General features: G+C 46.3%; 91 protein-coding genes and 3 pseudogenes. 27 read left to right on the top strand and 67 right to left on the bottom strand.

What is annotated here, in order from left to right; translation table 11 throughout:
- Both L5M28_RS05265 and L5M28_RS05260 read left to right on the top strand, forming a co-directional pair.
- Positions 1-237, top strand: a pseudogene (locus L5M28_RS05265) (IS4 family transposase); the annotation flags it as partial.
- Between the two features lie 219 nt (positions 238-456).
- Positions 457-1524, top strand: a complete 1068-nt coding sequence (locus L5M28_RS05260; protein WP_263198530.1) for a porin — start codon at positions 457-459, stop codon at positions 1522-1524.
- A gap of 176 nt (positions 1525-1700) precedes the next feature.
- Here L5M28_RS05260 and ssb read toward each other — a convergent pair whose 3' ends face one another.
- Both ssb and L5M28_RS05250 read right to left on the bottom strand, forming a co-directional pair.
- Entirely contained in the window at positions 1701-2411 is a 711-nt protein-coding gene (gene ssb / locus L5M28_RS05255; protein ID WP_011790777.1) for a single-stranded DNA-binding protein, read from the bottom strand.
- Positions 2412-2520: 109 nt separating this feature from the next.
- Positions 2521-3888: an MFS transporter gene (locus L5M28_RS05250; protein WP_105251336.1), complete on the bottom strand. Its 1368-nt coding sequence runs from the start codon at positions 3886-3888 to the stop codon at positions 2521-2523.
- A gap of 403 nt (positions 3889-4291) precedes the next feature.
- Here L5M28_RS05250 and uvrA point away from each other — a divergent pair, with 403 nt between their 5' ends.
- The 6 genes from uvrA to L5M28_RS05220 all read left to right on the top strand — a co-directional run bounded on the left by uvrA (position 4292) and on the right by L5M28_RS05220 (position 12012).
- Positions 4292-7174, top strand: coding sequence for an excinuclease ABC subunit UvrA (uvrA, locus tag L5M28_RS05245; RefSeq protein WP_263198531.1), 2883 nt, complete (start codon positions 4292-4294; stop codon positions 7172-7174).
- A gap of 188 nt (positions 7175-7362) precedes the next feature.
- Complete coding sequence (locus L5M28_RS05240) at positions 7363-8517, top strand: M28 family peptidase (protein ID WP_263198532.1); 1155 nt, start codon at positions 7363-7365, stop codon at positions 8515-8517.
- A 194-nt stretch (positions 8518-8711) separates the two neighbouring features.
- A complete protein-coding gene (locus tag L5M28_RS05235) occupies positions 8712-10634 on the top strand; it encodes a DEAD/DEAH box helicase (RefSeq protein WP_263198534.1) in 1923 nt (640 codons plus the stop codon).
- A gap of 141 nt (positions 10635-10775) precedes the next feature.
- Complete coding sequence (locus tag L5M28_RS05230; protein ID WP_219234525.1) at positions 10776-10931, top strand: hypothetical protein; 156 nt, start codon at positions 10776-10778, stop codon at positions 10929-10931.
- Between the two features lie 67 nt (positions 10932-10998).
- On the top strand, positions 10999-11346 hold the full coding sequence (locus L5M28_RS05225; protein WP_263198536.1) for a hypothetical protein: 348 nt from the start codon (positions 10999-11001) through the stop codon (positions 11344-11346).
- A gap of 153 nt (positions 11347-11499) precedes the next feature.
- Positions 11500-12012 carry a hypothetical protein gene (locus L5M28_RS05220; protein WP_263198538.1) on the top strand — a complete coding sequence of 171 codons (513 nt, stop codon included), beginning with the start codon at positions 11500-11502 and terminating at the stop codon, positions 12010-12012.
- Between the two features lie 56 nt (positions 12013-12068).
- Here L5M28_RS05220 and L5M28_RS05215 read toward each other — a convergent pair whose 3' ends face one another.
- Together L5M28_RS05215 and L5M28_RS05210 are read right to left on the bottom strand one after the other, a co-directional pair.
- Positions 12069-12677 carry an HAD family hydrolase gene (locus L5M28_RS05215; RefSeq protein WP_263198540.1) on the bottom strand — a complete coding sequence of 203 codons (609 nt, stop codon included), beginning with the start codon at positions 12675-12677 and terminating at the stop codon, positions 12069-12071.
- A 29-nt stretch (positions 12678-12706) separates the two neighbouring features.
- Positions 12707-13681 carry a DMT family transporter gene (locus tag L5M28_RS05210; RefSeq protein ID WP_113940039.1) on the bottom strand — a complete coding sequence of 325 codons (975 nt, stop codon included), beginning with the start codon at positions 13679-13681 and terminating at the stop codon, positions 12707-12709.
- Positions 13682-13999: 318 nt separating this feature from the next.
- Between L5M28_RS05210 and L5M28_RS05205 the strand changes: the two genes are divergently transcribed.
- A complete protein-coding gene (locus L5M28_RS05205) occupies positions 14000-14821 on the top strand; it encodes a hydratase (RefSeq protein WP_263202681.1) in 822 nt (273 codons plus the stop codon).
- A gap of 196 nt (positions 14822-15017) precedes the next feature.
- Positions 15018-16130: an energy transducer TonB gene (locus L5M28_RS05200; RefSeq protein ID WP_263198543.1), complete on the top strand. Its 1113-nt coding sequence runs from the start codon at positions 15018-15020 to the stop codon at positions 16128-16130.
- Between the two features lie 4 nt (positions 16131-16134).
- Here L5M28_RS05200 and L5M28_RS05195 read toward each other — a convergent pair whose 3' ends face one another.
- The 7 genes from L5M28_RS05195 to slyA all read right to left on the bottom strand — a co-directional run bounded on the left by L5M28_RS05195 (position 16135) and on the right by slyA (position 23180).
- Complete coding sequence (locus tag L5M28_RS05195; protein WP_263198544.1) at positions 16135-16464, bottom strand: cysteine-rich CWC family protein; 330 nt, start codon at positions 16462-16464, stop codon at positions 16135-16137.
- A 521-nt stretch (positions 16465-16985) separates the two neighbouring features.
- Positions 16986-17639, bottom strand: a complete 654-nt coding sequence (locus L5M28_RS05190; RefSeq protein ID WP_263198321.1) for a hypothetical protein — start codon at positions 17637-17639, stop codon at positions 16986-16988.
- Between the two features lie 843 nt (positions 17640-18482).
- Complete coding sequence (locus L5M28_RS05185; protein ID WP_263142115.1) at positions 18483-19550, bottom strand: c-type cytochrome; 1068 nt, start codon at positions 19548-19550, stop codon at positions 18483-18485.
- A 10-nt stretch (positions 19551-19560) separates the two neighbouring features.
- Complete coding sequence (locus L5M28_RS05180; RefSeq protein ID WP_113940045.1) at positions 19561-20184, bottom strand: c-type cytochrome; 624 nt, start codon at positions 20182-20184, stop codon at positions 19561-19563.
- A gap of 225 nt (positions 20185-20409) precedes the next feature.
- Complete coding sequence (locus tag L5M28_RS05175; RefSeq protein WP_263202680.1) at positions 20410-21438, bottom strand: DUF2955 domain-containing protein; 1029 nt, start codon at positions 21436-21438, stop codon at positions 20410-20412.
- Positions 21439-21639: 201 nt separating this feature from the next.
- Complete coding sequence (locus L5M28_RS05170; protein ID WP_263202678.1) at positions 21640-22698, bottom strand: HlyD family secretion protein; 1059 nt, start codon at positions 22696-22698, stop codon at positions 21640-21642.
- 8 nt (positions 22699-22706) lie between these two features.
- On the bottom strand, positions 22707-23180 hold the full coding sequence (gene slyA / locus L5M28_RS05165) for a transcriptional regulator SlyA (RefSeq protein WP_220776938.1): 474 nt from the start codon (positions 23178-23180) through the stop codon (positions 22707-22709).
- 223 nt (positions 23181-23403) lie between these two features.
- Between slyA and L5M28_RS05160 the strand changes: the two genes are divergently transcribed.
- A complete protein-coding gene (locus L5M28_RS05160; protein ID WP_263202685.1) occupies positions 23404-25305 on the top strand; it encodes a methyl-accepting chemotaxis protein in 1902 nt (633 codons plus the stop codon).
- Positions 25306-25366: 61 nt separating this feature from the next.
- Here the strand turns inward: L5M28_RS05160 and metF are convergent, their stop codons facing one another.
- The 3 genes from metF to metB all read right to left on the bottom strand — a co-directional run bounded on the left by metF (position 25367) and on the right by metB (position 30040).
- Positions 25367-26254: a methylenetetrahydrofolate reductase gene (gene metF, locus L5M28_RS05155; protein WP_012088154.1), complete on the bottom strand. Its 888-nt coding sequence runs from the start codon at positions 26252-26254 to the stop codon at positions 25367-25369.
- 217 nt (positions 26255-26471) lie between these two features.
- The gene (locus L5M28_RS05150; protein WP_263202676.1) at positions 26472-28865 is read right to left on the bottom strand and encodes a bifunctional aspartate kinase/homoserine dehydrogenase II; all 2394 of its coding nucleotides are present in this window, start codon (positions 28863-28865) and stop codon (positions 26472-26474) included.
- Positions 28866-28876: 11 nt separating this feature from the next.
- Positions 28877-30040 (bottom strand): cystathionine gamma-synthase, encoded by a 1164-nt coding sequence (metB, locus tag L5M28_RS05145; RefSeq protein WP_198573399.1) that lies wholly within the window; start codon positions 30038-30040, stop codon positions 28877-28879.
- Between the two features lie 211 nt (positions 30041-30251).
- Between metB and metJ the strand changes: the two genes are divergently transcribed.
- Both metJ and L5M28_RS05135 read left to right on the top strand, forming a co-directional pair.
- Positions 30252-30566 carry a met regulon transcriptional regulator MetJ gene (metJ, locus tag L5M28_RS05140; RefSeq protein ID WP_105251319.1) on the top strand — a complete coding sequence of 105 codons (315 nt, stop codon included), beginning with the start codon at positions 30252-30254 and terminating at the stop codon, positions 30564-30566.
- Between the two features lie 134 nt (positions 30567-30700).
- Entirely contained in the window at positions 30701-31444 is a 744-nt protein-coding gene (locus L5M28_RS05135) for a sulfite exporter TauE/SafE family protein (RefSeq protein WP_263167722.1), read from the top strand.
- 105 nt (positions 31445-31549) lie between these two features.
- Here the strand turns inward: L5M28_RS05135 and nrfD are convergent, their stop codons facing one another.
- From nrfD to L5M28_RS05110, 5 genes are all read right to left on the bottom strand, one after another.
- Complete coding sequence (nrfD, locus tag L5M28_RS05130; protein WP_263202674.1) at positions 31550-32497, bottom strand: NrfD/PsrC family molybdoenzyme membrane anchor subunit; 948 nt, start codon at positions 32495-32497, stop codon at positions 31550-31552.
- A 2-nt stretch (positions 32498-32499) separates the two neighbouring features.
- Positions 32500-33066, bottom strand: coding sequence for a 4Fe-4S dicluster domain-containing protein (locus L5M28_RS05125; protein ID WP_006083218.1), 567 nt, complete (start codon positions 33064-33066; stop codon positions 32500-32502).
- 12 nt (positions 33067-33078) lie between these two features.
- Positions 33079-35361 (bottom strand): thiosulfate reductase PhsA, encoded by a 2283-nt coding sequence (gene phsA / locus L5M28_RS05120; RefSeq protein WP_263202672.1) that lies wholly within the window; start codon positions 35359-35361, stop codon positions 33079-33081.
- 442 nt (positions 35362-35803) lie between these two features.
- Positions 35804-36466 (bottom strand): pentapeptide repeat-containing protein, encoded by a 663-nt coding sequence (locus L5M28_RS05115; RefSeq protein ID WP_107402699.1) that lies wholly within the window; start codon positions 36464-36466, stop codon positions 35804-35806.
- A 104-nt stretch (positions 36467-36570) separates the two neighbouring features.
- On the bottom strand, positions 36571-37053 hold the full coding sequence (locus tag L5M28_RS05110; RefSeq protein WP_131524358.1) for an SRPBCC family protein: 483 nt from the start codon (positions 37051-37053) through the stop codon (positions 36571-36573).
- 247 nt (positions 37054-37300) lie between these two features.
- Here L5M28_RS05110 and L5M28_RS05105 point away from each other — a divergent pair, with 247 nt between their 5' ends.
- Positions 37301-37729: a hypothetical protein gene (locus L5M28_RS05105; RefSeq protein WP_317629999.1), complete on the top strand. Its 429-nt coding sequence runs from the start codon at positions 37301-37303 to the stop codon at positions 37727-37729.
- A complete protein-coding gene (locus L5M28_RS05100; protein ID WP_263202670.1) occupies positions 37716-38819 on the top strand; it encodes a phosphoribosylaminoimidazolesuccinocarboxamide synthase in 1104 nt (367 codons plus the stop codon). The genes L5M28_RS05105 and L5M28_RS05100 overlap by 14 nt, the downstream gene beginning before the upstream one ends.
- Positions 38820-39257: 438 nt before the next feature.
- On the opposite strand, the gene L5M28_RS05095 is transcribed toward L5M28_RS05100, so the two are convergent.
- On the bottom strand, positions 39258-39764 hold the full coding sequence (locus L5M28_RS05095) for an Imm26 family immunity protein (protein ID WP_263198344.1): 507 nt from the start codon (positions 39762-39764) through the stop codon (positions 39258-39260).
- A gap of 401 nt (positions 39765-40165) precedes the next feature.
- On the opposite strand from L5M28_RS05095, the pseudogene L5M28_RS05090 reads away from it, so the two are divergent.
- Positions 40166-41134 (top strand): annotated as a pseudogene (locus L5M28_RS05090) (transposase).
- Between the two features lie 328 nt (positions 41135-41462).
- Here L5M28_RS05090 and L5M28_RS05085 read toward each other — a convergent pair.
- Positions 41463-42338 (bottom strand): toxin-antitoxin system YwqK family antitoxin, encoded by an 876-nt coding sequence (locus tag L5M28_RS05085; RefSeq protein ID WP_263202669.1) that lies wholly within the window; start codon positions 42336-42338, stop codon positions 41463-41465.
- Positions 42339-42515: 177 nt separating this feature from the next.
- Between L5M28_RS05085 and L5M28_RS24190 the strand changes: the two are divergent.
- A pseudogene (locus tag L5M28_RS24190) lies at positions 42516-42626 on the top strand (IS30 family transposase); the annotation flags it as partial.
- A gap of 295 nt (positions 42627-42921) precedes the next feature.
- Here the strand turns inward: L5M28_RS24190 and L5M28_RS05080 are convergent.
- The 4 genes from L5M28_RS05080 to L5M28_RS05065 form a co-directional block, all read right to left on the bottom strand.
- Entirely contained in the window at positions 42922-43500 is a 579-nt protein-coding gene (locus tag L5M28_RS05080) for a porin family protein (RefSeq protein WP_263197867.1), read from the bottom strand.
- Positions 43501-44115: 615 nt separating this feature from the next.
- A complete protein-coding gene (locus tag L5M28_RS05075) occupies positions 44116-44967 on the bottom strand; it encodes a class I SAM-dependent DNA methyltransferase (protein ID WP_105251307.1) in 852 nt (283 codons plus the stop codon).
- A gap of 140 nt (positions 44968-45107) precedes the next feature.
- The gene (locus L5M28_RS05070) at positions 45108-45884 is read right to left on the bottom strand and encodes an EAL domain-containing protein (protein WP_113940061.1); all 777 of its coding nucleotides are present in this window, start codon (positions 45882-45884) and stop codon (positions 45108-45110) included.
- A gap of 204 nt (positions 45885-46088) precedes the next feature.
- A complete protein-coding gene (locus tag L5M28_RS05065; RefSeq protein ID WP_113940062.1) occupies positions 46089-46802 on the bottom strand; it encodes an oxidative stress defense protein in 714 nt (237 codons plus the stop codon).
- A gap of 417 nt (positions 46803-47219) precedes the next feature.
- On the opposite strand from L5M28_RS05065, the gene rimO reads away from it, so the two are divergent.
- The gene (gene rimO / locus L5M28_RS05060; RefSeq protein ID WP_198573078.1) at positions 47220-48638 is read left to right on the top strand and encodes a 30S ribosomal protein S12 methylthiotransferase RimO; all 1419 of its coding nucleotides are present in this window, start codon (positions 47220-47222) and stop codon (positions 48636-48638) included.
- 237 nt (positions 48639-48875) lie between these two features.
- Here the strand turns inward: rimO and fumC are convergent, their stop codons facing one another.
- Together fumC and L5M28_RS05050 are read right to left on the bottom strand one after the other, a co-directional pair.
- On the bottom strand, positions 48876-50279 hold the full coding sequence (fumC, locus tag L5M28_RS05055; RefSeq protein ID WP_263202668.1) for a class II fumarate hydratase: 1404 nt from the start codon (positions 50277-50279) through the stop codon (positions 48876-48878).
- A 209-nt stretch (positions 50280-50488) separates the two neighbouring features.
- Positions 50489-50713 (bottom strand): ribosome alternative rescue factor ArfA, encoded by a 225-nt coding sequence (locus L5M28_RS05050; RefSeq protein WP_131523432.1) that lies wholly within the window; start codon positions 50711-50713, stop codon positions 50489-50491.
- Positions 50714-50979: 266 nt separating this feature from the next.
- On the opposite strand from L5M28_RS05050, the gene L5M28_RS05045 reads away from it, so the two are divergent.
- Together L5M28_RS05045 and L5M28_RS05040 are read left to right on the top strand one after the other, a co-directional pair.
- A complete protein-coding gene (locus L5M28_RS05045; RefSeq protein WP_263202667.1) occupies positions 50980-51828 on the top strand; it encodes a substrate-binding periplasmic protein in 849 nt (282 codons plus the stop codon).
- A gap of 283 nt (positions 51829-52111) precedes the next feature.
- Positions 52112-54238: a TonB-dependent receptor gene (locus tag L5M28_RS05040; protein WP_263202666.1), complete on the top strand. Its 2127-nt coding sequence runs from the start codon at positions 52112-52114 to the stop codon at positions 54236-54238.
- A gap of 252 nt (positions 54239-54490) precedes the next feature.
- On the opposite strand, the gene pmbA is transcribed toward L5M28_RS05040, so the two are convergent.
- Positions 54491-55834, bottom strand: coding sequence for a metalloprotease PmbA (gene pmbA / locus L5M28_RS05035; protein WP_105251299.1), 1344 nt, complete (start codon positions 55832-55834; stop codon positions 54491-54493).
- A gap of 437 nt (positions 55835-56271) precedes the next feature.
- On the opposite strand from pmbA, the gene yjgA reads away from it, so the two are divergent.
- Complete coding sequence (yjgA, locus tag L5M28_RS05030) at positions 56272-56808, top strand: ribosome biogenesis factor YjgA (protein ID WP_198573074.1); 537 nt, start codon at positions 56272-56274, stop codon at positions 56806-56808.
- Positions 56809-56837: 29 nt separating this feature from the next.
- Positions 56838-59351, top strand: coding sequence for an Ig-like domain-containing protein (locus tag L5M28_RS05025; RefSeq protein ID WP_263202664.1), 2514 nt, complete (start codon positions 56838-56840; stop codon positions 59349-59351).
- A gap of 146 nt (positions 59352-59497) precedes the next feature.
- On the opposite strand, the gene L5M28_RS05020 is transcribed toward L5M28_RS05025, so the two are convergent.
- From L5M28_RS05020 to L5M28_RS04850, 35 genes are all read right to left on the bottom strand, one after another.
- Positions 59498-60823 carry an APC family permease gene (locus L5M28_RS05020; protein WP_263148069.1) on the bottom strand — a complete coding sequence of 442 codons (1326 nt, stop codon included), beginning with the start codon at positions 60821-60823 and terminating at the stop codon, positions 59498-59500.
- Positions 60824-61247: 424 nt separating this feature from the next.
- The gene (locus L5M28_RS05015) at positions 61248-62135 is read right to left on the bottom strand and encodes an ion transporter (RefSeq protein WP_263202662.1); all 888 of its coding nucleotides are present in this window, start codon (positions 62133-62135) and stop codon (positions 61248-61250) included.
- A gap of 222 nt (positions 62136-62357) precedes the next feature.
- Positions 62358-63548, bottom strand: coding sequence for an ABC transporter permease (locus tag L5M28_RS05010; protein WP_263202661.1), 1191 nt, complete (start codon positions 63546-63548; stop codon positions 62358-62360).
- Position 63549: 1 nt separating this feature from the next.
- The gene (locus L5M28_RS05005; RefSeq protein WP_263173030.1) at positions 63550-64767 is read right to left on the bottom strand and encodes an ABC transporter permease; all 1218 of its coding nucleotides are present in this window, start codon (positions 64765-64767) and stop codon (positions 63550-63552) included.
- Between the two features lie 80 nt (positions 64768-64847).
- Positions 64848-65822 (bottom strand): HlyD family secretion protein, encoded by a 975-nt coding sequence (locus tag L5M28_RS05000; RefSeq protein ID WP_168825663.1) that lies wholly within the window; start codon positions 65820-65822, stop codon positions 64848-64850.
- Positions 65812-67194 (bottom strand): TolC family protein, encoded by a 1383-nt coding sequence (locus L5M28_RS04995; protein WP_263172904.1) that lies wholly within the window; start codon positions 67192-67194, stop codon positions 65812-65814. The genes L5M28_RS05000 and L5M28_RS04995 overlap by 11 nt, the downstream gene beginning before the upstream one ends.
- Before the next feature lie 94 nt (positions 67195-67288).
- Positions 67289-68737, bottom strand: coding sequence for a metalloprotease TldD (gene tldD / locus L5M28_RS04990; RefSeq protein WP_263202659.1), 1449 nt, complete (start codon positions 68735-68737; stop codon positions 67289-67291).
- Positions 68738-68870: 133 nt separating this feature from the next.
- On the bottom strand, positions 68871-69701 hold the full coding sequence (locus L5M28_RS04985) for a carbon-nitrogen hydrolase family protein (protein WP_263202657.1): 831 nt from the start codon (positions 69699-69701) through the stop codon (positions 68871-68873).
- Positions 69625-73971 (bottom strand): YhdP family protein, encoded by a 4347-nt coding sequence (locus tag L5M28_RS04980; protein WP_263202656.1) that lies wholly within the window; start codon positions 73969-73971, stop codon positions 69625-69627. Before L5M28_RS04980 ends, L5M28_RS04985 begins: the two co-directional genes overlap by 77 nt.
- Positions 73971-75437 carry a ribonuclease G gene (gene rng / locus L5M28_RS04975; RefSeq protein ID WP_168825804.1) on the bottom strand — a complete coding sequence of 489 codons (1467 nt, stop codon included), beginning with the start codon at positions 75435-75437 and terminating at the stop codon, positions 73971-73973. The genes L5M28_RS04980 and rng overlap by 1 nt, the downstream gene beginning before the upstream one ends.
- A 218-nt stretch (positions 75438-75655) precedes the next feature.
- Positions 75656-76261 (bottom strand): Maf family protein, encoded by a 606-nt coding sequence (locus L5M28_RS04970; RefSeq protein ID WP_263202655.1) that lies wholly within the window; start codon positions 76259-76261, stop codon positions 75656-75658.
- A 2-nt stretch (positions 76262-76263) separates the two neighbouring features.
- Positions 76264-76752, bottom strand: a complete 489-nt coding sequence (gene mreD / locus L5M28_RS04965; RefSeq protein WP_105251286.1) for a rod shape-determining protein MreD — start codon at positions 76750-76752, stop codon at positions 76264-76266.
- Positions 76752-77756, bottom strand: coding sequence for a rod shape-determining protein MreC (mreC, locus tag L5M28_RS04960; RefSeq protein WP_263202654.1), 1005 nt, complete (start codon positions 77754-77756; stop codon positions 76752-76754). Before mreC ends, mreD begins: the two co-directional genes overlap by 1 nt.
- A 44-nt stretch (positions 77757-77800) precedes the next feature.
- Positions 77801-78850: a rod shape-determining protein gene (locus tag L5M28_RS04955; protein ID WP_105251284.1), complete on the bottom strand. Its 1050-nt coding sequence runs from the start codon at positions 78848-78850 to the stop codon at positions 77801-77803.
- A 340-nt stretch (positions 78851-79190) separates the two neighbouring features.
- Entirely contained in the window at positions 79191-82925 is a 3735-nt protein-coding gene (locus L5M28_RS04950; RefSeq protein WP_263148056.1) for a DUF6701 domain-containing protein, read from the bottom strand.
- Positions 82915-83394: an MSHA biogenesis protein MshP gene (locus L5M28_RS04945; RefSeq protein WP_263148054.1), complete on the bottom strand. Its 480-nt coding sequence runs from the start codon at positions 83392-83394 to the stop codon at positions 82915-82917. Before L5M28_RS04945 ends, L5M28_RS04950 begins: the two co-directional genes overlap by 11 nt.
- On the bottom strand, positions 83384-84235 hold the full coding sequence (locus tag L5M28_RS04940) for a PilW family protein (protein WP_263148052.1): 852 nt from the start codon (positions 84233-84235) through the stop codon (positions 83384-83386). Before L5M28_RS04940 ends, L5M28_RS04945 begins: the two co-directional genes overlap by 11 nt.
- On the bottom strand, positions 84235-84765 hold the full coding sequence (locus tag L5M28_RS04935) for a type II secretion system protein (protein WP_263148050.1): 531 nt from the start codon (positions 84763-84765) through the stop codon (positions 84235-84237). Before L5M28_RS04935 ends, L5M28_RS04940 begins: the two co-directional genes overlap by 1 nt.
- On the bottom strand, positions 84755-85243 hold the full coding sequence (locus L5M28_RS04930) for a type II secretion system protein (protein WP_263148081.1): 489 nt from the start codon (positions 85241-85243) through the stop codon (positions 84755-84757). Before L5M28_RS04930 ends, L5M28_RS04935 begins: the two co-directional genes overlap by 11 nt.
- Positions 85244-85414: 171 nt before the next feature.
- Complete coding sequence (locus tag L5M28_RS04925) at positions 85415-85933, bottom strand: type II secretion system protein (protein WP_263148049.1); 519 nt, start codon at positions 85931-85933, stop codon at positions 85415-85417.
- 127 nt (positions 85934-86060) lie between these two features.
- Entirely contained in the window at positions 86061-86678 is a 618-nt protein-coding gene (locus L5M28_RS04920) for a prepilin-type N-terminal cleavage/methylation domain-containing protein (RefSeq protein ID WP_105251278.1), read from the bottom strand.
- A gap of 76 nt (positions 86679-86754) precedes the next feature.
- Entirely contained in the window at positions 86755-87249 is a 495-nt protein-coding gene (locus tag L5M28_RS04915) for an MSHA biogenesis protein MshF (protein ID WP_263148047.1), read from the bottom strand.
- Positions 87250-87299: 50 nt separating this feature from the next.
- Positions 87300-88520: a type II secretion system F family protein gene (locus tag L5M28_RS04910; RefSeq protein ID WP_011847942.1), complete on the bottom strand. Its 1221-nt coding sequence runs from the start codon at positions 88518-88520 to the stop codon at positions 87300-87302.
- A gap of 2 nt (positions 88521-88522) precedes the next feature.
- A complete protein-coding gene (locus L5M28_RS04905; RefSeq protein WP_263148044.1) occupies positions 88523-90283 on the bottom strand; it encodes a GspE/PulE family protein in 1761 nt (586 codons plus the stop codon).
- A complete protein-coding gene (locus L5M28_RS04900) occupies positions 90280-91632 on the bottom strand; it encodes a tetratricopeptide repeat protein (RefSeq protein ID WP_263148042.1) in 1353 nt (450 codons plus the stop codon). The genes L5M28_RS04905 and L5M28_RS04900 overlap by 4 nt, the downstream gene beginning before the upstream one ends.
- Positions 91629-92537 carry an ExeA family protein gene (locus tag L5M28_RS04895; protein WP_263148039.1) on the bottom strand — a complete coding sequence of 303 codons (909 nt, stop codon included), beginning with the start codon at positions 92535-92537 and terminating at the stop codon, positions 91629-91631. Before L5M28_RS04895 ends, L5M28_RS04900 begins: the two co-directional genes overlap by 4 nt.
- Before the next feature lie 6 nt (positions 92538-92543).
- Complete coding sequence (gene mshL, locus L5M28_RS04890; protein WP_198573054.1) at positions 92544-94226, bottom strand: pilus (MSHA type) biogenesis protein MshL; 1683 nt, start codon at positions 94224-94226, stop codon at positions 92544-92546.
- Between the two features lie 14 nt (positions 94227-94240).
- The gene (locus tag L5M28_RS04885; protein WP_263196574.1) at positions 94241-94561 is read right to left on the bottom strand and encodes an MSHA biogenesis protein MshK; all 321 of its coding nucleotides are present in this window, start codon (positions 94559-94561) and stop codon (positions 94241-94243) included.
- Positions 94548-95198 carry an MSHA biogenesis protein MshJ gene (locus L5M28_RS04880; protein WP_131523452.1) on the bottom strand — a complete coding sequence of 217 codons (651 nt, stop codon included), beginning with the start codon at positions 95196-95198 and terminating at the stop codon, positions 94548-94550. Before L5M28_RS04880 ends, L5M28_RS04885 begins: the two co-directional genes overlap by 14 nt.
- Positions 95195-95797, bottom strand: a complete 603-nt coding sequence (locus tag L5M28_RS04875) for a fimbrial assembly protein (RefSeq protein WP_263148034.1) — start codon at positions 95795-95797, stop codon at positions 95195-95197. Before L5M28_RS04875 ends, L5M28_RS04880 begins: the two co-directional genes overlap by 4 nt.
- The gene (locus L5M28_RS04870) at positions 95794-96672 is read right to left on the bottom strand and encodes an MSHA biogenesis protein MshI (RefSeq protein ID WP_105251268.1); all 879 of its coding nucleotides are present in this window, start codon (positions 96670-96672) and stop codon (positions 95794-95796) included. Before L5M28_RS04870 ends, L5M28_RS04875 begins: the two co-directional genes overlap by 4 nt.
- Before the next feature lie 245 nt (positions 96673-96917).
- Entirely contained in the window at positions 96918-98861 is a 1944-nt protein-coding gene (gene csrD, locus L5M28_RS04865) for an RNase E specificity factor CsrD (protein ID WP_263148030.1), read from the bottom strand.
- 186 nt (positions 98862-99047) lie between these two features.
- Positions 99048-100292, bottom strand: a complete 1245-nt coding sequence (locus L5M28_RS04860; protein ID WP_105251266.1) for a malic enzyme-like NAD(P)-binding protein — start codon at positions 100290-100292, stop codon at positions 99048-99050.
- Between the two features lie 522 nt (positions 100293-100814).
- On the bottom strand, positions 100815-101027 hold the full coding sequence (rpmE, locus tag L5M28_RS04855; protein WP_063883331.1) for a 50S ribosomal protein L31: 213 nt from the start codon (positions 101025-101027) through the stop codon (positions 100815-100817).
- A gap of 181 nt (positions 101028-101208) precedes the next feature.
- Positions 101209-102222 carry a FimV/HubP family polar landmark protein gene (locus L5M28_RS04850; protein WP_263148027.1) on the bottom strand — a complete coding sequence of 338 codons (1014 nt, stop codon included), beginning with the start codon at positions 102220-102222 and terminating at the stop codon, positions 101209-101211.
- A 102-nt stretch (positions 102223-102324) separates the two neighbouring features.
- Between L5M28_RS04850 and priA the strand changes: the two genes are divergently transcribed.
- The 4 genes from priA (at position 102325) to L5M28_RS04830 (ending at position 107649) form a co-directional block, all read left to right on the top strand.
- Entirely contained in the window at positions 102325-104520 is a 2196-nt protein-coding gene (priA, locus tag L5M28_RS04845) for a primosomal protein N' (protein ID WP_263148024.1), read from the top strand.
- Between the two features lie 123 nt (positions 104521-104643).
- On the top strand, positions 104644-106389 hold the full coding sequence (argS, locus tag L5M28_RS04840) for an arginine--tRNA ligase (protein ID WP_105251263.1): 1746 nt from the start codon (positions 104644-104646) through the stop codon (positions 106387-106389).
- 3 nt (positions 106390-106392) lie between these two features.
- The gene (locus tag L5M28_RS04835) at positions 106393-107109 is read left to right on the top strand and encodes an SPOR domain-containing protein (RefSeq protein WP_168825699.1); all 717 of its coding nucleotides are present in this window, start codon (positions 106393-106395) and stop codon (positions 107107-107109) included.
- 315 nt (positions 107110-107424) lie between these two features.
- Positions 107425-107649, top strand: coding sequence for a hypothetical protein (locus tag L5M28_RS04830; RefSeq protein WP_263202653.1), 225 nt, complete (start codon positions 107425-107427; stop codon positions 107647-107649).
- Between the two features lie 191 nt (positions 107650-107840).
- Here the strand turns inward: L5M28_RS04830 and L5M28_RS04825 are convergent, their stop codons facing one another.
- Genes L5M28_RS04825 through L5M28_RS04815 form a run of 3 tightly spaced genes read right to left on the bottom strand, consistent with a single transcriptional unit; the run spans position 107841 to position 110197 of the window.
- Positions 107841-108779: an SPFH domain-containing protein gene (locus L5M28_RS04825; RefSeq protein ID WP_181800857.1), complete on the bottom strand. Its 939-nt coding sequence runs from the start codon at positions 108777-108779 to the stop codon at positions 107841-107843.
- On the bottom strand, positions 108779-109714 hold the full coding sequence (locus L5M28_RS04820; protein ID WP_105251260.1) for an SPFH domain-containing protein: 936 nt from the start codon (positions 109712-109714) through the stop codon (positions 108779-108781). Before L5M28_RS04820 ends, L5M28_RS04825 begins: the two co-directional genes overlap by 1 nt.
- 12 nt (positions 109715-109726) lie before the next feature.
- On the bottom strand, positions 109727-110197 hold the full coding sequence (locus L5M28_RS04815) for an NfeD family protein (RefSeq protein ID WP_263202651.1): 471 nt from the start codon (positions 110195-110197) through the stop codon (positions 109727-109729).
- 476 nt (positions 110198-110673) lie between these two features.
- Between L5M28_RS04815 and L5M28_RS04810 the strand changes: the two genes are divergently transcribed.
- Positions 110674-111426, top strand: coding sequence for an outer membrane protein OmpK (locus tag L5M28_RS04810; protein ID WP_263148021.1), 753 nt, complete (start codon positions 110674-110676; stop codon positions 111424-111426).
- Positions 111427-111528: 102 nt separating this feature from the next.
- On the opposite strand, the gene udp is transcribed toward L5M28_RS04810, so the two are convergent.
- The gene (udp, locus tag L5M28_RS04805; protein WP_317629892.1) at positions 111529-112287 is read right to left on the bottom strand and encodes a uridine phosphorylase; all 759 of its coding nucleotides are present in this window, start codon (positions 112285-112287) and stop codon (positions 111529-111531) included.
- Positions 112288-112597 lie beyond the last annotated feature (310 nt).

The raw sequence follows: 112597 nt of genomic DNA, 5'->3' as shown, positions 1-112597 counted from the left end.
AGCCTGTTAAGCCCATTGGCCTGGAAGTTGTTATGGCTAAAGACGGAAAAAAGCCAACCGCCCGAACAAGTCCCCAGTGTGCATTGGGCTTATCTAAGATTAGGAAAACTCGCGGGCTGGAATGACAGCAAACGAAGCGGAATTGTGGGCTGGGAAAGGTTATGGCAAGGATGGTTTAAACTGCAAACCATCCTTGAAGGTTACCAGCTAGCCTTGTCTCTTGAGCAAAAGATGTGATCAAGAGACAGCTGCATTAGCGGGGTTTTAGGGCAACACCTTTCCCAAACCAGCGGGCAAATCATATCTGCCCGCTGCAGATATGCGACGCCTTGCCTCTGAGCTAGGCGCCCCCTTGAGCACTATCACAAGTGCAGATCCTTACTACTAGCAGTACTGTTCCATCGGCAACAAAATCCATTAACGGCACGCTAGTAGTTGTTATGTAAGGAAACATAAATGAAACCGTCTAAACTCACATCAGCCATACTTGTGCTGAGCTTTGCCACACCTATCTTTGCTGTTCAAGCCAATGATACCGCTGCAACCAATGACGAGTTACGCACTGAGTTACAACAAATTCAGCAAAGACTCGCCATGCTCGAAGCCCAAGAAAAAGAGGCATCGGTTTTATCGGATACTCAGTTTAATTTTTATGGTTCTTTACGCCCGACTTTCGGCCTGACCCACACTAACTCGGACGATGTGTGGGATGTGGGCGATGCGAACTCGCGAATTGGCTTTGCCGCAGAACACCAACTTGGCAATGGCTTAGTCGGGTTTGCGAAAGGGGAATTTAAGGTCGATATCAAAGATGACGGCGACTTTGGCGATGCACGCAAAGCCTATGTCGGATTAAAGGGATTTTTTGGTAGCGTAGCCATAGGTAAACAAGCCGTCACCCAGGAAATCATTTCCGATCCCGTCGACATCTTTAATCGCTCAGGAACCCCACTCGCCTATGACAGTGCGAGCCCCTTCAGACTCAATAACCTAGTGACCTATCGTAAAGAATTTGGCGACCTGTTATTTTCGGCCGATGCGCAATTCGACGGCAATAAAGGCAGTGGCGGCAGCGACTTCGTTAACGCGGGTATCCGTTATAAAACCGACTTCATCTACATTGCCGCGGCTTTTTATAATAAAGAGTTAGAAGACAACAAGGATGAAAATACATTCGGTGTAACCCTAGCGAAAAATTTCAATTCTCTGTTCCTCGCCGCAGCCTACCAAAACATTGAAAAAGACAGCGTCGATGGCACAACATTGGATGGTTCAACACTGGATGTGGTTGCAAGTTATCCCATCACTGACAGCTATAAAATCAAGCTAGGCGTGTCCAGATATGACGATGGCGACAATGACATCACCTCCGCGAAATACAATGCCTATAACACTACGCTGGAATGGCATAAAACACCGAAATTCAGCACCTTCATCGAATATCAAAAAACAGATTTTGAATACCGCGAAACCAATGACCAGATCATGCTAGGCATGCGTTATAACTTCGATTATACGTTCTAAGTTTCTATCTCAAACGTATCGTTATGTGAGCAAGCGAGGTGAAAGATTTAGCAACCTCGCCCACGGGCTCACAGCACTAAACTTAAAAGCATAAAAACAAGAAACAACAAAGCCACGACTCGCGTGGCTTTGCTTATTTAAGACGATACCGTCTTTATGCTTCGATACGTTCCAAATTAAAACGGAATATCGTCATCCCAGCCATCATCCAAATCTGGAGTGAAGTTTTGCTGTGGTTGTGGCGCAGGACGCTGTGCCGGTGCTGCAGGCGCTTGATAAGCTGGTGCTGGAGCGGCTTGTGGCTTAGGCGCATAACCACCTTGTTGTGGTTGTTGAGCCTGTGGCTGACCATAACCTTGCTGCTGGGCAGGTGCTGGCGGAGCATATTGTTGCTGAGCTGGCGCTTGGTAAGCAGGTGCTGCTTGAGGCGCTGGCGCATATTGATTTTGCGCAGGCGCGGCTTGTTGTGGTGCAGATTGATAACCTGCGTTTTGTGGCATGCCGCCGCCCATTGGCGCGCCTTGTGCTTGTCCACCTTGACCACGGCTACCTAGCATTTGCATGCTACCGCTTTGGTCGATAACCACTTCAGTGCTGTAACGGTCTTGACCACTTTGGTCTTTCCACTTACGAGTTTGCAGCTTACCTTCAAGGTAAACCTGTGAACCTTTACGCAGGTATTCACCTGTAATTTCAGCTAATTTGCCGAACAGAACCACACGGTGCCATTCAGTACGCTCTTGCTGTTGACCCTGTTGGTCTTTCCACGATTCGCTAGTCGCTACTGTGATATTTGCGACTGCATTACCGTTTGGCATATAACGCACTTCTGGATCTTGTCCCAAATTGCCAACCAAAATTACCTTGTTAACACCACGACTGGCCATTGAAATCTCCTGCGATTCTTTAAATAATCTATTAATTCAGTATGTTGTTTATCTGTGTCGCCATAGAGGAAAATCAGCTTCCCCAAATACCACACGGCAGACCCAGATATTATTGAGCAGAGCCTAACACAGCTCGTGCTTCTCTTAAATCGAAATGCTCATCAACCTTTAAGTAGGCCACTTTCTCGTCCAGCACGACGATCGCTTCGACGACGCCCATTAATTGGGATAACTGAGTCGCCATATCCCGCGCTTGTGCCTTGTCTTTGACTTCGGCTTCTAAGGTGTAACTCTTTAACAACACAGGGTTTTGCATGCCTAATGTCAGGAATAACCAAATAGACATTAAGATCACGGCAACAATAAATACCCCGACTGCGCCCACGAGCTGGAAAGCACCACCACCGAGCATACCACCACAAAAAGCCCCTAAAAATTGGCTAGTAGAATACACGCCCATGGCCGAACCTTTCTCGCCGACGGGGCAAAATTTGGCAATCAAACTTGGCAGTGAAGCTTCTAAATAGTTAAACCCAGTAAAGAAGAGCACCACGGCAAAACTCAATACCCAAAGATTGCTCGCAAATGCGGCCATCGCCAGCAATGCCACTATCATTATCACGAGGGCAATTTGGAACATCGCCTTAGTATTTTTGCGCTTAACCCCTATGATGATTAACGGCACCATCAAAATAAATGCGCCCACAAAAGCGGGGAAATACAGCATCCAATGTTTTTCTTTCACTAGACCCGCATCCACCAGATCCAGCGGCAGTGCCACAAATACTGCGGTGAGCACTAAATGCAGGATAAAAATCCCAGCGTTAAGCCTAAATAATTGCGGCTCGAGGAACATACGTTTGAGCTTAGCGGGCGTAGCTAGAGTGTCTCCCTTCGGCGCCTGAGTGATGGGATTAGGCACTAAAAACTGGATCAACAGCATACCGACAATAGCCAATACCGCCGTTAACCAAAACAATCCAGTCAACCCAAGATGTTGCGCGACGATAGGTCCCATTAGCAAAGACAGGGCAAAAGATAACCCGATACACATGCCAATAATCGCCATCACCTTAGTGCGCTGCTCGTCGCGGGTTAAATCTGCGGCAAGCGCCAGCACGGCAGCGGCAATCGCGCCCATACCCTGTACAGCTCGACCAAAGACAACGCCATAAATCGTATCTGCATTAGCAGCGATAACACTGCCAATAGCAAACAACACTAAGCCACCAAGAATAATCGGCTTGCGACCATATTTGTCAGATAAAATCCCCATAGGGATTTGCAGCACGGCTTGAGTCAGGCCATAGGCGCCGATAGCAATACCCACCCACAGAGGCGAAAAGCCTTCAAGATGCTGACCATAAAGTGCAAAGACGGGCATGATCATAAACAAGCCCATCATGCGCAAACCAAATACACTGGCTAAAGAAAACGCGACTTTTTTCTCAGTACCCGAAAGTCCGTTGTTACCCATGATTTTGCCCTGGATTGAAGTCTTTTAAGGGGCGCATGTTACCACACCCAAAAGGATTTGCTCAAAAGGAAATAGTGGCCTAAACCACTGACTATACACTTAGCTTTTATCCCGTTTATCACGGACCTATATTGACTGTGTCTGAGTTAACATCTTTATTTTTAACGCTCAGACACAGGGGAATGAGTCTAACATAGTGTTCACAATTGTCCTGTGAGTCAGTGCGCAACAACAGTATTAATCTTAGTTAATCCATTCCATCCACAACATCCCGCAAAGCAGGCCGACTTAAAGCCAGTGCCAGCCCTAGGATTGGTGCAGATCACAGAATCAACTAAACTCAGCGGCGGAACTGTGCGATACTTGTGCTCATTTTTTTAAGCATATGGCATTAGAGCGATAGATGGATAAGATTGAAATACGCGGCGCACGCACCCACAATCTCAAGAATATCAACCTGACTATCCCAAGGGATAAACTGATTGTCATCACGGGCTTATCGGGATCTGGCAAATCCTCCCTCGCTTTCGATACTTTATATGCCGAGGGCCAGCGACGTTATGTCGAGTCCCTATCTGCCTATGCTCGCCAATTTTTGAGTTTAATGGAAAAGCCCGATGTGGACCATATCGAAGGCTTAAGCCCGGCGATATCCATAGAGCAAAAATCCACCTCCCATAACCCACGTTCAACCGTGGGCACGATTACCGAAATTTATGATTACCTGCGCTTGATGTTTGCCCGTGTGGGTGAGCCGCGTTGTCCGACACACAATCAACCCTTGGCGGCACAAACCGTCAGCCAGATGGTGGATAAAGTGTTGGAAATGCCCCAAGACAGCCGCTTAATGCTGCTCGCACCTGTGGTCAACGCTCGTAAGGGTGAACACGTTAAATTGCTCGAAGGTCTATCGGCACAGGGTTATATCCGTGCACGTATCGACGGTGAAGTGTGTGACTTAACCGATCCGCCAACCTTAGACTTACACGTTAAACACACGATTGAAGTGGTTGTCGACCGTTTTAAAGTGCGTGACGATATCAAGCAACGCTTAGCGGAATCCTTCGAAACTGCGCTAGAACTCTCCGGCGGCATAGCGACCGTTGCCAGCATGGAAGACGACACGGGTACTGGTAAATCCAAAGGCGAAGAACTGATCTTCTCGGCCAACTTTGCCTGCCCGCACTGCGGTTATTCGATGGCGGAATTAGAGCCAAGGATCTTCTCCTTTAACAATCCAGCCGGCGCGTGCCAAACCTGTGATGGTTTAGGGGTACAACAATTTTTCGATCCTGAGCGCGTGATCACCAATACCGAGCTTTCACTGGCGGGCGGTGCGATTCGCGGCTGGGATAGACGCAACTTCTACTATTTCCAAATGCTTAGCTCACTCGCCGAACACTATAAGTTCGATGTCGAAGTGCCCTACGAGCAGCTTAGCGAAAAAGTCCGTAAAATCGTACTTTACGGCTCAGGTAAAGAAAGTATTGCCTTTAAATACATTAATGACCGCGGTGATGTGGTGGTGCGTAATCACCCCTTCGAAGGCATTCTAAACAACATGGACAGGCGCTATCGCGAAACCGAAAGCAACTCGGTACGTGACGAATTAGCCAAGTTTATCAATACCCAAGCTTGTCAAAGCTGTGGTGGCTCGCGCTTACGCGAAGAAGCCCGTAACGTGTTTTTAGGTGATATCAACCTGCCACAACTCACCACTTGGTCGATTGGCGAAGCCTTGGACTACTTCGAGAAAGTCGAATTTAGTGGCCAAAAGGCGCAGATCGCCGAGAAGATTTTAAAAGAAATCCGCGATCGCTTAGGCTTCCTCGTGAACGTGGGCCTCAATTATTTGAGCCTATCACGCTCGGCGGAAACCCTCTCGGGCGGTGAAGCCCAACGGATTCGACTCGCCAGCCAAATTGGCGCCGGACTCGTCGGCGTAATGTATGTGCTCGACGAACCCTCAATTGGTCTGCATCAAAGGGATAACGAACGTCTGCTGCAGACGCTTATCCACCTGCGGGATTTGGGCAACACTGTGATTGTGGTTGAGCATGACGAAGATGCGATCCGTATGGCGGATCACGTGATCGATATCGGCCCTGGCGCAGGTGTACACGGCGGCGAAGTGATTTGTGACGGTCCAATTGAGAAGATCATCGCCTGTGAAGAATCGGTCACCGGCCAATATATTTCCGGTAAGCGCAGCATTCATATCGATACGCCGCGCATTCCATTCGACAAAACTCAAGTGATTGAGTTGTTTGGCGCGCGCGGCAACAACCTGCGCAATGTGGATTTAACCATTCCTATTGGCCTATTCACTTGTGTTACGGGCGTATCGGGTTCGGGTAAATCGACCTTAATCAACGATACCTTCTTCAAGATCGCCCATAGAATGCTCAACGGAGCGACTGTGGATGAGCCATCACCCTATGACCGTATCGAAGGGATGGAACTGTGCGACAAAGTGGTCGATATCGACCAAAGCCCGATTGGCCGCACACCGCGCTCAAATCCGGCCACTTATACAGGCATCTTCACCCCAATTCGCGAGATTTTTGCCGGAACCCAAGAGTCGAGGACTCGCGGTTACCAGGTCGGCCGTTTCTCCTTTAACGTAAAAGGTGGACGCTGTGAGGCTTGCCAAGGCGATGGCTTGATCAAGGTCGAAATGCACTTCCTACCCGATGTGTATGTACCCTGCGATTCCTGTAAAGGTAAGCGCTATAACCGCGAAACCTTAGAAGTACGCTATAAAGGCAAGAATATTCACGAAGTACTGCAGATGACAGTGGAAGATGCGCGTCAGTTCTTCGATGCCGTACCTGCCATTGCCCGTAAGCTACAAACCTTGATGGATGTGGGTTTGTCCTATGTGCGTCTCGGCCAAAGTGCGACAACACTTTCGGGTGGCGAAGCCCAAAGGGTGAAACTTGCCAAAGAGTTGTCTAAGCGTGACACGGGCCAAACCTTGTATATCTTGGATGAACCGACCACGGGCTTACATTTTGCCGATATTCAATTGCTGCTCGACGTGTTGCATCGTCTCAAATCCCACGGCAACACGATTGTGGTGATTGAGCATAATCTGGATGTGATCAAAACCGCAGACTGGATTATCGACTTAGGCCCAGAAGGTGGCGGTGGTGGCGGTATGATTTTAGCCACAGGCACGCCGGAAGAAGTCGCCGAGCATCCAACCTCCCACACGGCACGCTTCTTAAAGCCACTGCTAAAACGGGATATCGAGCTGGCAAAGGCCAATAAAGCTAGGGCTTAACATTCGGCTCATGCCGCAGTTGGTCTGAATAATAAAAGCGCAGTCGCCCTAAGCACTGCGCTTTTTTTCGCTCAGCAATCCAATATGCTTAAGCTATCGCATACATATAGATCTCATTGAATTAGAATCGGATTTAGGCAAAGATGATATTCATCTTCTGGCGAAGGCTTCAGCGATAAGGAATGTCCATGCGTGATAGCACTCAGTCCCCAGTGACTCACCTTATATTACCGAGGCAGTATCAATCACTTTTAAGTAAAAATCTAAGCGACATAAACCTAAGCGCATTGACTCTATTCAACCACAGTCGTATCGGTCAGCTGCTCGCCAAGTTCAAGATCATGCACCTTATAAGACATCAATCCCAAAGACTTGGCTTATTTGCACTGGCCTGCTTTGTTGTAGCCACCCTCACTGGTTGCGCTAACTCAGCCGAAACCTGTGCACGCACAGAGCTAAAACTCACTTGGGCCGAGCCCACAGAGTTACAAGCGACAGTCACAGTATTAAGCTCGGATGAATTTGAAGGCCGCAAAACCCAAACTCAAGGTGCGGCAAAAAGTCGTGACTATATAAAGCAGCAATTTCAGGGGCTAGGTTTACAGCCTTGGGGAGCGGACTTTATCGTGCCCTTTGAATATAAAACCTTCTTCACCCAAGAAAACGGCGCCAACGTGGTCGCCACCGCGATGGCGGCAGAACCGACGAATCGATGGCGCATTATCGTCGCCCACTATGATCACTTAGGCATGAGCGGCAGCAAGATTTACCACGGCGCCGATGATAATGCCTCCGGCGTCGCTGCTATGCTCGCTATTGCCAAACATTGGCAACAGCAATTTGCCCTACAACCCAATACCTTGCCTAAGGTAAACCTGATGTTTGTAGCAACCGATGCCGAAGAACCTGGGCTCTATGGCAGTATCGCCTTGGTAGAGCAACTCAAAACCCGCCTGCCAGAAGCGACTTTTGAGCTGATGTTGAATTTAGATATGGTGAGTCACCCCGGCAGGCCCTATGCGATTTACCTAGAGGGAAGTCGAAACTTCACTCAGTTCAATCAATTTAAACCCCTACTGAATCAGCAGAACCGACTTTGCATTAAACTCACGCACCCTAAACCCGTTGGTCGAAGCATACAAAGTACCGATTGGCTGCGGGCGTCGGATCATTACCCCTTCCACAAAGCGAATATCCCTTGGCTGTATTTTGGTGTGCCGACCCATCCCCAATATCACACACCAGAGGATACCGTCGCGACAATCGACATCACTTTTCTTGCGGCAGTGACAGAGTCAGCATTCGAGTTACTTCAATTAAATGTTGAATATTTAAAGAATTAATGGGAAGTGGCGCGTTTCTTGCTCAGTTTTAGCGAAAAAAATGCAGAAAACAGGTTAAATAGCGTGACTCTGATTGGTAAAGTGGCCGCCATGCTGCTATAATCCGTCGTTCGCGGGAAATCGACACGGGGTTGATTTTCTGTCTGTGAAACTTTAGCGCCATTTCGCGCGCGCATCCACAAGGCTACAACCCAATGTCATCCGATGAAAGAACTTTCCGTGAACTCGGCCTATCCGAGAATTTGTTGCGTGCTCTTGACGAGCTAGGTTATGAAAAACCAACGCCAATCCAATCAGCCAGTATCGATCCACTTATGGCTGGCAAAGATATTTTAGGTCAAGCGCAAACAGGTACAGGTAAAACTGGCGCCTTCGCGTTACCACTATTAAACAAAGTTACCAGCCAAACTACACCGCAAATTTTAGTATTAGCACCAACACGTGAATTAGCCGTGCAGGTTGCTGAAGCGTTCAGTAGCTATGCCAAATTTATGAAGAATTTCCACGTTCTTCCTATTTATGGCGGCCAAAGCATGCAACAACAGTTGAATGCCCTGAAACGTGGCCCACAAGTTATCGTTGGTACGCCTGGTCGTGTTATGGACCATATGCGTCGCGGCACCTTGAAACTCGATTCATTACAAGCCTTAGTGCTCGATGAAGCCGATGAAATGTTAAAAATGGGCTTCATCGATGATATCGAATGGATCCTTGAGCACACGCCAAGCGAGCGCCAACTGGCGTTATTCTCTGCCACTATGCCAGAGCAAATTAAGCGTGTAGCTAACCAGCACTTACGTAATCCTGTACATGTTCGTATCGAATCAAGCCAAACTACGGTTGAGTCAATCGAACAGCGTTTCGTACAAGTATCACAACACAACAAACTTGAAGCTTTAGTACGTGTATTAGAAGTTGAAAACACTGAAGGTGTGATCATATTCGTCCGTACTCGTAACTCATGTGTTGAGTTAGCTGAAAAGTTAGAAGCCCGCGGTTATGCTTCATCACCACTACACGGTGACATGAACCAGCAAGCCCGTGAGCGTGCAGTTGATCAACTGAAACGTGGCAAGTTAGACATTCTGATCGCGACTGACGTTGCGGCCCGTGGTCTTGACGTTGAGCGTATAGGTCACGTTGTGAACTACGATATTCCGTATGATGCCGAAGCTTATGTACACCGTATTGGCCGTACAGGCCGTGCTGGCCGTACTGGTATGGCGATCCTGTTTGTAACGAGCCGTGAAATGCGCATGCTGCGCACTATCGAACGTTCAACTAACAGCCGCATTTCACCAATGAAAATCCCAAGCCCAGAGACAGTTGCAGAACGTCGTCTGTCTCGCTTAGGTGAGCAATTGGCTGAAACAATCAACGGCGATTTAGATTTCATGAAAGAAGCTGTTGCTCAATTATGCCAACAGTTAGAAGTCGATACCGATCTGCTAGCCGCAGCTTTGTTACAGCAAGTTCAACAAGAACGTCCTTTGCAATTGCCAGCAATTCAAGAACGTGTTCGTGATGAACGCAGTGAGCGCACTGAACGTAGCGACCGCGGAAGTGATCGTAATGACCGTGGTGGTGAGCGTGGTGAACGCAGAAGTCGCGAACCGCGTCCAATGCCAGCAAGCTTAGGCTCAGCTGAAGCGTTGAAAGACAACCCAGATTTGAAAATGTGCCGTTACGTGATCGACGTAGGTCGTGAGAATGGTGTAGGTGTGGGTAACATCGTTGGCGCTATCGCGAACGAAGCTAACATCGACAGCCGTTACATTGGCGCAATCCAACTTTACGATGCAGTGACCACTGTTGACCTGCCAGACGGCATGCCAAAAGACGTGTTACAGCACCTACGTAAAGTACGTGTTTGTGGCAAGCCATTGAACATCCGCGAAGCTGGCGATCAAGTATTTGTTGATTCAGGCCGCAGTGCTCGTTCAGAGCGTCCTGCTGGTGACCGTAAACCACGTGGCGATCGTCCAACAGGTGACCGCCCAGCGGGTGATCGTAAGCCTCGCGCTGCGTCTACTGGTGATAAGCCATTTGCTGACCGAAAACCTCGTGCAGACAAACCTGCCGGTGAGCGTAAGCCACGTAAACCACGTGAAGACTAATCTAGCTTAAGCTAGAGACTAAAAAAGGAGCCTAGGCTCCTTTTTTGTTGTCTTAACATCGCACTAGCTCAAAGCACACTGGCCAGTTGATATTTCAAGCTGATATAGTCAGTGCAAGAATGCCTAGTTTAAGGATATAAAATGGATTTTTTAGCACTGATCACTTCCCCATTTACCTCGGCACTGCCCGAACTCGCTAAGTCATGCCACAAAGATAAAACTTTATTAATCATGGTACTTGTCGGTTGCACTCTGTTTGCGGGCTTTATTGGAATGTTAGTCACAATGGCAAATTAACTTGCAGTTAAGCCAACATGTCTATTAGTGTCGACTTAGTCTTTAGCAACGCATCTAGTGTATTTCGATGAAAAAAGCCTTTAACGCCGGCCTGTTATCCGCCTTTGTCGCCCCCGGCAGCGGCCATTTTTACCTAAAACATAAACGCTCGGCACTGGTATTTTTTAGCTTAGCGGTCGTGAGTCTTGTGCTGTTGCTCATGCAAATCTATCAAGTGGCACAAGTGATCGCCTTAGATATTCAAAACGGCACCTTACCGCTTGATATTGGCGTGATTTCTGCCGAAATCACGCAACAAACCCAGACCACAATTGCCAATGCCAATGAGCTGCTCTATGGCTTTTTACTCTGCTGGTTAGTGGCATTAGTCGACAGTATTCGGCTTGGGCTTAAGCAAGATAAGCTGGATACATAAAGTAACCGCTAAATATCTTCTGACTCTTAGCGAGGCCGTAGCGATAAAAGCGACGTTGATATTGACCGAACATTTTTAATCAATTGAAATATTGGATATTAGCTTTTAACGGCTGCGGTAATAACACCATAAACAGTCAAGATGGATGACGATATGTTAGACAATGAAGAACGTGAATTTATTCTAAACAAAGTATCACAACCCGTGATTACCATTGCACGCGAGGTTAATTTTGCCGATCGCTATGCCTCCATGTTAGCGCGCTTTCCTAAGCTCCCTGGCGATTTTAATCCTAAGGTGCCGTCCGAGCGTCAACAAGCACTGGTTGCCCAGTTCCCATATCCGATTCGTTTTTATACAAGCGAGGGGGGATATTACAAGCTAAATGAGAAAAAGTTCGCCTACCCGCATATGACGCTTATGATGGAGATGCGGCAGTGGGTAGTTTTTAACTTTGACTTGTGGCGTGAAGATAAGCGCATCGGTGGCGGCTCCTATCAACAGATTGCCGTTGCAGAGCGGTTAGCGCGAGGTGAAGAGATTGACTGGGATAACGACTGGCGTACACAACGCCAGCCATGGTGCTATAACGAAGATCAATTACAGACGGTGCTAACGGAAAGTTTTGCACTATTTGATGACCTTTGTAAGCAATTACCTAAGTAGTCACAGGAGTTAATTGAGATATATGCGGCTAAACAGGTTAACCGCATAAGCATAAATTATTTAGGCCATGCTTTAATCAGGCTGTGGTAGCAAGAGACCAGTAAATCAGCCGCTTGGGCATAGTCGGGAATAGTTTCAGGGCAATAGAGGGCGCAGTGACTACCCGCATTGCGCGCAGTTTGTAGATCAAACAGATAATCGCCCACATACAAGATCTCTGCGGGCGCGAGTTGCCACTGCTGGCAAATAAGATGAATACCTTCGGGATGCGGCTTAGGCTGCGCATCATAGCGCGTTAATACCAGAGCGATATCTATGCCGAGTTTATCGATAGTGATTTGCGCCGCTTCTGGCATATTGCGAGTCAAAATAGCCAAGGGCAGTGACTTGGCCCGTAGGCATTCGATAAGCTCCCTCGCGCCATCAATCCAACTGGCCTTGAGTGAACTTTGTCTTTCGTACTCATGGACAATGTCTAACGCCTTAGCCCGTGCTTCATCAGTACTGAGACTCTCGACATGGGCCAAGATATCTGTACCAGAATGAATCCCCAACTCACGCCGCAGCCCAGCAAAATCGGGATTAGAATGCGCTAAGGTGCCGTCGAGATCGAAGATGACGCCACGGATATCCTGGAGTTTTAATTCGCTGAGTCTAGTGATCACTGGCCTTTCCCATAGATAAAATGTCTGCGTTAGACAGCCTGCAAACGCTTCGCCTGACGATTACGGTACATAGGCAGCAATTGCACCACCATCACAGACACAATAATCACGCCAATCCCCAGCAGAGATAAACCATCTAATTCATCAGCGCGGAATACTTCTGGCCACCAGCCAAGACTCACCACTAACGCCGTGGCACTAAAGCTAAATACTGGCGTTAGGGCCAACATGGCACTGACCTGCGCCGTCGGCCAATACTTCATCGACTGGCCAAAACAGCCATAGGCGATCAAGGTATTGGCGGCGCAAAACAGTGCTATCTGCCAATCGAAGCTGTCCATACGGACAAACTGACTAAAGTCGCTAAAGGGAGCCATTACGAAAATACCTAAGCCATAGATCACTAAGAGCACGTTCGCGGGCGACAAACGATTCAGTAAGGATTTTTGCAATAAGGCATAGCTAGTCCACGACAGTGCTGAGAACTGGATGATCATCACCCCAATCCAAACCTGATGATTATTAGCCCCAGAAAAATTTAAATTAGGATGGAAAAACATCAACATACCTAAAGCTAAGGTTGCAAAACAGCTGAGTTGCACCGCATTAAGCCGTTCCTTAAAAAACAACACACCACCAAACGCGAGGAAAAAGGGCGAAGTCTGGAAATTAAGTTGGGCGGCGCCGGGTGCGAGGTAATCGAGTGAGTAAACAAAAGACACATAATTGAGCATCAAGAAGATGCCAGCAAGCACTAACCTTAACCAAACTTTGGCATCGAGTGCTGCAAATTGCTTAAGACTACCTGCGCTCCATTGGATCACTATGCTGACTAAAAGCGCGACCAGAAAACGAAACCAAGTAAGAGTTACGGGATCAATAAAGGCCGCAGAGAGCTTTAATGCTATAGGTAACATGCCCCAAAATAAAACCGCAACTGAGATGAACAGGAGCCCGAGTTGAGCATGATTATTTGCCTGAGGGGCGTTATGGCTAAGGTTCACGGAGGAGTCCAGTAGAAACCGCAAAATGGACAGCCATTCTGGCACTGAGCCAACACAATATCTAGCGGATCAGCATGGAAACATTCGCGTTAGATTGGATACTTTAGCTGACACTTATGTGAGGCAAGTTTCAACATCTTACGATAATTGGAATATTGGCCGCACTCTTGATTCAACTGCAGCAGATTTACCCCGAAAGCCAACATTGGCATTTCCCGCGTTGCCAATAACCGAGTATATTTGGCCCATAAAAATGGCTTCTGTCACACACTCTCTAGGCCACTTCTTTTTAAGCTAACGCTTTAAATAGGAAAGTTAATGTTATCTACCGCCACGATCGAACAAGTTAAAACGCATATTAATACCGCAGCCAAAGAATTAGCCGAGCGCCGCGCAGCAGGCACGAGCGGCGATTTACTGATCCCAGAACTGAGGCCAACCAGCTTCGAACAGGCCTTCGCTATTCAACAAGCCGTAGCAGAAATATTTAAAGCAAGCGATAACAATCCTATCGCGGCGTGGAAATGCCTATTACCAACGGCGGAAAAAACCGTCGTAGCGCCTATTTATCAAGATGATGTATATCAACAATCGACCACTTGCCCACTCTATCCATCGACTAAAGGCCTGGCCCGAGTCGAACCCGAACTCGCCTTCGAGATTGCTCGCGATTTACCGCCAAGAAGCACGCCTTACACAGAGGCTGAAATCGACGAGGCCTTAGGCCACACACGCTTAGCCTTGGAATTGATCAAAAGCCGCTACCACACACCCAGTGAAGCGACGCATTTTGATGCCCTCGCCGATGGCTTAGTCAATCAAGGACTGTGGTTAGGGCCAGTGCTTAATCCGCAAGAAAGTTTAGAGACGAGCTGTTTTGAACTCAGCGTTGATATTGCCAATGGCGAGCACCAGCAAAGCGACACACTGCAAAAATCCGCCATTCATCCTAACGGTTTCCCTAAGGCGGGACTCTACTGGTTAGTTAACTTTTTATCCGCCCAAGGCATTAGCTTAACTCAAGGGCAATATGTGATCACAGGCTCTTACGCTGGCGTCCTCGATCTGCCATTGGCACAGATCTGCAAATTTGAATACGGCGCGCTTGGACAGTTCGCAGTGACTTTCACTGCTAAGTGATTGCAGCGAGTAAAACGACAAGGCACTGATAAATAAGCGAACTCAGTTTCAGCTGGGCTCGCTTATTTTCAATCTCAGCTCTCAGTTCTCAGTTATCTGAATTCCCCACAAGCATCATTAACAAAAGCCAAACTAACTTGCCTCAAAATGTACACCTATGTATCATCTAAATTCATAAATAATAAGGATATATAGAATGTCGCACGGAAAAATGCTGCCAATTGCCTGTCTTCTTGCCCTCACTTTAGGCACTTCTCTTAGCGTGCATGCCTCAGAAAATAGCTTTGCCAAAGCCTATAGTGACTATCAAGCAGCCGTAGAAAAAGGCGATGCTGCAAATATTGAAGCAAGCGCAAAAACCGCTTATCTACTCGGCGAAGCCCAATATGCCAAAGACAGTGTCGACTTAGCGAATCTCGCCATGAACTGGGCCAGCGCGATAGAAAAGCAAGTCGCCCCTTACCCATTTGCAGAAAAGAATCTGCCAAAAACGGCGAAGGCAAATGAGTTGTATCAGCTCGCTCTTGCAAACTATAAAGTTCATTATGGCAAAGAAGCGCTTGAGCTTATCGACCCCTTACTGGGGGCTGCACAAACCGCCGTTGAAGCCAAAGATGCGAAAAATGATTTGCTTACTGCTATCGCAATTGCTGAAAAATCCGATAAAAAGAAACTGCTCGCCGATGTAAAAATGGCCGCCTTCAACCGCTTATCAAATACAGAGCTATACACCAAAAGCGTAAGACGCTATGCCTTCGATGCCTATGATATTTATAAAGAGATTTTACCAGAGAACGCCATAGACAGAGTCAAGGCAACCTATGTGGTGGGTGCAGTTGAGTATGCAGAAAAGCATGATGACAAGGCGATGCCATTGCTTTTAGAAGTCGTGAAGCAGTTTGAAGCCCTTAACTTTAGCCATCCCTATGCCTTAAGTGCCCACGCTTATTTAGTCGAACTCTATGAGCGCCAAGGAAAGCGTGACGAGTCCACCGCCCACTGTATTGCTATCGGCAAAATGCGTCCTTGGGCCGACGCACAGGAACAACAACCTATTTTCCGTATCGTACCAGACTATCCAATGTCCTATGCTAAGCAACGTAAAAGTGGCTGGGTTCAGCTTAAATTTACTGTCGATGAACATGGGTTCGTGAAAAATCCTGAAATTTTAGCCTCTAAGGGTGGTGCTTTATTTGAAAAAAAGAGTATTGAAACCTTAAATAAATGGCGTTACGCACCCAAGTTTGAAAATGGTATAGCCGTTGAGGCACAAACCACTGTGCAACTGGATTACACAATCGGTCGATAACTCATTACTTCACCTCATGCCCTAACCCATCGCTTACACTCGATGGGCTTTTTTCATCCTGCTCTGCAATCTGCCCCTGACTTAACCCCTGCTTAAGTTGGATTAAACAAGCTTGGCAAATACAGGCATCGGCAGACGGTAAAATATGGTTGATGACCCCTAGCGGCGAATCTGATGCTTGCGCTTGCAAGGCGGCCAAAGGTGGAAATGTTTGCAGAGCGCACCAACAATCCTCAATACCCTTACCTAAAATCACAGCACATTGATTCGCGCCTTGGCACAGAGGGCAAATTTGCGCAGTTTCTAACTTAGGTTCTTCCAATGGCTGAGACACGGTAATCCTTATAGCAAGATAAGTTGTTATAGCCCGGAGATCATAATAGATTTTTGCAACTCAAACTTAATTGATTGGCACCAAAGTGAGACTTTAAAACTTTCCAAACTACGTTTGAATGCTTTAGTTAAAAAGTCGTGGGGCTTCACCCCTCAGGCTAATATTGGTGCTGTTTAGCACAATGCTATATTGATTGCGGCCTTACGGCCGAGATAAGTCAAAGTCGTGGGTCTTCAACCCACACCCGACCAATAGGGGATCAACAGCAATTCCCTCTTGGATCTCCCTTGCCGCCCCCTAGCGAAGTTACATGCATTAGAGACAGGCCTCGGTCTTATGGACAAATTGCTATCGCTTCCGAAGGATGCGTCCCTGCACCTGCGAAAGCTAGCCGGTCATCCATTACCGGACTCACGCAATTTATTCCAACGCCCCGCGGCAACTTCGCAGGGGAAGGTGAACTCCTATTACTACTGTGTTGGCAGTGAATCCGGAAAGAGTTATGCCTGTCCGATCTTTCTTCACTCCACTTTTTCCATTGCCTCGACAATCAATTTTGCACTTTCATAAGGTATACCTTGAGTTACCTTGTAATATGCATCTCTCATCAATTCGAAAGTAGCAAGTGCTGTATATATAGGCAGAGATCCAATACCAGCAAGCATTAACTTACAGAAGTTATTATTATCATCGTAAATTCGATAGAGATATTGTCTCTTAAACTCCTTAAGCTCTTCATCTTCTGGATTGACAATGAAGTTAACGTACGATTCCAATGCATCTCGGGTATCACGGATTTCATCGGGAGTAGGCTCTGAATACATATGCATAGCAACAGATTTATAAATTGCAGAGAAATATTTTAAATAGAATGAGTCATCATAGTATTGCTTTATAAGAAAGCAGGCTCCTACCGCGCGGAGTAAACCTTCTTCTCTAGCAAGGCGTTCGACTTGTTCGTACGTTATATTCAAGCTGTCTCGGACATCTTCGTCTGGCGCAAGATTAAAATCGTCTTCCACACTGGAAGATCGAACAATAAATTCATCTACCCATGCGGCAAGCATGGAAGGTGATTCAAAAATTTCTTTTTCAGATGGTTTTTCGATCATTTGAGAAGGCTCTGGAATTGATTGTTCTTTCCTTTTGCCAAATAGCCTGTTTAAGAACCCCATGCTTGAATTCTCCTTGATGCATAACGTGATTGCCAAGACTTCTCGTTTAAACCCTGTTTTAAAGTGTTAGCTTGATATAATAAATCAAATATTTCAGTAAATTAGCACTTATCAAGTTCGAAATACAATCTGTTTCAGCTTGGAGAAACCCAGAACTGCTATCCATGTTGTGTGCTAATCACGACCTTTTGTGGCAAGAAAAATGGAATAGGCACAACTCTTTTGGGATTAACAGCCAACACCGAGACTACAGAAGTTCATCCTCCCCTCGGAGTTGCCGCAGGGCATTTGTGTTCGTTGCGTGATCGAGGCATGGATGCCGAGATAGTGTCAGTCGAATCAGGGACGAGCGTCTGACGCGATAGCATAAGGACGCTAAATGCCCAAGGGGCTTTCAACTCCGTTAGGGGCGTCTTGGAGCATCCAAGGAGGATAGGACGAGCAGTCCTCCTTGGTCGGGTGTGGGGTGAAGCACCACGACCTTGATTCACCTCGGCCGTAAGGCCGCAATGACTAAACATATACATAATCAGGTATGGGACAAAGCTCCAAGACTTTGATTTACCTCGACCGTAAGGCCGTATTGACCTTATACAAGACGACCGCCCCATGACCGCTTTTTGGCATCCATGCCATCACAGCATTGGTGAATCCTTTCACATCAGACGGGGCGGTCGAGCATCCACGGATGGACTAGCTGCGTGTCGGTGAGAAAGTGCCATGACAAGCCTAAACTCTTGGGCTAATTAATAAAAAAGCCAGCAAGGCTATAGGCTTACTGGCTTTTCTGCTTTATTTACTCGCTTTATTTCATCAAACGAGCACTGAATAAAAGCGGCTCAACTATGACTTCTTAGGAAAAATCGGATAGGACTCAGTGCCTAAGACTTTGCCATCGACCGTGAGACCATAGTAATCACTGTCATTATGGTATTTCTCCTGCGCTTGCTTCACATCACCCTTGTTACGCGGATCCTGCGGACGCTCGTGGGAGTTGATGTAAGCGGCAACATCCCAAGCCTGTTGGTTCGTCAGCTGCATGCTCTTACCAAAGGGCATGTTTTCATAAATGAAAAATGCGGCAGTATTGACCCTGTGCATTCCCGCTCCCCAGTTATAACTTTGAGGTCCCCACAGCGGCGGCAGTGCATACACACCCGCAATGGCTTGACCTTGCCCATCAACACCATGACAAGTTTGGCAATGGGCGACATACACGGCTTTACCCCGTTCAGGTGAATAGGCTTGTTCGGGTTTTGGGATCTCAGGATAAGCTCGCCCCGGCAAGTTAGCACGTTGCTCAACTGTCATAGCCTTAGCTAATGCCTCTGGTAGTGGGAAGTCATCCCGCTTGGCACCTTTGACTAACTCAGCATCACTGATCTCAGGAACAGGGCCACTGATATTAGCCTCATCCATCAAGCCGCCCATGCCTAACCAATAAGCGTAAGCAGAAAGCGCCACTAACTCAGGGCTACCTGATGCTGGGGCTTTACCATTCATCGAATAGTTAAAACAGCCTTGGATGCGTTCTTCAAAGCTACTAACTTTATTGTCTTTTTTACGATACGCCGGATAAGCAAAATACGCGCCCCAAAGGGGTGATGCATTGGCTTTACGGCCTGCATCCATATGGCAATTGGTACAGTTAAGCTCATTACCCACATACTTATCACGCAGCTGTTGGGTATTCACAAACAGTTGATAACCTAAACGCACTTTGTCACCAAAGGCGCCTTCGGGAATCGCACTCAAAGGTCTAGGGGTAAGATAGGTTTGATCTGCGACCTTAGGGAAAGAAGGCAGCGGAGCTTGCTTATCTGGGCGTTCTTGTACTGGCTCAGTTTCAGCTTGCGCCTGAACGGTTAACGACCCCATCGCGGCCAGTAATAACATTGCGGAATATTTCATGGCCGGCTCCTTATTTTAAATTCGCAAAGTAGTTGGCTAACGCATCAATCTCAGCGACGGTGAGCTTATTCGCGACGCTCCCCATCATGCCATCGACGTCACCTTTACGTGTTCCCGACTGCCATGCCAATAATTGCGTTTTGATATAACTCGCCTGTTGACCTGCTAAGCGAGGAAATAAGCCGCCACCTAATGCAGAAGGACCATGGCAGGTCACGCAGGCTGGTAAACCACGGGACCAATCACCTTGATAGGCTAAACGGGCGGTGTCGTCATTAAAAACAACTTGTTCACCGCGGATAACAGGCTTGACGTCATTGGCAGGCTTAGCTGAAAAATAGCTCGACACTTGCTCAATACCGTCACCTTGGAGCGTCATTGCCATCGGCATCATGGTCGCGTTTTGGCGAACGCCCGCTTGGAAATGCTGCAATTGTGTCGAGATATATTCTTTAGATAATCCCGCTAATCGAGGGCCAAGTGGTTCAATACCCTCACCCGCAGCCCCATGACAAGACACACATAGCTGTGCAGCTTGTGGGATAACGTTCATCGATTGTTTGTCAGAAGGCTCGGCGGCAGCGGCATAGCCGCTACATAGCGTTAAGCCTATGACTAATGTTTTAATCTTCATGTTCTATCCTTGAAGAGAATTAAGCTCTAAAGCATAGGGGTTATTGTTATTTATGTTTGTGCTCACACACTAAACCCATTTTAAAATCAGCCGCTCATTTTTAAAACAGCCAATAAATGAGCCTTAACATTCATTAAGAGTCACTTATTGTTCAATTCAAACGGGATAAATTTACCTTACTCTGTACAAGGTTAAGCTGCAAGCCTTCAATACTTAGTGGCCTGCTCAATAACCAAATCGCGTCGATTCGAAACGATTCAATAACTTATGTATCAAATAGCATAAAAGTAACGTGCCAACGATAGCGATTAAAATACTGCTCACTCGGTATAAGGCACTGAAGATTAAGTCGTTACCTGGGGTCAAATACTGCCCAAACAAAATCCCTAACGTGGTCATAGCACCAAAACCCACGCCAGAGCCATTCGCCTCGCGCACATGGGCTTGGCTAAAAATCATCAGTCCGATCCACAACAAGGGGACAACTAACATCAATAGCCCTGACCAATCATAGAGCAGCAACTGCACGAGTATCCCAAACGACACCCCCAACAGGGTGCCTATGGCGCGCTTACGGGCATAGTCGAGTGCACCATTCCAATGCATAGGAAACAATAGCAAAAGAGTGGTCGCTTGAGCCGACATCGAATCCCGCAGATCAAATATTTGGAACACCAGAAACGATGCCGTCGCTATGGTAGCGCCGAGCAAGGCTTCGTGGCGCATTCGATGCGGCGCCTTAGGCCCAGGTTTGTAAGCCGCTCTTGGTTCAACATCGGGCCAGAGTACCGTCATAGCGTAGGCGATAACCACCGACATTGCGGTCGCCCAAAAGTTACTGAAAACTAAGTCGTTTAAGTCAACCCCTGGATAGCTAGCAAAGTGCAGCATGATACTGAGACTCAGCACACCGTTGGCACCAAAGAGAAACAAACTGCCGCGGGACATGGCCGCAAAGCGGTATAAAAATAATAGGAAAACGATGGGAGTCATCATACTGGGATGGCTGCCAAAGAAACCGCCGAGTAACCCAACCTCTAACCCAGCCATGGCAGATGAAGCTAATAATTGGCGCATAGCATGACCATTCATCACTGGCACTAATCCGAGTAGTAGCATAGGTGTCACAGTGAAGAAGACTCCATTGCTCCAACCAAAAATTTTACACAGGGTAAAACCTAAGGTCGCGCCAGTCGCAATCCGTAAACACTGGCGTAAATCGTTGGCCGTCAATGGGCTATGGCGTAGTAACATGCTCGTCGCCTTGTTCTATCGATACATTAAATGAGGATGTTTAGCTGGCTTATGCTGCGTTCACACTTATGTTGCTTTGAAGCGTTCACTCAAGCCACTCGCGGCAAATACAAACCACCGCGAGTCACTCGTGCTCGTCAACACAGATAAGTACTAATGGATATGCCGATAAATATGCTGGTAAACATTCTAGTAAATAGGCTAGTAAATATAGTGCAGCAAGCTGATTGCTTTAATCTGCACCTTAGCGAGCAAGCTAAAAAGGCTATTCTCGGGCAGCAGTTGCACAGTCGCGCGCGCACCCGCAGGTAAGCTGTTCATCGCCATCCCATCTAACTCCAAATGCAGTCTCAATCTTTGGGCATCACGTACCCAACGGTCCGATTCCTGCGGCGCGGCTAAACGGCCATTGGCATCGAATTGCCCTGCACTCACGCCCGCATCGACGCTGCTCACCGTCGCACGATATAAACGCCCAGGTTCGCCATCGAACGCAATCAAAGCGGTCGAAGAAGCATTGACGCCACGCAGGCTCTTCTCGCGAAAATCGGCAATAATATCCACTTTATCCGATACCACGGCCAACAGAGGTTGCCCCACGGTCGCAAAACTACCGACTTCTAATTGCAAGTTAGTCACTATCCCATCTTGATCGGCACGTATTTGGGTGTAAGACAGATTAAGCTCGGCTTGGGCTAAATGGTTTTGCGCCTGACGCACTTTAAGATTCTCTTCGCCATAACTGCCACGACTCACTTTGAGTTTTTCTAAACGCGCATTGGCGGCAAGCACATTAGCTTCAGCAGCTGCGGCATCGCTATCGGCTAGCTCCTTTTGCTGCTGCGATACGCCATGGGTGGCATACAGGGCATCGAGACGTTTAGCCTCACTGCGTTTTTGTTGTGAGGTAGTTTTATTGGCATTGACCTCGGCCTTAGCAGCCAGTAGCGAAGCATCTAACTCAGCATTATCTTGACGGGCTTGCTCTAAGGCCAATTTAGCTTGCGATACCGCTAACTCATAGGGTGCGGGATCGACTTGAAACAACAAATCACCCTTGGCAACCGCTTGGTTATTGGTCACGGCTATAGTCTGGATTTTACCACTGATCTGCGGTGTCACTTTAGTCACTACACGGGTCGCCATGGCTTGAGGCGTCAATGGCATCATAGTGTCGGCCAGCATGAAATAGCCAAAAACCATCACAAAGCCAAACATGGCAAATTTTACTAAACGGGCAAACTGTTGATCCGGTGTCATCTTCTTTCTCACAAAATGGTGTCTGTAACCTTGGTTAATTTGGCGCTGGCGTTGTCGCTGATCAGGCTAATAATGCGTTCAAATTCGCTCAACTCTTCGGCACTGATCCCGCCTAATAACTCACGGCGCACTTGAATAATCCGCGCTTCCATTTGCTTTAAAACATCTAATCCCGCTGGCGTCAGGCTCACAATTCTTGCTCGCTTATCTTTGTCACAACAATGACGCTCGACTAGACCTTGCTCTTCTAATTGCCCTAAGGTGCGCATTAGCGAAGCCAATTCAATTTCCAAGGCATCGGCCAATACTTTCTGGCTCACGCTGTCGCCTAAACGCAGCAGTTTCCAAAGGGCAGTCCAACGGGGATGAGTTAATCCTAAAGGTGCCAGCTCAACATCGGCCACGGTACGCCACAGTCGATGCAGACGGCCTAAATGCTCCGCCAGTGATAACTCTTTTAGTCGCTCTAATTCTTTTTGCATCTTGCTCACCCACTTAGTTAGCGTGCTAAGCATTATACTTAGTTAGCAGGCTAAGTAAATATTTAGGCCCCAAATAGATCTGTGTCCAAGGGCACGAAACGAGCGTAAGAGGGAATAAATAACTTAAAAAGGTTCGCGCCCTCTCAAATCTTATCAAGTTGTATCTCTATAATATCAAACGGATAAATTGAGTTGATTTGCACATGAATTGGAGGCTGTTTTGATAAATCTAAAAATTAGTACGAGGATCGTTATTGGGATCTGTCTATTACTGTTAACAGTAATGAGCTTTATCATGCCGCTCGTTCTCTCTGAATTCAGTCGCCAAGTTGCAGAATCCGAGCAAAGAGAACTCCATAAGATCTATGAAACCGCTGTTGCCGAGATAGCCTCATCGGGCAAGTTAGCCGAAGCAATGGCAACCATCATCTCACTCACACCAGAAGTTCAAAGCACCTTTGCAACAGGCGAGCGTGATGAACTCACCACCCGTACCTTACCTATATTCACCCAACTTAAGCGCGATTTTGCGGTTCAGCAATTCCAATTTCATAGGCCACCAGCCACTTCTTTTCTACGCTTGCATCGTCCCGAAAAATTTGGCGATGATCTCACCAGCATACGCAAGACCATAGTTGAAACAAATAGCCAAAAGCGCCCTCTTTATGGCTTGGAATATGGAGTGGAAGGATTAGGTATTCGTGGTTTAGTTCCAATGAGTTACAACGGGCAACACACAGGATCAGTTGAGTTTGGCATGTCCTTCGGTCAACCCTTTTTTGATAATTTTAAACAAGCCTATCAAGCAGAAATTGCCCTCATCTTGCCAGATGATTCTGGATATAAGTTATTTGGCGCTACATTCACGCCTGATACCCAAGCGACAGATGAACTCAATAACGTCATGCAAGGCCATGAAGTCATACGCACTATTTCCTTAAATAACAAAACCTATGCTCTGTATCGCAACGCCATAAAAGATTATTCAGGAAACGTATTTGGGGTACTCGATATTGCGATGGATAGAACCCATTCAGAACAAGCGATAGCGGATATTCGCCTTAAGTTGATCCTTATCGGTTTAGTGGCTCTGGTCATTGGAACTGCCATTGCTTGGTTTATTGCCAAAGGCATTACTCGCCCTATCGCTGAAACCACCCAAGCCATGAATGATATCGCTGAAGGTGAAGGCGATTTAACCCGCAGAATCGCGGTAAAAGGTAAGGATGAAATTGCTGAATTATCGATGGCATTCAACCGCTTTGTAGAAAAAATTCACAACACAGTTTCCCACGTCGCCGACTCAACAAGCCTGCTCGCCACCTCTGCTGAAGAAATGTCGAGCATTACGCGGGAAACCCAGAAGATGGCGAGTCGTCAGCACCTCGAAACCGAGCAAGTTGCCACCGCAATGAATGAAATGGCCGCAACGGTACAAGAAGTTGCCCATAATGCGACCGATGCGGCCGATGCCGCCAATCATGCCAATGACTCAACCGAACAAGGCAAATTGGTTGTACAAAAAGTGGTAACTACTATCGCCATATTGGCCGAGGAAATAGCCACAGCAGCGAGTGAAATCAATGAATTAGAGCGTAATACCGCTGAAATCGATTCTGTGCTTGTGGTTATCCGTAATATTGCCGACCAAACTAATTTACTCGCACTCAATGCGGCAATTGAAGCCGCAAGGGCGGGAGAACAAGGTCGAGGGTTTGCAGTCGTTGCCGATGAAGTACGCACTCTGGCGAGCCGCACTCAAGCATCTACGACGGAAATTCAGCAAATGATCGAAGCGCTTCAGCATAAAGCTAAGTCCACAGTCAATGCGATGGAAACCAGCACCCGCACCACCCAAAGCTGTGTATCCCAAGTTCACCAAGCGGGTGAAGCACTCGAAGCCATTACCCATGCGGTTTCCACCATTAGCCAGATGAATATCCAGATCGCCAGCGCTGCAAATGAGCAATGTGCGGTTTCGGCAGAAATTAATAAAAATGTTAATAACATCAATGATATTGCGACCAATGCGACAGATAGTGCGGTACAAACCGCACGCGCTGGCGATGAACTTGCCCAACTCGCAGCCCGTTTAACAACTTTATTAGCTCAATTTAGAATTTAAACAAAACAAAACAAAACGCCGCATTCTCTGCGGCGTTTTTATTAGCTTATTTTATAAGGTTTTATTTAGGACGCACGCCTAAAGTGTGGCAAATCGCGTAGGTCAATTCGGCGCGATTTAAGGTGTAGAAATGGAAATCCTTCACGCCTTCGCGGGACAGCACTTTCACCATGTCGATGGCCACGTTTGCCCCCACCAATTGGCGTGTACCCGCATCGTTTTCTAGGCCGTCGAATTGCTTATGTAACCAATTCGGTAACGACACATTGGTCATGCCAGCAAAACGTTTTAGCTGTGTAAAGTTAGTCACAGGTAAAATGCCCGGCACAATTTCAACGTCGATACCGGCGGCAACGCAGCGATCACGAAAACGCAGGTAGGATTCCACATCGAAGAAAAATTGGGTAATAGCACGGCTGGCGCCCGCATCAATCTTGCGCTTGAGGTTGATCAAATCCGCCTGTGCATTGCTCGCATCGGGATGCACTTCTGGATAGGCCGCAACTGAAATATCAAAGTCAGCCACTGAGCGCAGCAAACGCACTAAATCCACCGCAAAACGAGTGGGCTTGGGGCTGCCCGCAGGTAAATCACCCCGCAGTGCCACTATGTCACGAATGCCCGACTTCCAGTAATGTTTGGCCAGTTCTAATAACTCTTCATCGCTAGCATCCACTAAGGTTAAGTGCGGTGCGGCAACGAGATCGGTTTCCTGTTGGATACGTTCAATCACGCCATGGGTGCGGTCGCGCACACCTGAGTTAGCACCGTAAGTCACAGACACAAACTTAGGATTCAGCGGCTCTAAACGACGAATAGAGTTCCACAGGATCTGTTCCATTTCGGGGGTCGATGGCGGGAAAAACTCAAAAGAAACATTAATATCGCCATTAAGCTCAGACAAGCTCTGGTTTAGCGATTGTGAATGTTGTGCGTGATGAAAAGCCATGTGTATTTCCTCAACCGCCCTTGGCGCTACTCTTTGCTAGTATGAATTAGTTAAAATGGACGTTTGGACGTCTATATGTCCATATACTAGAGAAACTGAGATGTAAGTCAAGCCAAAAAATACCCATAAACCGCATTTAATCTCGGTTAATTCGATAGATTTATTCTAGCCAATAAAAAAGGACTCGAATGAGTCCTTTAAGAGGCTTGATATCGCGTTATTCCTGCAGCAGATCGCGACAGATCTGAGTCAGATCCGACTGCACCGCCGCCGCTGTCACTTCGCGTCCGGCGCCCGGTCCACGGATGATCAGCGGATTACCTTGGTAGAAGACACTGCGGATCACAAACACATTATCACCAGGGGTTAAGTTGGCGTAAGGGTGATGGGTATCAATCCACTGCAAACCCACCTCGGCCTTGAGCTCTGGGCCGCTGTTGTCTAAGGATGCCACATATCTGAGCACCTTATTTTGCTCCGCCGCCGCACCATACTGTTGCAACAGATCGGCATCTAACTCGGCAATACGGGTGAGAAATTGATCTAAGGGAATGTCGGCCAAATCGGCTGGCACGAGTGAGCGCAGTTCAATATCTTCGAGCTCGATTTCAAGGCCTATTTCACGGGCCAAAATAAGCAGTTTACGCTGCATATCACGACCGGAGAGATCGTCGCGGGGATCGGGTTCAGTAATGCCTAAGCCTCTGGCTTCAATCACTAATTCTGAAAATGGCTTGCTGGTATCATATTTCTCAAATAACCAACACAGGGTGCCAGAGAAAATCCCGCCTACCGCTTCAACACTATCACCGCTGTTACGCAAATCATTCAGCGCATGTTGGATGGGTAAACCTGCGCCACAGCTGGCGTTATAACGCCAAAACAAACGACGATTACCCAGTTGCTGCTTTAACTCTCGATAGAAAGGCAATGGACCCGAGCCCGCAAGTTTATTCGCGCTCACCACATGGATGCCACGCTCGAACAATTCTGGATATTGCAGCGTCAAACTGGCGCTAGCACTGATATCTAAGGCCACCAGCTCATCGCAGTTAACTTGCTCTAATTGCTCGAATAAATGTTCATACTGCCAAGGCGTTGCTTCAGTATTAAACTCTGTTTGCCACGCGGCAAGATTAATACCAGTGGATTTAATCAAGGCTTTACTCGAACTGACTAAACCGACTAACTCAACACTGGCTTCGAGTTCATGGTCCAATGATGGTGAAACCGACTTAAACAGATCGATCCAAGCCTCACCGATATTACCCACACCGAGCAGCAGGACGCCAATGCGTTTACGCGGGCCAGCGCAGCGACGATGGACTTTTTGGGTTAACAGATTCACCTGTGACTGGGGCACTAACGTCACTAAACTTAAATCGCCACTGAACAAAGGTTTAGCATCACGGCTCAGTAAGCGGGCGAAGCTGCGGCGATAATGTTCGGCGTCGGCACTTACTAATGCGACTAAACCAAAATCTGTGTTGATCTGCTGATCACTGATCCCTAATGCTTCTGCCTCGGCATCGAGTAATCTTTGAACTTGTTTTTGATTCTCAGCGGTATAGGCAAGTTCAACCCTTTGATGGGCAGAGGTCCAATGGGCCAATGGCGTTAAACCTGCGGCGATCAATAGATCTAATAAACGGGTTAACTCACCCGTGAGTTTAAAGCCGAACAGGACAACAGCATTAAGGTTCGTCACCACAGGTGCGCTCGCCGACGAACTGTGGGGCGCGATCAAGGTAAAGTCGGTGTGGGATGCATAACTTGAGCGTACCGCTAAACTCACTTCGGTATTAAACAAAGGCTGCAGAGTGCGCGAATGTAGTACTGGCGAGCCTAAACGCGCTAGGCGATCGGCTTCGGCAAGTGACATGCTTTTCAGTAACTTGGCATCGTTGATTTTATTAGGATCGGCGTTGAACACCCCTTCCACATCGGTCCAAATAGTCACGCGCTCGATATCGGCGAGACTAGCAATCAGGCTGGCACTAAAATCTGAACCATTACGACCAAGTAACAAGGTATCGCCACGCTCGTTAGCGCAGATAAATCCTGTGATCACTAAGCGTTCATTGGGATGCGCAGCTAATAGGGCTTGTACTTTAGCGCGGGATTCCTGTACCCGAATTTGCGGCACAGCGGCTTCATCGGCCACTAAAATTGAACAGGCATCCACATGGCTTGCTACCACGCCAGATTCGCGCAGCAGCGCCGCCATTAAACGTGCCGACCAACGTTCGCCAAAGCTCACCACATGGTTGATTTGGTATTCATTGCGCTCATCTAAAGACAACAAGCTGATGAGTTGCGCTTTATCAGTGGCCAAACGCTCACGCAGATCGCGGGCTTGTTCATTCGACAACAACTGCTCAATCAACCCCTGTTGGTAACTGATGAGCACTTGTAATTCTTCTTGCCATAGCTGACCCGCATCACGCAGCGCTAATAATTTATACAGGAAATTCGTGCTTTTACCCGCCGCAGAGACCACCACGAGATCATCACTATGACCGTGGGTTAACAGGATATGGGCGACTCGGCGATAACAATCGGCATCCGCTAAACTGGAGCCACCAAATTTATGTAAGTGACAACGTGCCATCTATTATTCCTCTACTGACAAGCCGCAACGGCGGCTAATCCTGCTTGAATATCTGCAACTAAATCGGCGGCATCTTCAATACCCACCGATAGACGCAATAGGGTGTCCTTAATACCAGCCTCGAAGCGCGCCTGCGGCTCCATGGCTCTGTGGGTCATAGTGGCGGGCACTGCCACTAAACTTTCGACGCCACCTAAACTTTCCGCCACGCTAAATAAGCTGAGTGCACCTAAAAAGGCCACCACTTCGGCCTCGCCGCCTTTGAGCTCAAAGCTCAGCATAGCGCCAAAGCCCTGTTGTTGCTTGGCCGCAATGGCGTGGCCTGGGTGATCCGCAAGCCCTGGGTAATAGACTTTACTCACCACAGGGCTTTGCGTTAATACCTCAATAATACGCTGGGCATTGGCTTGATGCTCGCGAATACGCACCGCTAAGGTACGCAGGCCGCGCAGGGTCAGATAACTGTCAAAGGCTGACCCCGTTAAGCCTAGAGTGTTCGACCACCAATGTAAGCTTTCGCCGATTTGCGCGTCTTTGGCGACCACTGCGCCGCCGACTACATCGCTGTGACCATTGATATATTTAGTGGTGGAGTGGATAACGATATCCGCGCCTAACAATAGGGGTTGTTGCAATATCGGCGATAAAAAGGTGTTATCGACCACCACCAGCGCGCCGACCTCATGGCTCGCCTTAGCAATGGCTTCGATATCTACCACACGCAATAACGGGTTCGATGGGGTTTCGAGCCACACCATCTTAGGATTCTGTGCAATGGCGGCGGCTAACGCTTGGCTGTCGGTTTGGTCGACCACAATGAGCTTAAACTGGCCTTTCTTCGCCAAGTTGGTAAATAAACGGTAGGAACCACCATAGCAATCATGGGGCACAACTAATAAGTCATCGGGGCCGAGCAAAGTAGTCACTAAGGTGATGGCCGCCATGCCAGTGCACGTCACTATGCCAGTGGCGCCCTTTTCTAATTGCGCTAATGCTTCGCCTAAAATGCAGCGCGTTGGGTTGCCTGAACGACTGTAATCGAATTCGCGGGGATTTTTATGACCATCGAAGGCGTAATTAGTCGACAAATAAATCGGTGGCACAACTGCGCCATATTGAGTATCGCTTTCGATACCCTGACGCACTGCCAGTGTGGCTAATTGACGCTCTGCCATGGGGGACTCCTAAATTCGGTAGACTGATAGAGATGTCTGGACGTCTAAATGTACCTAAGCCCAACGCCATCGTCAATAGGCGTGAAGACGTTTAGACGTCTGAACATAAAGAAATCTGTTTGCAATCACAAAGAAATAGTAGCAATAATTTGACTGTTCTTTGTAAGGGTTTAAAATCTGCCCCGAATTTAGCGTTATAACAGGTGAGTCAATGACTGAATGGAATGGGGAATACATCAGCCCCTATGCTGAACATGGCAAGAAGAATGAACAAGTAAAAAAAATTACTGTGTCTATTCCGCTCAAAGTGCTTAAGGTCCTCACGGACGAACGTACTCGTCGTCAGGTCAATAATTTGCGTCACGCCACCAACAGCGAGCTGTTGTGTGAGGCATTTTTGCACGCCTACACTGGCCAGCCATTGCCCAACGATGAAGATCTGTCAAAAGATAACCCAGACAGCATTCCCGCCGAAGCCAAGTTGTTGATGGATCAAATGGGAATAGAGTGGGAAGACATGGAATAGCGACTCGTCGCTTTCAAAGTCATATCACAGTGCTCATCAATAGGGATCGTTAACGATCCCTTTTTGTTTATACCCAAGCGACTTCAAACTTTAAATTTCACCATCTTGAGTTGGTTTGGGATATAGGAAATCCTATGTTTTCTATGATAGATCCACAGACACTCGCCTTAGCCTCGCTGGTCGTGTTTCTGGGCGCATTAACCCAAAGTCTTATTGGGTTTGGGCTTGCGGTTGTCGCCAGTCCTTTGCTGTATATCGTCGATCCACAACTTGTACCTGCGCCTGTTATTGCTATGGGTTTCTCCATCGCCCTGCTGACCTTAGTGCGTGAGCGCGGTCACTTAGAATTCAATGGCTTGCAATATGCGCTCATAGGTCGCGTGCCAGGCGGTTTTATCGGCGCGAGTTTATTGCTGTTTGCGCCTCAACCCATACTCGGTTTATCCATCGCCGCCATTGTGACTGTCGCAGTGATCCTTAGCCTGTATAAATTCAGCCTGCCAGTGAATAAGAAAACCCTCTTCGGTGCGGGCGTGGTTTCAGGGATCTTCGGCAATATCGCCGCGATTGGTGGCCCGCCGATGGCGATTTTGTTGGCAGGCAAAGATGCCTCGCAGTTTCGCGCTGCCCTGTCGGCCTTTTTCATTTTTAGCTCCATGATTGCACTGATCATTTTAGCGATCACTGGCTTATTAGAATTAAAACATCTGTGGCTGTCGTTGATGCTGCTCCCCTCAGTGATTTTAGGTTACTTAGTCGCAGGACGATTAGTGGGCCGTGTCGATAAAGAGAAGACAAAGATGGCGACGTTAGTCCTGTGCAGTATCAGCGCCTTAGTGCTAACGATGAAGTCGGTTATCGAGTTATTACCCCAATAAGCGTCCCGCTTGTACTGGCAAACCTTCTCAAGATTCAAGCAATAAAAAGCACTGACATTGCCAGTGCTTTTTCTTTATCTCTCAATATGTAAAGCCTATCTACACTCAGTTTAAATAGCTTTGCCCTGCGTACACAATAAAGTGTCTTAAGGCGAGTACGCCCGTTAAGCTCGCACAAGCCACCATGATCATCGCGCCCTTAGTGTGGCGAGTCGCGGCGGGTAGCAGCATAAACAGCAATGGAATACCAAAACCTATACCGACAACGCCTATCCAGAACACGCTTGCCCATAGCCCAGAAGTTAACGATGCTAAGGCCGCAGCCGCCGCGCCGCCCTTGAAGTACAAGGCGCAGAACAGCATGAACAGGAACAGGATTTCAATCGCCATCACAGGCAATTCTAAACCGTGCATCTTCACTAAGGTTTTGTCGTGGCTGTCAGTCTTAAACATCAGCAACGCCAGTACCGCATTTGCCGCAGCGCCCGCGGATAGACCTGACACTAAAAACAGCGCAGGCAGTACCGCAGTGTTGAGCATAGGATAGGCATTCATCGCCGAAATTAAGAAGCCAGTGTAAGCCCCTACGCCAATGGCGAGGACAAACAACAATACTTCAATCAGCTTTCGAAATGGCATAAGTAACTTAGCGATAGGTGTTAGGAAACCCAACCCCCATTTTGGTAAGTCATCCCGCAGCACAATAATGGCGTACGCAAAAGCTAAGGGAGAATACGCCAGCAGCGCCAGTACCCCGATTGCCATCACAGACTGGAAGTTATAGTGAATTAAGATCAACCAGAAGTGGAATGGTTTGGTTAAGTCAAACACTAAGCAAGCTAGACCTAAGCTAATTGCTACAGGCCCAATAATGGCTGCCGCCTTAAGAATGCTGCTTTCAGCTCCCGCGCTGAGTTCCTTATTCGCCCAGCGCAAACCAATGCCAATCAGTAAACTGCCCGCGGATAACCCCGCCATAAACAGGTAAACGGCGATGACCCAGTGCCAAGTGACAGGATCATATTGCGCCATGTCGCCCCAAGTATTGTTCATAATCAAATCCCCCCTCTTTTGGTAGGAACGCGATATACCCTAGGTTTAGTGCCCAAATGGGTTTTATCTTGGTAAGTGATTTTAGTGTTGAGCATGATGGCCACTTCACTGCGTGGATCATTGGCATCACCAAACACTAAGGCATCGGTTGGACACACTGTCACACACGCTGGCTCTTCGCCCCGTGCTAAACGACTGTCTTTACAGAAGTTACACTTATCCGCCGCCTTGGTTTCTGGGTTCATAAAGCGCACTTTATAAGGGCACGCTGCCACACAGTACATACAGCCGACACACTTCTCGGTATGGATAGAGATAATGCCGTCTTCACCCACATAGGCCGCACCCGTAGGGCACACCTTAACGCAGGGTGCATCTTCACATTGCTGGCAAGATACCCTGTGATATTTGAAATGCAGATTAGGCATCTCACCAAAGGGGCCTTCCACACGCACTTGCAGACGAGTTACGCCTTCGGGTACACCATTTTCACTGCGACACGCCACGTTACAAGCTTGGCAGCCGATGCACTTATTCTCGTCGTGCACCATTACATATCGTTTATTCATTTAAGCCTCCGATTAGCGCTTTGCCAGCGTGACGCCCGTGGTGTGCACTGTCATGCCACACACAGGAGCAGTCACGTGCGGCAGTAAGTTACCGCAGTGGATACCTTTGCCCGTTGCTCTGACCAACTCTTTGTTTTTAGAACCAAAGCCCATGTAAGCAAACACAGTATCTTGGCGAATACCCGGCGTGACTAAGGCATGGCCTTCTTCTGTGCCAACACTGCTGGTGAGGCGGATTGGGTCGCCATTGCTGATCCCTAATTTGCCCGCAGTGACGGGGTGAACCCACACAGCGTTATCCGACATCAGGTTAGCGAGCATAGGTACATTGTGGGTGGCGCCATTGGTGTGCACCGCCACTTTGCCTTGGATAAAGTACAGCTCATCTGCTTTTTTAAGATTCACTTCGCGGAACTTGATCACCCCACGGCCCGGTGCCATGGCTTCGACTTTCGCGGAAGTGAGTTCAATCTTGCCACTCGGGGTTTTAAAGGTCAGTGCACTGGCGTAAGTGCCGTCTTCATCGGCAGGTCGCGCATTGGGGTATGCCTTAATAAACTCGGCAACCATCTTAGGCTCGCACAACATAATTGACTTACCAAAGCTCACAAAACCTTCGTCTTTGATCCGGCGCAGCAGGTCAGTGTCGCGGTTCACCTGCAGCATTTGCAGGGTTTCCATGTTTTCCCATGGATAGAACTCGCCAAGGCCCATAGCCACACCCACATCCTTAAAGATCTGCCAAGAAGGCTTAGTATCACCTAAGGTTTCAACGACCCGTTGGCGCACATAATAGGCCGGATTTTTACCTGACTTATCAGCAATTTCTTCATCACGTTCAAGATAAGTCGACTCAGGTAAAATCACGTCCGCATAGGCGGCGGTTTCGCTGATATACACATCACACACGGCGATAAAGTCGAGTTTTTTCATCGCTTCAACAACGCGTGCTCTGTCTGTCATGGTTTGCATTGGGTTAGTGCGTGACATCACCCAACCGTGTAACTGGTAAGGCACAGCGCTTAATGTGGCATCGAGAATGGTTTGGTAAACGCCGCCCGATGTCCACATCATGGCGTACTGTTCTTCCACCTGATCGATACGTTTCGCTGCTGGTTTTGGCATGTCTTTCACGCCAGGTTTTGCCAATACGGGCGCAACCGCTTCACCGGCAAGCTTGTTGTAATCACCGGGTTTCTGGCCGATATAAATCCCGCCCTTACGCTCAATATTACCAATCAAGACGTTGGCGGCGTAAAGGGCGCGGCGCATCTCAAACTCTTCGGTGGTAAAGGTGGCTCTGTGACCAAAATCGACCACAGCATGGGGCGCTTTAGCGGCATATTCGTGGGCGATACGACGAATGTCTTTGGCAGGCACATCGGAGATGGTTTCAGCCCATTCAGGGGTATAGGCTTTCACTTCGGCGGCAAAGGCTTCGAAGCCTTCCACATAACGCGCGACAAATGCCTTGTCGTAAAGATTATCTTCAATCAATACATGGCATAACGCCAAGGCGACGGCCACGTCGGTTCCGGGGCGAATGGCATACCATTCATCGGCCTTGTCGGCCACAATGGAGAATCTTGGCTCGAACACCACCAGCTTGGCACCTTTGTCCATTTGCGCCGCCATCATGCCGCGGGTTTCGGACATATTAATGCCTTCGTACAGGTTATGGCCGAAGTTAATGATGTATTTAGAATTACTTAAATCACGTTTGACCTTAGTGCCAAAAATAGCCTTAGCGGCAATTTCATAACCACCAGGGCAAGTCGACGCGTGGGTAAAGGTATTTGGACTACCAAAGGCGGTCGCAAGGTGAAATAAATGCTTTTCTTGTGAGCCAGATTTTGACGAGAATGCCACGGCTTCTGGGCCATGTTCTTTTTTGATTTTATTGAGGTTTTCAGCGATTAATTTATAAGCCTCATCCCAACTGATCTCAGCCCATTTGCCTTCGCCGCGCTCACCGACCCGCTTTAACGGTTTAACGATACGCTGTGGATCGTACAATAAACTATGGCCTGCGCCGCCACGGGCACACACTTTACCGCCAAAGGATTTAGCGGCCTTGTTGCCACTAATGAAGACGTTTTTGCCCTCAATCACCCGCGCCGAAATCGGGCAGCGAGTCGAACACATTTCACAAATACTGGCAATGTCTTTGCCCATGCCCTTTAGCTGCTTATTCTCTAATGCCGCTAAGCTGCCCGGCAGCAGACTGGCCAACGCACACGTGGCGCTGCTCGCTCCTGCTCCCTTTAAAAAGGTTCGCCTATTAAGCTCAATCATGGTTACCTCCATCACGCTCATCCCACCCGTCAGTCGCCACATTGGGCGCCATCGAGCAGAGGTTTGCTCACTGATTTGATTACTTTTTTAGTTATAAAGCGTTAAAACAGCGTCACCATATCTTCAAAATACACGGCATACGCTGAATACACTGCTCATCCACAGAGATTGTTATCCCGAAAGAGGTAGGTGGGTATTGTGGTAAACCACATAGGGAAGCTCGGTGTGATCTACCGCAACTAAAACCTAGGACTGACCTTGAAATACGTGAATAAGATCAATAGGTCTTAAAAAACGGACAGAAAAAGCCGCCAGATGGGACAAATGGCGGCTTCAAAAACAAACAGATATTTCAGTAAATTGCGATAACACTCGTGGGATGAGCATCACTATGCTGAGTGGAAAGTTGAGTGAAAAGCTGAGTAAAAACCTACCACTATCCTTAATCCATTAATTCTATATCAAGACAGTTGAGCAGCCGAATCGCTTCGTCGCGGCTAAACTTAGCGCCTTTGATTTTATTGTTAAAAATGTCGATATCGTAATTGGATGCCTCGCTGAAATCCGCCTCCAATAATTGAGTTCGGCCAAACAGACTATGACTAAAATCCGTGTAGGTGAAATTGGCTTGATTAAAACTGCCCTCGCGAAAATCGACATCGTGGGCCTTACACTCTTCGATGATGATTTCATCGAGGGACAAACCTAAAAAGGAGCAATCATTTAAGATGGATTGCTTAAAGGAAAAGGGCGCGGCAAAGGATAAACGCGACCACGCGGCGCGGGTCCAATCGATACCAACTAACTTACATTCCTCAAACTCCACCCCGCTAAACTGACACTGGGGCACTTTCACTAAACTTAAGTTGCAACGCACAAAGCGGCAATCGATAAACTTGCACTTACGGAAAGTGCTCTCGCTAAAATGGCAGTCTTGAAAGCAGCAATCCTCGAACTCGATTCCCTGTAGATCTTGGGCTAATTCCGACAAACCATTGAACTGTTTTGATAAAAAACTATTGCCCTGCAAAGCCGCGCTTTGCGCGAGTTGCGATGGCGCAAGCACTGATTGTTTAAGTACAGGCACTTCTTTCTGTGACGACATAACACCTCTAATCCTGCCCCATCCCCAGCAATAAAATATGCAGGGCAATTGGGCTAGGTACTGCTTATTGTTTACTCTCAGATACGAGGCTTGAGACTCACCGGCTAAATGCTCGCGACGAGTTCCTCAAGCTGATCGGTCGCCTTAGACCACCCCTGATAAAACCCCATATCCTCATGATTCTGCCTATCTTCGCTATTCCAATGCAGCACCCGCGCAGTGTACTTGGTCTTACCATCTATAGGTTCAAACATGATGGTTGCCGTCATAAAGGCTTTATCGGACGGCACCCAAGCCTCAGTAAAGGCATCGGTAAATACGATGCGCTCATTCTCAACCACCTCGAGATACACGCCACGATTCGGGAAATCCTGCCCCTCAGGGCTGCGCATCACGATCACATTTGAACCACCGGCACGCACATCTAAGCTCGCGCTAGCCACAGTCCACGGCCTTGGCGTAAACCAAATTTTGAGGAGTTCTGGCTCGGTCCACGCGCGGAACAGCTTTTCTGGCGGCGCATCGATAATCCGCTCTAATACTAGCTCTCGTTGATTATCATTATGTACATGCTGACTTGTGCTCATATTCCCTCCATTGGATATTTGGCTTGATGGTCTTGTCGGCTGCAGCTACATCATAAGCTCGCATATCAGCGCGCTAAAATACAGCCCTTCAACATTAGCTCGTCCGCAGAACACCAGCCCACGATCATGCTCAGCACTGAGTGTTAGCGCGTGATTCCCTTGCAAATCCTTATGCCCGCTAGATTCAAGCCACAGAACTATGTAAAGAGCAGTATAAAGGGCTGAGTAAAGATCTGTGCAAAGAGCGATGCAAATAGCCGTGGCAAATTTTGTCAAAAAAGGTAGAATGTCGCCACTTTTTCGCGGCAGTCTAGAACAAGGTTCTCTCGGATTAATGGTTAGCATTTTCGAGCAAAATGGCACGGGCCCAGCCCGCTTTCGCAGACCACTTTCACTGTGGTGCCAACCTTGCCCTGCGTTTGTTCCCTCCCTTGCATTATCTCCTGCTGACACAATTCAAACACCGCCCGAAACTACAATTTTTGCTGTTCAAGATTTAACATCAAATCCCGCAAACTGGCTGAACGCTTTACGCCCTAAGCCAAGCGCGAATAATAAAGCGGTTGCAATGAATCTGGCTGTTGCTAACGCCATAGTCCATCTGCAAACCGACACTTATAAAAACCTTATCCCTACACTCTCTATCCTAAGGAATACTCGTCATGAGTCTTGCTGATTCCGTATTAGCCGTGAATAACGATTTGCCAATCCGCACCGACAGCCCAGTCCACAGCGGCAAGGTTCGCAGCGTTTACTGGCTAACCGATGCCGACAGCCGCCGTTTAATCAAAACCAAGGGTTATAACGTCCCCGAAGATACCCCGCTCGCCATCATGGTGATCAGCGACCGTATCTCGGCCTTCGACTGTATCTTCCACGGTGAAGGTGGCCTCAAAGGCATTCCCGGTAAAGGCGCGGCATTAAACGCGATTTCTAACCACTGGTTTAAACTGTTCGCCGAAAACGGCCTAGCCGACAGCCATATTTTGGATATCCCGCACCCGTTCGTATGGATAGTCCAAAAAGCCCGCCCCATTAAAGTCGAAGCCATTTGCCGCCAGTACATCACAGGCTCAATGTGGCGCGCTTACTCAAAAGGCGAGCGAGTATTCTGTGGCATCACACTGCCAGAAGGCTTAGAAAAAGATCAAAAGCTCCCTGATCTGTTAATCACCCCATCGACTAAGGGTATTTTAACCGGCATCCCAGGCGTGCCAGCCCAAGATGACGTGAACATCAGCCGCAGCGATATCGAAGCCAACTACCAAGCCTTTGGCTTTGAAAAGTTAGAAGATATCGACCTGTACGAGAAGCTGTTAAAAGATGGCTTTAAAGTGATATCAAAAGCACTGGCCGACATTGATCAAGTGTTTGTCGACACTAAATTTGAGTTCGGTTATGTCACCGACAAAAACGGTAATTCAAAACTGATTTACATGGATGAAGTCGGCACTCCAGATTCATCACGTATTTGGGACGGCGCCGCCTACCGCGATGGCAAGATTTTAGAAAACTCTAAAGAGGGTTTCCGCCAATTCCTGCTAAATCATTTCCCCGATCCTGATGTGCTGCTCAACAAAGACAGAATGCCAGAGCGTGAAGCCCTCGCCCGCGACAATGACCTCCCACTTGAGGCCATGATGCAAGTGTCACGCACTTACACCGGCGTTGCCGAGAAAGTTACTGGCGCGGCGATTCCGCTGCCAGCGAATCCTAAGGCAGATATTATTAAGATCCTCAAAGATGAGTATGATCTGATTGTGTAATAGAGAGTTGTAATCAAATCTGAGGTTTTGGGTGGTTTACCCATAACTGAATAGTAGAAAAGGCGCTTAGGCGCCTTTTTGTTTAAGTCATTCACAAACTTAACCAATACACCGCTGATGATTAAGCACTGTCATTCCAGTGACACGCCATGAACTCATCCATGAGGGCTCGACGACGGCATCTGATGTAAAAGGATTTACGAATGTCGCGATCACATGGATGTGAATGAGCGACCATGTCACGGACGGTCACTTACATGCCAATGCTTAATTCAACCAACTCTTCAGTAATCTGTATGCCTTTTCACAAGCATACACTTTACAAATTTAACAATGGGCGGCTCGTTAAATTGTTTCGGTGTAAGGTGATAACTAGATCTGTACAGCCAACATGTCTAACTATGTAGTATTGATACAACCTCTGCTAATAGTAAAAAATTACAGACCATTGAGAACTGGTATATAGCAATCAAGCTTTTCATCAAACCGCAGATTATCAAACTGAACACCAGAATACTTTAACCTCACGAAAGCAGAGTAATAGTCACTATGCCTCGTGATAAATCTAGGATAAATATTTATATCATTATCCGCAGCGTCAAACGTGTCGCCAGTTACATAATTTAGGCATTTGAGCCTGCTTGGCAGCCCATATATTACTATAGGGTTTACAGGGAACTTAGGGTTGTCATATATAACTTTACGTAGTAACTCCCACTTTGGGTACATTGCATTTTTTATTTTAGCGAAAACAACCACATCAATTAGCCACCCTTCAATCAAAAGTGGCCGATCAAAAGCAGAGGCAATTCCCTTACAACTTATTGATTTAAAATCAAATATATTCACAATGAGAAACCGATCATCATAAACAATGTATCCGAAACCAAACTCACCGCTTTCAAGCGGAATGTAAAAACAAGTACCTACATCAATCTTTTTCATACGCCCCCACCAAGTTAGCATTTTTTCTTCGAAGATGAATGTGTTGACATTCTATTTCTATAGTTTTCATCAAACGCTTTGGCCCTCTTATCATTAGGATCACTCAATCTGCTGGGGTCGTAAGAGCGAGCACGGTTGCCTGCTCCAGCATTAAATTTACCGTCTTCTGTGTAGACTCCACGCTGAGAAGTATCTAACGTTTTGTAATGTTCAATATCCGCTTGTTCATACCCTCTGACTTGTGCATGAGAATACTAAAGAATACTAAATGGAAATACTAAATGGACATCCAAAATACTAAATGGACATCCATCGTTAATGGCGAGGTAGTTAACCTCCGAATATGCTTTGGTTAAGCATTAAACAAGGAGGTTTGTAGGCCGCGCCCTCGCAGAACTCAGATTAGTCTTGAAGACACCCCTTTTTATCACTGTTGCAGTCGTGTCGTTCGACGTGCTTTTTTGTGTGGCGATGATCGTTACTCAGGTAAAAACCATGACCATCGCCGCGCTTGGGTAGAATCGCTATTGTTTGAACTCGAAGCCGTTTTTGCAATAGATGTGGCGGCCTTTGCGGTGATGTCCAATCATCTACATGTGGTTTTACGCATTGATGTAGAGACTGCAAACCGCAGGAGCGACAGGGAGGTGCTTGAGCAATGGCATAAGCTATTTAAAGGCGATGAATTAACGCAAAAATTCGCCAAAGGTGGGTTGGTTGAAGCGGACGAGGTCAACAGATTAAGGCATTCAATCGCCATTTATCGCACCGCTTATGTGATATCAGTTGGTTCATGCGTTGCTTAAACGAGCCGATAGCAAGACAAGCAAATCAAGAAGATAACTGTACTGGGCGTTTTTGGGAAGGTCGATTTACCTATTTCTTTTATAGAGAATCAAGCTCTACTTGATGAAGCTGCCGTTTTAGCCTGTATGACTTATGTGGATTTGAATCCCATCAGAGCCCAAATGGCCGATACACTGGAGCGATCAGCTCATGCCAGTATTCAGCTTCGAATTCAGGCGGCATTGAAAGATGAGCAGCCCAAAAATCTATTGCCTTTTATCGGCAATGAACGCGATAACCAACCCATTGGCATTACGTTTTCATTAATAGATTACCTTCAATTGGTGGATGATACCGGTCGAATTATTCGAAATGATAAACTAGGTGCAATCACTGAAAATAGCGCCAAGTTACTGACAAGATTAAATATCCACCATGACAATTGGCTTAAGCTTACCACCGAGTTTGGTAAGCTATTTCATGGCCCTGTGGGAACCTTGCAAGAACTGACTGATTACTGCGAACACTTAGAAAAGCGACGACGGCACTTTGCCAAATGCTGTCAGCACCTCAACGCTGGCTGATTTCAATCCTGCATCATTAACCATGCCTTTCACAACAGCCAACAAGAGAATGGCTTAGGTATTTTTTACTAAAAATCTAAGTTTTTCAGCAAAATAGGCTAATTGAGTTAGTCCTCATCCTCTGGAGCAATACCTCGCAAGCTTTTTAGCCGCTAAGTGACTTTTAGTCACTTGGATGCTAACTGAAAGTACATTATGTTCTTGTTTTATATTGGGTGGCCTGATTTATATCTGCCTGATTTATATCTTCGCTACAAATGGAGGACAAGATTTATTTCTTCCAACACTAATTGTCAATTGCTGCAATTTTTTTAAAGATTCCATCTAACTAATCATTATTATAAGTCGTTTCTTGAATTAAATGACTATCTTCATTATAGCTTTTCCAAATACCTTCTTTCTTACCATTTTCATAAGTTCCTTCTACTTCTATTATACCATTTTTATGATAACTCTTAAAAAGCCCCTCTCGCTCTCCATTTTTATAATATTCCTCAGCTTGCAATATTCCTTCCTCATCATAGGCTTTATAAAGACCATCTAATTGATCATTTTTATAAACGCCTTCCGCCTCTAATTTACCGTATTCATTATAATATTTAAACAGACCATTTCTAATACCATTAACATAGTTTTTTTCCACTGTTAATCTACCATTTTCATTATAACACCTCCAAACACCTTCTAATTTTCCATTTATATACAACGCTTCATTCTCTAGTTCACCATTACAATGATAAGTTCGATAAAAACCGTATTCTTTCCCATTTTTAAAAATTTGCACTGTTACTTGACCATTTTCATTATAATATTTCCAAACACCTTCTAAAGTCCCATTTTCATAAGTCAATTCCGACTCTAACTGACCGTTTCTATAATAGCTTTTACAAATACCATCTTCTTTCCCATTTACATAAAACTTTTCCTCCATTAGTTTTCCATTAGACCAATAATGCTTATAAATGCCTTCTCTATTGCCTTTTCTATAAGTTCCCTCTTTTTCTAACTGACCGTCTTTATAATAACTATTACAAATACCATCTAACACTCCATCTTTATAATTTTCTTCTTTTTCTAGCAGACCGTTTTCATAATAACTATTACGAATACCATCTAACTTTCCATCTTCATAATTTTCCTCAATCCTTAGTTGACCATTTTTATAATGACCTGTTACTTTCCCTGTAAATATTTTTTTACTCATTTTGCTATACCATAATTAAGATAACTAAAATTCAACTCCGAAGTGCGATACTCTAATCGGAGAATAGAAGCAAGATTAACGCCCAAGAGTGCAAATCTCAATCTATCAGTTCTATTTTCAACCATAGTTTACTCAAAAGCATACTTATGTTAACCATAGATATAAGAGACTATCACCATGAATTATCTGTATTTGACCATAGTAAGACGATACCAGATTTCTGCTCTTTTAGAACAAGGCTTTCGATATAAATGTACTGATTGTCATCGTCCTAATGACGATAGGCAATCCTCCCATGCCTAAAATCGGTGGGGTTTGCATGTTTAAAAACGCCTTTTTTAATGAATTAGTTTGACTTTTGTCCCATATATCGCCCCATCATTTTTAATGGTACTCGTTCAAGCAATTTTCGCCATAACAAATTGTAGGCAAAAAATGGAAAGTGAATTATATTGTTGTTTATAAATGGCTGCCAATACTTCTTATTAAATCCAATAACATCTACCATCAAGATAAAGTAAAAAAGGCGTGACACTTAAAGTATCACGCCTTAATAATTATGAATTGTTGATGAGATTACTAATTAGAAGCGATATTCAACACCAATACTGGCTTGATTAAAGTCTGTATCTGTTTTTCCGCCATTGGCGACGCTATCGACATTAATATCTGCATCATACCAAGTGTACTCAGCATTAATTAAAAATCGTTCTGTGACTTTAAATGCCACACCGGCGCCGGCGAATACACCTTCACCATCGTCATTGCCAGAAAAACCGACGACGTCATAATCTGTCGAATACCATAACTGACCACCTTTAGCATATAGCTCAACTCGGTCTGCAATGGGAAGCATGACTTTAAGGGCTGCCGTATAACCATCGGTTTCGGCATTGGCTAAACCATTACCATAATCACCAAAGTTAATGTAACTACCTTCAAGAGCAAGGTATTTATTAAACTTATAACCAACAAGGCCCTGCATTACATCACTATTATCATCAAAATCATCATCGCCATCGACTTTTAAATAACCGTAGTTAGCGCCGACATAGATTCCGTTTTCTGCGGCATCACTGTTGCTCATGTTATCTGCATGAGAATATGCACTAAAAGAGGCTAAAGAAATAATGGCAGCTAAAGTAAGAATGGGGTTTTTCATAAAGTACTCCTAGTTAATTATTTAAATACACTAAGGACATTACAAAAATAATGCCAACCTCGCAAAACCACACTCAGATCAATACACAATGAAAATAATAACCATACTTATCAACACTATAGGTTTATTTTAATATTTTAAATTCGAGTTAACTATTTTTATAAAACACATGAAACTTTTTTCATACTTACACTAAAGCCGTGCTAATTCTGTCTTAATGTATTTATTGCCTGTGAAATTGTAACTATTTCATAGGCAATAAAATAAACACACAAAATCATTACATTTAATTAACTCCATTATCATTTCTATTGTGCGACTTATTTATTAAAGCAAGTTTATTAAAGCAAGCTTTAACGGGAATACTGTGCGGCAGCGTTATAAACAAGAGTTATGGATGACGAACTGATTGTTAAACATGGACGTTATTTGGCAAGGAATATCCAAAAGGGGAACGGTACTTTCCCCTTTTGGTCGACTCTTGATGAAAAATCAGGAGTGAAGCCTACAACTTTAATTTGGCTTTAAATAAAAACAGACTGACAGAGAAGCGAGATTTAACAAGTAACAGTGGCATTATGAGCAGACCTTCTGTTACCAAACTTCAACAGAAGGTCAAATCTTCACGCAAACAAACAGCGCATTACCTGATGCTAAATCCCACGGGACAATTCTTTCATAATCGTGTTCGAAAACATGCACTTCAAAATAGGGCGCTAACAATTCCTGCAGCTCAGTGAAGCTGGTAGCGACCATAGCATGTTGATCTTGCCATTGCTCAATACTGTGGACTTCTTGTAAGCCCACTTCTTGCAAACCTGCGGCGTGTAACCCAGCTTCCAGCGAGCCTAAGCCTTTCATATCAGAGACAGGTAAAGGCGAGACCTCAGCAAACGGCTGACTGCTTTTGGCAATACTCAACTTTAATGACTGTTTTTCACCTTGCCCACTGTAATGCCAGCCGGATTCGAAGGCGAAATGACTACCATCAAACTCGGCAAAATGCTTGACCGAACTTGTGTTATCGATTCTGTGCTTATCGACAGTATTAAAACAAAACAGCCCACCGTCATTAAGTGCGCTATGCACACTGGCGATACAGCTTTTAAGGCGTTCGATGCAAGCACTGTAATGGATGGAATATAAAAAACAGGTAATCAAATCGACGCGCTCTTCTAAATAAAAAGCCGTCATATCTTGGAGGTTAAACTGAGCTTCAGGACAACGACGCATGGCCATGTCTAGCATAGGCTGATTGATATCTAGGCCACTGCACTGATAACCAAGGTCGATAAAATGCCGCACATGTGGACCAGTGCCACAGGCTAAATCAAGATGTTGCTTACCATTATTGCCGAGGAACTGATGCAGACGATGGATGCTAGCGCTCTGTTGCTGGTAGTTGATATCGGAACACATTAAATCGTAATAACCGGATAAATCGGTATAGAGCGCGTTGGAAGACATAGTAGCGAATAGGTAACAAGGGCAATTTTAGGTGGCGCATGATATATCAGTTAGCCGATATCAGAAACAAAGAATTATCCATCGAGTCTCAGCACGTGTTATCTCTCTAATCGTGCAACAATATCAATCCACCTAACCATTTACTTTGGGGCGTGAAAGCTCAGCTCTTCATAGGAACTCAAATATTCGAGTTGTGGTTTGGCAAAATAATACCCCTGAAAATACTCAATCCCTATTCCAGCGAGATAATTAAGTTCGGCTTCAGTCTCAATGCCTTCGGCCAAAACTCTTGTATTAAGCTCTAAACAAATACGCAGTATTTCATCCACAGCTAACTGCTTTTCTCTATCGAGATCGATATCACGGATCAAGGTCATATCAAGTTTTAATACTTGAGGGCGCAGGGCTTCGAGCCAGCTTAAATCAGCAAAACCACTGCCAAAATCATCGATTGCCGTGATAAAACCACGCTTAGCATAGCTCTCGAAGATACGGACTAATTTTGCCCGATCAACAATTTGCTCGCCCTCAGTCACTTCGAACATGATTTTGTGAATATCAAACCCATACATGTCAGCGGCTTCAATCGTCGCGCGGATACAGGTCTCAGGGTTATATACGGCATTAGGTAAAAAGTTGATACTGAGCATCTTATCGAGTCCCAGCTTTGAAGCGGTTTCTATCGCTTTAACACGGCAAGCCTGATCAAAATAGTATTTATTATTTTCATTAATCCGCTCAAACACCCATGCAGCCCCTTCACCATCAGGGCCTCTAACCAGAGCTTCATAACCGCTAATCTCACGACTAGGCCAATGGATAATAGGTTGAAATGCCATTCGAATTTCAAATCCTAATGACTTACCACTTAAGCAATCCATGCAAGTTTGTTGCTTTATTCGAGCGGGAAAATCCATAAACGGCCTCCTAAACATTAACCTTACTAGTGTGAGGATAAATACTTAAATTTGCCAGTTTTTACTGTTCATCATCCTAATAAAATCCATCACATATAGAGTGAAGAATGCTATTTCCAAAAATATAAAACGATTGTAAACGGCATAAAAAAATGGATGAATCCCAATAGGAGCTTCATCCATCACCATATGCCTCTGACTGATTTACTTCAGTTTATAAACCACTTCAACTCTATCTTCTATGCTCACTTGACCGTACTGATAGCTCTCGGCGGCGCCCATGGCATCGGCTTTAGCGCTCATACGCAACATGACAGGTTGCACAGGGCGTTGATCGTAATAACGGATCTGCCAAATCTTACCGAGATTTTCACCAAAGCCTTTAGCCAAAGATTCGGCTTTTTGTTTGGCATCCACAATCGCGGCTTGACGTGCTTTGGCGACGTATTCAGCTTCTTTGCTCGACTTAAGGGCGATGTTATTGACCCGATTCATGCCCTCTTCTAAGGCAGAATCTAAAATAGCATTCAAGCGGCTTAAGTCTGTTACCGACACGGTAATTTGGCGACTGGCAGTATAACCCGTCAGCTCTGGCGCTTTATCCTGCACATAGACGTATTGCGGTTGAAGATTTAAATTCGCGCTCTGGATCTGATCTTTAGTCACACCCGCTGCGGTGAGACGGGCGATAAACTTAGCCACGGCGGCATCGGAATTATCTTTGGCGGCTTTAGCGGTTTTTTCGGTCACGGCCACTTCCACATTCACATCCGCCATATCAGGCTCGACTTGGATTTGACTCACCCCCATGGTTTCAATATGCGGGAAATCGACCTCAGCGGCGAGCACTGCTGGCGCCATAAACGCGCTAGAAAAAAGACCACCCGCCACCAATACCGCTAAAAGAGAATTTTTCATAACTTACTCCAAAATAATGTGCTTATACCTAAACCACTTCAAATAGAACGCATATTCAAAACGAGACGGCTAAAACGACTGTGTCGCTTATTTAGCGCTTAGGCTATCAGTAAAAAGTGCCAATACTTGTGCCAATATGTAACAGCATCAAGAAATTGTCTCTTGTCCCTATAAACGCGGCCAATTTTAAAAAGGGTTAATTTTTCTGAAAATTTTTTAGCGCTTTTTATCCAGATAAGTTCGACCTTGGATCTTTGGCCTATCTTCCTATATCCACACCCAAAATAGGCCTTAGGGTTAACTGGCATATTCAGCGCCCCAGTTGTACACTTTTCAGCCAAAGCTACTGTACCTTTTAATCACTTCAGGTATAATCCGCCAACTTTTTTAAGGCGGCTTATACCTCAGCGAGAAACCATGACAGTTGAAACTTTTAAACCCAAGCAAACGACCACGCTTGATATCCCAGTCAAAACATTAGAAGCAGCAAGCACTAATGCTGTTACCACTGGGAATCGCATCGGTTTCGTGTCTTTGGGCTGCCCAAAAAACCTCGTGGATTCAGAGCGTATTCTGACTCAGTTACGCATCGACGGCTACGAAGTCACTAACAGCTACGACAATGCCGACTTAGTTATCGTCAATACCTGCGGCTTTATCGATGCTGCGGTGGAAGAATCTCTGGATGCTGTGCGTGAAGCCTTAGAAGAAAACGGCAAAGTGATCGTCACTGGCTGCCTTGGCGCCAAAGAAAACCAAATCCGCGAAGTGCACCCAGATGTGTTAGAAATCACTGGCCCACACAGCTACGAAGCCGTGTTAAAGCATGTTCACAAGTACGTGCCTAAGCCAGAGCACAACCCTTTCACCTCATTAATCCCACAAACTGGGGTTAAGTTAACGCCTAAGCATTACGCTTATTTAAAGATTTCAGAAGGTTGCGACAACCGTTGTACTTTCTGCATCATTCCTTCGCTACGTGGCGATCTCGACAGCCGCCCAGCGGGCAGCATCTTAGATGAAGCTAAGCGTTTAGTGGAATCAGGCGTACAAGAAATTCTAGTCGTCAGCCAAGACACCTCGGCCTACGGCAAAGACAAAGGCGGTCGTACCGATTTTTGGAACGGTATGCCAGTCAAGCAAGACATTACTAGCCTAGCGCGCCAACTGGGTAAAATGGGCGCTTGGGTGCGTCTGCATTACATCTATCCCTACCCATGGGTTGACGATTTAATCCCGCTAATGGCGGAAGGTTTGATCCTGCCGTATTTAGATATTCCAATGCAGCATGCTAGCCCGCGCATCCTCAAGATGATGAAGCGTCCAGGCCGTGTTGACCGTCAGTTAGAAGCGATTCAACGCTGGCGTGAAATTTGTCCAGATCTAGTGATCCGCTCAACCTTTATCGTCGGCTTCCCAGGTGAAACCGAAGAGGATTTCCAAATCCTGCTCGATTTCTTAAAAGAAGCTCGTCTTGATCGCGTAGGTTGCTTTAAATATTCTGAAGTCGATGGCGCTGTCGCCAACACTATCGCCGAGCTTATCAGCGAAGAAGTTAAAGAAGACAGATACCACAGATTTATGGAACTCCAAGCCGAGATCAGCGCCGAGCGTTTAGCCCGTTTCGTTGGCCGTACCTTAGACATTCTGATTGACGATGTAGACGAAGAAGGCGCCATTGGCCGCAGTTTCGCCGATGCACCTGAAATCGACGGTATGGTGTTTATCAATGGTGAAACTGAGTTGGAACCTGGCATGTTGGTTCGTGCCCGCATCACCCATTCAGATGAACACGATCTGTGGGCAGAAGTGGTAGATGCTGACACCCAAGACTAAGCCGTTCTGATACAGGACAGGCTATGACTCAAAAAGCGAACCTCTGGTTCGCTTTTTGTTTTTATCATTTCGTAAGCATTAACACTGCGAATGCTTCAGCATTCTTACTCCACTGTTTCACCTCACTATCTCATCACACTGTTTCTTTTCATTATATTGGCTCACTATCTTGATTCATTGCCAGCCTCAATTTCGCTGATTTATCAGCAGCTAGGATGAGACGTTTTGAATTAAGCATTAAGCATCGGGTCCCAACATCTTATTGGCATCGACCCACAGCTCGAACTCTTCTGCTGTCACAAACTCAAGTTCTAATGCCGCTTGGCGCAGAGTCTTATGCTCGCTATGGGCTTTTTTGGCTATCTTAGCGGCCTTTTCATAACCGATATGTTGATTTAGCGCTGTCACTAACATGAGTGAGTTCTCCACATGCAGCGCGATTTGTGGCTCGTTCGCCACTATGCCGACCACGCAATGGTCATTAAACGACTGGCAAGCATCCCCCAATAAGCGCCCAGATTGCAGCACATTGGCGATAATCATCGGCTTAAACACATTGAGCTCAAACTGACCATTGCTACCGCCAATCCCAACGGCGACATCATTACCCATGATTTGCGCGCACACCATAGTCATAGCCTCGACCTGAGTCGGGTTCACTTTTCCCGGCATGATCGACGAACCCGGTTCATTTTCTGGCAGTAATAACTCACCAATGCCACAGCGCGGGCCAGAACCTAACATCCTAATATCATTTGCGATCTTCATTAAACTGACCGCCGCCACTTTATAGGCCGCCGACAGGACGACTAATTCATCGTGGGCAGCAAGGGCAGCAAACTTATTCGGCGCCGTCACAAAGGGCAAACCCGTGAGTTTTGCGATATTGTCCGCCACCTTAACGGCGTAATCCTTGTGTGTATTCAGCCCAGTGCCCACGGCGGTCGCACCTAAAGCTAGCTCGGCCACCCGCTTGAGACTGTACTCAATGCCTTCGATGCCATGACTTAACTGCGCGGCGTAACCCGAAAACTCTTGGCCTAACGTTAACGGTGTTGCATCCATAAAATGCGTGCGACCGATTTTAACGATTTGCGCAAACTCCTCGGCCTTATAATGCAAGCTCTGCTGCAATAACCTCATGCAGGGCAAAACGAGCTCAACCGCTTGGCGATAGGCGGCAATGTGCATAGCGGTGGGAAAAGTATCGTTAGAGGATTGTGAGCGGTTAACATCATCATTGGGGTGCAAGCATTTAACCGCATCGATAAGTTGCCCACCCGAGAGCACATGGCCGCGATAGGCAATCACCTCATTGACGTTCATATTGGTTTGCGTGCCCGAGCCCGTTTGCCAAATCACTAAAGGAAATTGCGTATCGAGTTCGCCTGCTATCAGCTCATCACACACTTGGGCAATCTGTTGGGTTTTATCTTGGAGCAAGACGCCAAGTTGTTGATTGGTAATGGCTGCGGCTTTCTTTAAATAGCCAAAAGCGTGGATCACTTCGACAGGCATAGATGCCTCAGCACCAATACGAAAGTGCTGCCGCGAACGCTCGGTTTGTGCGCCCCAATAACAATCGACGGGGACTTTCACCTCACCCATAGTGTCGTGTTCAACTCGATATTGCTGTGCCATGTGCATCTCCTTCGCTAAAACGCTCTAAGCGTTCACCATACTCGCTCAGGGCGAAAGTACAATTAACCTCCAACAAGGAGTATCAATAATAAGGCTGATTTAAGCGTAAAGATTGGCGTAAAGGCAGGTGGATGAGCATGAATTGGCAGGATTAACGATGCACTAACACAGCAGACTAAAGCAGCGAACTGAAGCAGTAAAAAAGCAGATTAACAAAAGCGCAGACCTAGAAAGTCAAAAGGGGCATCGCCCTTGTGCTGATGCCCCTTTCGGTTTTGTGCTTTACGGTCATATGACCCTTTGCCCTTTTTCGCTTTCTCGGTGCGGGTCCTAAACAAGGGACTCGTCACTAACGCTTTGAGTGCGTTGTCGGTAATGGTGCCTCGACCACTTTCGTGTTCTAAGGGCATATTTTGCGGTTTTTGCTTAGTCATTTTATGCCTCACTGCTTAATGAAAGTTAAGCCCATAGCCTAACAGCGCAAACTATAACGCAATCAAATCAGATGTACAGAGTTTGTGCACTCCAACATAAAAAATGACTTTAACTAGTAGGAAAGTATGATAGATTATTCAAATAAAAATAATATATTAGCTTAATAATCAATAAGATTTTATTAATAGGTTTAGTGAGTGAATTTTGCCATAACCTTTATTGGCACTCAGGTTACACTTTGTAATCGACAGATAAGGAGATCAATTTGACATCCGCGTTAGTCGCTCAACCTTGGCTCGGCGCACTGCTCTTGCTAATAACGCTTCAAGCCCCGCTTGCCAACGCTTTTTCCAGTTCAGACTCCTGCGTGATGACCATGGGGTATCGCACCAGCGAACGCTTACCCTTTATCGGAGACGAGTCCAATAACACGGGATTTTATCACGAACTCTATCAAGCGGCGGCGGACAAGATTGGCTGCAAACTCAATGTGGTGCGCGCACCTAAATTACGTATTCTGCGGGATCTCAAACTCGGCAATATCGATTTTTATCCCGGCCTTAATTTCACCGAAGAGCGGGCTCAATACGCGCATTTTATCCCCAATGGACTTTCACAACGTGCGATTGGCATTAGCCGTGCTGGTGCCGCCGATATTCGCTCCATTGAACAGTTAGCCCATAATGAGATGACCCTCTTAATCGCTCCCGGCAGTTACGACTTTGGCGGTTTACCCGATAAAATCAAGGTACGCAAACCGCCTGAGTTAACCGTCCCTAAAGCCTTGGATTATTTGCTTTCAAACCAAGGGGACTTTTTTATTTATGATCAAACCACTTTGCATTATTACCTTAAAAATCGTGACCAAAGCCAGTTTAAACTCCACTATCACTACAGCGAATTACCGCAGGAAATGTACCTCGGTTTCTCGAAAAAAAGCCGCTACTACCGCGGTAGACACAACCCCAACTATCGCGCTGATATCCCCATCAGCCCAGATAACAGTCCCACAGTGTTAACACCAGATTCTAAAGTCTTTGAATTTGCCAAAGCACTCGCCGCTATGGATTCCCAAGGTGAAACTCAGCGCTTGTATAGTAAGTATTTTGGCTAGCTTAAATCCCAGAAATTAAAATGCCTCATTTGGGTTAGCTTAAATCACAAAAAGTACCGCTAACGCAGAGTTCTATTGGACCTCTTACCAATTGAGGAACCAATAAAGAACTAAGCGAATCATGCCTAACTGATTAAAAAGTGGAAAACTTGTCTTCTGCTCAAGCCATATTCTGATGTTTTAACTCGCTTTGTTACCCTCTGCGACAATATGCCGCACCTGCCACACTGAGATGCTCTTTATAATGCAGCGCAATTAATCCAAGTGAATGGAAGACAATAAGATGGCTGCAAATTCTGCGTATTTATCTCACCCGTTTAAAACTTCAGTAATTTCCTCATCCCTCGCAATCGCCATGGGTTTATCACTAGCGCCACAGGCCATGGCTGACGACAGCGAATTAGCCAATATTGAACGCTTAGAGGTCCATGGCCAACAGACCGAAAACCGTAATACCTTAGGCTCGGCTGAAAATCTACTGAAAGGGCAAGGAGTCGATTTCTCCGAAGCGGGCGGCGTATCGGCCCTACCTATCCTCAATGGCATGATGGGCGATCGCATCAAAGTGCTGGTTGATGGCGCCGACATTACCGCGTCCTGCGCAAACCAAATGAATCCACCGCTGTCCTATATCTCCGCCAATCAAATCACCGCAGCCGAAGTCATTGCGGGCGTATCGCCAGTCAGTGCCGGTGGAGACAATATTGCGGGCGTGATTAAGGTTAGCAGCCTTAACCCTAAATTTGGTGAAAGCGAGGCTATCAAGTGGAATAGTGGCGATATTTCAACTGGATATCGCAGTGTGAGTGACACCTTATTACTCGGCACCAACGCCACAGTCGCCAGCAAAAATGTCAGCCTTAGCTATCAAGGCGCCTATGAAGATGCCAACAGCTATAAAGATGGCAATGGCGATAAAGTCATAGATACTCTATACCGCGCACAAAACCATGCACTGACCGCCGCATGGCGCGATGAGACTCAAGAAGTTGCCATCAAATTGACCCACCAAAATATTCCATTCCAAGGTTTTGCTAACCAATACATGGATATGACGGATAACAAGAGTTACGGTGCCCTCGCCCGTTATCAACTCAAACTCGACGATGACGGTGAATTCAGTGCCCAAGTAAACTGGCACGGCGTGAAACACGAGATGGGCTTTTTCACCCCAGAAAAAACCGGCAAGATGCCAATGAACACTGAAGGTGATGACTACAGCTATCAACTGCACTGGCGCTTGCCAATGGGTGATGACAGCACCTTACTGGTCGGCCAAGAATACTATAGCTACCAGCTCGACGATGTTTGGCCTGCGGTGCCTGGCACTATGATGGCGCCCAATGACTACATCAACATCAACGATGGTGAACGCCGCCGCGCCGCCGTTTATGGCGAATGGCAGCAAGATTTAAGTCAAAGCTGGTGGTTATCGGCGGGTGTTCGCTTTGAGTATGTCACCACCAATACCGGTGAAGTCCAAGCCTATAGCAACATGCCTATGATGGGCATGCCCAATGTCGACGCAGAAGCGGCAAAAGCCTTTAATGCGATGGACAGAAAACGTGATGATAATCTGATCGATGCCACCTTGCTGGCGCGCTATCAATTATCGACTAATCAACAACTTGAGTTTGGTTTAGCCCGCAAGAATCGTGCACCGAATCTATACGAACGTTACAGCTGGGGCCGCGGCACTATGGCGACCACTATGATAGGTTGGTATGGTGATGGTAATGGTTATGTGGGTAATCCGGATCTTAAACCAGAAACCGCCCATACCCTGAGCGCAGCCTACAAATATAACGATGATAGCTGGCAAGTTTCGACCACAGCTTGGTACACAGCAGTGACTGACTATGTCGATGCAGAAGTCATTGGTAGCTTCAATCGCACTAGTTCGCCTGATGGCAAACGCAATATTCTCCAATTCACTAACTTAGATGCCAATCTCTATGGCGCACGTTTTAATGCGCTCTATCAGTTTGCCGAAACCAGCACAGGTAAATGGCAAGTGTTAGGCAAAGTGAATGTAACCCGTGGCGAGCGAGATGAAGGTGATGAACCTTTATATCAAATCAAGCCGTTGCAAACTGAGCTGGCACTGCAACATCAGTTAGGTCAGTGGGAAAACAGTCTTTCATGGCAATGGGTTGCGACCAAAGATCGCGTAGATGACCGCCGCCTTGAAAATGAAACCGACAGTTACTCCTTGCTCAATTTGAACAGCAGTATGAAATGGCAGGATCTGACTGTCACCTTCGCCGTGAATAACCTGTTCGACAGCTACTATGAGCTGCCACTGGGCGGCGTAAGTGTAGCGGAATTTAAGGCCGATAATACCAATGGCTTTAACCAAATTGCCGGTGCAGGTCGCTCGTTCGAACTCAACGCAAGCTATGCATTTTAACGACTGATTTTAAAGGCACTGTTTTTAACAACAGAGTTTTTAACCACATGGTTTTTAACGGCGCGGATTTTTAGGTCGAACAGCTCTAATCCAAACGTTAAACAAAAAGGGCAAGCAGATTAAGTGATTAATCGCTTGCCCTTTTTTATGCTCGAACCACATTCATGCCACTGACACTAAAGCACAGGCACTAAAGCACTGAGACGACTTAAGCGCACTATAGCAGCACGGCAGAACGAGTGAGACTATGGATTAGTTACCCGCAATCTTCATTTCAGATAACAAGATACCGCCGGTACGAATCGATGAGCGCAGATCAAAATCCTTACTCACGGCTTGCACGCCACGGAACATCTCTTTTAAGTTACCCGCGATAGTGATCTCTTCCACTGGATATTGGATCTCACCGTTTTCAACGTAGAAACCCGCCGCACCACGGGAATAATCGCCCGTTACCATGTTCACGCCTTGGCCCATAACTTCGGTCACAATCAAACCTGTGCCCATGTCTTTTACCAATTCGTCGAAGGTTTGGCCAGTGTGGCCGAGCGTCCAGTTATAAATACCGCCCGCATGGCCCGTGTTGGTTAAGCCTAACTTGCGCGCCGAGTAACTGGTCAGCAAATAGGTTTCTAACATGCCGCGGTCAATAATGCGTCTGTCTTGGGTCGCCACGCCTTCACTGTCGTAGTTCGCGCTTGCCAATGCGCCCAGTAAATGCGGCTGCTCTTCGATATTAAACCAATCGGGGAAGATTTGGGTGTTGATCGAATCCAATAAGAAACTGGATTTACGGTATAAACTGCCACCGCTGATCGCACCGATAAAGTGGCCGATTAACCCTGTGGCGATATCTGGCGCTAATAAAATGGGTAAACGCGTAGTAGCGATCTTGCGCGCACCGAGGCGGCTCACTGTCTTCTCGGCGGTCTTTAAACCTACCGTTTCAGGTGCAAGCATCTCGCTGAATTTACGGGCGATAGTGTAATCGTAATCCCGTTGCATATTGCCTTCGCTATCTTCACCAATCACGCTGCAACTCAAGCTATAACGCGAGCTGCAATAACCGTTTAAGAAACCGTGGCTGTTGCCATACACTTTAACCGCAGTGTGAGCATTGGCACTGGCGCCGTCGGAATTATTGATACGTGGATCGGCATCGAGCGCCGCAGTTTCGGCGCGGATCGCCAGTTGCGCTAACTCATCGGGGGAAATATCTTGTGGATAATACAGTTGAAGATCGCGGATCTGATTTGCCATCAAGGCTTTATCGGCAAGACCACTGAATGGATCCGGAGAAGTATAACGGGCGATATCGTCGGCCGCTTTCACCGCTAAGGCGATGGCCTCTGGACTTAAATCCGACGTCGATGAACTGCCCTTGCAACCATCGCGGTAAACCGTAATTCCTAAGGCACCATCTTTATTAAATTCAACGGTTTCAACTTCTTTTAAACGGGTAGAAACCGACAAACCTTGTTGTTTACTGATCGCCACTTCGGCAGCGTTCGTTCCTAATTTGTTGGCATATTCCAGCGCCACGGCCACCGCATCTTTCAGCGCGCCCAATTCACTATCGATTCTGTTCAAAGACACAAAGCTACTCTTTCGTTGTCGGCAATTGCCGTAGCATAACAAACACAAATCCCATTCACATTAATTATTCGCGGCGGACTTAGGCTTGAGAGCGTATCCTATACCCAAACAACCTGAAGATGCAGGATTCAGCGGGAGTTTAACGCACTTTAGGCAAGGCGGTTATTTGCGGACCTAGTGGACTAAGTTAAAAATAACCAACGCAGCATAAAGTGCGTTAAAACCCGCCAGGACGGAGCGCCTAGGGCACTTCACTTCCGTGTTGCATCAATTCAAAAGGTAGCCGACATTCTGTCATTGCTGCGCCTTGAATTGAAGCACCCTATGCGCTCTGAAACTCGTATCTTCAGGTAGCTTGGGTATAAACACATTCACCTAGGCGATTTTTGGCTGGAGATGTTATTATTAGCCAGTAAATTACTTGAGGTTTTATCTATATGAAGATTGTTGGTGATTCAGAACATTTTAAACAGCCCTACGACATAGATGAAGATTATGTCAGCAGCAAAACAACGGACAAGCGTGATAGCGAAGCCGTGCAAAAAGTCGGTATGGAGCTTGTTTCACTGAGCAAGACTCAGCTAGATAAAATCGAGCTGGATGAGTTTTTGTACGACGCTATCCTGCAAACACGCAAAATCAAGGTCAATACTGAGGCGTATCGTCGCCACATGCAGTATATCGGCAAATTGATGCGTAATTTTGATATTGAGCCAATCAAGGCTTCACTCGCTATCGTGTTGAATAAAAACAACAACGAGACCGCTAAGTTACAAATGTTCGAAAAAATGCGTGAACGCTTACTCACCCAAGGTGATGATGAGATTCAAACTGTCGTCGAGCATTATCCGCAATTAGACAGACAAAAACTGCGTACTTTGGTGCGTCAAGCCACCAAAGAACTGGCCAAAAGCCCAGAATCAAAATCATCTAAAGAGCTGTTTAAATATCTACGCAGCGAAATCCAAGACTAATTAACTTCAGCCCCACAAGGATGTTGCTTATGCGACTTAGCAAAACGTTATCGGTATTTTCTTGGGTATTACTGGGCGCATTAGCGCTCAGTGGTTGTAATGGCGCAGCTGATGGCACCGACACTGACGGAACAACAGACAGCTACAGCTTAACGCTGGGCTATAAAACTGTAGTTAACGGCAAGTGCGCCGATGCAACCACCAATTTAAGCTTTGCCTCCGATACGAGTTTTTGTGCCGTCGCTACCTTAAAAAAGGGTTCGAGTAAACTTAGCGGCCAACTGATTAGCTTCGCTGCGACCTTAGGTACTGTTGCGCCAGCAACAAAACTCACCAATGCAGATGGCGTTGCTGAAGTCATCATTTCTAACCCAGCATTAACAGCAGAAGCTGGTACCTTAACGGCGAGCTATACGCCATCTGATGCAGACGCATTAACTGCAAGCCGTAACTACGAGTTCGTTGGTTCAGGCAATGGCAACACCATTGAAACACCCAAACTCAGCGCCAGTATTTTAAGCAGCTCAGCCTTAGTCACTCGCTTTAAAGTCGATGAGTCGGTGCAATTACAAGCCATATTGCTCGATAGCGAAAGCAAAGGTATCGAAGGCGCTAAAGTCACCTTTACTGCTGGTTCTGCGGCGCTCAATCCAACCAGTGCGTTGACCAACAACCAAGGTATTGCGCAGGTACCCTATACGCCAAGTGCAACTGAATTAGGGGCAAATGCCTTAACGGTCACTGTGGACTATCAAGGTCAATCGCTGCAAACCAGCAGTTTGTATGAAGTGTTGAGTAAAGATGCCGTCAATCAAGAAGGCACGCTAAAACTCGGCTCATTCAATGGCGCAGTCTTTACCGAAGGTAAACTGGCGAGCACCTTAACGGCCGATGCCAATGGCAAATATAAAATCAGCGCAGGCGGTAGTTTTGGTGTAAGTGCAAGTTTAGTATTAGAGGCCAATGACGGCACGGTTACGCGAGTACAAACACCCTCTTCCATCAGCTTTAGCTCAGATTGCACCACAAACAATAGCGCCACACTCGATACCCCAGTTACAACTTTATCGGGTAATGCGAGCTCGACCTTCCAAGACACAAGTTGCAGTGGCAACAGTGAACGTAGCGACCAAATCATCGCCACAACCGTAGCTGGCAATCAGACGTTAACGGCAAATTTCCCATTTACTCTACAACGCCAAACGCTTGCCAGCTTAAGTTTTGAGTCGGCAGAGCCGGCACAAATTCGCATCAAAGGTGCGGGCGGTACGGGTTCAAGCGAATCCTCTTTAGTCAGCTTCAAAGTCACCAGCGCCAATGGCCAACCTGCAGCGCAACAGAATGTCAGCTTTACCTTAGATACGGTTGTCGGTGGTTTAAGTTTTGCCAATGGCACTGCGAATGCGCAAAGCCTGACTAACTCCCAAGGTATCGCCAGTGTGCGCGTATTATCCGGCACAGTACCCACGCCTGTGCGCGTGGTCGCCACTGCTGTTGATACTGATACTAAAGAAGTCATCACGAGCCAATCTGAACAGTTAACCGTGAATACTGGTCTACCTCAACAACTTGGATTTAGTTTAGCGACGAGTAATGCCAACCCTGAAGCGGGTAATATTGATGGTGAGAAAGTCACAGTGACAGCAAGACTGTCTGATAGTTTTGGCAACCCTGCGCCCAATGACACAACAGTCAACTTCACCAGTGAAGGCGGCCAAATAGAGCCAAGCTGCTTAACTCAAAATGGTGTCTGCAGTGTGACTTGGACATCAAGCGATCCAAGACCTCAAGACCATCGCATAACAGTATTAGCCTACGCTTTAGGTCACGAAACCTTTTTCGACACCAATGGTAACAACCAATTTGATACAGCTGATGGTAGCGCCATTGCAAAAGCTTGCTTGATAAATGGCGTTCCTGTGGCTTGCAGTGGTAACGGCTTAGATATTGAAACCTTTCATAGCTCAGGCTTTAGCGATCTGCCGACAGCCTTTCGCGATGATAACGAAAACTTCGCCTATGATGGTGGTGAACGCTATTTCGATAACCTCGCTAGCGACACCTATAAAGGTGCCGATGGCAAGTTTAACGGCCCTCAATGTCAAGGCGCACTCTGCGGGACAGGACAAGCCAATAAGACTTATGTTCGTAAAGCAGTTGTGATGATAATGTCTGGCTCAAAAGCGTATTTCTCCCTATGGCAAGATGGTGTCAAAGTATATGAAGATCGCCTAGGTCAAAATATTCTCAACAATCTAGAGTCTTTAACGGCAATTCCTGCAGGGCAAACATCCGAATTTACCGTAAAGTTCTACGACAGTGCCGATCAAATTCTGCCCTCTAGCACAACGCTTAATATCGATGCGGATAAAGGGGAATTACTGTCAACGCCTTATACTGTGCCTAAAACGAATGATGCTAATGCAAGTATGGCGGACTTTTACCTCAAGAATACTGAAACCGCTAGCAGCCAAGTGGTACTAACAGTGAATACACCAAGTGGTGTTGAAACCTTGCTTAAGTTCAATGTGTTGCTGCAATAATAACGAACTGATAGATAATAAAAAGACCCGCTAATGCGGGTCTTTTTATTGGAATATTTTGTTAGAGGATGACAACCCACAGCCCTAGATCTACTACACATCTTTAGTTATAGCTGTGCATCTATGAGCCATGACACTCACTAATTTTATAGCTCTACTGCACGGCGTAAACGGAAACTCCGTAAAGCCAAATACATCGCTCCCACTGCCGCCCAAATGAGCCCCAGCTCTAATGATTGTGGTTCTAAGTTCACCCAAAGTACACCAATAGTACCCGCGCCACACAATGGCAAGACTAAGTATTGTAAGTGGTCTCTAAAAGATTTATTACGTCGATCCCTTAGGTAAAACTGCACAATCACGGCTAAGTTTACGAAGGTAAAAGCGACTAAAGCGCCAAAATTCACTAAGGCTAGCGCCATTTCCAAATCAAATGAAACGGCAGACAGCGCAAGCGCACCCACCAACAAGACATTAAATGCAGGGGTTCGCCATCTAGGATGGATATAAGCAAACCCTTTACGTGGCAACATATTATCCCGCCCCATCACATATAAAATCCGTGCAACCCCAGCATGGGCAGCCATACCGGATGCCAATACAGCAACAGTGGTCGCGACTAATACGATGGACTGGAATAGATTACCACCCACATAGAGTGCAATTTCAGGCAATACCGCATCAAGCTGTTGAAAGCGGGAAATATCGGGGAAATAGAGCTGCAAAAAATAAGACACGCCAACAAAAATCACGCCACCGAGTAAAGCCGTCAACACAATCGCGCGAGGAATAACACGTTGAGCATCTTTAGTTTCTTCAGTCAGTGAACTTAACCCGTCAAAGCCGAGGAAGGAGAAACACAGAATCGTCGCCCCTGTGAATAATGGCGCCATCGCCATATTATCGGCATAAAATGGTCGCACACTCGCAACGACACCTTCGCCTTCACCGAGGGAAATGCTATAGGCCATTAGACCAATGAACACCACAATAATAGCGATCTGTGCAAACACTATCACCCCATTAAAGTTCGCGACGAGATCAATCCCCTTGAGATTAAGCAAGGTCATTATGGTCACAAGAGCGAAAATAAAGATCCAAGGTTCGACGCTGGGAAACATGGCAGTTAAATAGATTTTTGCGAGCAACATATTGATCATTGGCATAAACATATAGTCCAGCAGCGATGACCAACCCACCATAAAACCAACATTCGGGCTAAAGGTTTTTTGAGCATAAGTGTAGGCTGAACCCGCATAGGGATATTTACGTACCAAATGACCGTAACTAAACGCGGTAAATAAAATCCCCGCCAATGCGAATAGATAAGACGTAGCCACATGGCCAGAGGTGATCTCGGAAACAATACCAAAGGTATCAAAAACGGCCATCGGCGTGAGATAGGCAAGCCCCATCACCACCACTTGCCATAAGTTGAGGGTCTGCTTCAAACCCGGATTTTGTTGGCTCATCAGCACACCCCCATTGTACAGGGTTGAACACCTAAGCACGCATCTGCAATTAGTTTTTGCTTGCGGCTAACCGTCTGTACTCTAGGTTTAATGGCTAACGCAACAACTTGATTTACAACAACTACCGACAATCCGGTACACAACAGCCCCATTGGTCTTTCCTCAGTAAAATAGGTTCAACTGAACCTCATATCATTTCCGGATGTTTACCGGCCTCAATTGTTTTAAAACACATACGCCATAAATAAAAAATAACCGAGATACTGAGTATCTCGGTTATTTTTTCGGCGCGCATTCTCCCCCAAAACCAATAAGAAGACAACCCAATAAAAATATTAAGTGATCCGCAATCTGTGATGGCTTAGCGAAAAACGACAGAATCCAAGTACAAGACTTGATATCAGCTCACGATCCTTAATCTGCTTTAATCAGAACCAATATCTCCCTTTGTCGATACATTAGAAGAATCGCCAGCAGCACTGCGCAGCAAGGTTTGTAATTGTTGTAGCTCGAATCTGATGGCTTTCAACTCCTCGTGCATTTGTCTTTGTTCCTGCTCCAAGACTTGTTTGTCCCGCTCACGCTCTAATGCATGCTCTTCATCACTGAAGGTTTGCATGGTATTGACGATAATCGCAATAAACAAATTTAGCATAGTGAAAGTAGCCACCAGAATAAATGGCACGAAAAATACCCAAGCATAAGGGTAAACTTCCATCACTGGCCGCGAAATTCCCATAGACCAGCTTTCAAGCGTCATTATTTGAAATAGGGTATAAAACGAATCAGCAATGGTGCCAAACCATTCTGGAAACGTACCACCAAAGATTTTGGTGGCGATCACCGCAAACACATAATAAATCAACAGTAATACCGTGGCGATCGATGCCAGTCCTGGAAGTGATCCCAACAGAGCTGACACGACCCGTTTCATTGATGGCACAATTGTTAACACTCTCAGCACCCGCAACACCCGTAGCGAACGCAGTACAGCAAGAGGCCCAGATGCAGGGATCAGTGCAATCACTATCACGGTAAAATCGAACACACTCCAAGGGTCTTTAAAAAATTTCCCCCTATAGGCATAAATCCGCAGCAATAACTCCACGACAAATACACTCAGCAGCACCTTATCAAGACTCATCAACAAAGTACCGTATTGCGCCATCAGGCTGGCTGAGGTCTCCATACCTAACTGCACCGCGTTGATTAAAATCAATGTCAAAATAAAATGACCAAACCAGTTTTGCTCAACCAAGCTAATCACTCGTGCCTGCAAACCCGTTGGTGCGTTAAGTAAAGATGTACTCATGTCGACTCCGATAATCACAATTGCGGCGATTGTAGCGAGTGCGCTTTCAGATGCCCAGTTTTTACGGTGGGTTAAATAACAACAGGGTTAAATGCAGTGGATTGAGCAAGATTTGGATAATATGAACAGCAACTTTTATGAGGGGATGGGTAAAACGTCATTACGTCCTCAGTAAACGATTAACACTCGCCAATAAATATAAATCTAAGGTATCGCTAAAAACTAATGGGTACCAATCAGCAACAACTTCGTTCTTCGCTTAATCCCCAACATCGCTAGGCCGAAAAATACCGCAAATAAGCCCCAGAGTTGCAGCCATTTTGGCATCACACTCGCCCAACTTGCGCCCATTTGATTGAGTTCTAGCATGCCCATAATCGCGGGTACGGCGGGAATAAACTGTGAGCCGAGTACTAAAGGTTCTGGGATCAGTGCTATCGGCCACACAAAACCTGACACGAATAGAATAGGCATAGAGATCAGCAGTAGCACTTGGGTGGGTAAATCGCGGCGGGTGAACAAGGTGCTCATGGCAACACCTGCGGCGGCGGTAGCCAGTAAAAACGGCAATAACCACAGCGCAACTAAGCCAAGGCTCGCTTGAATACTCACGTTATACCAGTGATAACAATAGCCCACATAAAAGCTGGTAAAGAAGATATAAATCAACATGAAAGCAAGAATACGACCACAGACTAATTGCACCGGTGACACCTGCTGCCAATACCCTTTATGCCGCCATTGCCCGGCCCCTAAAATGCCAGTACCTATGAGTAAGGTTTGGTGCAAAATCAGCAAGAACAATCCAGGTACCACATAGGGCGTATAACCTAGGCTCTGGTTAAAGGCAGGCACACTGTTAAGATGAAGCGAGTTTAAACTCTCTTGGGCCTGCTTAGGATTTTGTCCTTGAGCAAGCATGCCAATCAATTGCACTTGTTTACCCGCATCCATTCCAGCGCTAACTAAGCCTTCAACAACCGCGGAATAAATCAAAAAGTAACTAGCATCACCGCCATAGCTTAGCGTCACACCTTTACCGAGCAATAAATCGCGGCGGAATCCTTCAGGGATCACAAGTAAGCCGTGGGCCTTACGCGTCTCAATAAAACGCTTCGCCTCGGTAATCGAACCAACTTGGCCTATGACTTGAATTTTGGCGCTGGCATCGGCATGACGGATCAATTGACGGCTTAGGGAAGAATGATCTAAGTCCACCACGATCAGTTGTTGCTCGGTCGGCACTTGATTCAGATAGGGCAAAGGATACAAAACCGAATAAAACAGTACACCGCCAAATAAGGTCACAGCGATCGCTTTATCGCTAATAATGGCCTTAAACTCAGTGAGGATCAGTCGCCACAGACTGAGCTGACGTGGTGTGTTTGCGTGTTCGCTATTGGATAAATTCATCCTATTGCCCCTTCGCAGATATAGCTGCGTCCGAGTCATAAACCGTCACTGCAGCATTGGTGTTAACTGTGGTAGGCAGTAATTTACGCGACAGGAAATATATCAAAGGTATCAAACAGATAAAGCCCCAATAGCTGGTGATTTGGCTCGCTACACTTGGCCAAGTGGCGCCATAACTCACGATACTAACATGGGACTCAATATAATGGCTCGATGGCATGATAAGTCGCCACCACTGGGCTAATTGCGGCATTTCGTGAGTTGGGAAAGTAATGCCCATAAAGGCAAACGCTGGCGCAAATAAAGCGGTACAAAAGCTGATGACCCGCGCACTGTCACGCATCACTACAAATATTAATAACACTAAGCTCCAGACTGCCAATAACATGACTAATTGCGCGAACAATAATAGGGCTAAACTCCCCGCCATCGGCAGAGCAAGATACAAATACAGCCAAGCTAAAATAAAGCCGCCCTGCAGCATCAATATCGGCGTAAACAGCACTATTTTCGCCCACACCTTAGGCCAAAAATGTTCAGTTAAGAGATTCGACATGCCATCGGCATGAGTGGTAGGCGCTAAATGCAGCTCTCGATTTAAACTGTTTGCCATCACTAACATAGATAACAACTGCCACAGCGCAATCAGCACTGGCGGTACTAAGAAACCTATGTAATTGTTATTTCGGTTAAACAGGGCTGTTGTTTGGCTTTTGACTGGGCTTAAATTCACTGCGACTTGGGATTTCGGTGTACCATTTGCGAGCTGCTTTAAACCCGCGACTTGCTGTAATCCGTCGCCTAAACTCAGCTGAATTTGGCTTGAGAGTAACTTACCCACCAGCAAAAATTGACTGTTGTAGCGCACATCAATTGTAGGCTTATGGCCTGTAAGTAAATCCTTTTTCATATCATAGGGAAAAACCACAATCGCGTAGACTTTCGCCTGTTGCATCGCGCTTATCGCCGAGGATAAGTCGGTAAAACTTTGTGGATCGGTAACTGGGTTTGCCTTAAGCTGACGGGTCAACATGCGGCTCAATTGACTATGATCTTGGTCAACAATCGCCACGGGCAGTTGCCTTGGCAGACCTGCACTGAACAACCACCATAAGCATAAAATCCCCAGTAGTGGAATATAACTTATCAGCGCTAACTGCCAAGGGTCATGCCATAGGGCACGCAGCTCACGACGAACTAACGCTGTGAGCAACGCCATAAAGCTTATGCTCGATGGCTGTGATTCGCCCTTAATCTTGTCCGCCACGTTGGCGTGAGGCGTACGTTCAGTCACGACTTTTACTCACTACGCAGCAGCACAGACATGCCGACACGCAGATCGGTAATCGGCTGGTTTGGACGCAATTCCACTTCAAAGGTTCGCATATCAAAATCATGGCCACTTTCGGTCGAACGCCAAGTGGCAAACTCACCCATCACACTGATATGGGACACAGTAAAATCCACATCCTGCCCGAGTGCCGGAATCGTTAATTGAATTTTTTGACCTTTTTTGAAACGTTTAAGTTGGTCTTCTCGCACTTGGAACACGGCCCAAGCATCCTGCATATCAATCAGACTGACAATCGGAAAACCACTGGGTGCCAATTCACCTGCCTGTAACAGCACGTCGCTGATCTCACCCGATTTAGGTGCGCGCATTTGGCTATCTTCCATAATGGCGCTAACTTCTTTCACTGCACCTTCAGCCTTACGGGCATTACCTGCCGCAGCCACTTTGGTTTCCGTCCGCGCGCCTTCTTCTGCCATTTGATACATGGCTAAGGCTGCTTGTTCTGTGTATTTTGCCGCTTGCCATTGGGTAAAGGCTTCATCGCGTTTTTGTCTTGCCGCCACACCTTCGTTAAATAAGTTTTCGACTCGGGTATAAGTGGTTTTAGCGAGCGTTGCCGCCGCCTGCGCCTTGAGCCATTGCTCCTTGGCTGCCATCACTTCTTGACTGCGAGCACCGTTGTTGGCTTCTAGCTGCATCGCCTTAGCGGCATCACGGCCACCTTCGGCCTGCATTAACTTTGCATCTAGCTCAGGACTGCGGATCGCGAATAATAAATCCCCTTGGGCCACACTATCACCGCGGCGCACGAGCACTTGCTCGACTCGGCCTGGCACCTTGGACGAAACATTGTACTCACGGGCTTCAATCTGGCCCTGCAACAAACTCGGCTGCGGGCTATAAGCGAGCTTAAGTCCATAGGCTAAGATAAGGCCTAATGCGACCAACGCCACAAGGGCAAGTATTCTGTTAGCGCGCATTGTTTGTCTCCTGCACTTGGGTAGGGGCTGTGGTACGACCGATAAATTCATCTAGTTGACCACTAATGGCCATTAATCTGGCATAGGCTTGCACGTAACGATAACGGGCAGCCAATTGCTGAGTTTTCACTGCGCTCAGTTTCAGCTCCGCATCGACTCTGTCGATAGAGGTTGAAAGCCCTTGATTAAAGGCGATTTCCCTAAGACGCAGGTTTTCAATAGCAAGTTCGAGCGAAGTATCGAGCGCCGTCACTTCTTCCTCGGCCTGTAATAATTGGCGATAGCTTTGATCCACCAGCAGGCTCAAGTCTTGTTTAGTTTGTGCCTTGGTATAACGAGCTTGTAAGAGTGCACTTTTCGCCGCTTCGACCTTACCGCTACGACCATCGCGGCTGATCAGTGGCACATTGACCCCAACCCCAACCATCCAGTCAGGTGTGATGCTCGTCAAGAGTGTGTCTTCTTCATACAAGGTGTAGTTACCGAAGAGGAAAACCGTTGGATGGTATTTACCTTTTTCCAACGCTATTAAACCGTTCGCTTGCGTTTCTTTCGCTTCGAGTAATTTGAGCGCCGGATGTTGGCTCAGGGTAATTTGGCTGAGTTGAGCGAATGAAGGAGCCTGTGGCAGTACAAATAAGGGAGAATTTGTGCTCACCTGACTTTGCTGTAACATACGTGCCAGCGCGATCACTGCCATTTCGTGTTGCCGACGAGCACTGCCTAAATTGACTTTAGCATTGTCTAGGGCGACCTGCGCATTGAGGCGCTCAACCTTCGCAATTTGCCCTTCGCGCTCTAGTGCTAAAGCATGATCAACATGCTTAGCTAACGAGCCAACCAGATCAGTCTGAGTATTCACCAATGCCAACGTCACATCGACAGCGTAATATCTATCCACCAGCAGGGTAAATAAATCACGAGTAGCCAATTGTAATTCTTGTTGCTTCTCGGCCACCATAGCCGCGTGTATACCTTGAGCCGCAGTGATTTGTCCGCCCGTATAAATCGGCCACATTGCCTGTAAGCTGGCGCTAAAAATATCTTGTTCACTTAAGGGCAGCGGCGGAATACCCGCAATAATGCCCCCAAGCGATGGCGGGATAGAAATCACAGAATTTAATTCTTTCAGATCAAACTCAATCGGTTTATCCAAATGAATATAGTTACCGCGAATGTCTAATGAGGGCAAATTTAAGCTCTCGCCCGCCTCTTGTTCACCCTTAGCGCGGTTAACTTCCTGCGATTGCGCTTGCAATTTGTCGCTCACCTTCAGCACTTGCTGCCAAGCATCAGTAAAGCTAATCGGCTGAGCATAGCCAGCCGAAGGCAATGATAATAGGCAAAGCCAGACTACACGTGATAGTTTCATTAACACCTCTAGAGTAGTTACTCTAATTTCCTTTGCGAATGATAACATTCATGGTGGGTAGCGACTAGAACCTATAGACGTAAGGTTCTAGGTTTTATGCTGTTCCGCCCACGGTGAGCTTATCGAGTTTTAGGGTCGGTTGACCCACACCCACAGGCACACTTTGACCGTCTTTACCACAAACGCCCACACCTTGATCTAAAGCCATATCGTTACCGACCATAGAAATCTGGCTCATAGCCTCAGGGCCATTACCGATTAAAGTAGCACCCTTAATGGCTTGAGTAACTTCACCATTTTCAATCAAATAGGCTTCGGATGCTGAGAACACAAACTTACCCGAAGTGATATCAACTTGACCACCGCCAAAGTTAGGGGCGTAAATACCCTTCTTCACTGACTTAATAATCTCACTGGGATCTGACTCACCGGCCGTCATATAAGTATTGGTCATACGTGGCATAGGCAAATGCGCGTAGGATTCGCGGCGACCGTTACCCGTTGGCGCAACACCCATTAAGCGAGCATTGAGTTTGTCTTGGATGTAACCCTTTAAAATACCGTCTTCAATCAATACGGTTCTTTGGGTTTGTACACCTTCATCGTCGATGCTGAGTGAACCACGACGATTAGGCAAGGTGCCATCGTCGACCACAGTCACTAACTTAGACGCAACTTGCTGACCAACCTTGCCGCTAAAGGCACTGCTGCCCTTACGGTTAAAGTCGCCTTCTAAACCATGTCCAACCGCTTCGTGGAGCAATACACCGGGCCAGCCATTACCTAACACCACTGGCATTTCACCCGCTGGTGCATCGATGGCGTTAAGGTTAACTTGCGCTTGACGCACGGCTTCGCGGGCAAAGGCGAAACACATAGGTAAACCTGTGTCATCGCTTGCCATTAACAAGCCGTAGTCATGACGACCACCACCACCAGCGCCACCACGTTCACGTTTACCGTTTTCTTCCAAAATCACGCTACAGTTAAAACGCACCAGAGGACGGATATCGGCCGCCAGAGTGCCATCACTCGCAGCAACGAGGATTTCTTCGTGCACACCAGCAAGGCTAACCACCACTTGAATAATCCGGCTATCTAGACTGCGAATAAAAGCATCGGCTTCTTTCAGCAGGTTGATTTTTTTGACTTCTTCCATCGCCGCAATCGGATCTAAGCTGTCGTATAACGCCAATGCTTTTTGACGTTTAAAGGCTTGTACCTGAGTCTGCTCACCCGCACTAGCAATGCCACGGGCAGCCTGTACTGCAGCGCTTAAGGCGGCAGGAGTGATATCATCTGCATAGGCAAAACCCGTTTTCTCACCGCTGATGGCCCGCACACCCACACCGCGTTCAATATGGAAACTACCGTCTTTGATGATGCCGTCTTCCAGCACCCAAGATTCGTGGCGACTACCTTGAAAATAGAGATCGGAATAATCGATTTTGTGCTGATGTATGGTGTTTAGATAGGTTTGCAGGCCATCTAACGCTAACCCATTCTTCAATAAACTTTGCTCTACTTGTGCTAAAAATGGCATCTATGCTCTCTTTGACCCCAAGGGATCTTGATATTCTGAGTGTAAATTCGGTGTACTAATTCTATGTGTTAATGCTGCGTATCGACTCAAGCGCAAATTCAGCATTTCAACTCGTCTGCTGGCTACTGGAACATTATTTCAAGCTTGGTTCAAGGAAACGATTATGCTGCATGACGGGCATTTTACTGCGAATACTGTGCAGTTCGGTTAAGTCGACCTCAGCCTGTACCCAACCTGTACCGGTTTTGAGTTCAGCCAAAATATTCCCCCAAGGACCGACTATCATGCTCTGCCCCCAGGTTTCTCGACTGCCTTCGTTATGCTGTCCCCACTGAGCTGCAGCAAGAATAACGCATTGGGTTTCAATCGCTCTGGCCTGTAGCAATACTTGCCAATGGGATTCCCCCGTCACCTTGGTGAAGGCAGAAGGGACTGCAATAATCTCGGCACCCGCAAGACGCATCGCCCTAAACAAGTCGGGAAAGCGTAAATCATAACAGATGGTTAAGCCAATTTTGCCAAAAGGTGTATCGATAACACTAATGTGATCACCGGGGCAGAAGGTTTCGCTCTCGCGATATTGTTTTGTACCATCGGCAACATCCACATCAAAAAGGTGCAGTTTATCGTAATGCCCTAAAGTATCACCTTTATCATCAAACAGATAACTGCGACTATAGACACGACCATCCTCAGCCAACGCCGGAATAGTCCCCGCGACCATAAACACCCGATACTTGGCGGCCAGTGCACTTAACGCCGATTTGAGCGGACTCTGATGAACATCGCCCGCATAGGCAAGTTGCTGACTTTCATGGCCACCAAACAGTAAACTGCATTCGGGCAACACGACTAAATGGGGCGCATCGACATCCCGTTTGAGTTCGTTAAGCTGCGATTCGATAAACTGCAGATTGGCGCTGACGTCGCGACTGCTCTGACATTGCAACAGGCTGATGTGCATTTTGCTCTCCCTGAATTTGCTTAATCGGTTCTACTGCTGGCTGATTCTCTGGTGTGGCAGGCGTGTTCGGCGCTTCAGGCGAAGGCGTCGCTTGAGGTTGCTCCCGCTTTAAATCGGGCGCTTTAATTTGATCTGTTGCTGGCATTAGCTCTTCTGACTTTGATTCTTCAGATCTGACCTCTTTAGGCTTAACGTCTTGTGACTCGATCGCTTCTGGTTGTGTTGCTTGAAGCTGTGGTTCAGATTTAGCGTTGCTTGGTTTGACTTCAGTTGACTGAGCTTCAATTAACTTAGTTTCAGTTGGCTTAGCTTCTGTTAATTGAGCCTCGGTCGATTTAGTCTCTACCGGCTGAGTGATATCGGCGTTATGACTCGCGGCTTCAGTCGGCACCGCTGGGCGCTCAACGCCAACCACAGGTAAAATAGATTCTGGAATTTCAATCTCTTTACTCTTACGCTCTAACTCTTCGACCACAGGCTCTGCCATAGTCCCAGTCACCCGAAAACGAATTTCTGAAATCACTTCAATCACAGGCTCAAGCACTTTTGTCAGGGCAAAGGCCCCCAGACCCAGTGTCCAAGCGCTGGTACTGAGCAATACGACAGTCGGCACACTTGAGGCCAATTGCGGCACAAAGCGGATATCGTAATTCAAACTTTCAGTGGTGAGATCCGTATAGCCACGCACCTTCATATTACCCGCGATGGCATCCATTTCAGTGTCTGTGGTTTTCACCACGCCATTATCAATCTGCAGATTGCCATTGAAAGAGTTGAAATACATGCCCTGACCGAAGACATCGGTGAAATCCAGCGACAGTTTACGCACCAGAGAATCTAAACTGAACAGGGAGAAAATCCGCGCGCCCTTGTCACTCACCTGAGATAAGTGACCTTTGCCTAAGTTGAATTTCACCTTGCCATTTAAGGTTTCGAGGGAGAAGGCATAGGGAGCACCTTGCCAAGATAAGTCCGCATTCACCTTCAAGGGGGCTTCATTAACGCCAGGCTCTATACCCAATTGAGCAGATAGATAACTAAACTGAGTGGCATTTAACTCAACACTGAGATCAGTTTTATTCTGTCCAGCCTGTTGCTGCCAAATGCCACTGCCCTGCAAATTGACATTGGGCGTAGTCAAAGACAATGTTTGAATCTTATATCCTGCCGCTTGTGGGCTCGCCTGCAAAACTAGCTTTCCAAAGGATTTATCGAAGAAACGAAAATCTTCCACATTCACTGCCACGGGCGGCAAGTTAGTAAGCACTTGATCACTGGCAAAATCGGCATCCGTGTTCGGCTTTACCTCAGGTGAAAAATAAAATTTATTCGCCACAACTTTGAGACCTTGAGTTTTCCAATTTGGATAGAAATCGATCCAACCGTCAAATTCGTTGGCAACGGTATTAAAACGCCATCCCGTCTCGTTAGGCTTAGCATTAAGTCTAAGCTCCGTCAGTTCTTGCCCTAAAAGATCGAGCCGACCGATATGAGAATCGATGCTCACCACCGCGGGAAATAAACTTTTATGGGGAATATCATCAACTAAAATGCCCGTTTTCGGTATTTTCTCTTGACCAACAAAGGCATTAATCACAGGTAACCATTCGGCTAATTTGGCCTTACCGAGATCGACTTGAATATGACCTTGTTCCGTATTTCTGGCTTCATCCTCACCAAACAAACGCCCCAATAACAAGTCAAAATAACTAAAATTTGCGCCTTTATCGGCATCGAAACCACCGATAAACTCGGCATGACTGGCAAGTTTGACATCGAGCGTCGCATTATCTTGATCACCAACAAACTCGGCGACTAAAGGTCGTGGTTCATTTTCGGGTTTAGCAAAGTATCCTGGAAGTAACAGTTGCGTCCCCAGCATATCCGAAGTCACTTTGGCTTGGATTTGATAACCTTGCTCAGTAAATAGCATAGTCATAGCACCGTCCCAACTGATTTTTCCCTGATAAAAATCGCTCAAGGGATTGTGTAATTCATCGGGGAGACGGCTGAGATCCCAACGACTTTTCAGCGAAAGATTAAGGCCAAAATCTTTACCTTTAGGCTGAGTGTCGAAAGTTAAACTGAGCGGTTGTTCGAACAACCGCGCTTTGATGCCTTTTCCTGTCACAACTTCATTCGCAAAGTCGACAACACCAGTCACGCCATGAAGTTGAAGCCCTGGCTGAGCAATATATACCGGTGTGTTATCAAAACGGATTTGACCTCGAATATCTTCAGCTTCACCTTCATACAGTGGAATGCTGATGTCTAAAGTGCCAGTGACAGCACCTTGCACTTGCACGACATCTAAGGTTTTGCCTACTGAGTTCGCCAAAGGTGAGGCTTGTAACACCTTAGTCGCCGCACTGCCTTGAGTAGCAAGTTCGGCTTCAATCCTTAGCAGCGTCTGTTCACCAATGGCGGGAATAAATACATGGGCCCCTGTGGCATCCACATTCATCAGCTTGCCTTGGTTTAACCAAAGATCCATGCGGGTATTTTCAAACAAAGCGTTAAGGGACAGATCTGTGACCGCTGGCCAGTCGGGTTGAAACTGAAATTTGGCATCTGTTAAGGTAAATGCTGCCTGAAACACGCCGCTATTATCGTCGAAGGGAAAACCACTTAACGGGCCACGCCAAACAACTTGCGCATCTTGGGTCTGACCCGCTTTAAGCCCAGTATCCAAATACTCGGCCAGTGATTCACCCATCGCCTTATTAGGGAAATACTTGTCGGCATTGGCCACATTGTTGATACGAACATTGGCCGCCAACGCCATGTGTGCAGCACCGCTAAAGTTCAAATTCAATGCCGCATCAACGCCGATATCTTCGTTTTCAAGCTGCAACTGAGGCACATTTAAACTCAGATGTTCAGTATCGAATTGACCATCAATGGGCGCCCCATTGAACACTAATGGCGCCGAAAATTCATCACCAAAATCAAGGGCGTACACTTGTTCAGGTAGAGAGAAATACAGCGTCTTATCTTGCCAGCGCAGGTTCACATCTACAGGATGAGTATTGGGAATACCGTCAACCTTCTGCCAATGCAACTGCTTCACTTCGGTACTGGCGAGCAAAGGCTGGTCGGCTTTTTGATACAGGCGGATTGGTCCAATACTAGCCTCGGGAGCTAACGCATGCCATTGACGTAATACGGCTCTATCGACTCCAGGAAATAGCGGCAGCAGCGGCAATAGACTCTGAGTATTAACTTGATTCACATAGGCAAATAATTCATCGTTTTGACGCTTCGCGGCCAGCGTTAATGCCGGCCAATGCTCACCATTGGTGACAAAATCCAGTCCTGAACTTTGCACTTCCCAACCTGTCGCCTTTGGCTGCCAGACAATATCGCCCGCTTGAATTTCAAATTTCTGCGGCTCTTGCTTTAATGTCCATTGCAGCCAGCTCGGCTCAAAATGAACCATAGCAGAACTGATGCTGCGGTCGGCAAACGTAAGCCAAGCCTTAAGATTGACAACCCCTTCTAAGGGTAACTTTTGAGTGGAATCATAGGGATTAGGCTGACGTGAAGCCCATTCACCTAAATCCAAAGAGTTAGCCGCCAAATAAATCTGCCCAGTCAAACTGTCGGGATTTGCACCATCGCCCTTGATATCTAACTGTAATCCGAGAGATTCATGCTCAGAGGCATGACTATCAAGATACAACTCTCCCGCACCGCGGTGACGTTCACCCTGATTGCGCCAGTTCAAATGACGGATATGGATCGGGCGAAACTCTTGGTGCATGCTCAGCAATTGCACTGTGGCATTGGTTAAGGAGAATCTATCGAGTTGTTTGAGCAACAGGGCATAGAGCCAATCGAGTTGCGGGGCTTTATTGATTGTGGCGGGATCGTTCTCGGTAAGCTTATCCATGTCTAAAGCGACATGGACACCCTCAAAAATAACATCTTCGATTCGCGGGGTGAGCGTGAGCAGCGATTGCCAAAAATCTAACTTCACTTGTACGTTCTTGATCATCAAGGTCACAGGCAGTTGTTCCTGTGGCGGGATCACTAAGTCATCGATGTTAATTGCAGGGCCAAATGCCTGCCAATGGGCGGATAACTCCCCCACTTGCACATCGACTTTATATTCGCTTTTTACGTAATTCACCAGTTGCTGGCGAACTTCATCAACCTGCGGTAATAAGCCACGGATCAAACTGACGGCAAGCGCAAACAAGACCAAAATAAGCGCCAGAAATTGCCAACAAAAACGGCTAAATTTTTTTGCAGTAAAAAGCGTAGCCACTACATCATCACCACATCATATTTGTGCTGTGAGTACATAGGCTCATTTTGCAAACGGATGCGCTTACCTATGTAAACCTCAAGTTCAGCAATAAGATGATTATCATCGGTATGCAGACTTTGATACACGGCAGGCGAACAGTACAGCAGGAACTCATCAGCATCGTAGGCACGGTTTAAACGGATTATTTCGCGAAAGACCTCATAGGAAACCGTCTCGACTGTCTTCATGCTCCCCGTGCCATGGCAGGCCGGACATTCGCCGCAGACGACATGCTCTAAACTTTCGCGGGTACGCTTACGGGTCATTTCGACTAGACCTAACCCCGAAAAACCACTCACATTGGTTTTCACCCTGTCTTTAGACAAAGCGCTGGTTAAGCTGCTAAGAACACGAGCCTTATGATCCGCCGTCATCATGTCGATAAAATCAATAATAATGATGCCGCCGAGATTACGCAGACGTAACTGCCTCGCTATCGCTTGGGTCGCTTCGAGGTTGGTATTAAAAATGGTTTCTTCAAGATTCCTATGCCCCACAAAGGCGCCGGTATTGATATCCACAGTCGTCATGGCTTCGGTTTGATCTATGATCAAATAGCCACCAGACTTGAGCTCGACTTTACGGCCGAGTGCACGTTGAATTTCGTTCTCCACATCATAGAGATCAAAAATAGGCGCAGGTCCTGAATAGTGCTCAATCTTATCGGCAATCTCTGGCATAAACTCCTGCGCAAAAGACTGCAACTCGGCAAAAGTGCGGCGAGAATCCACTTGAATACGGTCCAGCTCAGTACCGACAAAATCACGCACAATGCGCACAGGTAAGGCTAAATCTTGATACAGGAGCGACACACCACTGCGTTTACGTCGCTCACTCACCTTTGACCAAACTCGGCGTAAAAATGCCGCATCTTGGGATAACTCATCTTCCCCTACGCCTTCGGCGGCGGTGCGGATAATAAAACCACCGTCATCATCAACATAGGGCAAAGTAATTTGTTTGAGGCGACTGCGTTCTTCTTCAAGTTCAATACGCTGGGAAACACCCACATGGCTAGAACCTGGCATAAAGACTAAATAACGGGAAGGCAGCGTGATATCGGTCGTTAGGCGTGCGCCCTTAGTGCCCAGCGGATCTTTAACCACTTGCACCATAATGTCTTGCCCTTGACGGACTAACTCGGCGATATCACGAACAACGAAATGACCTTTCTCAACATCGGCGACACACTCAGTGTGCGGTACTATGTCGGACGCATGTAAAAAAGCCGCTTTATCTAAGCCAATATCGACAAAGGCGGCTTGCATACCGGGTAACACACGGCTGATTTTACCTTTGTAAATATTCCCCACTAAACCCCGTTTCATCCGGCGTTCAATATGGACTTCTTGCAGCACACCATGCTCAACTAAAGCAACGCGCGCCTCAGATGGAGTTACGTTGATCAGTAATTCTGAACCCATCTTGCGCTGTATTTTATTTGGATTTAAGCGACTGGTATTCACGACTCACCCCATTCGGGAAACTAGATTAATTAATCGAAGTTACAAACTCTCTAAGCATGAAAACCGAATAAAGGAACAAGGTCAACGTCATTGGAGTACTCGATTCAGAGCCCTAAACGCCAATAAGGTTCATTCTAACCTCAAGCCAAAATCGCAATATAAGCAACCAGCAGCAGTTAAATAAAACCAATTTCGGCTAACAACTCACGCGTTTCAACCAGAGGTAAACCTACAACGCCAGAATAACTGCCTTCAATTGCAGCCACAAAGCAACCGCCAAGTCCTTGAATGCCATAACTGCCCGCCTTATCCATGGGCTCTTTTGAAGCCACATAAGCCTCAATGTCAGCTGTCGATAAAGCGCAAAAACGCACTTGTGTTTCAACTAAGCGCACTGAGGTTTTTAAGATTGAGTCAGACTCGCCTGCTTTGTAGGTCAGTGCTACAGCCGTCATCACAGTATGCGTTCGGCCAGACAGTTCACTGAGCGTTTGCTTAGCATCGGCCACATCCAGCGGTTTACCTAATATTTGATTTTCAAGCACCACGATAGTATCAGAACCTAATACAGCAGGCTGTGACATATCTGCGCATAATGCCAGTCCAGCTTGGGCTTTTTCAGCAGCTAAACGTCGAACATAATCCCTTGGCTCTTCGCCCTGTTGCACAGTTTCATCAATATCCGGTGCCACTTGCGTGAAACTAAACTCAGGACGACCGAATCCAATCTGTGCCAATAATTCTTTGCGACGTGGCGAAGTTGAAGCTAAAACTAAATCCACAGTTAACGAACCTTATAATGACGTCGAACCCGACGTAAAATCCAAAATATCCAAGGCCAGATCACTAATCCTGAAATCGCAGGTAAAAATAGATCCGTTTTGAAAACAGCCTCTTGCATCACAAATTCCACCCAATAAATCACTAAGTGATAAATACAAATCAGTAGCATGATCACTAACGACTGCTGCCATTGAGGGAAGTTTCGCAAACGCTGGCAATGCAAGATAGCAATATAAATAACCAAAGACATGGCTAAAGAGCGCACACCTAAGGTGGCTCCCAATAAAATATCTAATACTAGGCCTAAAACCCATGCGGTTAAGATGTTGTATCTGTGGGGTAATGCGATAGACCAATAGAGAACAATCATTAATAGCCAGTCTGGACGCCAAGCATCAACAGCACTTGGTAAAGGCATGATCTGGCTGATCACGCCGATAAATAATGTCACCCAAACAATAAAGCGCCCATTGGCGGCCTGAAAACTCATTAATGCACCTCAGCCACAGGAGGAGTGGTTTCCGTTGACGGTTTGGTCGCAGGCGCGGTCACAGGTTTAGAAGCCTCTGCTGGCGTGACACTTCCGCCAGCAGGAACAGCGCTATCTGCTTTTGATACATTATCGCTCGATGAATGATCCGCAGCAGGCACGGTAGGCTGACTCGGTAAGGTCACACCAGAATCGGGGGATGGCCAAATCAACAATAAATAACGAATACGATCTAACGCCGCTAAAGGCTGGGCGGTGACTCGAGCGTAACTTTGGCCATCTTCAGTCAACACTTCCATTACCCGCGCAACCGGATAACCTTCCGGGAAACGATTCCCTAAACCTGATGTGACCAGCAAATCGCCGACACGAATGTCAGTACTCTTGGCCACATGGCGCAGTTCTATTTCATCTAGCTCACCCGTACCATTGGCAACAAGGCGCACATCATTACGGGTGATACGCACAGGTAATCCGTGTGATACATCGGAGAGCAATAACACCCTACTGGTTATTTCACTGACTTGTACCACTTGGCCAACAACCCCTTGAGCATCGACCACAGGCTGCCCAACAAATACACCACTGCGTGAACCATGGTTTAACACCGCATAGTGATGGAAAGGATCGCTAGCAACCTCCAATACTTCAGCCACCATTTTGCGCGAATCAAGGTAGGCTGGTGAGCCCAACAGTGCGCGTAAACGTTCATTTTCTTGGCGTAAGTGTTCGAAACGCTGTAAGCGTTCACTCATCAGCAGTTGCTGCCTGAGCAGCTCTTTATTCTGCAACGCTAACATATTGCGGGTGGCAAAACTTTCAGACGACCAGTCAAGCGCAACACCGGGCACGCTCGCTAAATACTGCAATGGACTAAAAAAAGAGGATAACGATTGCCGTACAGGATCGAGGCGATGATTAGCCACGAGCAAAGCCACCGACAAAATAATTGCCAGTGTCAGACGGAATTGGTTTGAAATACCACGAACAAAAATTGGCTTCATAGGAAAGCTAAGGCGGTGATTAACCGCCCCATACCGAAGTTAAATTAGGTTTCTTCGGAGAACAGATCGCCGCCGTGCATATCAATCATTTCGAGGGCTTTACCACCGCCACGTGCTACGCAGGTCAATGGATCGTCCGCCACCATTACAGGAATTCCGGTTTCTTGCATTAATAAACGGTCTAAATCACGCAATAAAGCGCCGCCGCCAGTTAACACCATACCGCGCTCAGAAATATCTGAAGCTAATTCTGGTGGAGATTGTTCTAACGCCACCATCACAGCACTTACGATGCCAGATAATGGCTCTTGTAAGGCTTCTAAAATTTCATTGCTGTTCAGTGTAAAGCTACGAGGTACACCTTCTGCCAAATTACGGCCGCGGACTTCGATCTCGAGCACTTCGTCGCCAGGATAAGCAGTGCCGATAGTGTGCTTGATACGCTCAGCCGTGGCTTCACCAATCAAGCTCCCGTAATTACGGCGGACATAGTTGATGATCGCATCATCAAACTTATCACCGCCGATACGTACCGAAGACGAATACACTACACCATTAAGTGAAATAATCGCGACTTCAGTGGTACCACCACCGATATCCACCACCATAGAGCCGGTCGCTTCAGATACGGGTAAACCCGCACCAATCGCAGCTGCCATTGGTTCTTCAATTAAATACACTTCGCGAGCACCAGCGCCCATGGCTGATTCACGAATAGCACGGCGTTCTACTTGAGTAGCACCAACGGGCACACACACAAGCACGCGTGGACTTGGACGAAAAAAGCTATTGTTGTGCACTTGTTTAATAAAGTGCTGCAACATTTTCTCCGTCACATAAAAATCTGCAATAACACCGTCCTTCATTGGGCGGATAGCTTGGATATTGCCAGGCGTTCTGCCTAGCATTTGTTTAGCTTCTGTGCCGACCGCGGCAACAGATTTCTGACCGGAGCCACTACGCTCACCACGTATAGCAACAACAGAAGGCTCATTGAGGACTATGCCTTCGCCACGAACATAAATTAATGTGTTAGCTGTACCCAAATCGATCGATAGATCATTAGAAAAAATGCCGCGTAGCTTCTTAAACATGTAACTAGCCTGTATTCTGTGGAGTCAGAAGAAAAGAAAAATCAGCTAACTTTATCAATGCCACCCTGATTCCACAAGACCGATGAGGTTAACAATCGCTAATGAAGTGATTTTTTTTCAAATCGCCACGTAAAAAACAGTATTTAAGCGGAAAATACTGTTTATTGACGAAAATATCAGCAACAAAAAACGAGTAAACACACAATTCAGCAACAAATATCAAACTAAGGCATTGCATTTAGAATCTGTTACAAGCGTTTTCGTCGACTTCTAATAAGTAAAATGACAGCCCATTTCAAGGGAAAGCCTGAGTTCAATTTAATGAGAGAAATAACTCAGATTAGTTTACCTCACGCCAATAGATTATTTTGTCATGCCCTCGATAACGACCAAAATACGCACTTGCCCGCGGTTCAGTGACCCCTGTTGGCGATACGCCATTCCAATTCCAGTACCATTCTAGCCATGTCGGCACATCCAAGGGCGCCGTCACTTGGCCGCGGTATGGCAACCCACTTGTTGTAACGGCTTGCCAAAGCAACTCAAATTGGCCAGCTTGGAATGTTGCAGTCCCGCCAGAACGCACAACACTTTGTCCCGCCACTAAGTCGGGATCAAAATTGTAACCCAGAGCGGAACGATCAACCTGCGAACCCAAAGCATACACTGCCGTTGTGCAGTTATCGGCAGTATTTAAGGCCCAGCTGCTGCCATTCCAATATTCGGCTCGAGTCGGCATACGCAGTATTTCTGTCTCAGGACCATAGGTGTTATCCATCACCACACGGCCATGACGAAGGGTTTGAGTGCTGATTTTCTTAGCATTACAGTTAGTGCAAGTGCCTGTAGATGCCGCATCCATGTCTGGTGAGGCCACATAGCTGTAAAGCCCATTCGGCCGAGGATCGTTATCCATCAATTGCACGCCAATATCGAGCAGCTCGAAGGGGCCATCCTGATACAGATTCGTCGCCACATTTGGGGTCACCCGACTAAAGTTAGCTTGGTAAGAAGCATCGACCGTCGCCACACCTTGATTCCAACTATCAGCCTTTATACGTAAGTCACTTAAGCGACTCTGTAAATCGACACCATTATTGTTGTTTTCTCCCACCAGTTTTGCCGTGGCGAGGGAAAATGGCGGGAAATAGTTTTTCGTTATATCCCCCGCGATATTTAAAGCACTGAGCTCCATCGACATAGGGAACAACTGATCCATATAGCTAAAGCCGCCGCAGGCGGGTATGACCGATACGTTACTGACTAAAAATCTATCGGGCACAAAACGGCCAATATTGACAGAATTTGCGGTAGGGATATTTAAACTACTCGCAGAACCAAGGTAATTAGCCTTGGCCGTAGCTGAAATCTGGAATACTCCAACCTCGCTAATCGTTTGATTATTGATGGTATTCAGATTATTAATTTGCGCGCTATGGCTGTAAGAAGTTACACCTAACACACCATTGTTCGCGCCACTGGCTAGAGTTGGAGCGATCACTTTACTGGCTAGTGTCATAGCAGTATCAATAAAATTGGGCGTTGGCAGATTACCACTACAAAAATCGCTATCATTATCTACCTGCCAAGCCATAGCTTGCACCGTCATGCCAAAGGTTTGACCCGCTTTACGATAGACATTACACGTCATATTCGCGCTTGAGCAGCTAGCATTGGCATCTACAGGCTTAACACACAATCCCGCTGGTACGCTGACAAATTGGTCTGAACCTGCCATGACTAAGCCCTGTTCATCACCAGTACCTGTATATTTTGCATCTAATTGTAATTTACCTGCATCAGGGTAATTGACTGAAATGCTTGCTTGTCCGTTGGTATCAAACAGCAGGTTCACCGCCGTAGGCAAGGTACTCGAGGTGCCAATTGCCGTATTGTTGATGGTGACGGCTTTAGGCGAGATAGGCGCGCTTGGCGTTTGGTAACTGCTCCAGAAATTCAGCGTTTTGGTCTGGCTTTGGAAGCTTGGGACACACTGCTTCGTCACATCGGATTTCTTCACCGCTTTGACTAACACTTGCTCGGGGCGATTCGCACGCTTATCGGGTACATCGAATACAAAACCACTGTCGGCAAAGGTGAGTGAACAATTGTTCTCACTCAAGCCACCATTACCAATACGGCAAAGGGTTTTGCTTAAGGGTTTGGTGGTGGGATTAGAGCCCTTCACCCCTAAAGTCACTACACCGGGAGTATTTCGCCTCAGTTGCAGTTGCGCCGTGCCACCGCTAAAGCTCACTTGATTACCGCCAACCCATACGCCATCTGCCGCAGAATCAGGTAATAAGGTTGCGCTAATAGGTGCAGTAAAGAGTTGACTACAATTGGCATTGGCACAGGCTCTAATCGTTACCGTCTCAGCATTACAGGTCAGACCTTGACCCGTATGATCAAACTCAAAATGATCGATCTGAGCACCAATAGGATTCGATTTTAACGCACAAATTTGCACGTTATCGATTTCGTGGTTGTTATTTGAGCCCCCCGTTGAGCCCGTTAAAGACAATAAAAAATCACTTGGAATGGCCGCCTGACCATTTTGTGCTGCGGCGTTAAATGCGGGAACTAAAGTCACAAAACCCGAACCTGTATTACGCTCAATTTTCACAATAGATTGATTCGCGGCTTGCGAATCAATTGTGATTTTATACCTGTGCGCAGGCGATACATTATTGCCGTCTACCGCAGGCGATAAGCAACTACCGTTCGTATTAGTAGTGCCATTACTACAAGCGCCGCGTAAATAATTATACCCTGACGTGCCGACACCCGAACCGCGAACCGCAACGGACTGGCGTCGCTGGCCGACATTAGAACTACCGCCTTCACCAGAGAAGTTACCGAACTCATCAATACCAAACCCAAGCCAACCACCCGCGAACCCATTAATACCAGGTTTATAACCGTAACCCAATGGACCGCCAAAGGCACCAGGCTGCGGCGTTATAGAAGCATCCGATAACACTACCGCAATGCCGTCGGCACCATTGCCACCATAGGCATAGTGATCAAACTGGATCTCCACTAAGTTAGCTTTTCCAGGAAAGAGTCTTTGATAGGTAGATGCCGTAGATTGGTCAGATTTAGCTTCGGTTAAGCGTAATCGACCACTTCGAATAGATGGAGTAAAAGTGCCACTGCTACGGGAAACGACCCAATCACTGCTTAATGCACTTTGGGAGAAAGTGTCATTAAAACACTGTAATACCGGTACATAATCATTAATACGACCACTACTCATAACCAAATAACGGCTGGTGACTCGGCCATTGATAATCGAGTTATTATTTAGACTTAATGTTGCATCGCTATAAACTCGCCCATTGAGTACAGCATCACTATTTAGCTGAATATTGCTATAACCGATAATAAGAGCAGAAGCAGCATTATTTTCATTGAATTTACTGCCATTTAATTCAAACTGTTGCTTTATAAAAATGCGGACATTGCCTTGCAAAATCACCTTAGCATCTTGATTCAAAGTAAAACTATCTACCCAATAGTCCCCTTCAGGTAAAACGAGTGTCGCGCCACCCCCAATAGCGATAGCGTTAAATCGATACTCATTTTGAGTTGCCGATAGAGTCAGAGTACAAGCAGAATAAAGCGAAACATTGCTAAACTGACTTTGCCCATTACCACCAAGCGTTAATTGCTCGCCAGTATTACAAGAACCATAACCGCCACCAGCGCCGCTACTCGATAAAAAAGCGTTGTTCCCAGTTAAATTTAACCCTCGAATATCACTGCCATCAATAGTACATTTTCGCACTCCACCAGACCCGTTATCACAACTGTTATCAGCAAGCCCGCTGCCATCGTTACTCGAACAATAATCTAATCTAGCACCACCAGTACCATTAATGATGCCATTACCGTTTATCATCAGCTGTGCCGATGATATTTGATGGCATACATTAGAATTATCACCATGGTGTCCTTGAGCAACCTTGGCAAAAATAACAGTCTGGTCAATAGGGTCGAATGCCATCACTGACGAGGGAAAACTCAAGATAAGTGCTGCCAATATGGCACGATAAAAAAGATTAATTCCCACGAGCTTCTACCTCAACTTGTCGGCTAACACGGGTCTCGCCGCTTTCACATACTGCTTTACTGTTGATTCGATATTGGGTGGTTGTACCTACCGCATAGGCTTTGCACGTCAAGGTCACAGTGCAGGCATGGAAACCAGTTACATTAGGTGGATTCCAAGTGCTCGTTGCAGGGCAAATGCCAACTAAACCATTTAATGGGAACAATGTTGCCAATGCGGCATCGGCGCCACTGTTCGCGGCAGCAAAGGCACGAGTCCCCCACACCTCTTGGGTTAATCCAGTATCCCCATCCTGCACAATATTGATCAGGGCTGACGCCAGTAGAAACATCACAGTGATCACAAATACGCCAATAATCAATGCACTGCCGTGTTGACGCGCAGGCAGAGCGTGAGAGGACGATCTTGATAGTGATGATCTGGATGCTGAGTTACGCCCTACCGAGCGACAATGTGAATTAAGGGACATTGATCACCTGCACTTGATGTCGATATTGGAACGTCTCACCATTTACATTAAACCGCGGTTGTAAATGCACCATGGCATTATTCACTAGGCTAGATGGCGTTAAAATCAGCGGTAAATCAGCACCATTATTTAAAACATTTGCCACACTTTGCGCCATTAGCACGCCCGTGCCCATAGTGGCTGGATTTGGTTGAACGGTATTAAAGTTATAACCAGCATAACGCACTATTTGCAAATCATTACCGCTTGCCCCCTTTTCAAAGCAATAGCTCACAGGACTCGAACCAAAATAGATCCTTTGTCGTGGTGATGCTTCGGCAAAACGTGTTGGCGCAGTAAAAGTCAGTGTCACTTGATTAGCCAAGGTCAGAGGAGGTGTTTTAATCTGTGCTCGTTTTTGTCTCGCGCTGCTATACACATCGGCGTCAACCAAGGGATAGATCCAAGCGAATTGATTCACGCGAATCGCACTCGCGGTATTATCTAGAATAACTATGCCAGTACTCGCGGCCGCAGCGGGGATAATTGGCATAGCAAGATAAGTCGTGCTGGCCTCGATCGGTACAAATTCAACACATTGATAGGTCAGCGAATCGCTATTAAGACGCACACTGTTGGGCAAAGCACTACGTAGCTCACGGGTCATTCGCTCAACGGCAAAACGGCTCTGACTGAGTACCTGATCGACTGAACTCGACTCCACAAAAATCCGCGTACCAAAAATAATAAAGCTACTCACCCCGACCACAAGAATCCCCAGAATCAAGATAACGGTGACCATCTCGACCAAGGTAAAACCTAGTGTGGATTTTTTATTAACCGTAGATAAAGGTGAGGCCATCAGTAATTACTCCTCACCATATTGTAAGTAATCACTTCGTTGTCGGGCGTAGTCACATTAATCGTCACTAGCTTAGTATTGGACACTGCGCCATAGGCAACTGTGACGCTTAAGTGATAGTTAGGATAAGCATTTGCATAGGTTTGGGTCGAATTGAGCATAGTCGCGGTTTCATTTAAGCCTTTGTAATCATCCACATCGTTAAAGTTGTTACGACTCTCACCGAACTCAGGGCCTAATGACGTTGGACAATTACTACCGAGCGGACTACCACAGGCTGGTGTGCCACCATTGGCATTAGTGTTTTGATCGTAACGTTTACCCCAGATTTCATTCATCACCGAATGTGCAAGCTCAGCACTGCGTACTCTATGTAAGGTACTGGCCGCACGATCAGCTTGGGGGAATAACATGCTGGTTAGCATCACTATTGCAATGCCAATCACTAACATACCAATGACTAATTCGATAAGGGTAAAACCCAACAGGCGGGCTTGAATATGGCCTTTAGAGAGAGCATTACTTCGCATAAATATAGCCCTCGGAGGATATATTAATCATCACAGTGTCATTTGCGGTCACGCGAATACAATCACCATTACAGCTTGGAAAAAGTCGGCCATTGATATCGAAATCAAGGGTAAAGTTGCTGCTGTTAGTGCTCACTAGCACTAATTGAGCACCACCTTGAAAAGCTTGGGTATAAAGCGGGTTTGGCGATAATGCAGTACCAGAACAAACCGCCCCATTTCGGGCAGAGAATTGACTCACTTGATAGCCAGTGCCAGAAACAGTTACACGAAAACATCTGTCGGTATTATTGAGCGCTTTTTGCTGTACTTGACGCAGCTCGCTAATGAACTCGTTACGTAAACTATAGGCACTGTAGGAAGACTGAGTAAACAGGCGTGGCAGTACAACCACAGCAAGAATTGAAATCAAGATGATGGTCGTTACTAATTCTACTAAGGTAAATCCAGCTTGTTTTGACATAGAGAATTTAAGCATCACTCGCGTTAATTGCTGATTTCATGTACTAGGTTCAGTTTCTGCCAACGATATGATTAACGCAAATAAATGTCGGAAAACTCTTGGCGGACTCATTTATTTAAAATCATGTAAGAACCGCATTTTATCTAAAAAAAAGGCCTGCTAGGCAGGCCTTTTCATAAATGCATATTAACAATCAGAAGCATCAGGAATTGCAGAGAAAACAGGAGCAACTGTCGCACTTTCTGCTTGTTTATAAGTAAAACGACATTCTGCTGGAGCACCTTTTTGCCACATGGTCACAATACCCTGACCTTCAAATATAATCCAATCTGCACCGGTGTCAGTAGCAACTGTTGGATCTGTAGCACTGGTTCCTTCATCAAAGCTCACTTCTATAGCATTCTCCAACTCAATTTCTGTTGCTTGAAGATAGCCAAATTGCGTAACTGCGTTAGTACCTGTGCCAATATCAACAGAAGGAGGAGGAGTTGCTGTTGCTGCTTTTTTCTCTTCTCCAGCCAAGGCCGCTTTAGAATAAACCAAGCTATTTGCACCTTGGATTGAGGCTTTTAGGCCATTCAAAGCAGAAACACGCGCATCACCTTGCAGGTTAATAAACTTAGGTGCCGCTGTGACAGCAAGAATACCTAAGATAATGATCACTACGACTAATTCAATTAAGGTAAAACCTTGTTGTCTTTTCATATAAAACTACCTTTCTTTCTAAGTGAGTACTCGTGTGAGTACTAATTAAGTTAAGTCACTTTTAGACTCTATTACTTTTAAACTAAGCTACTTAAAACATGAACAAAATAAAACTATTAATTACGGCCTATGGTACAAATGGTGTTTGAGTGAAACTTAATACTCTGCCTGTGCCTGGGTTATACACTATTCCCTTAGCACCTACCGTTGTTAAATCAGGGGCAGGAGTGGGTACACCATTCGTTTGATTTAGCACCAGTGAAGCCACTTGGTGATAAACACATAAATCTAAACCTGCGACGACTGCGCCAGTAATTGAGTTAGCACTGCCGCCTGCGGCGTTAATAACACGAGCGGTATAACGTTGATTACGTGCATCTTGGTTAAATAATACGTTACGTGGAGCACTCTGCAACACAGTGTTAAACACTTCTTGGCAACTGGCATTTGTCATAGCTGTCGCACTGGTTACTGAAGTTCCCGTTGGATAGCCAAAACGTGTATCGACATTTACCGTGTTACCGTCGAGGATAACGCTGCTATTTTGACGCCCATCAACTTCCCACTGAGAACGCACAAAGCTCACTGCAGTCGATAAACCACCCGCAACACCGTCAACACTGGCATCTTCAGCATCATCGGTGACATTTAAGAATCGTGGGATCGCAGTTGCGGCGAGTAAACCCAAAATCACAATCACAATCACAAGTTCGATTAATGAGAACCCTGTTTGCTTAGTTTTCATATATATGTCCCCAGACCTCAGAAATTTTATTCTAACAGTTAAATCAATTTTAAAAAGCCATTGAGTTAACAATATTTTACGGAGCAGTCAAAAAAATGACCCTGCCAGAGTTCAGTTGATAGCCTAAACTATCGCCATTTTTAGACCGATAGTGGCAGCTATTATCCTTAGCCAAATAATCCGCCTCTAGACCTAAATTATCAGTTTCAGCGCCCATTAACTGTTGCCACAAATCTTGGCAACCTTGATCATTTAAGTGCTTAGGTTGTGGCCATCCTAAATCATTGATATCGACAACACTCGACTCAGTTTCTGGGGAGGGATTATCAAATACCTCCCAGTTCAACTGCAATTGCGCCGGCTTGCCCAAAGACAACCACTGGGAACGCACCATCACCAGCACATTTAAAAAACGGGCGTGTTCCACTTCCAATCCACGAGCCGCTATTTGCGGTAGCGTAAAAAAGTACTTAGCTCCGATCACCGCCATGATAACCAACACAATTCCAATGGCGATCATGCGTCCATAGATACGTAATAGATCGCTTTCAGCCTTTTGCTGAGTCTGCATTTAACCTCAGTCCCACGTATAAGATAGGAAATAAATATTATCCATATCGCTTACTTACCGCCTTTGACCACATTGAGCATATCCCACATTGGCAGGTATATCCCCAAGGCCAACACTAAGACAATCACGGCCACAAAACCGATCAAAATTGGCTCCAATTTCGCGGTGAGGTTCTTTAAATCATAGTCTACTTCGCCCTCATAGAAATCTGCCGCATCATTGAGTAATTGATCGATTTGCCCCGTTTCTTCACCCACAGCCACCATTTGCAGCACTAGTGGCGTAAATAACTTGCTCTGATTCGATACCCTCAGCATAGAGTCGCCAGACTCTATGCCACGGCGCATACCGACTATCTTGTCGTGCATGTAGGCATTATCTACCGCGTCGGCCACTAAACTTAAGGCCTGCGTCATCGGCACGCCCGCACTGAGCATCATAGAGAAACTGCGACAATAACGGGCTAACGTCGAACGCTCAATAATCGACCCTACGGCGGGAATGTGTAACTTCCACTTATCCCACTGCTTCTCACCTTTTTCCGTATGGTGCCAGTAACGAATGCCAATAATAGTGCCAATCAGCGCCACCAACATCAGCGCCCAATAATTCACGAATAGATTTGATGTGCCAATCAACACTTTTGTCGCCCACGGCAAGTCGGCGCCAAAGCGAGAAAACATCTCGGCAAACTTAGGGATCACCATGATATTGAGGATCACCATAGCGAGCGCAATCGCAATCAATACAAACATGGGATAACGCATGGCCGATTTAATTCGTCGCCGCGTCTCTTGCTCACGCTCGATATAACCTGAAAGTTGAATGAAGGCATCTTCTAACTTACCCGTGTTCTCCCCCACGTGCACCATAGAAACAAACAAAGAATCAAACACATCGGGATGTTGATTCATGGATGATGACAAGGGTCTCCCTGCGGTGAGCTGCTCAGAAATATCATTAAGCGCATCTTTCATTCGCTGGGAATGCGCCGTTTCAGATAAGCCTGCAATCGCCCGCAAAATAGGAATACCAGAACGGGTCAAGGAGTACATTTGTCGGGTAAAAATCTGTAATTCTTCTAACGCGACTTTCCCACCAAATAACTTAGTCAGTGAGAACGACTTAACTACTTTGGCGACTTTGACTTCAAGGGGGATAATGCCGCGCGCCAATAGCATGTCAGCAGCGGCACTTTCCGACGCGGCATCCAATTGTCCCGTAACGGATTGACCTTGACCACTGCGTCCACGGTATTGATAAATTGGCATAATTACGCCTCAACGCCTTGTTGGCTGATAATATCCTTCGACAAAGGTATCTGAGATTCACTCACGTCTTCCACCAACTTAGCGACCTCTTCAATCGTCGTCATGCCTTCGCTCAGATATTGCAAAGCTGACTCAGCGAGTGGGGTGAAGTTAGGGCTCTGCAACGCGGCACTGGCAAAATCCTGCGGATTACCAGTACGCATAGCATCGATCATCTTTTCATCTAGCTCGAGGATTTCAAAAATACCGATCCGCCCGCGATAACCACTGCCATTACAACTCTGGCAACCCGTGCCAATCCTAAAATTCGCATGGGTAAAATCTTTGCGGCTCACACTACTCAGCCAGGCTTTTTCCTGCGGTGTCGGTTGATACTCTACCCCACAGTTATGGCAGACACGGCGCACTAAACGCTGGGCAATAATCACCCTTAAGGCACTAGCAACTAAATAACTCGCAGCGCCCATATCGAGTAAACGCAGCGCACTGGTGACCGCATCGTTGGTATGCAAGGTCGATAGCACAAAGTGACCCGTTAATGCGCCCCTAAGACCAATCTCCACGGTTTCTTGGTCACGCATTTCCCCCACCATGATGATATCGGGGTCTTGACGTAAGGTAGTGCGTAATACATTTGAAAAGTTTAAGCCAATCTTATGGTTAACTTGTACTTGGTTGATCCGCGGCAATTGATATTCGACCGGATCTTCGACAGTGATGATCTTACGGTCGGCGGTATTAAGCTCGCTCAAAATACCGTACAAGGTGGTCGTTTTGCCGCTACCCGTTGGACCTGTGACCAGTAGCATGCCGTGGGGACGTTTGATCTGTTTACGAATACGCGCCAAAATAGCAGGCGGCATACCGGTTTCGTTTAAGGTCAATAAACCCGCCGATTGATCGAGCAAACGCATCACCACAGATTCGCCGTGGTAAATCGGCATAGTCGACATACGCACATCGATATGATGACCTTTGATTTCCATATGGAAACGACCATCCTGCGGCAAACGTTTTTCGGAAATATCGAGACCCGCCATCAACTTAAGTCGCAATACTAAAGCGGCAGCAATATTAACTTCATTCAGAATCGTTTCATGTAGCTGACCATCGATACGCTGGCGAATACGTAAGGCTTTATCACCGGGTTCGATATGAATATCCGAGGCGCGCATTTGCACCGCATCCTCAAAAATCGACTGCAGCAACTTAACCACTGTGGTTTCATTGTCACTATCGCCCGACGTGAGGCTGGCTAAATCGAACATCTCGTCGGCAGCGTATTCTTCTTCGAGTTTACCGGCAATCTGAGCAATTTGGTCTGTACGGCGATATAAGTTATCAAACGCTTGTAGCAGTTGCTGCTCGGGCGCTACAGCTAACTTCAAACGCTTAGGTGCGATAAGCATTTCGAGGTGATCGAGCGCCTGCAAATCGGCTGGATCACTCATAGCTACCAGTACGCTATCGCCCCTGTCTTCAACCGCTAAAGCGCGGAAACGTCGGGCTTGCACCTCAGGAATCAGATGCACGACTTCCGCTGGAATTGGCATTTTACTGATATCGAGCAAAGGCACATTCAATTGTTGCGACAAGAACTGCAGCAACTGATGCTCTGTAATCGATTGCAGATCAATGAGGGTACGACCCAGTTTTTTGCCCGTATTACGCTGCTCGCCTAACGCCTGTTGCAACTGCGCTTCGGTAATAATGGCTTCTTGAACTAACAGATCGCCCAAACGCATTTTTAATCTGGGTTTCATTGGCTATCTCCTAGCTGAGTCAAACGTTGTTCGATAAAGGCACTCGCCTGCGCCGATAAGCCTCTGTGGCCTAATGCAGTCCGATAGGCTTGGCGTGCTTGGGTAAATTGCTGCTGCGAATCAAGCGCATAAGCTAGTCCCATCCACCATTTAGCCTGTTGGGGTTCTTGTTGTAATAACTGCCTGTAGGCTTGTTCCGAAACGGAAAACTGCCCTAGCTTTTGTGCCAAATCCGATTGTGCCATCCACTTTTGTCTCGCCAGCGGATGCGTATCAGGTATGTTAGCTAACGTCACTAATGCGAGATCAGCCTGACCAGCGGCTTGCTGAACCCGAGCGAGCAATAAGGCAAAGTCTAATTGCTGCGGGAATAACAGCATACCTTGCTGCAACACTTCGCTGGCTTTGGCTAATTGACCTTGACCATAATGCAGCGCAGCCAATTGCTTGCGCGCTTCGTGCATACTGGGATCAAAGCCTAATGTTTGCTCATAATAACTAATAGCATCTTTGAGCTTGCCATCCCTTTCGGCCTCGCTCGCTAACGTAAACCGCTTCTTTGCCAGCTGCTTTGGCGTTAACTTCACCTCAGTAATCGCCATTTGCCCTTGTTCTTTGGGCGCGAGTTGATGAGTCCCCGTATCCGCTTTAAATTCTTGTACGTTAAGCCCATTACTCGCGTGACCTTCATTATCGGCGGCCACACTGGCCCGCTCCGACATCATTAACGCAGAGGGCGCAGCTACAGTGACCTCGGCGCTACGCACACTCGACGTCGCACGATTTGGCTGCGAGTGGCTTGGCTCGCTTACCGTATCGACCTTGTCATCTGCGAGTGCAAGGCTCACGTCTGCTTGTGGTTTTTGTCGCGGTTGCGAGTGTGGCTGAGCTTGTCGCTCTGATTCAGCCTCTTTTGCGGTTCCCAATTCTGGTGCCTGACTCGATGCCACTTCGGTGGCACTTGGTTCAACCTCTTCACTATTCGCTGTCATCGCTGCCGCAATCTTCTGTGTCGTCGCAAGCTTCAAGGGTTCAGCAGCGGCATCGACGTTAGGTGAAGATTCGTTTGAGACAAGACTCTCCATCCGTACAGGCTCAGTTTGAGCAGTTAATATATGTTGTTCCTGCGCTTGAGATGAAGCTGTCGCTTCCGCAGGCTTTGCCATGAAAAATTGCCAGCCATAAACCGTGCCGCCACCGAATAGCAGTGACACACCACAGAACAGCAGCCAGTGAGATGATGAACGCCTGCGAGCTAAATATTGCACCTGCGGTTGAGTGACGTTACTAAGTTCGTGCCCCTGCTGACGTTTGTCGAGATCCTGCAACATCTTGTTGATCACGCTCATACAACACTCCTCAAAACGTGTTGTAATCCCAAACCGAACACCACAGTTATCAGAGTGAAAAAAGGCAGCCATTTCCACGACAATAATCGGCGCACGCTCGCATCTTCAGTGTCTTGAATCGCCGCTTTAACGTGGGAGGTTTGCACACGCGTAGCACCCTCGCCGAAACTCAGTAACAAGGCTTTGTGGGCAAGAATATTGATCAATCTGGGGATCCCTCGGGACGCATAGGCAATCTGACGTGTTTCCCGTGATGTAAAGAGTGGTTCGCCCGCACGCCCTGCTATGGCTAATCTGTGACGAATATAAGCATCGGTTTCATCCCATGTCAGTGGGCGAAGGTTATAGCTAAAAGTAATACGTTGTCTTAATTGCCTGAATTCTTGGCGTTTAAGTCTTTCATCAAGTTCGGGTTGCCCAAATAACACCACCTGCAATAATTTGCGCGTCTCGGTTTCCAGATTAGTGAATAACCGCAGCGCCTCAAGACTGTCGTCCGGCAATGCCTGCGCTTCATCGAGTACCAATACGATGGCGTGCCCGTGGGCGCTCAAGGCTAAAAGCTGCTGTTGAATAAGTCCAGTGAGTTGCTGCTGGTCGATATTGCTGGTGTATTTAAGGCCCAGCTCACTCGCTACCGCCCAACGTAATTCAGTAGGAGTGAGATAAGGATTAGGCAAATATGCGCAATGAAACTGACTCGGCAATTCGTTGATAAGCTTGCGGCAAATCAACGTTTTACCAGTCCCCACCTCCCCTGTCACCTTGATAAAGCCTTCGCCCGTTTGCAGCGCGGTTTGCAACACTTGCAAGGCTTCCACATGTGGCGACAGGCCGAAAAAAAATCCGGTATTGGGTGTCAGTGAAAATGGAGGTTGGCTTAGGCCAAAATGCTTCTGATACATAGAAGCTTACTTTGTCTCCGGATACCAACGATCTAATAAGGTCTTAGAACGTTGTAGCTCAGTTTTCCAGGTATCAACGCCAACTACCGTAGGTTTTAACAGAATAATAAGCTCGGTTTTCTTCTTCTGCTTACTACGGTTTTTAAACAATTCACCGAGGAAAGGAATATCACCCAACAAAGGCACTTGCGATACCACTTCAATGTTTTCACTCTTCATCAAGCCACCGATGATGACTACGTCACCGGAGGCGGCGCGGATGACAGTATCAGACTCACGAATTTCACTCTGCGCTAAAGGTAGCTCCAACGAAGCGTCACTCACTTTGATGTCTTTAGTCTGCTCTTTCACATCGATAACGGATGGATGCACGTGCAATAACACATTGCCGTCACTATCAATTTGCGGCGTAACGTCTAAGGCAATGCCCGAGAAAAACGGCGTGAGCTCGACTTGTGGAGTGGTCACAGGCGTTGTGCCCGCTACTGTGGTCGATGAAACATCAGTGACAAAGTACTCATCAGTACCGACTTTGATCACCGCTTTTTGGTTATTCGATGCAGTCACCCTTGGGCTAGACAATACATCCACATCACCTTGGGTATCTAATAGGTTGATCATGGTCGTAAAGTCAGAACCTTTAATACTCAGCGAGGTCACACCACCAATCGCCGAGGTGATTTTATCGTTTAAACCAGGGCCCGCTGATGTTCCAAAATTCACATTCGTATTGCCAACATGTCCCAGCACATTATCCCATTGGATACCTTGCTGATAACCATCGGATAAGGTGACTTCGAGGATCTTCGCTTCTAAAATCACTTGGCGCTGCAAATGACTTTCTGCGGAATTTAAGAAAGTACGCACTTGGCGTAATTCACTAGGAAAAGCACGAATGGTCACTAAACCCGCCTGCGGCGTAACAACAACCTGACGACCGCCACCTGTTTCGCCGATTATCGAGGATAATGTCTCTTTCAAGTCCCCCCAAAAATCTGTCTTAGTACGCGAACGGATAAAAGTACCGTTGCTACTATCGCTACCGCCATTACTGCTCGAGTTATTGCCATTACTGCTGTTCGAATTATTGTTATTATTCGAGCCGCTATTGTTTGAATTGTTATTGTTCGAATTACTATTGGAATTATTGCTATCCGAAATCCGTCCTGAACTCACTGACGTCACAGATAAGCCATCGCGTTCCATATAGAGATAGTTCAGCGGAAACGTCTCGGTACGCATCCCAGCAGGAAACACTCTTAGGATGCGCCCTTCGCGACTCACTTCGTAGCCGTAGATATCTTCAACCACTTGAATTGCTTCAGTTAACGTCACACCTTTAAGGGATAATGAGATCGTACCTTGCACGTCAGGATGTACGGCGACACTCAGTGGTGTACCTTGGACTAAGCTTGGAAAAAATACTTTAGCATCAACATCGTGGGCTGATACATCGAAACGACGCTCAGTTTCCAATGTGGGGGTCAAACCTGATAGCAATGCGCCTGAATTCAATTCCCGCTGAACCGCGTCCGGCATAGTCGCAGGCGGTGGCGTCGTTGATGCCGTTGCCGTCGCCATTGAGGCCGCTAATTCCGCCTTACTCGCCTCCGGCTGTGGCCTATTTGTGGTCTGACACGCCACAAGGCAAAGTGAGAGCAGAGGTGTAAAGTATTTAATCGCTTTCATCTGAGGTGTATTCCCTATCTCTCTGTTATTGCTTGAAACAATGTCAATTTCCGTCCATCGGACAGCGATACATAAGTGGGGGTAATTTTAACGATACTCAGCCCATGAACGCTGTCGCCAACAGACAATATCTTGTTATTTATCACAGCATAAGCCGTGTTTCCTGAGCTTACTATGCTGTTAAGTACAAGCGCCTGATCCTGCGTTTGACTCGCATGACCCTGCACAGCAAAGCCTTTACCGGGCAAAGTCGGGTCGCGCAGCGATTCAGCAGACACCATAGGGCTACTAACCAATAACAACACACTGATAATATAAGACTTATTTAGAAACACTGATAAAGTCCTTATTAATACTCAAGGTATAAAGTTCAATCTCAACGGTCGCTTTTGGATATTCTGCGACTTTATAGTCGAGACGCTTCCAATAAAGTTTATCTGGCATGGCCTCAACGGCTTCAACAAAGCGCAACACAGAAAAATAATCGCCCTCTAAACTCAAGCGAATACCATGGCTATATAGATTGAGTTTTTTCTCTTCACCCACGGGTAACAATGGGATGGGCGCTATCGACATAAACTTAATTAATTTAATCCCTTGCACTTGTCCTAGTAAATTACCCAGCAACTGCGGCATATAGTCAGCCGGCACCATATCCACCATCTGCTCATCGAGCTGGGCATCTAGGGCTTGATTTTGTTGCTGCAACAACACTAAACGCTGTTGGTAATCTTGATTGGGATCTAACGCTAAACGTTGCTGATACAAGTCAATCTGCTGAGCCGAAATCGCGTTTTCCTGCTCTAAGGCTTTTAGCTGTTGTGAAACAGCCACATGGGTTTTCCACAGGGACTCTAAGGGTAAATAACTCAGCATGCCGACCACGGCCAGAATGGCGACTGAGATCAACACTCGCTCACGGCGACTTAGCGCATCAAACTGTTGTCCTAATTGGGCTAACTTTTGCTTCATTGCGCGGCTTCCTCCTTGTTATCGCTTTTCAAGGTAAAGGCCAAAGGTTTATCTTCACCGCGATCCATGCTCATCGACGAGAAAGCTTGCCCCTTTAAAGTCTGCGTAGTTTTAAGTTTGCCAATCCACTGCGGAATGCTTTGAGGATGGTCGGCAAAACCTTCGAACATAAAATCTTGCTCATTAATGACGATATGACTAAGCCAAACACTCGCATCCGACACGACGGCTAAATCTTTAAGAACTGGCGCAAAACCACGGCTAGTTAAAGAAGTCCTAAGACTCAATTCTCCCATGAGTAATTGCTTCAGCTCTAACTGTTGTTCCGCTAAATCGACTCGCGCAACAAGATCGGCATCGGGTTTACGCGCAGCAATTTGTGCTTCTAATGCCTGTTTTTGGGTATCGAATTGCTGCTTTTGTTGGGCAGCCAACTGCTGGGCCTGTTGTAACTCACTGACTTGCCAGTAGCTATAACCACCTAAAAACGCAAATAAGATCGCAAAAACCAAGGCGTAGGCACTTAAACGCGCAAAGGTTAATCTTTGCTTCGGGGGCAATAATGAAGGAGTGTAAAGATTGACTCGGTATTTAATCACTCAGTACCTCGATAAAATTCAGCAAAGGCTAATCCCGCCATTCGCGCGCCAACACAGCTTTTATCAATGACATTCACAGCTTGATTGAAGTTTGCCGAGACTAACTTAGCTAAAGTATCCACGGCACCATCGGCGAGGAGTTCGATAGAAGATACCGGAGCCTGTCTCAATTGACTTTCAAAATAATCCATAGAGCGCTGAATTTCTAAGCTTAAATTGTCTGCCATGCCATAACTTAACTCATCCGCTTGAGTCTTATCCAATTGAGTAAATCCGCGCACGCGACGCTGCATATACAGCTGACCTTGCTTAACCACAGTCAGTAGCAATTCTTGACCGGGATTATGGCTTACTACCAGACGCGCTTGGTTGTCATCATTAAATAGGTTAGTTACGGCTAACTCTTCGATACTAATACCGAAAAGTTGTAAATCTTGTTCATGAATGGCCTGCACCATGCTCACTAACTTAGCTTTATCCACCACCACAACATTGATTTTATTACTCGGAATGGGTGACTCAAAGTAATCCAAATGGATTTGCGGTACAGGTAGCGTGACCATGTCTTTAATTGACCACAACAAGGCTTGGGATAACTCGACAGTATCGACATTCGGTTTATCGGTCAGCAGTAATTGATAAAGGCCTGAAGCCAAAATCAGCTGTAACTGTGCATTGGGAAAGGATTTAGCCACAGCAGCAAACGCCAATGACCAGTGCTCATCTTTCAGCTCAAAGGGTAACCACTGCTCAGCATTTTCTTTTTGGGCAGGTGCGTAAACCCATAATTTATCGGCGCAGACATAGACACCAAGGCTAGTCGGTTCTGTTCTCTTCTGCCAAAAGGCTAATCGACCTATAAGACTTTTTTCCATAAAGATGCCTATAACCAACTGAATTTAAAAGCTTGAGTAGTCTCTTTCGCACAAACTTCCTGTCACTCCACTCTCCAGTGCTCCTTGACCTATGACCTGCTCGATACAGAATAAAAACCGCAAACGTCATATTTTTGGCACTGGCTAGTTTAGCCGCAAATGCTCGTATTTTATAGATAAATACGTGAATAATAGGATCTATTTGTCTCTAAGACGATATTAATCACCCAAACACTGAACTTCCCTTACTTAGCCTCTATGGGTTCACTGAAATACATTCCCTGCGCTGCGCCAACACCGAGGATTTGCAGTGTCTGCCACTCTTCAAAGACTTCTACCCCTTCGGCGCAGACTTGTACTTCCGTTCGATATAAACCGCCAATCAAACTGCGGATAAATAATTGGTTTTCTGGTCGTAAATGAATATGACGCACGATGGATCTGTGTAACTTAATTAAATCAAAATGGCATTCGCGAATGTAATAAGTACCGACAACCTGCTGACCCACATGATCGACGCATAATCTCGCGCCCATTTTACGGATCATATCTAATTTAGGCTGCAACTTTTCTTGATGTTGAATAACGATATCTTCAGGCACTTCGAAAATCAGTCGCGTGGTGAGATGGCGATATTCTAATAGCGTCGTTTTTAGCCATTGAGTGAAGGCTCGGCTCATTAGCGAATCCAAACTCAGATTAATACTGTATATCTGCGGCGCTGATTTCTTAACTGTTTGAGCATTCGATACGCCGTCTGCTAATTCATTCGACAATAATAACAATACCCGCTCAATAATTTGCCGTTCGACCTGTGGCATTAAGCCACATTTATTCGCCATAGGAATGAAGAGTGTGGCACGGATTAACGCCCCCTGATTATCCCGAGCCCGCGTAAATATCTCTTTATGGTGCTCATTACCATCTGAATCAATTATCGGCTGGCTAAAGGGGAAGAATCGCCTTTGCACTAACGCATTTTCTAAAAAACTACGCCAACGCACTGAGCCTTTGGCAAATTCTTCATCAATCGCGCCTTTGTCGTACATAAACCAATTACTATTACCCTGTAATTGTGCCGCCCTCAAAGCCATATCGGCTTCTTCAATTAACTGAGCCGCATTATCGCCTGCGGTAAAATAAGCGCATCCGAGGTGGAAAAAGTTATCGCTATTCTCAACATCAGGCAAAGGCTGGCTTAGACATATCTTGAGTAATTTGCTGGCAAATTGATCCGCTTCAATTAAGGAGATTTGCGGCACGACTATGGCAAATTGATTATGGGAACGACGGGCAAAAATACTATTAGCTTGAGTTTGCAGCAATTGACTTATCGCATTAACTGTCGAGTTTAATAGCTCTTTCGTCACAGCTTCACCTTGGGATTGCTGCAATAAATCCAGATCATCCATTTCTAATAAATAGATTACCCCGTGGGCAAGCATAGCCTGATTATGACTAAGGGCGTCGAGACGATTATTCAAAAAGAGTCGGTTACCAATGCGCGTTTCCGCATCAAGAAAGGTATTAGAACGGATGAATTTGTCGAAACGCCCCCGCTCCTTTTGTGCGTCCTGTAACTCTTCTAACAACTTAGTCAAAGCACGGTTAATCAGCCTTGGTTTACCATTTCCGGGGGTAGCGAGAGCTTGCTCATGCTTACCTTGCAGAATCAATCGACTACGTAAGGCTAATTCTTCAATGCCATCGAGCTGCTGTGAAAACCATAAATAACCAAAACGCACTAAGGCAGCCACGGCTAAGATACCGACCAACAAAATCAGAATTTCATACCAACTGAAAGTGTAATGCTCGAATGGCTGAGTCAAGGTTAACTGCATACGCAAGCCAGATGTCGGCTCTAGCACATGGTCATACACCATCGCATTTTGCGTAGAAAGGTTGCCTTCATAGGCAAATAACACTTCATCTTTCAAGGTCAACCGAAAATTAACGGCATTGTAAGCAAGCAGCATGGGCGGTAGCCAAGCTTCTAGCTCCCAATCAGGTTGGTGTTGAAACTGATCGACTAACATAGTTTCGAGTTCAGCGACTTTTTGCTGCTGAAATTTATAGGTCAGCTGCACGAAACTCATCATAGCGCTCAGCAAAAATACGAAGGCGATAGCGGCTAATGACATTAACCAAAAGCTGGTTAATTTTGTAGTTAACATTCGGGTGAATTTCATCTATCCGCTATCCTGCAGGATTATTATAATTATTTGTGCGATTTTAACAGAAGCTCAACAAAAGTTGTCCGTTGATTATTCAGTAGCATAACCTAAAAGGCAACTAAGACGCTGTGACTTTAATGTCCACTTAAAAACAAAAAAGAGGCTAATTAGCCTCTTTTTAATGTTTTTACCACTTTTAGCCTAGTCGGCGTATTTAGGTAAAGTGGTGATCGCAGCCACACCAGAGTCGATAGCCGCTTGTGCAACCGCACGGGCGACATTTGGCAATAAACGTGGGTCCATAGGTTTTGGCAGCACATATTCAGGGCCAAAACTCAGCGACGTCACATTAGGATAAGCCTTCAACACACTCGCGGGCACAGGCTCTTTTGCCAGTGATGCAATTGCATGAACTGCCGCAATTTTCATCTCATCATTAATGCAAGACGCACGCACATCCAATGCACCACGGAAAATAAATGGGAAACACAATACGTTATTCACTTGGTTTGGATAGTCGCTACGACCCGTACCCATGATCAAATCACTACGCGTTGCATGAGCAAGTGCAGGTTTGATTTCAGGATCTGGGTTAGAACACGCAAAAATCACTGGCTTATCGGCCATCAGCGCGACTTCTTCTGCACCAATGACGTCAGGACCTGATAGACCTAAAAATACGTCTGCGCCTTTAATAACATCAAGAAGCGTGCGTTTCTCGGTATCATTCGCAAATAGTGCTTTATATTCATTAAGATCTGTACGGCCAGAATGAATAACACCTTTAGTGTCTAGCATGTAAATGTTGGCGCGATTCGCACCGCATTTTACCAGCATAGTCATACAAGCGATGGCAGCAGCACCCGCACCCATACACACAAAAGTCGCGTCGCTTATCAACTTGCCTTGAATTTCCAGCGCATTGATCATACCCGCCGCAGTCACGATTGCGGTGCCGTGTTGATCGTCATGGAATACTGGCACTTTACAACGAGCAATCAATTCACGTTCGATAACAAAGCATTCGGGCGCTTTAATATCTTCAAGATTGATACCACCAAAAGTGTCAGCAATCGCAGCAACAGTATTGATAAATTCCTCAGGCGTATTATGCGTAATCTCAATATCTGTCGAATCGATATTCGCAAAATGCTTGAACAATAATGCTTTACCTTCCATTACAGGTTTAGAAGCCAAAGGGCCCAAATTCCCTAAACCTAAGATAGCCGTACCATTGGTAATCACGGCAACCGTATTACCTTTATTGGTATAACGATACGCATTGTCAGGATCTGCAGCGATTTCGCGTACTGGCTCAGCCACACCAGGGCTATAAGCTAGGGCGAGATCGTGACTCGTTTCGGCGGGTTTGGTAAGGCAAACTGCGGTTTTGCCTGGTATGGGAAATTCATGATAATCGAGTGCTTGTTGACGAATATCTGACATTTTAAAATCCTGAAATGCGACATTTATAATTTATGAGAGTAAGACCTACCAACACACATCTAGTCTCACCAAAGGGTGATGTTAATAGTCTGGCTGGTCGGGGTAAGATACGCCAATAAGGGGAATTTATAAATAAGAGATTCATAAATTTCAATTTAGCCGCCAAATAGACCCTCTAAGCTTAGTTTTATAAACTTATCTCCTATAATAAAGCTGCATTTCTTAATATGTTTTGTAGGAAACAAACATATATTTTGTAGTTACTGCGCTAGTTGTAGCGACTTAATCTCAAAAATGTTGGTTAAATTACAATATATGGCGACTAGCATATTTATCTTATAGTTAATTGCTATAAATAAGTCGAATTATACACTTGAACTCTCAATACTGAATAAGTTGACGATTTATTGAGTGAAGTCGTACCAGCTAGATATGTAGAATAAGCGGAATAAAGAAAATCGACGAATAACACAAAGCAAAAAGGCGCCATAGGCGCCTTTTCTAGAAACATTGCAATCGCAATTATTTCTTTGCAAGCACTGCGAAGCGCTTGTTGAATTTGTCGATACGACCGCCGGTATCAACAACTTTTTGTGTACCAGTGTAGAATGGGTGACAAGCACCACATACGTCTAAATGCAGATCTTTACCAGCAGTAGAGTTTACTTTGATAACGTTACCACAAGTACAGTTTGCAGTGATGATAGCGTATGTTGGGTGGATACCTGGTTTCATTGGGGTTACCTCAAAAGTGTAAGGCCATGTCGCTCTTCCAACCCGTAGTCGGACACCACATGCATGTTAATAACAATATGTTTAGGGCGCAGAATGGTACAGCATACCTACAAGGGATACAAGTAGATTATCTGAGCGTTTGCCGGTTAATCCGTGTCTATTTTGACTTTAGTTAAGCGGCTTATTTTCCCGCTTCTTTAGCCTCAAATACCGCCCGCGCCTCTTTAGCATCAGAATGCTGATCCAAAATCATTTTCGAAGGACAAGATAGCACCGCATTGCTCTTGAGTGCATTGATTCTATTCTTCGAGAAAGCCACAGGATTTGCCTCATAAATCGCCAACATAGCGCCATATACACTCACATCCCAATCCTTGGCATATCGATTAGCGATACGCCACAACGTCTCGCCAGCAAGATACGTTAAATGGCAATGTTCGGGCGTCTGTGAGGCCGTTTCAGCAATATTCTGTTTTTGCTCATTATTTGCCGTTTTCACTATTTCGGGAACCACAGTTTCAGTTGCAGCGTTTTCAACAGCCCCTTTTTCAACAGCAATCGTCTCAGAGGTTTTAGCGAAGGCGTTTATCTCAGTAGCCGACGTATTTTGTTTGTTCGCGGCTTCAGGAAATCTAAAGCCAGTCACCACTTCTACCGTTGGTACTTTGGATTGGGTATTTGCAGCAGTAGCAACAGTCGCTGCGGGCGTTACCTCTGCAACTGGCTTTGGTTCTGCCACCACTTTTACAGGCTTAATGCCCACTTTATCCGCACTTTTTGGGGCGCCCGCTATGGTGGTCTTTTTAGTGTCCGAAACCGCTTTTATCGTTAACGCGGCAGAGGCAGGTTTAGCTGTGCCGAATAAATTGATACTTTTGACGTCATACCATCGGTCAAGACGATACTCTCTCACTAAGAGTTTAGCGCTACTATCCTTCACATCTTCAACGCCAGTGAGTAAAACTAAAAAGCGATTAATCTCCTCAACCATTAACCTTTCTTCGCCGCTTGCTTGCTGCACAACAAACTCTAAGCGCGACATATCTTGATTGTCTGCGATCACATTCACCCTGAGTTTAGGGTAAGCGCCTAATTCAAACATCCGGCTATTAATGCTCACATGGGAGACTTGTGCCATGCTAGGTGCGCTGCACACCAAAGCAAGTAGACCTAATGATTTCACTATATTAGCCATTTATTTACTCTCAACTATCCTTGGTAAACCATCATTAGGGCTAGCCCTAGCCAGCCGCGCTGAGTACACTAAACCACATTCTTGTCTAAGACTTGCCTGCATATGTCATTGTTTGTCGAAGTTGCGTTACCTGTGCCTATGCGGCAAACCTTTAGCTACCGCGTACCCGAATCCTATCCTAGTACACCGCAAATAGGTGTGCGCGTTAAAGTTCCCTTCGGTCGTCAACAATTGATCGGGTTAGTCACAGGTATCACTGAGTCTTGCAGCTTAGCCCCAAAGCAAATTAAGTCTGTGCTCGAGTTTATCGACGATAAACCTTTACTGCCTGAATCACTTTATAAATTAACTCTTTGGGCTGCGAGATACTATTTTTGCAGCCAAGGGCAGATGCTAACCCAAGCCTTACCAGTGGCCCTGCGTAAAGGGCTCGATGCCGCGCCACAAAAGATCCAATTCTGGCAATTAACTGAAATAGGCCAAAATATTGCGCCCGAAGCGGTTAAACGCGCACCCGCACAGAAAAAACTACTCGAGTTACTCAAAACCGCCAGCTTAACCCAAGAAGAGGTTATCAGCTTAGACATCAGTAAAGCGGCGCTTAAAGCCCTAGAAGATAAAGGCTGGGTGGCACGCCATGAAAAAATTGCCGAGCTTAATCTCGACTGGCGCACCACACTCGAAATGGACGAAACGCCACATAAACTCAATAAAGAACAAGCCGTCGCCGTTGCCACTTTAAATCTGCAACAAGGATATCACTGTACTTTATTAGAAGGCATTACCGGTTCGGGTAAAACGGAAGTCTATCTTGCTGTACTCGAAGAAATCCTCAAGCAAGGCAAACAAGCGTTAATTTTAGTGCCTGAAATCGGCTTAACACCCCAGACAATCAACCGCTTTAAGCGCCGTTTCAAAGTCAATGTTGCCATTTTGCATTCAGGGTTAACCGACAATCAGAGACTCGAAGCATGGCGCCAAGCCCGCTGTGGTCAGGCTGCAATCATTATCGGCACCCGCTCAGCCTTGTTCACACCTATGGCGTATCCCGGCATCATCATACTCGATGAAGAACACGACAGTAGTTTCAAACAACAGGAAGGCGTTGGTTATCATGCCCGCGACTTGGCAGTCATGCGTGGCCATTTAGAAGCGATTCCGGTGATTTTGGGCACAGCGACCCCCTCACTCGAAAGTCTACAAAATGCCTTAAGCGGCCGTTACCATCATTTACAATTGGGTGAACGCGCAGGTGCGGCTAAAAAAGTGCGCCAAGGCATTATCGACATTAAAAATATGCCGCTGAAAGCCGGTATGTCAGTGCCGTTACTGAACGAAATCCGCCTGCATTTAGACGCAGGCAACCAAGTCTTGTTGTTTCTCAATCGCCGCGGCTTCGCACCAGCCCTGCTTTGCCACGAGTGTGGGCACTTACACGAATGCGACCGCTGCGACGCGTTTTTCACTGTACATCAATCCCTTGGCGAAATTTGCTGTCACCATTGTGGCAATCAATACGCTATCCCCAAGCAGTGTCACAAATGTGGCAGTACTATGTTGATGGGCCAAGGCATAGGCACAGAACAGCTCGCCGAAGCGCTGCAACAAGAGTTTCCTAAACATCCAGTAGTGCGCATCGACCGTGATACGACCCGCCTTAAAGGTTCATTAGAAACCCACTTAAATGCGATTCATAAGGGGGAATATAAAATCCTCGTCGGCACGCAAATGCTAGCTAAGGGCCACCACTTCCCTGATGTGACGCTTGTTGGGTTACTCGATGTCGATGGCGCTTTATTTAGCGCCGACTTCCGCGCGCCCGAACGTTTTGGACAACTCTATACCCAAGTTGCAGGTCGCGCAGGGCGTGCCAGTAAACCCGGCACGGTATTATTGCAAACTCACCAGAGCGACAATCCTATTTTGCGGGATTTGCTGCACCGCGGTTATGGCGAGTTTGCTCGCAGCCAGCTCAAAGAACGTCAACAAGCACTGCTGCCGCCAGCATGGCACATGGTGTTGGTGCGCGCCGAAGCACATTTAGCCAGTGATGCCGATAACTTTCTCAACGCCTTTGCCGCGCTTTTGCCGCAAGATAAAGAATTTGAGGTGATTGGTCCTATGCCCGCGCCCTTAGATAAAAAAGCTGGCAAGTTCCGTCGCCAACTCTTATTCCAAGCTAAAAACCGCAACCGTCTGCAGCAAGAGTTTGAACGTATTCATCCGCTTGTAGAACAACTTATCGAAGCTAAACGCTGCCGATGGAGCTTAGACAGAGATCCGCTGGATCTCCTCTGAGTCGAGTATTTCACAATCATTTGATAAAAAATCATCGGGAAGATAGCAATTGTTAACCACAAACGGCTAAAATATGCGGTTATTCCCTGTATTCACTCTTAAAGTTAGTGCCGATTAGAACCCATGAAATCACATATCCAATCATTACTTGAACAAACTCTAGAATCCTTTAAACAACAAGGTATTGTGCCTGCTGACTTTGAAGCACGCATTCAGGTAGATCGAACCAAGGATAAGAGTCATGGCGACTTGGCAACCAACTTAGCCATGATGCTAACCAAGGTCGCAGGCAAGAATCCACGCGAATTAGCCCAACTGATCATAGATACCTTACCGGCTTCGGCTTTTGTGGCTAAGGTTGAAATTGCAGGACCAGGCTTTATCAACTTTTTCATCAACGACAGCGCCTTAGCAGATCAACTGCAAAATGCCGTCAACGATGAGCATTTAGGCATTAAGTTACCGACACCACAAACCGTTGTTGTCGATTACTCTTCACCCAACCTCGCCAAAGAAATGCATGTAGGCCATCTACGTTCAACCATCATTGGTGACAGTGTTGTGCGTGCGTTAGAATTTTTAGGCCACAAGGTTATTCGTCAAAACCATGTGGGCGACTGGGGCACACAATTTGGTATGTTGCTGGCCTATATGGAAGAGCTGCGCGCCAAAAATGGTGAAGAAGCTCAACTTGAACTGTCTGATTTAGAAAACTTTTATCGTGCTGCTAAACTGCGTTTCGACGAATCAGCAGAATTCGCCACCCGCGCTCGTCAGTTAGTGGTTGAACTGCAATCTGGCGACGAGTATTGCAACAAACTGTGGCGCGAATTTAACGATATTTCGTTAAGCCACTGCCATGAAGTCTACGCCCGTTTAGGTGTGAGCCTGACCCGCGCCGATGTACACGGTGAAAGTGCTTATAACGCCGATCTCGAGCAAGTGGTTAAAGATTTAGATGCCCAAGGTTTATTAACCGAAAGTAACGGCGCTAAAGTCGTATTCCAAGAAGCCTTCCGCAACAAAGAAGGTGAGCCATTGCCTGTTATCATCCAAAAAGCCGATGGCGGCTATTTGTATGCCACCTCAGATCTTGCAGCAATGCGCTACCGCTCGAACGTGTTAAAGGCCGATCGCGTCCTGTATTTTGTTGACCTACGTCAGGCACTGCATTTCCAACAAGTCTTTAGCCTAGCGAAACTGGCTAAGTTTGTCCGTGAAGATATGTCATTAGAACACTTAGGTTTTGGTACTATGAATGGCGAAGATGGCCGTCCATTCAAAACCCGTAGCGGCGGTGTCGTTAAGTTAGTTGACCTGCTAGAAGAGGCCAATGTGCGCGCGCTAGAACTCGTTCGTAGCAAAAATCCTGATATGGATGAGGCCACGCTGACTGAAATTGCCCGTGTCGTTGGGATCAGCGCCGTTAAATATGCTGACTTGTCGAAAAACCGCACCAGCGATTACATTTTCAGCTTTGAACAAATGCTCAGCTTCGAAGGCAATACCGCACCTTACCTGCTGTACGCTTACACCCGTGTTGCGGGCATATTCAAGCGAGTAACCGATCTGGATCTCAGCCAAGCGAAAATCGTGCTTGAGCATGAAAAAGAGAAAGATCTCGGTAATAAGTTGGCGCAGTTCGGTGAGATCCTCAATCGTGTTGTCGATAAAGGTCAGCCGCACGTACTGTGTGCTTATTTATACGAATTAGCGGGTGCTTTCTCTAGCTTTTACGAAGCTTGTCCAGTGCTTGCCGCCGATAATGACGCGCAAAAGAACAGCCGTTTATTACTCGCGCAACTGACGGCTCGTACGTTACAAAAAGGCCTAAATCTACTCGGTATTGAAACCTTAGAGCGGATGTAAGCCATGAGTAATCGCGATTATGCCAATAGAAGGCCGCAGTCGGGCGCTAAACCGCGCCCAATCCGCGCGACTCGCCCAACTCGAGCAAAGCCTTCACAATCTAAATCGGCGCCGCGTAAGAAGCTGCCGCTGACCTTGATAGGCTTTGTCATACTCGCTGTGGGTTGTTTCGTCTATTTCCTGTCAAGCATTAAAGATAATGCTAAGCAAGAAGTGAAGCCGATACCCGCTCCAGCCAAGAAAACGGAAGTACAAGTTAAGCCTCAAGAGACAGCAGTGCTTACTCCTAAGGTCAAAGAACCTGAACGCCAAGCGGTCGTTATCCCAGTAGAGACAACTGAAACTGCTGAGCTTATTGTTCCGCCAAAGAAAGATCCAAATGCTCTGCCACCACAACCAAAGGAAGAATGGACCTATCTCAACGAGCTTGAAAATAAGCATGTTGAGGTCGATATTCCCGATATTGTTGCGAGCAGAACACCGATGCAATATCAGTTGCAGTGTGCTTCTTTCCGCCAAGAATCACAGGCGAACGAGATGAAAGCCGTCATCGCTTTTCAAGGTTTAGAGGCGCAAGTGAGGCAAGTCGAAGGTACAACCGGCGTATGGTACAAGGTTGCTTTAGGCCCCTTCGAGCGTAAACGTGATGCAGAGCGTAAACGTCACACACTGCAAAAAGCGGGGATTAATGGTTGCCAGATTCTGGCGATTCCTAAATAAGGCTTTAGCCTACTCCTGATAGACTATTAAGAATAAATAGCGGCCAGCGTTTTATCGCTCGTCGCTATTTTTTTATCCGTATGACATGGCTCACTCATTGACTCTGCCCGCCCATAAAAACTCAGTTTTAAACAACAACTCATTTCAAATTTGCTGATCTACTAAATTTATAACCCATTATTTATAAACAACAAAATCCTTTATTAAGAAAGATTAATATGCAGTTTAATTGACCTAGATCAAACTTAGGCGTATCTCTTAATTAACAGCAAGACCGCTGTATCTGTGTCAAATCCAACCTCAGGGTGAAGTATTATGAATGCATTAATCGAGATAGAGGCCACCGAATTCAGCCAACTGTTCAAGAGTGGCGACATGCTGGGAATTAGGATGTTTATGGAACATGTGCGCATGCCGCTGGATGTTCAAGACAAGATTTATGACGAAACTTCTGCGCTTCAGCAATTAGAACAAAACCAAATTGCCAAGCTCATTGAAACCCACGCCCATTCCCAAATTCATGAACGCCTAGCTTATTAGCCTTCCATTCAATGAAAAATTTAACTATGCCCAACTGCAGCTTCTGGCGGTTCATTCAACAGAAGCTGTATGATCTCCCCGCAATTCGCAACACAAACCGTCATATCATCCAATTAGAGCCAAAAAATAAGGCCAAACACCTGAGTATTTGACCTTAAAAATCTAGCTAGTTTCAAATTTTAACCACAGCCTTAGCTCGGTTTTTCTTCCGTTAAGCCTATGCTATTCATCCAGTAATCGAAATCCACCATATTACCCGGCAATACGACTCGACTATTCTTCTGGCTTAAGCCATCGAGCTGTTTAAAGTATTGCTCACCGAGTTGCATCCGCAGGGCATTGTGACCACCCGGTGCGGCAATAACAGAGGCGAGACGTTCAATCGATTCTGCCGTCGCACGGGAAATGGTTAAAATTTCCTCAGCCTTACCTTCGGCTTCGTTAATCCGGCGCTGCATCTCACCTTCAGAACGGTTTACCGTTTCAGCTTTAACCCCTTCAGAACGGTTAATTTTACTCTGTTTGTCACCTTCACTCTTAGCCAATAATGCACGGCGCTCACGCTCGGCATTTACTTGCATTTCCATGGCATTTTTAACGGTTTCAGGTGGTGTAATATTTTTAATTTCATAACGATGCACGCGTATTCCCCACATGGCACCCGCTTGATCTAAGACTTGCACTACCTTGGCTGAAATCACATCACGCTCTTCAAACGTACGATCAAGATCAAGTGTCCCGATGACAGAGCGCGTCGTCGTTTGCGCCAACTGAATTGCTGCATAACGATAATCAGTAATACCATAGCTGGCCTTCACTGGGTCAGTCACAGAGATATAAATCACCCCATCCACTTCAACGTTTACTTCGTCGCTCGAGAAACATTCCTGCGGTGGTACGTCAATGGTTTCTTCTTTCAAATCATGAATAAAAGCCACTTTATCCACAAAGGGGATCAAGGTATGGAACCCTGCATCTAACGTACTGTGATACTTACCTAAACGCTCAACAATAAAAGCCGATTTAGTGGGTACTAGGCGGATCGATTGAAATAGTTTAATCACAAAAATGGCAAATATCAGGCCCCAAATCGCCATCACAATCAAATCTGTATCTACTGGAATATTCATTATCGCGCTCCTTTGCCAAGATTATTCTGGCCACTCATAGTCTGAGTGACTTGCTCCATGCCTTCGAAGAAACCTTCAAGTTTTGCCATTTCAGCGGGAACAACAGAGACTTGTGCATCATTGAGGATCTTGCCAACTTGAGCAATAAACTGTTCTTTTAATAGCATATTCATCGCATCTGTACCGCCATTGACGGCTAATGCTTGCGAGATCATTGCCATACCTTCGGATTTTGCTTTGGCTATGATAGCGATCTCCTGACCTGTACCTTTAGCTTCATTAATCCGTTTCTGTTTTTGACCTTCTGACAGGTTAATGGCCTCTTGGCGCTCACCTTCAGACATATTGATCATCGCGGCTTTTTCGGCATTCGCTAAGGTAATTTCGGCACGTTTACGACGCTCAGCTTCCATCTGCTTCTCAAGAGTGTGGATCACATGGCGTGAAGGCGTGATATTACGAATTTCATAGCGCAATACCTTGATTCCCCATGGCTCGGAAGCCTTATCTATTTCCCGCACGATTGATTCATTTAAGCTATCACGCTCAGAGAAAGTCTCACTCAAACTCAGCTTACCGATTTCAGATCGCATAGTGGTCTGGGCTAAATTCACCGCTGCTTTACGGTAGTTTTCAATACCATAACTCGCCAATTTGCCATCCATCACTTTTAGGTAGACCAAGCCGTCCACTTCAAGTTGAGTGTTATCTTTGGAGATACAGCTCTGTGGCGGCACATCTAATACTTGCTCACGGGTATCGTGACGGTAGGAGACGCGGTCGAAGAAAGGGATCAAAAAATGAAATCCAGGGCTTAATACTGCACGGAATTTGCCAAGACGCTCAATGACATGCACTTCACGCATCGGCACAATTAACATCAACTTATAAAGAATAAAAAAGATAAATAAAATGACTAAGGTAAATACAAACATAGATTCCATCCTTTAGTTTTTGGAAGCTTCTATTGAAATAGGCTCAACGACTAGAGCGATATTTTCACGACAAATAATTCTGACTTCGGTACCCGCCTCAATAATGCTGCCATCGCCAAGCGCTGGCCATTCACTACCTTGAAACTCCACCCGCCCAGGTGTTTGCCCAGGACCTATGGTCTGCTTTACGCGAACAATTTGATTGTATAGTTCGATTGCTTCATCCGTGTTATCCACATGGGAATCACCACCAACGAGCCTCTGAGTGACCTGTCTGAAAACCAATAACAACACAACGGCAGAGATAAACCACAGAGTCATGCTCTGCACGACACCTTCAACCAGTCCTATGCCTAACGCACCTGCCACGACTAAACAAGCCGCACCCAGCAACACTATTATGCCACCTGGAACCACTATTTCGGCGAGCATTAACACTAAACCAATCACTGCCCACACTAAAATCGGATTTGAAAACTCCATATTTCCCCCCTGAAATGAGAGTGTCCTTTACTGCACTATAACAGCAGAGTTTCGGATAATCGACATAATATGTCAAAATTTACCCTGTCAAAACGCACACTCAATCACCTATGACTTAATCCTCATTCTCCCATATCCGCCCACGAAAGCCGTTAGGTTGTTTTAAAATTAAGCACAATCAATTCAAAAAGATAGCAAGCCCCCAATCCACAAGCGGCGCAATAACAATAAAAAACATTAAAAATCAACTATCTAAAAATAAAATCCCTCACTAATGATTATGTGATTTTGACAACAACATTCGATAAAAACTTTGAATAAATGTAAATTTTTGCATATATTGCCCCCACTTTTGAGCAAGTCCTTTGACGTACACTCGCGCTAGGTTTGAACTTACCCATCAAACCATGCCATAGGTCAGAGAGCGGATTGAGTAAGACACGAATTAACTTCGACCTATACAACAGGAAATAACAATGAAAAAAACATGCCTATGCCTAGCACTAATGCTTTCTCCTCAAGCATTTGCGGGTGACTTAGTACAGTGGTGGGATTTCAGTGCAACAGCCCTCTATGGCGAAGACTACGATTTAGCGCCATCGGACAAACAAGCCACTATCACCTTGGAAACGGCTGGCGGCTGGAAATACGGTGATTGGTTTGCCTTCCAAGATTTTATCTATTTCAAAGGTAACGACACGGGCATGGAAAGCACTACCTATGGTGAAATTTCGCCACGTTTTAGTGCCAGTAAAATTCTTGGCGAAAAAATAGCCTTTGGCCCAGTAACAGACTTGTCTCTAGCGTTAACCTATGAAGAAGGTGAAGGCCCAGTCCACAGCCTACTTTACGGTTTAGGGGTTGACGTAGCAGTACCATACTTTACTTATCTTAACTTTAATACCTATCGCCGCGATGGTATGAGCACTGGTAACAATAGTGACGGCTGGCAGTTCACTCCTGTATTTCGTATCGATATCCCTGTTGGATCTGCCAACATAGTACTCGATGGCTTTATCGACTGGGTATTTGCCACCGACGATAACGGCTACGAGGAAAACTTCCATTTCAACCCACAGCTAAAATACGATCTCGGTAAGAGTCTGTTCGGGGATCATCAAGCCAATAAATTATTGGTGGGTATCGAATACGATCTGTGGACCAATAAATACGGTGTGAAAGGCGTCGATCAAGACACTTACTCTGTGATTGCTCAATACCATTTCTAATCGGTACCGGCATAGTTTTAAAGCAACAAAAAAGGTGCCATTGGCACCTTTTGTATTCTGAGCACTCACTTTGCAGGGGAGTATTGCTTAGCTTACTAAAAATTAAGCTAACAATTTTTTCGCTGCTGCAACCACGATAGAAACCGCACTCACTTCAGTTTTCTTCATTGTGGCTTCATTAGGAATTTCTTGTTGGGTGCGGTTTACAATCACACCTGCAACGCAGGCTGCACGCCAACCTTGAGTAGCACACATAGTGAACAAAGTGGAAGATTCCATCTCATAGTTCAGTACGCCCATATCTTGCCATTCTTTCATAGAACCCGCGAAACGACGCGTTACACGGCCAGTGACAGTGTCATAACGCTCTTGGCCTGGGTAGAAAGTATCAGAAGAAGCCGTTACGCCAATGTGTGGCTCTACGCCTGCATCGCGACACGCTGCAACCATAGCAGTGGTACATTCAAAGTTTGCAACCGCAGGGAACTCCATAGGTGCAAAGTGCAAGCTCGCGCCATCTAAACGCACTGAAGCTTGAGTCACAATCACATCGCCCACATTCACATGGGGTTGAATTGCACCTGTAGTACCAACGCGCAGGAAGGTATTCACACCTAACTGTGCAAGTTCTTCTACTGCGATAGAAGTCGATGGACCACCGATACCGGTTGAACACACGACTACTGGCTTGCCATCGGCATAAGCTAAATAGCTTGTATACTCGCGGTGGCTAGCAAGAAACGTCGCATTGTCCATTAGTTCGGCAATACGTTTTACACGCTCTGGATCACCAGGAACGATTGCTAAGGTTGCACCATCGAGCATCGCTTTGGTCAAACCTAAATGAAATACATCAGCCATTGTGAAAACCCCTTTCATTTTTGATAATTAAATTCTTATAAAATCGACTTTAACCTAGTATCGAAGCGGTGAAGGTTAACTTGATCACAGAATTATCGGCAAGAAGTAATTGTTTAGTCGTAATGAAATTACCAACTACACCAGCATCTGCTCACAAGATAGCAAATTTGCCCATATTTCGAATGTCAGTCTGATTTATACCAAACAAAGTGTGAACCAGATCCTGAACTCATGCCAGAGGCTGTGGCAACAAATACCTAAGATACTGATTTAAAATATATTAAAATAAATCATCCATTAGTATTAATCT

Source organism: Shewanella sp. SW32 (assembly GCF_025653365.1).
In the GTDB taxonomy this organism is placed as follows: domain Bacteria; phylum Pseudomonadota; class Gammaproteobacteria; order Enterobacterales; family Shewanellaceae; genus Shewanella; species Shewanella oncorhynchi.
This window is presented reverse-complemented; position numbering and strand designations above follow the sequence as displayed.

Coding starts and splice junctions, on each gene's coding strand:
- L5M28_RS05260 (WP_263198530.1), top strand. CDS start 457: ATGAAACCGTCTAAACTCACATCAGCCATACTTGTGCTGAGCTTTGCC.
- ssb (WP_011790777.1), bottom strand. CDS start 2,411: ATGGCCAGTCGTGGTGTTAACAAGGTAATTTTGGTTGGCAATTTGGGA.
- L5M28_RS05250 (WP_105251336.1), bottom strand. CDS start 3,888: ATGGGTAACAACGGACTTTCGGGTACTGAGAAAAAAGTCGCGTTTTCT.
- uvrA (WP_263198531.1), top strand. CDS start 4,292: ATGGATAAGATTGAAATACGCGGCGCACGCACCCACAATCTCAAGAAT.
- L5M28_RS05240 (WP_263198532.1), top strand. CDS start 7,363: ATGCGTGATAGCACTCAGTCCCCAGTGACTCACCTTATATTACCGAGG.
- L5M28_RS05235 (WP_263198534.1), top strand. CDS start 8,712: ATGTCATCCGATGAAAGAACTTTCCGTGAACTCGGCCTATCCGAGAAT.
- L5M28_RS05230 (WP_219234525.1), top strand. CDS start 10,776: ATGGATTTTTTAGCACTGATCACTTCCCCATTTACCTCGGCACTGCCC.
- L5M28_RS05225 (WP_263198536.1), top strand. CDS start 10,999: ATGAAAAAAGCCTTTAACGCCGGCCTGTTATCCGCCTTTGTCGCCCCC.
- L5M28_RS05220 (WP_263198538.1), top strand. CDS start 11,500: ATGTTAGACAATGAAGAACGTGAATTTATTCTAAACAAAGTATCACAA.
- L5M28_RS05205 (WP_263202681.1), top strand. CDS start 14,000: ATGTTATCTACCGCCACGATCGAACAAGTTAAAACGCATATTAATACC.
- L5M28_RS05200 (WP_263198543.1), top strand. CDS start 15,018: ATGTCGCACGGAAAAATGCTGCCAATTGCCTGTCTTCTTGCCCTCACT.
- L5M28_RS05190 (WP_263198321.1), bottom strand. CDS start 17,639: ATGGGGTTCTTAAACAGGCTATTTGGCAAAAGGAAAGAACAATCAATT.
- L5M28_RS05185 (WP_263142115.1), bottom strand. CDS start 19,550: ATGAAATATTCCGCAATGTTATTACTGGCCGCGATGGGGTCGTTAACC.
- L5M28_RS05180 (WP_113940045.1), bottom strand. CDS start 20,184: ATGAAGATTAAAACATTAGTCATAGGCTTAACGCTATGTAGCGGCTAT.
- L5M28_RS05175 (WP_263202680.1), bottom strand. CDS start 21,438: ATGTTACTACGCCATAGCCCATTGACGGCCAACGATTTACGCCAGTGT.
- L5M28_RS05170 (WP_263202678.1), bottom strand. CDS start 22,698: ATGACACCGGATCAACAGTTTGCCCGTTTAGTAAAATTTGCCATGTTT.
- slyA (WP_220776938.1), bottom strand. CDS start 23,180: ATGCAAAAAGAATTAGAGCGACTAAAAGAGTTATCACTGGCGGAGCAT.
- metF (WP_012088154.1), bottom strand. CDS start 26,254: ATGGCTTTTCATCACGCACAACATTCACAATCGCTAAACCAGAGCTTG.
- L5M28_RS05150 (WP_263202676.1), bottom strand. CDS start 28,865: ATGGCACGTTGTCACTTACATAAATTTGGTGGCTCCAGTTTAGCGGAT.
- metB (WP_198573399.1), bottom strand. CDS start 30,040: ATGGCAGAGCGTCAATTAGCCACACTGGCAGTGCGTCAGGGTATCGAA.
- metJ (WP_105251319.1), top strand. CDS start 30,252: ATGACTGAATGGAATGGGGAATACATCAGCCCCTATGCTGAACATGGC.
- L5M28_RS05135 (WP_263167722.1), top strand. CDS start 30,701: ATGTTTTCTATGATAGATCCACAGACACTCGCCTTAGCCTCGCTGGTC.
- nrfD (WP_263202674.1), bottom strand. CDS start 32,497: ATGAACAATACTTGGGGCGACATGGCGCAATATGATCCTGTCACTTGG.
- L5M28_RS05125 (WP_006083218.1), bottom strand. CDS start 33,066: ATGAATAAACGATATGTAATGGTGCACGACGAGAATAAGTGCATCGGC.
- phsA (WP_263202672.1), bottom strand. CDS start 35,361: ATGATTGAGCTTAATAGGCGAACCTTTTTAAAGGGAGCAGGAGCGAGC.
- L5M28_RS05115 (WP_107402699.1), bottom strand. CDS start 36,466: ATGTCGTCACAGAAAGAAGTGCCTGTACTTAAACAATCAGTGCTTGCG.
- L5M28_RS05110 (WP_131524358.1), bottom strand. CDS start 37,053: ATGAGCACAAGTCAGCATGTACATAATGATAATCAACGAGAGCTAGTA.
- L5M28_RS05105 (WP_317629999.1), top strand. CDS start 37,301: ATGCAAATAGCCGTGGCAAATTTTGTCAAAAAAGGTAGAATGTCGCCA.
- L5M28_RS05100 (WP_263202670.1), top strand. CDS start 37,716: ATGAGTCTTGCTGATTCCGTATTAGCCGTGAATAACGATTTGCCAATC.
- L5M28_RS05095 (WP_263198344.1), bottom strand. CDS start 39,764: ATGAAAAAGATTGATGTAGGTACTTGTTTTTACATTCCGCTTGAAAGC.
- L5M28_RS05085 (WP_263202669.1), bottom strand. CDS start 42,338: ATGAGTAAAAAAATATTTACAGGGAAAGTAACAGGTCATTATAAAAAT.
- L5M28_RS05080 (WP_263197867.1), bottom strand. CDS start 43,500: ATGAAAAACCCCATTCTTACTTTAGCTGCCATTATTTCTTTAGCCTCT.
- L5M28_RS05075 (WP_105251307.1), bottom strand. CDS start 44,967: ATGTCTTCCAACGCGCTCTATACCGATTTATCCGGTTATTACGATTTA.
- L5M28_RS05070 (WP_113940061.1), bottom strand. CDS start 45,884: ATGGATTTTCCCGCTCGAATAAAGCAACAAACTTGCATGGATTGCTTA.
- L5M28_RS05065 (WP_113940062.1), bottom strand. CDS start 46,802: ATGAAAAATTCTCTTTTAGCGGTATTGGTGGCGGGTGGTCTTTTTTCT.
- rimO (WP_198573078.1), top strand. CDS start 47,220: ATGACAGTTGAAACTTTTAAACCCAAGCAAACGACCACGCTTGATATC.
- fumC (WP_263202668.1), bottom strand. CDS start 50,279: ATGGCACAGCAATATCGAGTTGAACACGACACTATGGGTGAGGTGAAA.
- L5M28_RS05050 (WP_131523432.1), bottom strand. CDS start 50,713: ATGACTAAGCAAAAACCGCAAAATATGCCCTTAGAACACGAAAGTGGT.
- L5M28_RS05040 (WP_263202666.1), top strand. CDS start 52,112: ATGGCTGCAAATTCTGCGTATTTATCTCACCCGTTTAAAACTTCAGTA.
- yjgA (WP_198573074.1), top strand. CDS start 56,272: ATGAAGATTGTTGGTGATTCAGAACATTTTAAACAGCCCTACGACATA.
- L5M28_RS05025 (WP_263202664.1), top strand. CDS start 56,838: ATGCGACTTAGCAAAACGTTATCGGTATTTTCTTGGGTATTACTGGGC.
- L5M28_RS05020 (WP_263148069.1), bottom strand. CDS start 60,823: ATGAGCCAACAAAATCCGGGTTTGAAGCAGACCCTCAACTTATGGCAA.
- L5M28_RS05015 (WP_263202662.1), bottom strand. CDS start 62,135: ATGAGTACATCTTTACTTAACGCACCAACGGGTTTGCAGGCACGAGTG.
- L5M28_RS05010 (WP_263202661.1), bottom strand. CDS start 63,548: ATGAATTTATCCAATAGCGAACACGCAAACACACCACGTCAGCTCAGT.
- L5M28_RS05005 (WP_263173030.1), bottom strand. CDS start 64,767: ATGGCGTTGCTCACAGCGTTAGTTCGTCGTGAGCTGCGTGCCCTATGG.
- L5M28_RS05000 (WP_168825663.1), bottom strand. CDS start 65,822: ATGCGCGCTAACAGAATACTTGCCCTTGTGGCGTTGGTCGCATTAGGC.
- L5M28_RS04995 (WP_263172904.1), bottom strand. CDS start 67,194: ATGAAACTATCACGTGTAGTCTGGCTTTGCCTATTATCATTGCCTTCG.
- tldD (WP_263202659.1), bottom strand. CDS start 68,737: ATGCCATTTTTAGCACAAGTAGAGCAAAGTTTATTGAAGAATGGGTTA.
- L5M28_RS04985 (WP_263202657.1), bottom strand. CDS start 69,701: ATGCACATCAGCCTGTTGCAATGTCAGAGCAGTCGCGACGTCAGCGCC.
- rng (WP_168825804.1), bottom strand. CDS start 75,437: ATGGGTTCAGAATTACTGATCAACGTAACTCCATCTGAGGCGCGCGTT.
- mreD (WP_105251286.1), bottom strand. CDS start 76,752: ATGAGTTTTCAGGCCGCCAATGGGCGCTTTATTGTTTGGGTGACATTA.
- mreC (WP_263202654.1), bottom strand. CDS start 77,756: ATGAAGCCAATTTTTGTTCGTGGTATTTCAAACCAATTCCGTCTGACA.
- L5M28_RS04955 (WP_105251284.1), bottom strand. CDS start 78,850: ATGTTTAAGAAGCTACGCGGCATTTTTTCTAATGATCTATCGATCGAT.
- L5M28_RS04945 (WP_263148054.1), bottom strand. CDS start 83,394: ATGTCCCTTAATTCACATTGTCGCTCGGTAGGGCGTAACTCAGCATCC.
- L5M28_RS04940 (WP_263148052.1), bottom strand. CDS start 84,235: ATGGCCTCACCTTTATCTACGGTTAATAAAAAATCCACACTAGGTTTT.
- L5M28_RS04935 (WP_263148050.1), bottom strand. CDS start 84,765: ATGCGAAGTAATGCTCTCTCTAAAGGCCATATTCAAGCCCGCCTGTTG.
- L5M28_RS04930 (WP_263148081.1), bottom strand. CDS start 85,243: ATGCTTAAATTCTCTATGTCAAAACAAGCTGGATTTACCTTAGTAGAA.
- L5M28_RS04925 (WP_263148049.1), bottom strand. CDS start 85,933: ATGAAAAGACAACAAGGTTTTACCTTAATTGAATTAGTCGTAGTGATC.
- L5M28_RS04920 (WP_105251278.1), bottom strand. CDS start 86,678: ATGAAAACTAAGCAAACAGGGTTCTCATTAATCGAACTTGTGATTGTG.
- L5M28_RS04915 (WP_263148047.1), bottom strand. CDS start 87,249: ATGCAGACTCAGCAAAAGGCTGAAAGCGATCTATTACGTATCTATGGA.
- L5M28_RS04910 (WP_011847942.1), bottom strand. CDS start 88,520: ATGCCAATTTATCAATACCGTGGACGCAGTGGTCAAGGTCAATCCGTT.
- L5M28_RS04905 (WP_263148044.1), bottom strand. CDS start 90,283: ATGAAACCCAGATTAAAAATGCGTTTGGGCGATCTGTTAGTTCAAGAA.
- L5M28_RS04900 (WP_263148042.1), bottom strand. CDS start 91,632: ATGAGCGTGATCAACAAGATGTTGCAGGATCTCGACAAACGTCAGCAG.
- L5M28_RS04895 (WP_263148039.1), bottom strand. CDS start 92,537: ATGTATCAGAAGCATTTTGGCCTAAGCCAACCTCCATTTTCACTGACA.
- mshL (WP_198573054.1), bottom strand. CDS start 94,226: ATGAAAGCGATTAAATACTTTACACCTCTGCTCTCACTTTGCCTTGTG.
- L5M28_RS04880 (WP_131523452.1), bottom strand. CDS start 95,198: ATGAAGCAAAAGTTAGCCCAATTAGGACAACAGTTTGATGCGCTAAGT.
- L5M28_RS04870 (WP_105251268.1), bottom strand. CDS start 96,672: ATGGAAAAAAGTCTTATAGGTCGATTAGCCTTTTGGCAGAAGAGAACA.
- csrD (WP_263148030.1), bottom strand. CDS start 98,861: ATGAAATTCACCCGAATGTTAACTACAAAATTAACCAGCTTTTGGTTA.
- L5M28_RS04860 (WP_105251266.1), bottom strand. CDS start 100,292: ATGTCAGATATTCGTCAACAAGCACTCGATTATCATGAATTTCCCATA.
- rpmE (WP_063883331.1), bottom strand. CDS start 101,027: ATGAAACCAGGTATCCACCCAACATACGCTATCATCACTGCAAACTGT.
- L5M28_RS04850 (WP_263148027.1), bottom strand. CDS start 102,222: ATGGCTAATATAGTGAAATCATTAGGTCTACTTGCTTTGGTGTGCAGC.
- priA (WP_263148024.1), top strand. CDS start 102,325: ATGTCATTGTTTGTCGAAGTTGCGTTACCTGTGCCTATGCGGCAAACC.
- argS (WP_105251263.1), top strand. CDS start 104,644: ATGAAATCACATATCCAATCATTACTTGAACAAACTCTAGAATCCTTT.
- L5M28_RS04835 (WP_168825699.1), top strand. CDS start 106,393: ATGAGTAATCGCGATTATGCCAATAGAAGGCCGCAGTCGGGCGCTAAA.
- L5M28_RS04830 (WP_263202653.1), top strand. CDS start 107,425: ATGAATGCATTAATCGAGATAGAGGCCACCGAATTCAGCCAACTGTTC.
- L5M28_RS04825 (WP_181800857.1), bottom strand. CDS start 108,779: ATGAATATTCCAGTAGATACAGATTTGATTGTGATGGCGATTTGGGGC.
- L5M28_RS04820 (WP_105251260.1), bottom strand. CDS start 109,714: ATGTTTGTATTTACCTTAGTCATTTTATTTATCTTTTTTATTCTTTAT.
- L5M28_RS04815 (WP_263202651.1), bottom strand. CDS start 110,197: ATGGAGTTTTCAAATCCGATTTTAGTGTGGGCAGTGATTGGTTTAGTG.
- L5M28_RS04810 (WP_263148021.1), top strand. CDS start 110,674: ATGAAAAAAACATGCCTATGCCTAGCACTAATGCTTTCTCCTCAAGCA.
- udp (WP_317629892.1), bottom strand. CDS start 112,287: ATGGCTGATGTATTTCATTTAGGTTTGACCAAAGCGATGCTCGATGGT.